A 115,343-nucleotide genomic window follows, 5' to 3' on the forward strand; every position below is an offset into this window, starting at 1 on the left:
TGATCGTCGTACAGAACAGCAAATCCTAGCGCTACTGCTAGAACATGCTAAAGATAAAACAGTCCTGTTTATCACCCACCGTTTAGTTGGTCTCGATCAAATGGATCAAATCTGCCTAATGGATGAAGGTGAGATCATCGAGCGTGGTAAGCATCAAGAATTGCTAGCCCAAAAAGGGCGTTACGCTGAATTGTGTAATCGCATCTAATAGCAATCACTCTTCAAAGGCGATACCTATGTATCGCCTTTTTATTTATCTTATTCTCTATATTGCTAACAACTAGCTTATAATTTCTAAAGATTTACTAATATTATCAGTGCTGTATGACTATCTATTTACCAGAGATCGATACTGACTCTTACCAATTCCCTCACCCTAGTAACGCACTTGAAGAGCCTAACGGACTTCTCGCAATGGGTGGAGATCTTAGCCCTCTTCGACTACATAACGCCTATCGTGAAGGGATCTTTCCTTGGTTTTCAGAAGGAGATCCGCTGCTATGGTGGAGCCCAACACCTCGCGGTATATTTGACCCAAGTACATTTAGACCTAGTCGAAGCCTACGTAAATTTTTTAGAAAATCAGGCTATAAAATTACGATCAACAAAGCCTGCCACGATGTTATCCGTCACTGTGCAAGTTGCCGAGCTCCTGAACAAACGTGGATAACTGAAGAAATGATCTCTGCCTATCAAACATTGCATGACTTAGGTTTTTGCCATTCTGTCGAAGTTTGGGCTGATAACGAGCTTGTCGGTGGTTTTTATGGTGTTGAAATAGGAACAATCTTCTGTGGTGAATCAATGTTTTCACTCGCTGATAATGCCTCTAAAATTGCGTTGTGGCAGTTTTGTCGTTACTTCACACAGCAAGGTGGCACATTAATTGATTGTCAGATGATGAACCCGCACCTTGAATCATTAGGAGCTGAAACGCTTGAACGAAATGCTTTTCTTCAGCATTTATATCAACAACGAGACATTGCACTAGCAAGCCATACCTATCAATCTCAACCAATACCAGTAGCACAGGCATAGTAATGAATCAGTTATCTTTACAAGTTGGCTTAACACCTGAATATGAATGCAGTTACTTACCTGATGAAAAAGAGCAATTAGGTGTTGTGATAGATCCTCAATGGCTATCGCCAGAAGGCTATAAAGTACTAATTGCGTCAGGCTATCGTCGGAGTGGTCGCGCTATTTACAAACCTATGTGTAATGCATGCTCAGCATGTACCCCATTACGTATTGATTGTCCGACATTCGTTCCTTCACGTAGCCAGAAAAGACAATTAGCACAAATGCGTAAATTGCACTGGGAATTTAAGGCAGAGCTCGATGATAATTGGTTTGAATTATACGAAAAGTATATCCGTATTCGTCACTCTACAGGCTCCATGTACCCTGCCAATAAAGAACAGTTTTTTGATTTTGTTACAGCCCCTTGGATGGCAACAGCTTTCTTGCATGTTTATGAAAATGAAAAACTTATTGCCATTGCGGTGACCGACGTATTTGCTGACGCACTGAGCGCTGTTTATAGTTTTTTTGAACCAGAGCACCCATTATCACTTGGCACTTTATGTGTGTTATTCCAAATTGAATTTTGCCGACAATCAAACCGACAGTGGCTCTATCCGGGATATCAAATAGATGCTTGTAAAGCGATGAACTACAAAACGCGTTTTGCTCCTCACCAAAAGCTCATAGGTGGTATTTGGCAATAGTTTGCTTAAATCTAAAGCAATGAAAAAACAAACAAGACAGCTTGATGTTAATTTAACTAGAAAATGCGTATTAATCGCGAACAAAAGCTGACAAAGACAACTGGCAAGGGTAAAATTACGTCCTAAACTTTACACTTAAACAGTTTCGAGGCATTATCCAGCCCGATCAAGATGAATGGCTGGTAGCCTAAGAGGATTCAATGGCAAAAGAAGACGTAATTGAAATGGCAGGTACTGTACTAGATACACTACCTAATACAATGTTCCGTGTTGAGCTGGAAAACGGTCACGTAGTTACTGCTCACATCTCTGGTAAGATGCGTAAAAACTACATCCGTATCCTTACTGGTGACAAAGTAACTGTGGAACTGACTCCTTACGATCTAACTAAAGGTCGCATCGTCTTCCGCGCACGTTAATTTTCATTCAAGATTAACGATGCAATGAAACCCAGCCACATGCTGGGTTTTATTTTATCTATTGAAAAGCGGTTCGTTAGATAAAAAACGCCGAAGTGTTGTTAGCACTTCGGCGTTATTGTTTTAGTTATTCAGTTTGATTAATGGGCTGGTTCCATTTCACTGCTGAATTGGAAGTCAAGTTCACCATTAACAAAGTCAACACGAACCGAGCCACCGTTAACCAAGCAACCAAATAGCAATTCATTCGCTAAAGGTTTCTTCAAGTTATCCTGGATGACACGTGCCATTGGTCGTGCACCCATTGATTTATCGTAACCTTTTTCTGCCATCCAATCACGAGCACGATCTGATACTTCCATTGAAACACCACGTGCATCAAGTTGAGCTTGCAGTTCTACAATGAACTTATCAACCACCTGACCAATCACATCTTTCTCAAGATGGTTGAACCAAATAATGTTATCAAGACGGTTTCTAAACTCAGGTGTAAATACACGCTTAATTTCAGTCATCGCATCATGGCTATGATCTTGTTGGATAAGACCAATCGACTTACGCACAGTTTCCGTTACACCTGCGTTCGTTGTCATGACGAAAATCACGTTACGGAAATCCGCTTTACGACCGTTATTATCCGTTAGCGTACCGTTATCCATTACCTGTAGTAGCAGGTTAAATACATCTGGATGCGCTTTTTCAATCTCATCAAGTAGTACCACTGAATGCGGATGCTTGATCACAGCGTCTGTTAACAGACCACCTTGATCGTATCCCACATAACCTGGTGGCGCACCAATCAAACGGCTTACTGTGTGACGCTCCATATACTCAGACATATCAAAGCGTAATAGCTCAATGCCTAATGTACGCGCAAGCTGCACAGTCACTTCTGTTTTACCTACCCCTGTTGGGCCTGCAAACAAGAATGAACCCACAGGTTTGTTTTCAGCACCAAGACCTGCACGACTTAACTTGATAGTTTCTGTCAGTACATCAATGGCATCATTTTGACCGAATACCAGCATTTTAAGCTTATCATCAAGGCTCTGTAATACATCACGATCGCTCGATGAAATCGATTTCTCAGGAATTCGTGCCATCTTCGCAATCATGGCTTCGATATCACTGACGTTCACTGTTTTCTTACGGCGGTTAGCGGGTGCTAAACGGCAACGTGCGCCCGCTTCATCAATAACGTCAATCGCTTTATCAGGTAGATGACGCTCATTAATGTATTTAGCTGAAAGCTCTACAGCTGCACGAATCGCTTTATTGGTGAAACGTACTTCATGGTGAGCTTCATATTTCGGCTTCAAACCCATCAAGATCTTAGTGGTGTCATCGAGTGATGGCTCAATCACATCAATTTTTTGGAAGCGACGTGATAGTGCACGCTCTTTCTCAAAGATATTGCTGTACTCTTGATAAGTCGTCGAGCCCATACAACGTAATTTACCGCTACTTAGTAGAGGTTTAATTAAGTTGGCAGCATCAACTTGACCACCGGAAGCCGCACCTGCACCTATAATGGTGTGAATTTCATCAATGAACAGTACTGCATGATCTTCTTTTTCTAACTGCTTCAAAATGCCTTTGAAACGCTTTTCGAAATCCCCGCGATATTTAGTGCGAGCTAATAGCGAACCAATATCCAGTGAGTAAATCACACAATCTTTAATGATATCTGGTACTTGACCTTCAACGATACGCCAAGCTAAACCTTCAGCAATCGCTGTTTTACCCACCCCAGCTTCACCAACTAATAATGGGTTGTTCTTACGGCGGCGACATAACACCTGAACGGTACGCTCAAGCTCTTTATCGCGACCAATAAGTGGATCAATACCACCTGATTTCGCTAGTTGGTTAAGATTCGTCGCAAAGTTCTCTAGTTTATCTTCAGAACTAGCTTCTGCACGTTGATCTTCGCCATTCCCCATATCTGAAGAATTAACATCATCATTATCGCTGTCTTTAACAGTACCGTGAGAGATAAAATTAACCACATCAAGGCGGCTAATATCACTTTTCTTCAATAGATATGCAGCGTGGGATTCTTGCTCGCTAAAAATCGCGACAAGTACGTTGGCACCAGTAACTTCACTACGGCCTGATGATTGAACATGGAATACTGCACGCTGTAAAACACGTTGGAAACTTAGTGTTGGCTGTGTTTCACGGCTTTCATCATCAGCGGGAATTAATGGCGTTGTTTGTTCGATGAATGAATCTAGTTCTCGACGCAATTGGTCTAAATCAGCGCGACACGCTAATAGAGCCTCTTGGGCCGCAACATTCTCTAACAGAGCTAACAGTAAATGTTCAACTGTCATAAACTCATGGCGCTTTTCACGCGCACGGGCAAATGCACCGTTTAGACTCGCTTCAAGTTCTTTATTTAGCATAAGGCACCTCCCCTAAAAACCACTCAATATGGCGTGCCGGAAAAAGATTATGCTTTTTCCATTGTACACAGCAGCGGATGTTCATGCTCGCGTGCGTACATCATGACTTGAGCTACTTTTGTCTCTGCTACTTCTGCTGTAAAGGTTCCGCATACTGCCTTACCTTCATAATGAACAGCGAGCATTAACTGAGCAGCTTTCTCCAGATCCATGGAGAAGAACGTTTGTAACACATCTATCACAAAATCCATCGGCGTGTAATCATCATTATTTAAGATCACCTTGTACATCGATGGTGGCTTAACCTGAATCTCTTCCTCTTCTAAAATATCGGAGTCAGGGCTAATCCATTCGTATAACTTACTCATAGTTTCATCTTAGTTCATTAGTTCACAAGCTGGCTATAGCTACGCCAACAAAAAAGATTTTATCAAAATGTTACAAAGAACACTTGACTGACTTGCTCTTTTTACTAAAGTGTTACCTGTAGTAGATATAATCTGCATCAAAGCGCATTAGTATGCAAATAATCAAATGTATTGGTATACAGCTAATGCCAAATGGAACTTGAATGCAAGAGGGATGTAAAAGCATGGCAACAGGTACAGTGAAATGGTTCAATAACGCCAAAGGATTTGGTTTCATCTGCCCTGAGGATGGTGAAGGTGATATCTTCGCCCATTACTCTACAATCCAGATGGAAGGATACAGAACACTTAAGGCTGGTCAACAAGTTAACTACGAAGTTCAAGTAGGTCCTAAAGGTTACCATGCTAGTGAAATAGTCCTCGCTGATGGCGATGAAGCAAAGTAACCTTGTATCTCCCATTTTGTGCGTACTAAAGGTGAGTTCAGCTCGCCTTTCATTTATCTTGCAAACTTATACTTATTTTTTCTCAATATGGCATAGCTGGCTAAACCATAATAACAAAGCACTAACTTGTCTACGCCCTTATCTTCAATTACCACGCAAAATCATACCTAAACAGCATTACCCAACGTATTTAATTACAGCAAACAAACTTACAAAGAGCGATTATTTTGAATAAATAGTGAATAATCAAAAAAGTGATAAAACAACCTTTATTTAAAACATTTTATTAACATATCACTTAACATGTTTTCATCATATGCCAAATAATCAGCGTTGAAAACAGCTTACTCACTGTCATGTAGCACCTTTGAGATCTTAAGCACGAACCATTCAACTAAATGCTTAACAAACATACAGTTTGTGATTTTTAAATACAAAAAAGCCCAGCATTGCTGGGCTTTAGTATTCACATAATCAATAGATTACATTTGTTCAATCATGTCATCAGCAAACTCAGAGCACTTACGTAGTGTTGCGCCATCCATTAGACGCTCAAAATCATAAGTTACAGTCTTATTGCGAATTGCTGCTTCCATTGAGCTGATAATTAGATCTGCAGCTTCTGTCCAACCTAGGTGGCGAAGCATCATCTCAGCAGAAAGAATTAGGGAGCCTGGGTTCACTTTATCTTGGTAAGCATACTTAGGTGCCGTACCGTGCGTTGCTTCAAACAGCGCAATACCGTCACCGATGTTTGCACCCGGTGCGATACCGATACCACCAACCTGTGCCGCTAGTGCATCAGATACGTAGTCACCGTTAAGGTTCATGGTTGCAATTACGTCGTACTCTGCTGGACGAAGTAGGATCTGCTGTAGGAATGCATCAGCGATACAATCTTTAATGACGATCTCTTTACCCGTATTTGGATTCTTCAATGTCATCCATGGGCCGCCATCAAGCAGTTCAGCACCGAACTCTTGTAGCGCAACTTCGTAACCCCAATCTTTAAATGCACCTTCGGTAAACTTCATGATGTTACCTTTGTGCACTAATGTTAGTGAGTCACGATCGTTATCAATCGTGTATTGAAGCGCTGCACGAACTAAACGCTTAGTACCTTCTTCAGATACAGGCTTGATACCTACACCACACTGTTGTGGGAAACGGATTTTTGTTGCACCCATTTCTTCTTGTAGGAACTTAATCACTTTATCGGCTTCTGCTGTACCCGCTTGGAACTCTACACCTGCGTAAATATCTTCTGAGTTTTCACGGTAAATAACCATGTCAGTCAGTTCAGGTTGCTTAAGTGGGCTTGGTACACCCTCAAAATAACGCACTGGGCGTGCACATACGTAGAGATCAAGCTCTTGACGAAGTGCTACGTTTAGTGAGCGGATACCACCACCAACAGGGGTAGTTAGAGGACCTTTAATTGCAACTTTGTATTCACGGATAAAATCTAGTGTTTCTTGTGGAAGCCACGCATCTTCACCGTATACTTGAGTCGATTTTTCACCAGTGTAGATTTCCATCCATTCAATCTTACGATCACCAGCGTATGCTTTGTTAACAGCTGCATCGACAACTTTGATCATTGCAGGGCTAACATCAACACCAATACCATCACCTTCAATGTAAGGAATGATTGGGGTGTTAGGGACGACCAATTTGCCATCAGAATCTAGGGTAATTTTCTGACCTGCAACTGGTACAACTACTTTACTATCCATTTTAATCTCCTAGCGTCCATTTGTTATCTTTTTGTAAGATGCGAGCAAATCATACTTGAAATTTTATCAACACGCCAATTGTGATATTTTCAAGTATAATAGGACGGTCTATATTACAAATCTCTATTACGGCCAGTATTTATGAAGCCAAACACCACGGTTCGTCAACCAAAACGTGCCAATAATGAGCGCAGGGCATCAAGAAAATTAAATAAACCGAAGCGAGCTCGCGGTCCACAAAAGATCATTTTATTTAACAAACCCTTTAACACTCTCACGCAATTTTCGGGCGAACCCGGTGACAGCACCCTTGCAGATTTCATCCCTGTAAAAGATGTTTACCCAGCTGGACGCTTAGATAAAGATAGCGAAGGCTTGTTGGTTCTAACCAATGATGGCGTTTTACAAGCTAGGTTAACCCAACCTAAATCCAAACAAGCAAAAGTGTATTGGGTACAAGTGGAAGGCGCACCAACAGAAGCTGATTTACAGGCACTGCGTGATGGCGTGGAATTAAAAGATGGTATGACGCTGCCAGCTGGCGTAGAAGTTATCGAATCACCACAGATTTGGGATCGCAACCCGCCAATTCGTGAGCGTAAAAACATTCCAACAACTTGGCTTGCGATTACTTTAAAAGAAGGCCGTAATCGCCAAGTTCGTCGTATGACAGCGCATATTGGTTTTCCAACACTACGCTTAATTCGTTATAAAATGGCGCACTGGACGGTTGATGATTTAGCTCCTGGAGAATGGCGCGAAGTTACCCTTTCAGCAACTACCCCAGCCTAACTCTACTTTTGATCTGTGTGTTTCTTTCATAAAAAGGAACACACAAATTATTGTTCAAAATGTAAAACACTCTTTCCTACTAAAAAAACTACACATTCATCACTATATCCATTATCATCCAAACAAATAGCAAACGTTTGCGTTAGGTTTAAAACTGAACCTACAACCTCTATTTTATTAGCGTTTTTTATTGTTAGTTATTGTATTAACAATAATTTTTAAGGTTGTTTTAGTTTGATACTTAGCACATAAAGCTATGTCACTTATTTATTGAAGTGTGATTCTGCTCTCGATCTGTTTCAGCTCAATGCTTTCTGTTAGAATTACGCTCTTAACACTAAATTAGCGACTGAAGAGAAATATGTCAGATAACAGCCAAAAGAAAGTCATTGTCGGCATGTCCGGCGGCGTAGATTCATCGGTATCCGCTTACCTACTCCTTCAACAGGGTTATCAAGTTGAAGGCTTATTCATGAAAAACTGGGAAGAAGACGATAACGACGAATACTGCTCTGCTGCAGAAGATCTCGCTGATGCACAAGCTGTATGTGACAAGCTTGGTATTCCTCTGCACACCATCAACTTTGCAGCTGAATACTGGGATAACGTATTTGAATACTTCCTTGCTGAGTATAAAGCAGGCCGTACGCCAAACCCAGACATTCTATGTAACAAGGAAATCAAGTTTAAAGCTTTCCTTGAGTTTGCAGATGAAGTGCTTGAAGCAGATTACATTGCTATGGGTCACTACACACGTCGCAGCTTCCCTACTGCAGAAGGCGAAAAGCCTCAAATGCTACGTGGTGTCGACAACAATAAAGACCAAAGTTACTTCCTATACACATTAAGCCACGAGCAAATTGCACGTAGCCTATTCCCTGTGGGTGAGTTAGAAAAACCTGAAGTTCGCCGCATTGCGGAAGAGCAAGGTTTGATCACGGCGAAGAAGAAAGATTCAACTGGTATTTGTTTCATCGGTGAGCGTAAGTTCACGGAATTTTTAGGCAAATACCTACCAGCGCAGCCAGGTAAAATCGTTACCGCTGACGAAGGTAAAGAAATTGGTGAACACCAAGGTCTGATGTACCACACGCTAGGCCAACGTAAAGGCTTACACATTGGTGGTCAGAAAGGCGGCAACGGTCATGAAGATGCATGGTACGTTGTAGATAAAGACGTTGAAAACAACCTACTGATTGTTGGTCAAGGTAAAGATCATCCTCGTCTTAAATCTAATGGTTTAATTGCAAAGCAGCTTCACTGGGTTGATCGTCAACCAATCCGTGAAACCATGGCTTGTACGGTGAAGACACGTTACCGTCAGCAAGACATTCCTTGCACCATCATTCCTGTGGATGATGAAACCATTAAAGTGATTTTTGATGAGCCTCAAATTGCAGTTACTCCAGGTCAATCCGCGGTATTCTACAACGGTGAAATCTGCCTAGGTGGCGGCATTATCGAAGAGCGAATTTAAGGAGTTTCACCGTGGCTTACACTGTTTATGACCGAACAATCGCCTTTGCTGGTATTTGCCAAGCAGTAAAACTAGTACAGGAAGTTGCCCGCAACGGTAACTGTGATAACGATATTTTAGCCGCAACATTAAATAGTATTGTTGAGACCAATCCTTCTAATACTATTGCTGTATATGGAAATGAAGCCAACTTACGCATGGGCTTAGAATCCATGATCCGTGACATTGATAACAGCTCATCAGGTAGCGAAATTACTCGCTACTTGGTTAGCGTAATGGCACTTGAGCGTAAGTTAGAAAGTCGTCGAGATAGCATGTCACAATTGGGTGATCGTATTGATATGATCAAACGCCAACGTGATCACTTTGAGCTACTTGACGAGCAAATGCTAAGTAATATCGCGAGTGTTTACCTTGATATTATTAGCCCACTTGGCCCTCGCATCCAAGTATCAGGTACTCCTGCACAACTGCAGCAACCCCACGTACAACATAAAGTACGTGCGCTATTGCTAGCTGCGGTACGTGGTGCGGTACTTTGGCGTCAAGTAGGTGGTAAACGTCGCCATTTATTGTTTGGTCGTAAGCAAATGATCGAACAAGCAAAAATCTTGCTTGCTCGTAACTAAAGCGACAGATTGAGATTCATACTGCTTGGCTTGAGTGCACCTCAAGCTAAGCAAACAACTTTGTTTTAACCCTTATAAATCAGGAGAAACCCAATATGGAACTGTCAGCATTGACTGCTGTTTCCCCAGTAGACGGCCGCTACGGAAGTAAAACAAGTGCGCTACGCAGCATCTTCAGTGAATTTGGTCTGCTAAAGTACCGTACTATCGTTGAAATCCGTTGGTTACAAAAATTGGCTGCTACTGACGCTATTGTGGAAGTTCCTGCATTCAGCGCTGAAGCAAACGCATTCTTAGATCGTATTGCGGCTGAGTTTAGTGAAGAAGATGCGCTACGTATTAAAACGATCGAGCGTACAACAAACCACGACGTTAAAGCGGTTGAATACTTCTTAAAAGAAAAAGTAGCTGAAGTGCCAGAGCTTCACGCTGTTAACGAATTCATCCACTTTGCATGTACTTCAGAAGACATCAATAACCTTTCTCACGCGCTTATGCTGACAGAAGCACGTGAAAAAGTAATGCTACCAGAAGTACGTAACGTAATTGATGCGATCAAAGATCTTGCTAATCAATTCCGTGATATCCCAATGCTTACTCGTACACACGGTCAGCCAGCTTCTCCATCAACTATGGGTAAAGAAATGGCGAACGTGGCGTACCGCATGGAACGTCAATACAAGCAAATCGAAAACGTTGAAATTCTTGGTAAGATCAACGGTGCTGTAGGTAACTACAACGCTCACCTTTCTGCTTACCCAGAAATCGATTGGCACCAGTACAGTGAAGAGTTCGTGACCTCTCTAGGCATCACTTGGAACCCTTACACAACACAGATTGAACCACACGATTACATCGCAGAGCTATTCGATGCATTCGCACGTTTCAACACTATCCTTTTAGACTTCGACCGTGACGTTTGGGGCTACATTGCACTAGGTCACTTCAAGCAGAAGACGATTGCAGGTGAAATCGGCTCATCAACAATGCCGCACAAAGTTAACCCAATCGACTTTGAAAACTCTGAAGGTAACCTTGGTCTAGCGAATGCTATCTTCGGTCACCTAGCACAGAAACTGCCTGTTTCTCGCTGGCAGCGCGACCTTACTGACTCAACAGTACTTCGTAACCTAGGTGTAGGTTGTGGTTATGCAATTATTGCTTACACATCAACCCTGAAAGGTATTAGCAAGCTAGAAGTTAACGCTGAAGCACTAGCAGCAGAGCTTGATAAGAACTGGGAAGTACTAGCAGAGCCAGTACAAACAGTGATGCGTCGTTACGGTATCGAGAAGCCATACGAGAAGCTAAAAGAGCTAACTCGTGGTAAGCGTGTTGATGGTGAAGGTATGCGTGTATTCATCGATGGTCTTGAACTACCAGAGCACGAAAAAGCACGTTTAAAAGAGCTAACACCAGCAAACTACATTGGTGATGCTGTTAAGCTAACTGACAAGCTATAATTTCGTTATAAACGAGATCAAAAAAGGCGAGAAGGGTTACCTTTCTCGCCTTTTCTTTATCTCGAATTTATCGATTAGATTTCAGTGAACATCACCAAACCACGACGGTTCAATGCATTGGCTTTTAAGCTGTGCCCTTTCACGATGGGATTCTTCTCGCCGAAATATTTCACTTCAAAATGATAATGACTTTCATCAATTCGCGCTTTTAAATAGCTTTCAATCGCATGTGAACGACGCAGCGATAACGCTTCATTGTAACTATCACTACCTTGATAGTCGGTATGACCTGCAATTAAGATATCACCTGAAAGTAACTGAATTTTAGCAATAAAATCATCTAACTCTTTAATGTCTTGTGGTTTTAAAACCGCTTTATCAAAGTCAAAATGCGAGATCAAAGACAAGTATATCTTCTTATCTTCTGCTATTGCTTTCGGTTTAAGCTCTGCAATTAAAAACTTCTTCACAGTCAGATCATCAAACTTATTGATGTTTTCTTGGCTAACATAAGTATCAGTAGAACAACCCGTAAATAACGCTAATAAACATAATACGAAGAGTGATCTTTTCATTAGAATTTACCCACTAAGTTAATGAATACGCCTTTCGCGTTGTAATCATCGTTATGTACTAAATCATCATCAAATTTAGAAAAGTTATAACCCACACCAATTTTCACATTATCATTAATATGTTTATTCACAGACAATAATGCACCTTGCTCTAAATCATCAGTCACACGATCTTTTTTCCAGTGATACTCACCCGTTACATCCCAGTCTTTCATCACTTTATAGCTGGCACTGACACCTGTTAGGAAGATCTCATTCTTCACTGGCACATCGCTACTGTCTTTGCGTTTATAAAGCTCAGATTTTTTCTTGTAAGCCCCTTTCCAACCAAGATCAACATGAGCATTCACTGAATAAATCGTTTCACCTTCAACAATGTGGCTTTTCTCATTATTGGTATCTTGCTCTTTTGAACGGTCAGTTTGATCGTAATCTTCTAGATAGGTGTAGCGTGTTAAGAAGTTCAAGCGATCATTAAAAATAGGACGATAAGCTAAACCCACACTGCTTTCTGTGTAGCGTTCAACGACTTCGTTTTTGGTTTCATCTTTAGATTTCGAGTAATTAAACTTACCAAACAAGGTGTATTCATCGCTAAGGTGATGAACATAATGGTTAGTGGTAACAAATTGAGTGACTTTGCTATCACCTTTATCGACACGATATTCCACTTTATTCTTTAAGCTGTAATCGTCTTTATCAACCGAGGTATAAACACTGATCCCACTTCGTTCAATATCACCATTATCTATACTTTTTAAGTTACTCTTTTCAAAGGCAATACCTGCGTCAACGTCATCATTAACATCATAATCAAAGCCAAACGAGTTCACTTTACCTTTGCCATTGTTATCATCCACAAACTGATTTTCTTGATAGAACGACAAGGTATCGCTGAGATCTGCTTTCTGACCAAAAACAATATTGTTTTCGTTATCGTAATCTTCTTGGATATAACTCGCGTAAGTAGAGTAGTAATCGTTAACTTGGTAATCCACTTTCGCTTGCAGTGAATCGCCGCGATCACCCGTGGCATATTCACCGGATAGCGTCCAATCATCATTCAGTGCAAACTCTGCCCCAACAGCTACGCTATCGTCCTGATCAAAACTCTGACTAGCATTAACGGTTTTCTGCCCTTTAACGTAAACACTGTTGTCATCGTTAAATTCATAATCGGCACGAACGCCTACCAAATCACCAGAGCTTTGCTGATCGTCATTATTAAGCTCATTAACATGACGACCTGCAGCGGCAATTTTTAGATGATCGGTAATTCGGTATTGACCTTCAACTTCAACACGTTCGATATCAGTAACTGTTTTACCGCTGCTGTCTTGCTCATCTAAATGATCAAATCGAGTAGTTAATTGTGTTCGATCGCCAAACTGCAAACGTAGCTTCGAGCCATAAGCTAACTGTGCCAAGTTATCGTCTTGGCTGGCATAGGAATAACCTAAATCTTTATCACGATACCAAGCTTCAATATCGTTACCGACAGCACCAAAGGTATCAGGCATAAGATCGTACAAACTCGCGACTGCATGTACTTGGATCATATCACCTTGACGTTTTGCGCTTGGATCGGTGTTTTCAATTTTATCGAAGCTTAAACCACCATCTTTTGACAAATAATTACTGTCAGTTTGCTGCCCTTCAGAGTGAGAAAATTCCGCCGTTAAATAGCTCCCTTCAGTGGCTTTTAAGGTTAAGTCAGCCCCTGATAATTGATAATTCTGATTATCTTTTTGCTCTTGAACATAGGTACTACCAAGGGCAATGTTATCAGTAAGCCAACCTTTAACCCGTCCACCTGTTGTCATTTGCTCTAGTGCTTCGCTACCGTTTGGCACATATTCATAATCAACCGATAAATAGTTTTCTAGATCGTTATTGATTGATGAATCTAATACTCCATCACCACCAGATTGTGACTGCTGACTTAATGGTTTATTCAGCACAATACGACCTTGGAACGGGTTAATGGTGTAATCACGACCCGATTGCAAGGTTTTACGGCTTTCCACAACACCTGTTTTACTGTTACGCACAACGAGAGTGACTTTGTCGCTGCCTGGTACTATTTCACCGTGACGAGTACTGTATAAGCTACCACCAGTACCTAAGAATTCATCATGCGAAGAAAGCGTATCGGCTTGTGAAGCAAAAGCGGTAACAGCAAGACGATCATCACCAAATGACGTGGTTTGACGAGTACGATAATCCCCTTTAAAACCATATAAGCTGCGGCTGTAGTCTGCATTTTCAGTACCGGTTAACCCTGTATTGAAATTACCCCACATGGCACTAGATTTGTCATATTGCACATCCAGATAGACTTTACCTTTGGTATTAACGACTTTTTCAATATTGGCTTCATCACCATAGTTGCCGTAATACATTTCGTCGTCATCGTCTAAGATATCAAATACCGTTGTGTCGTCTGCGGCAAACGGATGTTTGAACATATCTTTTAACGCTGATTCTTTGGTATCAACATGGGCAATAACCTGAAGCTTGTCACCAAACTTACCTTGACCGAAATAGGCTAAGCGACCTCGGTTATAAATATCACCTTGGTATTGCTCATCCACGCCTAGCACATCTTTATTACCTGAAACATGGTTTTTACCAAAATACAGATCCACTAAACCTGCTTGAGCATAGTAAGTATCAGGAATACGAACAAATAGCTGGTAATCACGCTCTTTGCCATCGTCATATTTCACTTTCACTGGAAACATGTATGCATCTGTTGGCAAATACTTTTCTACATATAATTTGCCATCTTCCACCGTATATTCATCTTCACCAATGGTGACAGTATCAACGCCTTTTAGCCCTGTACCCATCATTTTCGCCATGCCTGACGACGTGGGAATGTTATGACGCATCAATGTTGCACGGCCATAAGTGCGCTTTTCATTGTTGTCATCATTATCAAGTTTATCGATTTCCACTTGTTTATCAGCATGGACTAAATCGGTAACACCAAGTGTCGATACATCCATGTTGCAATCTTTATCCCAAACCTTGAGTCTAAAGATCAGTTGCTCCCCAGCTTTAAACTGATAGCTCGTTTCAGTTTTTCCGTCCCATTCAATATCAAAATCATTACTCAGTTCATCACCAGTCAGCACTTTTAATGGCTGAGATAAATGGCGATCTTTGCCACGGTATACCGCAAGCTGCCAACGCTTAATGTAATGAGAGTAATTAGTTTGGATATTAAATCGAAGGCTATCTGTCACTTTATTGTGTTCAACTTCAACCTCATCACTGAGATCAATATTAAGCACAGGTGAAAATTTGGTAATGTCCCGGGTAGCCCAGATCGCACCTTCATCTAAATATATGCGGGAGTTATCTTTCTGTGTGTGAATATCGGTTTTAACATCGGTAGATTCTGAGCTAATTAATGTCAGCTCAGAATCGATTGTTGATGACTGTTCTGACGTATTTACAGGTTGAGCTTGAGCAATTAAAGGCAACGCCGTAATGATTAATAGTGTTATTTTACTTAATTTAAATTGTTTCACTTTAACCTCTTTTGGCAACCACGCCTGATATAAAAGAATCAATATTCAGTCGGGTGAATAGCAATTCTTCAGTCTTTACTTCCTTAATTTTGAACACGACATATAGGTGTTATCTGTGAACAAAATGGATACATAATTAATATGTAGACAGGCTAACAATTGCTCTTAAAAGGGTTAACTCATAAACATTGAAATATTTTGATTTTGAATTTCAGAGAAAAAAACACTGTTTACGTCAATTAATATAAAATACAGGGCAAGATAAAATCATCATGAAAAATGAAGAGAAGTAGAATTTAATCACCTCAATATAAAAAAACATAAACAATTAAAATCATATACTTAAAGGTGAGTATCGTATATTTTTATAATGGCAAAGAGTTTTGAATCCAACTTTCAGAACAATATTAAAACTCCAATAGCAGTAATATTTTCACTACCTCTTGTTATTTCCACCTAAAAATCATAGTTATTATTATCTCTTACTGTAATTACAAAAAATGAAAATGACTTAGCTGTACCCATTAAACTATCAAATATCTAACCTCTCATAGATAGGTATTTATACTCGTTAAAGCACATAGTGAAATACACCTAGGGATATAGAACAACAGTAATAGATAGATTCATACGCGCACTGTTATTCATGGCAAGATAAATGGTGAACCAGTGTTCGTTATATTAATAGGTATGGGAACGACTCTTTGATATTAAAAAGAGTCTATAGAAATAGATATAAAAAAAGCTGATGAGAACTCATCAGCCTTTGATTTATCGCTTAACTAATTAATGTTTGGTTTGAACACTGAAGTTAAACTTAGCCAGTGCATTCGGTGTTATACGCTGTACTTTCGGGTTTTCACTGATCACTTTCATTCCTGTTGGTAAAGAATCAGTATCAACTTTTACAAGGAAGTTCTTACCTTTCTTATCTTTCACCCACTGATCTGGAATGTGGTAACGACCAAATTGATCGGTTTCGATCTTAATCCCTTCTGTGGTAATTAAGCGAACCCCAGGAATACCATCTTCATAGATACCCAAGTTTTCAATCACGATCTCCCAAACATAACCCGTTTTCGCTTGGTATAGATTACGTGTCACATTGAGATTCTCTGCTGAAAGCCCTTGTTTAGTATCACCAGTTAATGTGCGCGTGATCTTACCATCAGTACCAAAGTGAACATGAGTACCATTGTTTGTTGTTACGCTAAAGGCAAACGGTGTAGCTGTTGTCGTTTTAAAACGGATCACAGCTTTATTGCCTTGCTTCAAGGTTCGGTTTTGCGACTGACCCATCAACGTTTTAACTGTAATACCACTGTTAATAGGTGCTGCTTGTTTTGCAGCACTCACTACTATAGTTTTACCGTCACGCATTAAAGTTGTTGAATTGGCAACATAATCCCCTTTCGGTAAGTCCGTTTTTACAGTAATGCCTTTTGCAGTTGCATCGGCTTGGAAACCATCGCCATTTAAGTCTTCAAATACTTTACCTATGATAGATGTAGTATCGAATAACTTGTCTGCTTCAATTTCAACCACGGCTTTATCGACATTCGATTTATCTTCACCACGGATCTGTGCAACGGCAGTATTCACATATTTACCAAACGTCACACCTGTGCTTACACGCATAAGGTAACGGACACGCACTTTCTCGCTTGATTTCAGGTTAACCTTTCTAAAGGTTAATTGTCCTGACATCACAGGCTCTTGGCTTAGTAATTCGTCATCTTTGGTATCAAACTCACCATCTGGACCACTATGTACAATTTGTGTTGAACCCGGCACATATTGAAAACCTGCTGGATAATGGTCAACAACTGATACATCATAGAAATTCGCTTTATTGTCGTTTTCTACCATCACTTCGTATTCAACCACATCACCCACTTGTGCTGTTGCTTTTGATGCTGTTTTTGTCAGCTTCAAATCGTACTCTGGCAGCATAGGTTTAACCTTAGATTCAAGCTTAGTAACAGACAAGTTGTGTACATCAATGTGTCCTATCACTTTTCTATCAATGTAAAACGCAGCATAATCGATAACATTAACAAGGTCCTTATCAACTTGAGTGGTAAAGGTATAAACCACTTTACTGTGTGGTGCGATGTGTAATCCTGTTTGTACATCTTTACCATCAGTGTAACTACCTACAGTTGTACCACGATCCGTACCTGTTGCTTTGGTTACGATCTTCCAATCGGTATAAGCATGAATTTGACGACCGTTATAATCTTCTGAACTAACCTTTGAGAACTCACTCATAAAGCCAACATTATTAGCAAATGCATCAGTGTTGTTTTCTAGCGTAATGGTGTAAACCACAGTCCCACCCGGTACATAGATATTTTCGTCTTCACCTACATTGTCATCATCGTAATCCGTTGTCGTGACAATCGTACCTATAATTTCAGGCTCTAATGGCGGGACAAAATTACTTGGTACATCTTGATCATTAACCTGCGCGATATTTTGAATCATGCCATTAGCACTATCTACAACCTTACCTGTTACTTTAAACGTAATGGTTTGTTTAGGTAATAAATCCACCAAGAACTGATTCTCTGTTTGCGCTTCAACTTGCGCCCCTTGAGGTACGGTTTCTGCGATAAACTTAGTGCTACCTTTTACAAAAGCAGGACCGATTGAACCATCGCGATATTTCACCGCTATCGTACTCATATCATCATTAACTACCATGTCATTGATAATATTGTCAGATGTATTAGTGATAGTTAGTTCAAAGCTTAAATCTTTATTGATGGTGTAATACGATTCAACGCTCGCTTTGGTTGCTTCAAAACTGGTTTGCTCAGGCTTAACAGTTGCCGTTGCATATTGTTTGTTCTCACCAAATGTTATGCTCGCGGTGTTAGTAATATCATCAACAATGTCATCAGCAGCAGTACCCATTACGGTGAACGTCACTGTATCTTGCGGCGCAATATCCATCACCACATTCACATCTTTATCTTCAGGTAAGTTTTGTTTTAGCTTGTTTAAAGCAACATCCATCACTTTAGTGTTTTTATCACCAGCAACATAACTCACTTTCCAATGTGATAATGCGGGTGTTGGTTGACCTAAGTTTGTTGTTGCTTCTATCTTGCTGATCAGATCTTGTAGCTCTACATGAGCGGCAAAACCTGCACCAGTATTTTCAACTTTAATATCAAAACCTACTTCACCACCGTTCTTATAAGTCGCGTAGATAGCTTCTTTCGTTAAAATTACTGCACCTTCAATAGGTTCGATTGTCACTTCAGCATTATGATCATCACCATTATTATCAATCGCATGAGCGATATTGGTAATAGAACCAATCACGTTGTTATTCACATTCGCAGCAATATTTACCGTCACTGAAGCGTTAGGCGCGATATCTAAAATGATACTTTCATTGCTTTCTTGCTTAACAACCTTGCTATCACCTAAGTCAGCAATTTTCGTCACAATCGAATTAGCATCAAAAGCACTGCCTGTTAATGGTGACGTTGGTGTACCACCAGCAATTTCAGCTTCAATTTTTGATACTTCATCTTTGATATTAACGCCTGTTGCCCAACTCGCTTTGGTGTTATTCACTGTCACTGTGTAATTTACGGTTTGACCCGGAACAAACTCACTAATATCAGCTGTTTTCTCAATCGTGATTTCACTATCTACAGGAGTAATCGTTACTTCCGCTGGATGGTCTTCACCAGTATTATCGATAGCATGGGCTATATTAGTGATAGAACCAACGACATTACTTTTTACAGTTGCATCAATACCCACTTTAACTAATGAATTCGGTGCAATATTTAAGGTAATATTTTCATTACTTTCTTGTTTAACAACCTTACTCTTACCCAAATCAACGATCTTAATATCAATAGAATTTGCATCAAAAGCACGACCAGTTAATGGTGCAGTTGCGGTTCCACCTGCAATTTCAGCTTCAATTTTTGATACTTCATCTTTTAGATTTACACCTGTTGCCCAGCTTGCTGTACTGTTATTCACTATCACGGTGTAATGTACTACTTGAGATGGTACAAACTCTTTCACGTCTGCAACTTTCTCAATAGTGAATTCACCTTCAATTGGATCAATCGTAACAGTTTCAGAAGGCGTATTATTACTTCCTGCATAAGCGGTATTATCAATTGCACCAATAACGTTATCTGCAACAACTGCTTTTACTGTGAATGTCACCGAGCCTTTCGGTTTAATATCAGCCAATGCGTCAATGTTGTCTGAAGCATTGCTTGTAACAAATGAACCATCGGAAGCTTTCGCTTCAACTGATACAGAGCTAAAAGCCGCGCCTTCATTCGGTGATGTCGCATCATGAGCAATATCAGCTGTAATCGCTGTCAATTCATCTTTGATTGGTAAATCATTCAGCCACGCATCACCTGTATTTTCTACTGTGATGGTGTAGTTGATCTCTTGCCCAGGCGTGAAGGTTTTATCTTCATCTGCCACCTTTTTATGAATAACAAAGTCACTGCTTTGCGGTGGGATCTCCTGCGATGTGTTGTCTAAACCATTAACAAATGCATGGTTAGGTTCAATCACACCAACCGCAGTATCTTTAATCATTGCTTCAACGGTAAAGTACACGGTTTGTTGTGGTGCAATATCCAGTTCAGTATCAAGCTGCTTATTATCTAAAGGTGTATTTACAGGTACAAAGGTATCAGGCAAACCAGATACACCACCTTCAACACGATAAGTAATGCGATAATCGCTATAAGCTGGCTCATTCTTATCACCCGCTACATCAACGTTTACATGTGATACAACGTCTTTAACTGTGATGTCATTTGCCCAGTTATTTGAACTATTCTGAACCTTAACTTCATATGTCGCTTTTTGTCCTGGAAGATAATAACTATTCGATGTGAACGGCTTACCATCAAGCTCAATGACATTCTTTGACGCTCTAATATCTTTAGGCTCAGGTGTTAATACAGCATCATCACTCTTTTTACCGAACACTGCGGTATTGGTAATATCCCCCAATGCATCATCGCTAACAGTTGCATCCACTAAAATCGTAATTTTGCCGACTTTAGGAGCAAGCACAGCCTTAGCTTTAATATCATTCTGACCAGTTGTCAGTGGGATTGTTGTAATGCCACCTTCAAATGCAGGCTCATTAACAGCCCAATGACTAAAAGGAGTACCTGTTGGATCTTGCTTACCGTCACCTGATAATTCAGCTACGTTGGTAAGTAATTTACTTAGCTCATCTTTCAAAGCCATTGTGTAACTCGTACCGTAGCCTTTGTTTGATAACTCAATTTTGTATTGGATTTTTTGGCCTGGTTGGTAAGTCTTAATTTCCTTACCTGCACTATCCATAACAATTTTCGTTAGCTCAACATTGGCTGGTAGCATCCTAGAGATAGGAGATTTAGGGTGTAGCCTGTCTCCAACATTTGCCTCATTTTGGAAAGTACCAACAATGGTAGGTTTAATATGCGCTGTGATATTAAACGTGACCGCATTTTCAGGACCGATATCAACTGTTGTATCAAGTACTTGAGTTGAAGGTGCAAAATCTGCCACTTTACTAAATGCATCTTGATGAGCAAAAGCATGAGCAATTAATACATCATCAAAAACAGGCTCTTCCACACCATTAACGGTTTTTGCTGTGATAGTAGATAGATCGTCTTTTATCGATAAATCATCAATATTCGCAGTGCTTTGGTTAGTAACCGTCACTTGATACTCAATGTAACCACCCGGCATATAACCTTTAAGATCCGGCAGTTTATTTTTCTCGTCATCGTAGTAAGCAACAATCTTCTTATTAGCAATGTATTTTGCAGTAACAGGGTTAGTAACCACTTCGGTGGTATTACCATTTACATCTAAGGCATTGGTAATTGGGCCAACCGCATCCTTGTTTACAACAGCATTAACGCTATAAACAGCAGTACCGCCTAGAGGAATAATGGTATCCGTTGTATTAATACTGCCAACTTGATCGTAGTGACCTGCGAAATACCACGTTTTATATTCACCGCTGTATTTATCAGTTGTTGTCACAGACGAGAACGCAGGTGCTTGATTACCATTAATATCGAGCACTTTCACGTCAGCAAGTAGATCCTTAACATGGACATCAAAGGCATGGGCTTTACCCGTGTTTTTAATGGTTAAGGTGTAATGTAATGGTTTACCTGGTTCATAGCTTTTCTGATCGACCTTCTTTTCAATTTCTAATTTTGGCTCATAAGGTTCAACCACTAAGTCAGGATCGTTATTAAAAGTAATATCACCAACAGCATCGTCACGTACGGTACCTGTAACGGTATAAATCACTTTATCTTTTGGCGCGACATCAATAGTCGTATCGATATTTTTATTATCAGCAACAGTGCCGTCTAACGTGCCATCAGTAGAAGTCGATGGTACATCGTGTCCTGTTACTTCTGACTTCTCTACTGATACTGTGAATTCAGGGCCAGAGCCATGATCAAACGGGTTACCTTCTGAAGTTGTACCGTCTTTATTAATGGTTTTGACCGTTAGACCTTCTAGATTCTCCAAAATGGCTTTATTGTTCATGTAGCCTAAGTTTGAAGACGCCGTGATGGTATAAACGATTTTTGTTTTACCAGGAATATACTGTGTTTCATTCAAATGACGAGTGACATCACCACTCGTAGACGCACGCTGTACAGAAGCTTTAGCGTATGCGGTGATTGGCTCCATCTTGCCATTTCTCAGGGTAAGGTAAGTCACATCTGCGACGTTGTTTAACCACTCATCAACGACATTATCTTTAATAATGACTGTAATTCGGTAAGTTGCATTGTCGCCAGCCTCACCTTTTTTCGCCAATTTCAATTCATCATGTAAATCAACATCATCAGAAAAATGTTCTTCACTTCCCTCACCAACTTGCTTAGTAATCGTCCATGAACGGTAAGGTGTACCAGTAATATCGGCATACTTATTGTCGCCGTTATTAGCAAGTAAAACATCTATACCGATGATCTTGTCGTTAACAACTACATTGTCGACAGCATTCGCACTGTTATTAACAACACGTACCGTCCAAGTGTACTTGTCACCTGGGTGATAGCGTTTAAATTCAGGATCACCGTATTTATAGATACTAATGCTATTGACCGATGTATTATCTTCATTGACATCAACAGAGGCATCAAAATGATCACCCGCATTATCCGTTGCAGTTGCAACGTTAGTGATCTTACCTTTACCTACAGCCTTTTCAGACACTAAGCCTTTTACATGAATACGTAATGTTTGATGCGGTGCTAAATCAAAGCGAGCATTATTAATATCTTTGGTACTTTCACTCGCACTTGCTTCTGAAGTTGGGTAACCAAATAGTTCTGTTCCTTGCCCACGATCGGTTGTTGCTGGGTTCTTCTCATCATCAATGACTTCCCACCAAACTTTCCATTGATCAAAAATACTCAATGATGAAATTGAATCAGATACACGACCATCATTCACATAACCATCACGATCATAATTTTGAATATCAATGGTGTACTCAAGGGGTTGTCCAACCGTATAAACACTGTTCGACACTAATTTACGCAAACGTAAACGAGGTTCAGCTGGAACAACATCAACGTTAGCTGTTTTGATAACTTCGCCTGTACGTGCCAATTTAGCTTGTGCTTGGTTAGTAAACTTGCCCCAAATCACATGATCTTTTCGACGAGGATCAATCTGTGCCGTTACAGTAAATGTTACCGAGCCATCAGCTGGAACATTAATAACACTCTCTAAATCTTTATTATTTTCAGGTGCTTTAACAACTTCCGCCCCACCGTCAGTAGCTATTGATACTGTCCATGACGTGAATACAGGTACCTCTTCAGCTGCTTTTTCAAGTAACTCAGCTTTTATTTGAGAAATAGCATCCGTCACTGTGACATTTTTAGCAAAACCTGCTGGTGCTGTGTTCGTGACTTTAATGGTGTAAGTAAACTCGTCATCGTTATAACCATAAGCACGCCAGCCATCACTATTTGCGCCTTTAACATGCTTCTCTATGTTTAAATTTTCTAAACGTGGCGTGGTAATAACGGTCGATTTACCTTGCTGTTTACCCTCACCTGCATAGGCCGTGTTAGAGATAACACCAACGATGTCTTGTTTAGTCTTAGCGGTAACAATGTATTTCACCGACTCATTCGGGAAAATGGTTGCTTTTACATCAATAGGTTTTTTATTTAAATCACCATTAACATCAGGGTTTGAATGTTCACCTTGATCTGTGGTTACACGAATACTCCCTTCAACAAATGGATATACCATCTTACCGTCAGCATTCTCTGCCTTGATTTCATCTAATTTATCAACCACAGGAATATTAAGTAACAAACCATTCGATGGGTTTTTTACTTCAATGGTATAAGTAATATCTTCACCCGGAGTGAACTTGTCTTGATCTACCGATTTCTTAATTTGGATCTTACCCTTTGGCATATCAATACCAGAGCCAGATTCATCAAAGTCATCACCACAAGCATTAGAATCTTGAATATGTCCAATCGTGGTGTCTTTCACTTTTGCTTTGATCGTATATTCGATATAAGAATTGGGCGCTAAATCGACAACAAAGTTAATGTCATCGGTTCTATGTGCCGACGGGTTATTCGCAGCAACACCTGCATCAGTACCTTTATCAGTATTTTGTGCATCAATACTGTCGATATACCAATACTCAAATGGCGCCTCATCAGCACCTGTCGATTGCGTAGTAGTAGGACATGTCATCAGCTTATCTAATAAAGTAATGTTATTAGCAAACTTATGCTTATCTGTATTTTTAACTCTTAATTTATAAGTAATTTCGTTACCCGGTGAATACTCACTTTCAATGACTCTTTTCGTATTCTGTGTCGTATTCACAAGCTGGGTATTTGTATTCACTAATACCGTTTCAGCAATTTGCTGATTCTTTGCATCAAGCAATAGCGCTTTATTACTGATCTCTGCAATAGCAACAGCTGTTGTTGTCGCTGTCACCGTATAGGTAATTTTACCCTTAGCAGGTAATGTCACTGTGTCATCAAGATCAGCCTCTTTAAGAGGAGAAGACAATGAAGAATCAGCACCGTTTTCAACGGCAACAGCAATATCCCACGTTGTAAACGGGCTAGACTTATCTTCGTCAGTATGTGACCAGTTATTATTGTCGTCGATATTATTATTTGCCGCTTGTGACTGGATAGATGAAAGCGTATCAATCACATGATAATTACGTGCAGTACCTGCATGAGCAGCATTTTCAACCACAACGGTATAAGTAATTTTCTTACCTGTTTGATATGCCGAATTAGCAACGGTTTTAGTAATAGAAAGATCTGGCTGTAAATAATGAGTGACAACAGCATCTAGTTCCTTTTTAAACCAGAAACCCTTTTTAAATGAAACATGCTCACTGGTATTAATATCGCCGATAGCATTTTCAACAGTCTTAGCTGTAATGATATAACTAATAGACTCAGAAGGAGCAACAACAATATTTGTCGATACTAAATTTCCAGAAGTATTAAATACACCAGCATCACTATTATCACCAATAGTATCGACTTTATTAGAAACAGAAGAAAAGGCATTACCTTCTACTCCAGAATCAAGCATCGTAGTGATATCTGCAATTGCTGCATTTAACTTTATATTTTTATAAGTAGTATCTTCAGAATTATTTTTAATGGTTAATGTATATTTGACTGATGAACCTGCATCATAATTTTTTGGTGCACTTATTGTTACCGCCAAATCATCGGTAATATTAGCTTGTGCTGGTAGCACAGATAAACCAGTTATACATATCAATAAAGATAATATGAATCTTACTAATGTTGATAACAAAGGCATAAGCTTTCCGTATATCTTCTTATTAATTATTTCCACACCTTATTAATGCTGACTAGGTGTCCCTATGAATTAACATTAACAAGAGAAAGATACAGGGTTAACTCATATGTTATGAATAACATTGAATTGAAAAATCAGAACAAGCCGTCATTTTTTAAAAGCACTTTTAAACAAGGCCCCCCCATCACACAAAGATCAAAACCAAATAAAAACAATAATTTAAAAATTAAATGCAACTTAAATTAAAATAAAAAAAGCTAAATCAAAGAAACTAACAGGGCAAAAAATCAAATTTTAAAAGTGCTAGTATCCCCAAAAAAGACCTGGATAAAAGATGTTTACCACAACTAAAGACCATGTAATTACAAAGGACAATATATACAAATTTGCTTATTACTCGACGAGACTACATACAAAACACACCTGCAATAAAATACCAATAAATAACATAAATAGTAAATATCAATCAAACTAGTACCTTAAGAATATAGATAATCAAATAACAGAAATTTATTTGAATAGCGACTTTCAAGACATAACAAATTTATAAAGCATTTAACCTTAATATCAATTATATTATGATATTCTCATACCTATAAATTAACTCAGACAAAGACGTTATTACTTTTACAGTTAAAGGTATTTACACACAGAGAAATCTCGATATGACAGCCAAAACCCAAGATAAACAAACATAAAAATAATTTCTTTCACATAAAGTCTATGTTCAGATTTTTTCAGAGCTATTTAATAGCGTATTAATACTTCAAACTTTATATTGTCGCTTTAAAGCACTACACCTTGGTTGAGTATCATGATCGTAAAGTTAAAACGTCTTTCTTTTACTTTTTTTAATTGTGCGGTTGGCTTTCTTAGCTTAGCTATAGTGCTAGTTTTAGCTACCTTGTCATCTGAACAAATCAGCACTCAGCTATTCCAAACTCATCTTAAGTTTCTCGAAAACCAGCGTTTTTATGACTATATCGATCAAGTAAAAAAGACTTCAGTGCTACTTGATAACCTACAATATAGTCTTTCTTATACCTGCGATGCTCAAGATATCACTGAACTTGAAAAAATCAGTTACTACTCGCCTCAGATCGCATCAATTCAACTTATTACTAATAGCGGTTTAAAATGTAGTGATCACCGTGATATCGATGCGTTATATGCCCACCCTCTTCAAATTATCGAATTAGATCCTCAAATTATTCTCATCGCTAATAAGAAAAATAATAAGTCGATTGTCCAATACAAAAAGCATATTTTAGGCGGCAACGTTATTGTTGATATTGCTCAACAGCCTGTTAATCCTTTACTTGCTGGATTGCCTAAAAATAGTTGGATTCAAATTATTGAAGGCAATAATGTCGCATTATTTACGGGTAATCGAAAAGGCTCACCTAACGAAATATTCTCAAAAGACATTACCGCAAGTGATGTTAATCATATCGTCAAACCCATTTTATCCATGTCGTTGAATAATAAAGCATGGCTAAAATATTATGCGACTCCTGAAGCAATTAAGACTTATCGCAATATTATTAAGCCTTATTTACTCTTTTTACTTGCGCTGTTTTCTAGTGCCTTGATCTACCTGTGTTACCGTCGTTATCACAGTACCAGCATCATTAAGTTCTTGATTGAAAATGCGATTAAACAAAATCATCTGGTGCCTTATTACCAAGCGATTGTCGATGCCGATAAACAGCAAATTTGTGGTTATGAAGTCCTGATCCGCTGGGAAACCAAAAAAGGCAAGGTGATCTTACCGGATGAGTTTATTCCACAATGTGAAGAGAATGGGGCAATCACGCCTCTTACATTCCAACTGGTTAATACTGTTGCTAAAGATATCCGTAAACTCGAAATGCTGCACCACGGTAAACCTTTACCTTTTTATTTCAGCATTAATTTAAGTGCCAGTGTGCTGCAAGATCCTGAGCTCGTTCAGATCACCCGTGAAGCCCTACAACATTATAAAATTGCTGCACATAACATAGCGTTTGAGTTAACGGAGCGCTCACCAATTAAAGATATTGAGTTAGCAGGTAAAATTTGCCAACAACTCAATGATATGGGTATTCAAATCAAACTTGATGATGTGGGCAATGGATATTGCGATTTCCTTGCTCTACAAAAACTACAAGCAACGACAATTAAGATTGATAAGATCTTTATTGATGAACTCGATTGCAATAACAAAAATACCATTGTGAGTTCATTGGTTGCCTTTGCTGATAAGGCTGAAGTCGAAGTCGTAGCAGAAGGTGTGGAAACAACAGAGCAAGCTAACTGTCTATTAGCGATGGGGATCCACTATCACCAAGGCTACCTATACAGTAAACCACAACCATTTAGCCTTATTTGTCAGGAGTTTACTACTGATGAATAACAACAATCACAGTATTTTAGAAGAACAACAAACGAGTTGGTTTACCAAACATTTTGTAGTAAGCCACTACCTATTAAACCGTGTGATTGTTTTATCCATTAATGTATTACTGCTGACTTTTCTTGTAGTGATGAATACGCAGCAAGAGATCAGTGCAGCCAAAGAATACGTGCAAGGTAACTTGAACCAAATAAAGAAAAGCATTATTTCATTGGCTTATCGTAATGAGCGTTATGCACGTACTTTTTCTAAGCAAATAACCACATTACAAGCACCACAGACGTCTGCTTTAGTTGATGTCCATTACTATCCAGAACTTAATGAATTTGGATTCAACCGTAATGTCTATCCAAGCAATTTACTCAACGGGAGCCTTATTGGTGCAGGTAAACCTACAGATGAGATAGAAAAGGAAACCAATTTTTTTCCTTTTTTAGATGATCTGTGGAGCCAGCAACACCAGAATTCAATTAAGTATAATTACTACTATATTTCGCATACATCGAAATATTTCTATTTATCCACCAAGTATTCAGTGAGTGATTTTAATACCCGTAAACATTTTTTTTCGACGTCGCTATATAACCACTATCGCTCAGATACCAACGAGCAATATCAAAATAAGGAAGGCTTTTACTTTACCGCGCCTTATACAGACTACATTACCCATGAAAAAGTGATCACGTTAAAATCACCTGTTCACAAAGCTCGGCAAGTGATTGGTGATATTGGTGTAGATATTCCAATCGCATCACTACGCAGCGCGATCACCCTGCCTCGTAATTTTAAGGCTTATCTCACCTTGTTTTTTAATAACAAAGCAGAAGACAGTCAGATTAATATCTTACAGGGCAGTAAAACAGCGTTAGGGCCTTATCTCACCATGAAGGTCGATATTGATGAGCAAAACGCTATTTGTGCACATCTGTCTATTTTGTTTTTCCTAAGTTCAGTTATTCAAAATATCATCATCGGATTGGTGATTATCTTTTTATTAAACTACATGTATTCGCTACTGAAGAAGTATCAATTTCAAAAAAACCACTTTCAACTTGAAGCATTTACAGATTCTTTAACTGGGCTATTTAACCGTCGTATCATGGAAAAAATACTGCCAAGATTAGTAAAGGAATATCAAGATAAGAAAACGCCCGTTTCAATTATCGCTATTGATGCTAATGACTTTAAGATCATTAATGATACCTATGGTCATGAAATTGGTGATAAGGCACTGATACATATAGCCAATAACATCTCACATTTAAGTCGTAAGTCTGACATTGGGTTACGATTAGGGGGGGATGAATTTTGTATTGTACTGCCCGATTGCCCATTGGATAAGGCGATGAGAATGGACAATCGGTTATCCATTGCTATCAATCAAAGCCGTTTTTGCGAGCATAATGTACAGACGAGTATCACGGCAGGTTGTATTGAAGTGACTAAAAATGAAAGCTTAAACGATGCGTTAAAACGCGCTGATCATATTCTGTATCAAAATAAGAAAAACAACAAAATCACAGAGCAACTGAAAAAATACCAATAAAAAAACGGCTTCTATATTGGAAGCCGTTTTTTCTAATTAAGCATAATTTACGCTACATGTAAGCATGACACCGCATGAACATCACTACCTTTTAGTTGCGGCTTTTGCTCTGCACACAGTGATGTGGCATTTGGGCAACGTGTTCTAAATACACAACCTGATGGTGGATTCATTGGCGATGGTAAATCCCCTTCAAGCAATTCGATATGCTTGTTACGTTCCAATTCTGGATCTGGGATTGGCACAGCAGACATTAATGCCTTGGTATAAGGGTGCTGAGGCTCTGCAAACAGGGCTTCACTCTCCCCCATTTCAACCGCATTACCTAAGTACATCACCAAGACACGATCTGAAATATGTTTTACCACAGACAAATCATGAGCAATAAAGATCAAGCTTAAGCCCATCTCTTTTTGAAGCGATTTCAGAAGGTTGACTACCTGAGCCTGAATAGATACATCCAGCGCAGATACAGGCTCATCACAGATGATCATTTTAGGTTTTAAGATAAGCGCTCGCGCAATACCAATACGCTGACACTGACCACCAGAAAACTCGTGAGGATAACGGTTGATCACATTAGGTAATAAACCCACTTTTGCCATCATGGCTTGTACTTGTTGTTTCACTTCATCGGCTGGCAGGTTTGGATAAAACGCTTTTAGCGGCTCTGCAATGATTTCCCCTACTGTCATACGTGGGTTCAACGATGCCAATGGATCTTGGAAAATCATCTGAATTTCTTTACGTTTTTCACGTAACGCTTCATTTTTTAATTTCGTCAGATCTTGTCCAAGCCACACTACTTGTCCGTCAGTGGCTTCAACTAAACCAATAATGGCGCGGGCAAAGGTTGATTTACCACAACCTGATTCGCCTACTACACCTAATGTTTCACCTTCATAAATACGAACGTTAACACCATCAACCGCTTTTAATTTGATAGGTGGCGTCCAAGGCCAAGCTGATTTTGCTGCAATGTTGAAATGCACTTTTAAGTCATTTACATCTAACAATAATTTCTTTTCTGCACTCATGACAACGCCCCCATTTCAGAAAAACATGCACGTAAACGACCGTCGGCAAATGGCGTTAAAATCGGTGATTCTTGTTTACAACGATCAACTACACGGTGACAGCGATCTTGATAAGGACAGCCTGTTGGTAAGCGCAATAAGTTAGGTGGATTACCCGGAATGGTTGGCAGATCTTCACCCGTGGTATCTAAACGTGGAATCGCACGCAGTAGACCTTCCGTGTATGGGTGACTTGGTTGGTAGAAGATTTCGTTGATCTTACCGTACTCCATAGTACGCCCAGCATACATAACCAATACTTTGTCACAGCTTCCTGCCACAACACCTAAGTCATGGGTGATCATGATAATCGAGGTATTAAAGTCTTTTTTCAGATCGTTCAATAGCTCCATGATCTGCGCTTGCACCGTAACGTCTAGCGCCGTTGTAGGTTCATCAGCTATCAACAATTTAGGACGACATAACAATGCCATTGCGATCATCACACGCTGACGCATACCACCCGAAAACTCATGGGGATACATGGTAATACGCTTGCGAGCTTCCGGAATTTTCACCGCATCAAGCATACGAACAGATTCTTCAAACGCTTCGGATTTACTCATATTTTTGTGCAGCATTAACACTTCCATCAGCTGATCGCTAACTTTCATGTAGGGATTTAGCGATGTCATCGGATCTTGGAAGATCATCGCAATTTGTTCTGCTCGAATGTGGTTGAGTGCTTTCTCTGGCAAATTTAAGATCTCATTACCTTCAAACTTGGCACTACCACTGATCTTACCGTTCTTCGCCAGTAAGCCCATAATGGCAAACACGGTTTGGCTTTTACCTGAACCTGATTCGCCCACAATACCCAAGGTTTCACCTTGATTAAGCGAGAAATTAAGATCGTTAACTGCAGTAACAATACCGTCAGGCGTGGTGAATTCGACACGCAGATCTTTTACATCTAATAAGCTCATATTACGTCCTTATAATGAAGCAAGCTGATCAACTTTATTGTTCTATCAGCCTGTGTTACCAACCTGCTTCATCCTGTTATCTATCTTTTGGATCCAATGCGTCACGTAGACCATCACCTACGTAGTTAAAACAGAACAAGGTCACGACCATGAAAGCAGCTGGGAATAATAGCTGCCATATAGCAACTTCCATTGTTTGTGAACCTTCTTGCAGTAAAGCGCCCCAACTTGTCATTGGCTCCTGCACCCCTAAGCCTAGGAAACTTAAGAAAGACTCTGTCAAGATCATCGATGGCACCAGTAAGGTTGAGTACACCGCTACAATACCTAATACGTTAGGTACAATGTGACGAGTGATAATACGCCAGCGACTAACACCACACACATGCGCCGCTTCAATGAACTCTTTACTGCGCAGTGACAAGGTTTGACCACGAACGATACGTGCCATGTCGAGCCATGAAATCGCACCAATCGCAATGAAGATCAGCATGATATTACGACCGAAGAAGGTCACTAACACGATCACGAAAAACATGAATGGGATTGAGTATAAGATCTCAAGAATACGCATCATCACACGATCAGTACGACCACCAATAAAACCTGATGCTGCGCCATATAACGTACCAATCACTACCGCAACCAGTGCCCCTAAAATACCGACCATCAGTGAAATTCGACCACCAACGAGAGTTCGGGTATACAGGTCACGACCTAGACTATCAGTACCAAAGAAATGTCCTTCTGCACCAAACGACGGTGCAGCGTGCAAGGCATACCAGTCGGTATCATCAAAGGCATATTGGCTGAACATTGGGCCAAAAATAACTGCCAACGAGATCATTAATAAAATAGCTAAAGAAATCATCGCTGCTTTATTTCGCATAAAACGCGAACGAGCATCTTGCCATAAACTACGGCCTTCAATTTCCAAGTTATCTGAAAACTTCTCTAAGGCTTCTACATTATCTTTTTTCATTAACATCATAACTTTCAGCCTCTTAGTAACGGATCTTCGGATCAATTGTCGCAAGAACAATATCCACAATGGCGTTAAAGATGATGGTTAATGAACCAATCAGAATCGTAATACCAAGCACCAATGAATAATCACGGTTAAAGGCAGCATTCACGAATAACTTACCAATTCCCGGCAAACCGAAAATGGTTTCGATAACCACAGAGCCAGTAATGATGCCGACGAACGCAGGTCCCATGTATGACACAACCTATAATAGTGCAGGCTTTAAGGCATGTTTGATCACAATGTAGGGGTAACTTAAGCCTTTCGCACGAGCAGTACGAATGAAGTTACTGTTTAGCGTTTCAATCATGCTACCGCGAGTAATACGGGCAAACGTCGCCACATATAACAACGCCATACCAAACATAGGTAGCAAAATAAATTTAGTTGAACCGTCTTGCCAGCCACCAGCAGGTAACCATTGAAGTTTAATTGAGAAGATATAGATCAATACAGGCGCGAGAATAAAGGATGGCATCACCACCCCCGCCATGGCGGTGGACATTATAGTGTAATCGAGCCAGGTATTTTGTTTAAGTGCCGCAATGGTACCAACCGTTACCCCCATCACAAGGGCGAAAATAAAGGCAAAGAAACCAATTTTTGCTGATACCGGTAGTGCTTTTGCTACCAATTCATTAACGGTGAAATCTTTGTATTTAAAGGATGGGCCAAAATCACCTTGGACAATGTTGCCAAGGTAAGTGGTGTACTGCTCAAACACAGGTTTATCTAACCCGTATTTCGCTTCGATGTTAGCCATGACTTCAGGCGGAAGAGGACGATCACTTGAGAATGGGTTGCCAGGAGCAAAGCGCATTAAGAAGAAAGAAATCGTGATCAATACCAATAACGTCGGTATGGCTTCTAAAATCCGTTTAGCAATGAATTTAAACATAAACTCTACCGTAATTGCTGTGAGTGCAAAAAGCAGCCTTCTATCCCGAAGGCTGCGTATTATTATTTTTATTTAATGCGAATTACTTCGCGATGAAGTACATATCTTTCGAGTAGATATTATCTTCTGGGTTTTCCATTGGGTAACCACCCAACTGCGGGTTCACTAAACGTGCATTCACGTAGTGGTAGATAGGCATGATAGGCATATCTTCTGCCAGCTTCGCTTCTGCATCTTTATAATCTGCTGCACGTTCTGCATCAGTTTTCGCTAGTACCGCATCATCAATCGCTTTGTCGTACGCTGCGCTTGAGTATTTAGGGTAGTTTTGTGAGTGATCGCTACGCATGATTGCTAAGAATGTCGATGCTTCGTTGTAGTCACCACACCAACCAGCGCGCGAGATATCAAAGTTACCCTGACGTTTTGCATCTAGGTAGCTCTTCCACTCTTGGTTTTCAAGTACTGCTGTTACACCCAAGCCTTTTTTCCACATTGAAGAAATCGCCACAGCAATCTTCTTGTGGTTTTCAGATGTGTTGTATAGCAGGTTAAATTTAAGTGGATTGTTTTGATCGTAACCCGCCGCTTTCAACAACTCTTTTGCTTTTGCTAAACGTTGTTTCTGATCAAGCTTCGAGTACTCAGGCATTTCAACATCCAAACCGTTCGTTGCAAGCGGTGTGAAGTTGTAAGCTGGCGTCTCGCCTTTACCTACAATGAATTTCGCCAATACGTCACGATCAATAGCGTATGATAGTGCTTTACGCACGTTTGCATCATCAAACGGCTTACGTGTCATATTGAATTCGTAGTAGTACGAACACAGGTAAGGGGTTACTTTTACATCTTGTGGGTATTCTTTTTGTAGACGTTTGAAGTGCTCATTTGGCATCTCATAAGTCATATCAAGCTCACCCGCTAAGAAGCGGTTCATTGCAGCCACTTGGTTTTCAATAGGTAGGAAAGTGACTTGGTTAATAACGGTATTTTTGTTGTCCCAGTAATTTTCATTACGCGCTAGAACAATACGCTCGTTCACAACCCAAGTATCTAATTTGTAAGCACCGTTAGAAACGTAGTTACCCACTTTTGTCCACTCATCACCAAACTTCTCAACCACTTTCTGGTTAACAGGTTTCATTGAAGTGTGAACAAGCATTGAAGCAAAGTAAGAAACTGGCTTATCTAGCGTTACTTTCAGCGTTTTACTGTCGACTGCTTCAACACCGAGTGTTTCTGGTGCTTTTTTACCGGCGATAATGTCTTCAGCATTCGCCATTGTGGTCATTTGAATGTATGACGCATATGGCGATGCCGTTTTTGGATCAGCCAAACGACGCCAAGTGTAAACAAAATCTTCAGCTGTTACAGGATCGCCATTTGACCATTTCGCATCATCACGAATATGGAATGTCCATGTTTTATAATCTTCGGTTTCCCAAGACTTCGCTGCACCAGGAACTAGGTTACCTTTGCTATCTTGGTTCACTAACCCTTCAAGCAAATCACGAATAACGTTTGATTCTGGAACACCAGAGACTTTTTGCGGATCAAGAGATTCAGGCTCAGTACCATTACCACGCACTAACTCTTGTTTATCAGCCAGTTTTGTATCTGCAGGAACCTGCGCCGCAAAAGAAGAGAAAGAAGTGGCGGCAACAGCAAAACCCAGACTCATCATGAGTGCTTGGGTGATTTTATTCTTATACATGCATTACTCCAATACATCTGATTATTACGTCCATGACGTTCTTCGTTTGGTCATAAGGATGACTGCACTGGCTGTTTTTTATCCTAAAAGCAACCAATCAAACCGAAGAATTATTCAAAACGTTATCAGAATATAAATAAATTTACCATATTTTAACATTTAAAAGTGACTTTATGCTGATAAAACAGGTAGGAGTAAGTTATAAACACTAACAACAAGATACGTGCCAAATTTTAATCTTAGTAAAATCTATATTTACAGAAAATAACACTACAAATAACCAACACAGCACTAATTAGCTAGATATTTTATTCACACAAGATCACATAAACAGTTCAAAAAACCACCCACCTAAAACCAAATAACAACATTTTATTTACATTTTTATTTCATTAATAAAAAAAGCACCGACTTAGTCGATGCTTTGTTGCGATGGTGTGAACTGCGTTTGCTACTTATTTTCGCTATCTAATTTAATAATTTGCTTATCTTCGTTAACTGATTGCTCTCTTTGTTCGAGCAATAGTTGTGAATCATCGTCTTCTGGCTTATCGGTCATACCGATGTCTGCCATAATTTGCTTCATCTTCTTATTCGAAACGCGTCTGTGTTTCATTGAACCCTCCGCTGTCAAACTCTGTGCCAGTAGACCTCAATTACCACTTATTCTGCTTAGCCTATACCAGCAACGTTTTTAATTACTAACCGCAATTAAAATATGGCACACAACTAACGACTTTGCCTCTTTAATCACGGATAAATCTGGTTTTTACCGCGTTCTAAATAACCAAAAACGATTAACAATTTTTTTATAGATATTCTCATTATAACGACAGATTTATCCTATCTGTAACATATCAACCAGATAAAAAAGAGGCTAAACTATATACAATAAAGTGATTATGCTTTATTTAGTGATTTATAAAGAACAACTTTACACAGCATTTGAAGAGTATCTATATGAGACCAGTAGGTTTTACTACCCCACGCAGCCCATCACGTTTCCGTCATAACTATGTTCCGTCAATAATGACATCACGCGATAAGAACAAGAAAAACGAACAAACCAAATAACAAAATATCCTTTATCTCTGCTGTTTAATTGATACAAAAAAGGAGCCATTAGGCTCCTTTTTTGATATTCAATTTCTACTATTTTGACCAACGATCAGCAGCAGAAGTATCTGTTTCACGGGCATCTACCCAGCGACTTTGCTCTGGCGTTTGTTCTTTCTTCCAGAACGGCGCACGTGTTTTTAAGTAATCCATAATGAATTCACACGCTTCAAAAGCAGCACCACGGTGAGCACTGGTTACGCCAACAAAAACAATCTGATCGCCTAACGCTAAATCGCCAACACGGTGGATCACTCGGGTTTTGAGTAACGGCCAACGTTGGTTTGCTTGATCAACAATTTCCTGCAATGACTTTTCCGTCATACCAGGATAATGCTCTAACGATAATCCTGTTACCGCATCACCTTGGTTAAAATCACGTACTTTACCAATGAAAGTAACCACCGCGCCTGCTTCAGTACCTTCAGAAAGTTTTGCGTATTCATCCGCAACGGAGAAATCGTCAAACTGAACAGAGATCATAGATCAGCCTCCAGTCACTGGTGGGAAGAATGCCACTTCATCACCATCAGTCAATGGCGTATCTAACGAACAAATCGTTTGATTAACAGCAACTAATAACTTGCCAGACTCTAATGCTAACTGCCACTTATCGCCACGAGTTGCTAACTCACTACGCAGTGCATCTGCAGTTGCAAAAACAGCGTCAACTTCAAGACTATCAGTACCAACAAGCTCTTTCACTTGTGCAAAAAAGAGAACTTTGATCATGCTTCTACCTTAAAGTGACCTGATTTACCGCCTGTTTTTTCTAACAGACGAACTTGGCTAATTACCATGTCTTTTTGTACCGCTTTACACATATCGTAAATAGTCAAAGCAGCAACAGAAGCCGCTGTTAGCGCTTCCATTTCAACACCAGTTTTACCCGCAAGCTTACAGCAAGACTCAATGCGTACTTTGTTTTCCGCAGGGATCGCTTCTAACTGTACTTCAACTTTTGACAGCAGTAACGGGTGACACAGTGGGATCAAATCCCATGTTTTTTTCGCCGCTTGAATACCCGCAATGCGTGCTGTCGCGAACACGTCACCTTTATGGTGTTGACCAGAAACAATAAGATCTAATGTTTCTGGTGCCATGTGAACAAATGCTTCAGCACGTGCTTCACGAACGGTTTCTGCTTTAGCTGACACGTCCACCATATTGGCTTCGCCAGATGCATTAATATGTGTAAATTGATTCATTATGTAATCGTTCCTCAACGAAGCGATAAACACAGCACGGCAGTAACATGACTTACCATGCTGACTAAAATAGGGAAAAGAAAGAGGTGTTAACCACCAATAGAAGCTAAATTCGGTGTCATACCTGTTTTACCTTCATCCAAGAAGTGACTCACTGCTTTTTCATTGAGCCCTGCTTGAATACGTGCGATCAACTCATTTTTTTGATCATCACGAGCAAGTAAATCACGCAAATTAACACCTTGCTCACCAAATAAACAAAGGTGTAGCTTACCTTTAGCTGAAACACGTAAACGGTTACAACTTTGGCAGAAATTCTTTTCGTAAGGCATGATCAAGCCAATTTCGCCCATATAATCGGGGTGGCAGAAAACTTGTGCTGGGCCATCGTTGCTACCTTTTACTTTCAGTAACCAACCATTGGCGATCAAATGATTACGAATGCTCACACCTGACTGGTGGTGATTTTGGAATAAACTATCCATTTCGCCCGTTTGCATTAATTCAATAAAACGCATTTGAATCGGACGAGTTTTAATCCATTCAAGGAATTTAGGTAGTTCTTGGGAATTAAGATCTTTGAGGAGTACCGTGTTGATTTTTACCTGCTCAAAACCTGCATCAAACGCCGCATCAATCCCTTCCATCACTTGATGGAACATGTTTTCACCAGTGATCTGGTAGAACATTTTAGGATCTAAGCTATCAACACTCACATTAATATTGGTTAAGCCAGCTTCGCGCCACTCATGGACATGCTTAGCCATACGATAACCATTGGTTGTCGTAGCAACTTTGTTGATCCCAGGAATATCAGCAACCGTCTTAATAATATCTGTAAAATCACGGCGTAAGCTTGGCTCACCACCGGTAATACGGATCTTATTAGTGCCACATTCAGCGAACGCTGACGCGACCCGATAGATCTCATCCAAGCTCAAAAAAGAAGGTTCTTCTTCTCTGTGGGATGATAGCCATCAGGCAGGCAATAGGTACATTTGAAGTTACAGACGTCTGTAACAGAAAGTCGCAAGTAGTAAAACTTACGATGGAAACTATCTTCTAATTGTTTCGCCACGGAACACCTTTCCAAATACGGGAGGCCAATTCATTTCTAAACCAACCCTGGTGACAAATCGTCACTGGCATTAATCACCTATCAACTTTTGAACGTATATATAATCGTCCAATACCACTTAGCAACTTAGTGATAAATGCTCGGAGTTATGGCAGTTATGCAAAGCAAATCAATCCTTGAGAGAATATTACACAACAGCATTTGTTAATAATAAATTATCGGACATTTTCCGTATTTCACAAATTACAGAAAAAATCCGACTGTATTCTACCTTTCGAGCCGGATCACGACAATACTAGTTAATAATTTAACCGCTAATTTACCAATAAAAGTGAGGGTTATTATGGCAAATATTATGGAATCAGCTTCAATCGAAGATATTGCACTCTATCTGCAGCGTGAAGATGGCATTGATGCAGCTTCAGCACAAACTGCTGCTCAACAGGTCGTTAATGGTTTTATCGATATGCGTAACAAAGGGATCATTAAAGGTTGGTATTTCGATGAATTAGGTCACTTAGAGTTACTGCCAACGGATATTGCATTATCAATCATTGAGCGTCAGAAATAAGGAATACCATTGCGTTTTTCAAATCATGATTTGCAAATTGCTACTAACTACAATGCGACAGAGTACAATTTGCATTCATCCGCTTAAAACATATCTAATTTTGCTCTTATCTCACTGTTTTAAAGAAAAACATTTTAAAGGTATAAAATGTTAGTCGGCACCAGAATTGCATTGTATGTAAAACTAGACATTGCAAATCTAATGATGGAGTTCATTATGGCCGAGATGCTTCCTTTGCTTTTCCAAAAACGTCATGTACTTCCTTCTGGTCGAATGCAAATCTATATTTCAACTGTAGATCAAGTACCTACACTAAAGACTGCGCTGACTTCAAAAAGCGGTTTAGGTATTTGTATGTACAGCGATAAGAAAGAAGCACAACACCTTTTTCATATTGGTACCCGCGTCACTATTGATGATTTTGATCAAGATCCCAATACTCGATTGCTAAAGCTTACTGTGTCGGGACAGGACAATTTCAAAATTCAATCCATAGAGCAAACAACAGACGGTGTGTTCTGGGGAAAAACGACGCCTTTACCTCGCTGGAAAGCGATCACGATTAATAATGAACAACGTCTGTTAGCAACACGTCTGAAAAAGATGTTCGAGAAGTTCCCAGATCTCGATGAATTATATAAGCGCAAAGACTTCGATAATTTAAGTTGGTTATGTCAGCGTTGGTTAGAAATATTGCCTCTACCTGCCGTTGATAAACAAAAATTATTAAATAAGCCAACCTGTTTAAATACATACGATTATTTGATGAGTATGATCAAAACCAGTCACTAAAAGCATTTATGTGATATTACGTATAATTTACACAGCAACAAATGCAACAACAGACATTCTTTGATAATCTGACTGCTCATCAAAAATATAATAAAAGCCAACTTTATGCTTAAAGCAGATAAATCTGATAAGAAAATTGTTGCTATTGGAGGAGGACACGGACTTGGTCGTATCCTCTCTTCTCTTTCCAATTACGGTTCACAAGTAACGGGAATTGTAACGACAACTGATAACGGTGGATCAACAGGGCGTATTCGAGCGTGCCAAGGCGGTATCGCTTGGGGAGATATGCGTAACTGTATTAACCAGTTAATTACAGAACCCTCTGTCGGCTCAATGATCTTCGAATACCGTTTTAAAGGTAATGGAGAGTTAGATGGTCATAACCTCGGTAATTTAATGCTAACGGCGTTAGATAACCTGTGCATTCGACCACTAGAAGCAATCAACTTGATCCGCGATATGCTTAATGTAGAGACTCAGATCATACCCATGTCTGAGCATCCTTCTGATCTTGCTGCTTTTACTCATAACGGTGAAATCATTAGCGGTGAAACGAGCGTTGATGAGTTACAAGAGATCCCTAAACGTTTATTTTTAGAACCAGCAGTTCCGGCAACCAAAGAAGCCATTGAAGCGATCAATGATGCCGACCTAATCTTATTAGGGCCTGGTAGTTTCTTAACCAGTGTGATGCCCGTTTTACTATTACGTGATTTGGGATTAGCGCTGAAGAATTGTAATGCGCAAATTGCCTTTATCACTAACCTTGATAAAGAGCATGGACCTGCAGGTAAAATGTCACTTGAAACCATGTTGCACTGGTGTGAGCGTGCAATGAATGGACGCAAAATTGATACTATTATAACAGATAAACCTCAACCTGAATTAGCGCAGAGGTTTAACCTACAAATCGAAGATCTTGCGTCCAATAATCATGAATGGCGACATGATCGAGATAAATTAAAGCATGCGATTGATAAGCTCATTGCTTCCCGCTAATTGCTTATACTCAACAACCATACCTTCGACCATTTGTCTAAATTCAGACAAATGGTCAATCATCCAATCATCTTGACCTTGCTTAACACGATACTCACATTCTTGTGCCATTAACGCTAAATCATCAGCACCAAAACTGGCAGCACTACTTTTGATTGCGTGGCTGATCTCACCAATCTGATCAACAGAAGGATGGTTAGATAACTGTTTTGAGTATTGCTCTAGCTCATCGCTAAACACGTTCAGTAATAAAGATACGGTATCTTCACCGACTTCATCTGCAAGGCGCTTTATCGTTTCAGAATTTATCGTTGTTGCCATTTAATCCATCTCCCTACCACTGGCGTTGTTTTCTTGCCAAGACTGTAATTTGCGATAAATCGTTGACGGGCTAACTTCTAATAAACCCGCAGCTCTTGGAATATTGCCATCACAAGCGTCAATTGCCCACTGTATCGCTCTTTTTTCCACTACCCAGAGCGGCTCTATTTTATTTTTCTGATGATCATGTGAATAGATGGATGCATCAGCAACGCTTTTTTCGCGTTCTTTATCAGGAATTGCTCTAGAATGAGATGCAAGTTCTACGCCGTTAATTGCATTGATTGGCGGAGGTACCATTTCAAGTTTCACTTCATCGCCAGTGTTTAAAACCACAATATTGCGTATTACATTTTGTAGTTCACGGACATTACCCGGCCAAGAATAAGACTCAAATAGTCGTAGAACAGGCTCAGAGAAACGACTAAAACTTTTCCCCTCTTCTAACGACATTAATCCCAATAACGCGTGAGCAATTTCGATAATATCTCCACCACGTTCTCTTAATGGTGGCAGTGAGATAGGAATGACATGAAGACGATAGTATAAATCTTCACGAAAACGCCCTTCTTGTACTTCTTCCCAAGGGTTACGATTCGTTGCACAAACAAAACGGACATCAACGTTACTTACTTTTGATGAACCTACTTTTTGATAAGTACCTGTTTGGATGAATCGCAGTAGCTTACTTTGCAGATCAAGATCCATTTCACACAGTTCATCGAGCATCAAGGTACCATTGTGTGCCATCTCAACCGCACCTTGTCGTTCAGTCGATGCACCGGTAAATGCCCCTTTAACATGACCGAATAACTCACTTTCAATCAGATCTTTAGGTATTGCCGCACAGTTAAGTGCGATAAAAGGCTTATCGTGACGAGGGCTCGCAGCATGGATCGCTTCTGCACAGACTTCTTTACCTGTACCACTTTCCCCCGTAATAAAGACTGTCGCCTTACTTGATGCAGCGGATTCAATAACACGGTAAACCGCCTGCATGGGTAAACTGTTACCAATAAAACCTTGATATTGAGCGCCTTCAGATTGTTTAGACTGGTTACTCGCGTGAGATTTATTTTCTGCTTTAAGGACTTTATTTACAGTGATACGCAGCCGATCGGCTTCACAAGGTTTAATTAAGAAATCCTGCGCGCCATATCGAATCGCTTCCACGGCTATATCGATTGAACCGTGGGCGGTCATGATCACAACAGGAATATTACCGTGATCTTTTCTTACTCGCTCAAGTACCTCCATGCCGGTCATATCAGGTAAACGCAGATCTAATAAAATTAAATCCGGAATAATATCTTGAATAAAGCTCAGTGCTTCTTTACCTGTACCCACGATGCTTACATTAAGCCCAAGGGGATTTAAGTAAGATTTGTACAAGGCAGCAACTGACGCTGTATCTTCAACCATTAAGACTTGGCGTTGCTGTGCTCTGCTTTCCATTGCTCCTCCCAAAATAAGCCCCTTAAACTAATTGTAATCAATAGAAAAAATTATGGGGGATAGATTTCTCTTTTTTCTATAATCGCATATTGAATTGCAAATTGATTCGCATTTTGCGAAAAATAGTCTTTTATTGTGCAGTAGCGCAAACAAAAAAATGCTACTCAAATACAGTAAAAATAAGGAATTAGAAAAAAAATGAAAGAAATTAAAGTTGGCACGCTATCTGCTTTATATGACATGACTCTAAAATTTAGAGTCAACCTAGCCAACTGACGTTGTTTGTGGATTTTTTCACTAAAACAATGACGCCAACCGAAACTCATTTCTCGGTTGGCTTTTTTTTTGCCAAAATTCTCACTCTAGGCAGCAAAGTGAGAATCAACAAAGAAAGGAAGTTAGCTATTTGCGATAAATTGCTCTCTTAACTTTTGGATCTTATCTCGAGTTTCAGCGGCTTGTTCAAATTCAAGATTCTGTGCAAAATCATACATTTGCTTTTCTAACGCTTGAATTTGTGACTCTAACTGCTGAGGTGTCAATGTTGAATAAGTGCCTTTCGTTTCAGCGACTTTATGAAGATCTGCCGCTCTATTGCGTGATTTAGCGCGAGGGTTAGTACCGCCCAACTCCAGAATATCACCGATTTTCTTGTTCAGTTTTTGAGGTGTAATACCGTGTTTAAGGTTATATTCCGTTTGTTTCTCACGACGACGCTGAGTTTCATTGATTGCACGCTCCATTGAACCCGTAATGCGATCCCCATAGAGAATTGCTTTACCTTCAATATTTCGAGCGGCACGACCAATAGTCTGGATCAAAGAGCGTTCAGAACGTAAGAAACCTTCTTTATCAGCATCTAAAATCGCTACTAACGAGACTTCTGGCATATCTAAGCCTTCTCGTAACAAGTTAATGCCCACTAACACGTCAAACTCACCTAAACGCAAATCACGTATGATCTCAACCCGTTCAACTGTATCGATATCAGAGTGCAGATAACGAACTTTCACACCATGTTCTGTAAGATATTCCGTTAAATCCTCAGCCATACGTTTGGTTAAAGTTGTCACTAACACACGTTCATTTTTTGCCTCTCTAATATGAATTTCAGAGAGCAAATCATCAACCTGGGTTGCTACAGGACGTACTTCAATTTCAGGATCAAGCAAACCTGTAGGACGGACAACCTGCTCTGCAATATCATTACTCGATTTCTCAAGCTCATAATTACCAGGCGTTGCTGAAACGTAAATAGTTTGAGGTGCTAAAGACTCAAACTCTTCAAATTTCATAGGTCGGTTATCGAGCGCTGATGGCAAACGAAAGCCATATTCCACTAAATTTTCTTTACGTGAACGGTCACCACGGTACATAGCACCGATTTGTGAAACAGTAACGTGGGATTCATCAATGATCAGTAAACCATCAGCAGGTAAGTAATCAAATAAAGTTGGTGGCGGCTCACCCTCAGCTCGACCACTGAGATAACGTGAATAGTTTTCGATACCAGAACAGAAGCCCAGCTCGTTCATCATCTCAATATCAAACTGAGTTCGCTGGCTAATACGCTGCTCTTCGACCAATTTATTATTAGAAATAAACTGCTCTTTACGAACAATAAGCTCTTTTTTGATCCCTTCTATTGCCTCTAGAATTTTTTCACGAGGTGTCACGTAGTGGGTTTTAGGATAAATGGTTGTTCTAGGTAGATCTCGTTGGATCACACTGCCTGTTAACGGATCAAAAGAAGATATACATTCCACCTCATCATCAAAAAGCTCTAAACGAATCGCTTCTTTTTCAGATTCTGCGGGGAAAATATCAATCACTTCACCACGAACACGGAATGTACCCCGCTCAAACGCCACATCATTACGTGTGTATTGCAACTCAGCCAAGCGACGCAGAATATCTCGCTGATCTAAAAAATCACCACGACGAACATGCAGCATCATTTTAAGGTAAGAATCAGGATCACCTAAACCATAGATAGCTGATACTGAGGCAATAATAATAACGTCACGACGCTCCATTAGTGCTTTAGTCGCAGACAGTCGCATTTGCTCAATATGCGCATTCACCGAAGCATCTTTTTCGATAAAGGTATCAGTAGTAGGTACGTACGCTTCAGGTTGGTAGTAATCGTAATAAGATACGAAATACTCAACCGCATTATTAGGAAAGAATTCTTTCATCTCACCATACAATTGCGCAGCCAAGGTTTTATTTGGAGCAAGGATTAATGTTGGCCGATTAGCTTGAGCGATAACATTAGCCACAGTGAATGTTTTACCCGAGCCCGTAACCCCAAGTAATGTTTGATGTGCAAGCCCTGAATCAAGTCCATCTACCAGCTGTTCAATCGCTGTCGGTTGATCACCGGAGGGAGAATATTCAGAAGCGAGAGAAAAAAGGTCGCTCATAATTCATATCCAACAATAAATAACTGTTTACATTGTGGATAGACGCTTTGTAATGTCAACAACAGAAGTGATAGTTAAAGAAGCTAAATGACAGATAAAAAAATAGCTTCAATATTAGTTTAACCACATAGCGAGTTTGAACACCAAACATCACTCACTATATAGAGACCACAACTATTAACACATTAGGTTAATAGCCCCCTTTGGGTCTTAACTAACTAATATTGAAGCGAAAACAATATTACATTGTTACTAGCTAACTTGAACTTTACGCATGACGTTAAGCTAAATTTGACGTGTAGAGCATTAAGTCCCCTTATCTTAATGAATAAGTTTAAAGACCTGACTCGAATCCAGGAACTTAATGTTGGCTGCATGATAATGCGAAGAATTGAGGAGGTAAAAGTCACCACGTGAATATAAATAAGAGATAAATACACCAGAGTTATATATCATTCTGAAATTCAGAATTTCACGAATAAAAACACTGTATAAATAACGATAGTACGATGATAAATAAGACAATTAATACTATTACTTCACTATGACTAAATTCACCTATTAGCTAGATGTTAAAAAAAATCAGACTTTTTTTATCTCTTTTTATGAAATTATTATCCAAAGAACGAAATTCTTATGAAAATCTGCCTGAGATCAATTGACCGATAAAGTTGATCAACGTATTATGCATCTCCTCCTTGAAACATATAGATTTCATTTTTTTAACCCAATAAAAACATGCAATCGTAAATATTTACATCCACAGCTTATCCCATTCTCGCTTAAAAATTAAACACAGCCTCGTTTTGGTAGCATTTTATACCTTTCTATAATCAACAAACTCTATTGATATTATTTAACTCAATAATAGTTGTTGAAATTAGTGCACTTTTATTCGGTATTTTATGAATCCATTGAATCTTGATTCATACCCCAATGTCATTAGATAGTGAGTTTATAAGGTAAAATCAACACACTTATCCACAGTTTTTGTGGATAACTAGCCTAACATCACGTGTTTACTAGGATTGTAAAAATCAAGAATTATTTTATATGAGCGATAGTGCTTATATGAATGATTTGTGATTAAACGTAGTTTCGTTTCTAGATCCTCGCTAACAAAAAAGCCAGCATGATGCTGACTTTTCAAAAATAGCGCTAACTTAGTAATTAACAGCTGATTTCCATCATAAACTGGATATCTTGCTCTGCTTCAAAATAGACAGGCTCTTCACCATAACGGAATAGTTTTAATGGCTTACCATTCGCTGTGTGGTAGCTCAATTGCCCATCAAGAAGCTGTAGCCATGTGCCTTCTGGAATTCCCATAACAGGTTCATGCTGGTTTACTTCAAGGAACTCTTGAATACGCTCATCACGGGTTTCTCCCATATGACCTTCAACCGATGCTTCTAAATAGTGTGGATTAATTTGGAACGGCACAAAGTTCAATGAGGTCAATACCGCACTGGTTACAATCGGCATGTCATTCGTAGTTCGAATTGTTGGACATGCGATGTTAGTACCAGCACTCCAACCAATATAAGGAACGCCTTTTGCCAATACCGCTTTGCGTAATGGTCCAACTAAACCTAAATCATGTAATTTCTTATTTAACACCCAAGTGTTACCGCCACTTACAATAATACCTTCAGCTTGTTCAATGGCTTTTACAGGATCAGCAGCTTGATGGATACCCGTCGCAACACAATCAAGACCTAAACGATCAAACGTTGCTTGTATCATGGCAACACGATCATCATGACTAGAGCGAATGACTGCATATGGAATAACAAGAAAATGCTTTGCGCCTGTACGCTTTACTTGTTCAACAATTACATCGCCTGCAAATTCCATAACATGAGTGTTACCAGCGATTTTGCCATTACTCAGCAATAAAATATCCATCATCTACATCCTATTTTATTCGGTTAGGCCTACATCAAAATGATGCTCAGCAGTGCCCAGATATAAAACGAGGTTTAGGCTTCGTTTACAAGCTAATCAATCACATTTTCCGAAATCTTAACTCTACCCATAAACAATCAACTCAATAACTTATAAAAACACACCGTATAAAAACAACATCAATACAAGATCGAAACACACCAAGATCAAACAGGTAACAGTAAAATGGGTAACATCTGAACAAAAACGTGATATTAAGATAATAAATATAATTAAAACTTATATTTCACCTGCGAAGTTTACGAAAAAAGCAATTATCGCTAAAACCCTACACTACAGGAGTTGTTATAACGGCGACAAAATCAGATAATGTCGGGATCTCTTGCAACAATAATGAAGCCAGTATGACTGAATACCTCCTACTACTCATCGGTACAGTGTTAGTTAACAACTTTGTACTGGTTAAATTTTTAGGCTTATGTCCTTTTATGGGCGTATCTAAAAAGTTAGAAACTGCTATCGGAATGGGCTTAGCGACAACCTTTGTGTTAACGCTTGCTTCTGTGTGTGCCTACCTTGTTGAAACTTACATCTTGGATCCGCTTGGGATTCAGTACTTACGCACACTTAGCTTTATTTTAGTTATTGCCGTTGTGGTGCAATTCACTGAAATGGTCGTACATAAAACAAGCCCAACGCTTTATCGTTTATTAGGTATTTTCCTACCACTGATCACCACAAACTGTGCGGTGCTTGGTGTTGCCTTACTCAATATCAATGAACGCCATAACTTCATCGAATCTGTGATTTACGGCTTTGGTGCAGCAGTGGGTTTCTCGCTTGTGCTTGTTTTATTTGCCTCTATGCGTGAACGCATTGCTGCTGCAGACGTGCCAGAACCATTTAAAGGTGCATCAATTGCAATGATCACCGCAGGCTTAATGTCGCTTGCATTTATGGGCTTTACTGGATTGGTGAAATTGTAATGAGCGGGATCCTTATCGCAGTCATTGCCGTTGCTGTTCTTGCTGCCATCTTCGGTATTATTTTAGGTTTTGCTTCCGTTAAGTTTAAAGTGGAAGCCGATCCTATCGTTGAGCAAATCGATGCCATCCTGCCACAAACGCAATGTGACCAATGTGGATACCCTGGTTGTCGTCCTTATGCTGAAGCGATAGCCAATGGTGATGTGATCAACAAGTGCCCTCCGGGTGGTCAAGTTACAATTGAAAAGCTAGCTGACTTAATGGGGGTTGATGTTCCAGATTCTGCTCCCGATGCAGAGAAAAGCGTAAAGAAAGTCGCCTTCATTCACGAAGACATGTGTATTGGTTGTACTAAATGTATTCAAGCATGTCCTGTCGATGCAATTGTCGGTGGCACTAAATCCATGCACACCGTTATCAAAGATGAATGTACAGGTTGTGATCTTTGCGTCTCTCCCTGCCCTACTGACTGTATAGAGATGATCCCAGTAGAAGAGACTCCTGATAACTGGAAATGGCAACTTAACCGCATTCCTGTCGTTAATGTCAGTGCAACACCGAACACAGAAAAGGTAGAGTCGTAGTCATGCTATCTATCATTGAACAAATTAAACAAGGTAAATTGTGGGATTTCCACGGTGGTATCCACCCAGCCGAAAATAAAGATTTATCCAATAAATCACCTATCGTTAATGCTGGCATCCCACAAGAACTTGTTTTACCGCTAAAACAACATATCGGTTCAAAAGGCGACATTATCGTTGCAGTTGGTGACAACGTACAAAAAGGTCAACCTTTAACACAAGGCGATATTGCCATGTGTGTTCCTGTACACGCACCAACATCAGGCACGATCACTGCGATTGAACAGCGTACTACTGCTCACCCATCAGGTTTAAGCGACTTATGTATTGTGATCGCCCCAGATCAACAAGATACATGGTGCGATAAAACCACATACGCAGACTATGAAGATCGCGATCCTGCCGAATTAATTGATGCAATTCGCTTAAATGGTATTGCAGGCCTTGGTGGTGCAGGCTTTCCTACTGCTCGTAAACTTCAAGGTGGTTTAGGTAACGTCGATATTTTAATTATCAACGCCGCTGAGTGTGAGCCTTACATCACTGCCGATGATCGCTTAATGCGCGATTACGCAGAAGAAGTGATTGAAGGTGTGCGTATTCTTCGCCATATCATTTCACCGAAATTAACTATCATCGGCATTGAAGACAACAAACCGGAAGCGATTCAAGCACTAGAACAACACGTAAAAGAAGACGACAACATTCTGATCCGTGTTGTACCAACCAAATACCCATCCGGTAGCTCTAAGCAACTTGTAAAAATCTTAACCGGTCGTGAAGTACCAAGTCAGTCTCGCTCAACCTCGGTTGGCGTGATCATGCAAAACGTCGGTACTGCATTCGCTATCAAGCGCGCAATCATTGATGGTGAGCCTCTTATTGAGCGTGTAGTAACACTTACTGGTGAAGCATTCAAAGAGCGTGGTAACGTTTTTGCCATGCTTGGGACACCAATTGCTTATCTATTGGATAAATTCGGTTACAAAGCCGATAAAAAACATCCTCGTGTGATTATTGGTGGCTCATTAATGGGATTTACCCTGCCCCATTCCAATGTGCCTATCACCAAAATGACCAACTGTATTCTTGCACCGAAACGCAAAGAATTGCCTCTTCATACCTATGAGATGGCATGTATTCGCTGTTCGGCTTGTGCTGATGTTTGCCCATCATCATTACTACCACAACAACTTCAGTGGTACGCCAAAGATCAGAACTACGAAAAGTGCGAAGAATACAACCTGCAAGACTGCATTGAATGTGGTGCTTGTGCTTATGTCTGCCCAAGTGAAATTCCACTAGTGCAATACTATCGTCAGGCAAAAGCCGAAATTTGGGCTCGTAGCCAAGATGAAATCAATGCCGAACGTGCTCGTCAACGCTTTGAAGCTAAACAAGCACGTATGGATCGTGATAAAGCAGAACGTGAAAACCGCTTCAAAAAAGCCGCTGAAACTCGCCGTGAAGAAATGGCGAAAACGGGTGGTGATGATGCCGTTGCAGCTGCGATTGCACGTGTAAAAGCAAAACAAGCCGCAGCTCAAAGCGAAAAACCTGAAGTGAAACCAGCCGTTGCTGCAGCGATTGCCGCAGCTAAAGCCAAACAAGCCGCTTCTGCACAAGGTGCAACATCAGAAACTCTGCCAGATAACAGTGAAATGGCGAAATTACGAGAAGAACGTAAACGCCAAGCTCGTGAGCGCAAGGCTGAGAAAGAAGCCAGTGAATCCACAGCTTCCGCTTCAAGCAATGACAGCAAAAAAGATGCTGTCGCTGCGGCTATTGCCCGAGCTAAAGCGAAAAAGGCACAACAAGCTAGTGAGCAAAAAGTGCCTGTTGCTGACTCGGTTGTTGAAAATGCAGAGGTTGATCCCAAGAAAGCCGCGATTGCTGCAGCTGTCGCCCGTGCGAAAGCTAAAAAAGAAGCGCAACAAGCCCAATCAGAGTCAAATTCTGGCACTTCTGTGGAAACTTCAGAAGCAGACCCAAAGAAAGCCGCTGTCGCTGCTGCTGTAGCTCGTGCTAAAGCAAGAAAAGCAGCACAACAAGCTCAAGCGCAATCAGAAGTAACACCTGAACCTGCTGCTGAAACTGAAGCAGTCGATCCGAAGAAAGCCGCTGTCGCCGCTGCTGTTGCTCGTGCTAAAGCTAAAAAAGCAGCACAACAAGCTCAAGCGCAATCAGAAACGACATCTGAACCTGCCGCTGAAACTGAAGCTATCGATCCGAAAAAAGCCGCTGTCGCTGCTGCCGTTGCACGTGCTAAAGCTAGAAAAGCGGCACAACAGGCCGAAGCACAATCAAAATCAACATCTGAGCCTGCCGCTGAAACTGAAGAAGTCGATCCGAAGAAAGCCGCTGTCGCTGCTGCCGTTGCACGTGCTAAAGCAAGAAAAGCGGCACAACAGGCCGAAGCGCAATCAGAAACGACACCTGAACCAGTTGCTGAAACTGAAGCAGTCGATCCGAAAAAAGCCGCTGTCGCTGCAGCCGTTGCTCGTGCTAAAGCAAGAAAAGCGGCACAACAAGCTGAAAAACAATCAGTAACACCTGAACCTACCGCTGAAACAGAAGCAGTCGATCCGAAGAAAGCCGCTGTCGCTGCTGTCGTTGCACGTGCAAAGGCCAGAAAAGCTGCACAACAGGCCGCTAAAGAACAACAAAACATTGAGGAAGATTAATCGTGGCGTTTAACATTGCCAGTTCACCCCATGACCATAACCGCCGTAGCACCAGCGCTATTATGCGCACCGTTATTTTATGCTCAGTTTTTGGCGTTATTGCTCAATGCTACTTCTTTGGTTTCGGTACTCTGATCCAGATCTTGCTAGCATCCATTTCAGCAATCATTTTTGAAGCACTTGTTTTAAAGCTGCGTAAACGTCCAATTGCGCCTTACTTGCGTGATAACACTGCGCTGCTAACTGGTGTTTTAATTGGTTTGTCTATTCCACCACTAGCCCCTTGGTGGCTAACTGTTATTGGTGTGTTCTTTGCGATCGTTATTGCAAAACATCTTTATGGCGGTATCGGTCAAAACCTCTTTAACCCAGCAATGATTGCTTACGTTGTACTGCTGATTTCATTCCCAGTACAAATGACAACATGGTTACCACCAGCCTCATTGAGCGCACAACCTGTGCATTTAATGGATAGCATTTCTGCTATTTTTACTGGCTTTACCCAAGATGGTTTTAGTGTACCTCAACTAAAAATGTCAGTTGATGGTTACACCATGGCGACCCCATTAGACACTTTAAAAACGTCCTTACATACTGGCTTTACCACTGCTGAGACGATGGCAAAACCTGTTTATGGTGCGATTGCGGGTATTGGTTGGGAATGGGTAAACATGGGCTTTTTGCTGGGTGGCTTAATTCTATTAAAGCTACGTGTAATTCAGTGGCATATCCCAGTTGCAATGCTAACGTCATTGTTTGTGATCAGCAGCCTTGTTTACATTGTGCATCCTGATACAACAGGTTCACCACTGTTCCACCTCTTCTCAGGTGCAACTATGTTAGGTGCTTTCTTCATTGCTACCGATCCTGTAACGGCATCGACAACAGTCAAAGGGCGTCTTATTTTTGGTGCCTTTATCGGTGTCATGATTTACTTGATCCGTACTTGGGGTGGCTTCCCTGATGGTGTGGCATTTGCCGTTTTACTGGGTAACTTATGCGTACCATTAATTGATTACTACACTCGTCCTCGTACCTACGGGCACTAATTAAGAGAGCAGCCATGTTTAATGCAATGAAAAAAAACGGTGCTATTCTCGCAATCTTCGCGTGTTTAGCGACAGCACTAGTAGCCCTAACCAACTACTTAACTGAAGATCGTATTGCAGAGCAGCAACGACTTCAGCTATTAGATACGCTAAATCAAGTGATCCCGGCGACAAGCCACGATAACTTGCTTTATAAAAGCTGTACTATGGTCAAAGATCATAAGCGTCTAGGTACTACCGATGAGATGCCTGCATATATTGCACGCAAAGACGGTAAACCTGTTGGTATTGCGATTGAAGGTATCGCACCTGATGGCTATAGCGGTGCAATTAAAATTATCGTTGGTCTTAATATGAAGGGCGTGATCACTGGTGTTCGTGTATTACAACAAAACGAAACACCGGGATTAGGTGATAAAATTGAAACCACGGTCAGTAACTGGATTTACAGCTTTAATGGTAAGCATGTAAACGGCGATAACGATCCTGCCTTTAAAGTGCGTAAAGATGGCGGTGAGTTTGATCAATTTACTGGTGCTACGATTACCCCACGTGCTGTGGTTAAAGCAGTGAAAAATATTTCGTTATACTGGGATCAAAACCAGAATAAAATCATCAACCAACCACTAAATTGTGCAGGTGAGTGATATGACAACCAATAAAGAATTGATGACAAATGGCCTGTGGTCAAACAACCCAGCAGTTGTTCAGCTGCTTGGTCTTTGTCCTTTACTCGCCGTTTCATCAACAGTGACCAATGCCCTCGGTCTAGGTTTAGCAACCACCTTGGTGCTGATGGGCTCGAACCTCATTGTGTCTTTAATTCGTCATTGGGTACCGTCTGAAATCCGTATTCCGGTATTTGTGATGATCATTGCCTCACTCGTAACCTGCGTGCAGTTGTTGATGAATGCGTTTACCTTTGGTCTGTATAAATCATTAGGTATCTTTATCGCTCTGATCGTGACGAACTGTATCATCATTGGTCGTGCTGAAGCCTTTGCCTCTAAAAATGAACCATTACCAGCAGTACTCGATGGTTTATGGATGGGCTTAGGCATGACATCAGCGCTATTCATTCTTGGCGCAATGCGTGAATTATTAAGTAAAGGTACATTGTTTGACGGTGCTGACCGCCTATTAGGTAGTTGGGCATCGGTACTACGAATTCAGGTGTTCCACTTTGATTCTGGGTTCCTGCTTGCAATGTTACCGCCGGGTGCCTTCATTGGTGTCGGTTTGATGATTGCAGCCAAGAATGTGATTGATAAACGCCGCCAACAGAAACAGCCAAAAGAAGAATCAAAACCAACGGTTGAACGTGCTCGCGTCACTTCCGTAGACTAAATAAAAAACCCAATAAGTGTGGTGCTTATTGGGTTTCTTTTTAATCCATATCGCGACAAAATAATGGAAAAGTAAAACGCTTAATTGCACAACAGGCGCTCACCCTGTTACTCCCTACTAATATTGCAATAAGCCTTATTTGGAATAAAAAATGAATAATCAAAAACGCGTCCAAATTCTTGAACGTTTACGCGCAGAAAACCCGCATCCAGAAACCGAGCTTAACTGGAGCACCCCTTTTGAATTACTGATTGCGGTATTACTTTCAGCACAAGCGACCGATGTTAGTGTGAACAAAGCGACCGACAAACTCTACCCTGTCGCTAATACACCTCAAGCAATTTACGACTTAGGTGTTGATGGCGTAAAAGAATACATAAAAACAATTGGCCTATTTAATTCAAAAGCAGAAAACGTGATTAAAACGTGCCGTATTTTATTAGATAAGCATCACGGCGAAATCCCTGAAAACCGTGAAGCGCTTGAAGCGCTGCCTGGTGTTGGACGTAAAACCGCTAACGTTGTACTAAATACTGCATTTGGCTGGCCTACAATTGCCGTCGATACCCATATTTTCCGTGTTTGTAACCGTACAAAATTTGCAATGGGTAAGAATGTTGATCAGGTAGAAGAAAAGCTACTTAAAGTGGTTCCAAAGGAATTTAAAGTCGATGTTCACCACTGGTTGATCTTACATGGCCGTTATACCTGCATTGCCCGTAAACCTCGTTGCGGAAGCTGTATCATTGAAGGCCTTTGTGAGTACTCTCCACCAAAAGAAAGTGTAAAGAAAAAGAAGAAATAAATACACTTAAATCCTTGATGGCTCTTTAATGAGCCATTTTTTTACTTTACAAAATCACCAAGTGTAACTATATTAGATTAATATGTAACCAACTTGTGATTTTGTAATGAATGAATTAAGTGAAAATGTTGCAGTAAAAATTTATAAAGATGCCGATGGGTACAGCTTTCCCCTCATTGTAAGATCTGGTGTTTTTCCCGCTTGCTTGTACCTTAATGCTTATCTTAACGGAAACCATAACTCCCCACTTTCGGCAAGAAAGAATAAAGCAAGCGCTCAAACTCCAGCTTTTCATACACTAAAAAAATACGCCTATGAGCTGAAATTTTTATACTGTTATTTTATCGAGCAAGGTATCGATCTTGTTGAGCGTGTCAGCTCTGGTGAATTTCTTTCAAGGCAAGAGGTCGATGATTTTGTTAGATCGTGCAAGCTTTACGCTAATGAAGGCACTATTGATGAAAGTAATATCGTAGCAATTTCTGACAAGCGCATAAGAGATGCCATCCATGCGACTTCACATAGCCAACCACAAGTTTCCGCACACACATTACGTCAGCGCTTAATTCGACTAAGGGCTTATATCGAATACTTGTTCGTTTGCCACCACTATGATCAAGAGCCAACTAATACTCAAGCCAGAGTGGACGACCAATTCAATAAGTTTAAGTTATACATCAACACGTTTATTGGCGGCACACGTAAAAATAACACCATCGTTAAAGATGCATTTGAGTCAGTAATACCTTCAGATAAGTTCTTTTATTTGCTTGAAATCATCAAAGAGAGTTCACCTGAGAACCCATTTAAATCCAGCAAATTAAGAAACCAACTCATCATGCAAATCCTAATTAACACAGGGGTTCGTGTTGGTGCGGTTTTAAAGCTAAAAGTCAGTGACTTGATTGACGATTGGGATAACCCTCGCTTCCTATTGACCAGAACTCCCAATGATCCGACTGATCCAAGGTTAGAACGCCCATCAAATAAAACCAAAGCGCTATCGGTTTCTATTTCCTCAGAGTTAATGAAGCTTATCAAGCTCTACATACAAACTGTACGAGCAGAAAATACAACCGCCCGTGAACATGACTTTGTGTTTATCTCAGAAAAAGGGACAACATCAGGGCAACCGCTCACGTATAAATCCATTCACAAAATCGTAGATAAATTTGGTGAGGCATTAGGTATCAAGCTCCACCCTCACAAGCTTCGTCATAAATGGAATGAAGTTTTTGAAGATAAGGCGAGAGAGCATGGGTTAACGCCTGAAAAAATTGAAGATTTACGCAAATATGCAATGGGCTGGGTTGAAGACTCGAAAATGGCATCCGTCTATAACGAATATCAACTGGCGGTCACTGTGGCTGATATTTCCGCTAGAACCCAATCTAAAGCTGTTCCGAGGTTAGGAGGTGGTCATGAGTCATAGCCATATCACAACATTAAAAAAGGAGTACGATGGGCAGCGCATATTCAATGCAAGAGAAGATGGTTACTCTTTTGATGTGCTTTCAGATACGTGGGAGCTTGGTTATAAATCCTATTTATATCTAAATTGGATGAATGAACTAAATACTAATACTTATCTGGATTTAAGGTTAGCAATGGCTCATGCAGCAAAGCATTGCACTTCTAACTCTCTAAAAGGCCACGTTAGCACCCTCAAATCCATTGTAAAATATCTCGACATTTACGATTTTCAGGCGTGGTGGCTCACACTAGATACTTACAAGAAAAGAGTCAGAGATGGCTTATACGCCCTATGCCACCCAAGAAATGGTTATACTTGTCATACTCTCCAACCGTTATATGACACAGTTAAAGATGAAAATTTAAAGCGCCAAGGTGTAATTAATGGCATTCTTGACCCAAAAACGGGTGCTTACAGTGAAGTTGAGCACGACAATATTCTTGAAAGCTTAAGAACTGGAACACAGCAAGTATTAGAGGTTGAAATACTATCGCAACAAAAGTTTACCGCACTACGGAATGTCATAGCCAGTCAGTTACTTCTCGCCCTGATAAGACGGCCAACCCAACTTGTGCAACTTAAATGGTGTGATGTTTTACCTGTAGGGGAAACCTTTTTATCTCATAAAGAACCGAACCTTAACTGGAAACCCGTTACTCAACACTTGTTCTCAGATGTGGAGCAATTGCACGTTCGCACCTTTAAAGGAAAGGATGGACAATTTCGAGGTGATGCGGAATCACGCTCACACCGCCTAGAGTCAGACTTTTCTCGATTGCTTTTGCGTTACTATCAGGTTTATGAACACTACCTTTTACATTCGCTGTCTATACAACACATTACATTAGGTGAAGATGAAACCAAAGAACTCATGAGTCGCCTACCTGTATTGCCTGACAAAAGCTTATTTAGCTCTAATTTCGAATCTAAAACCGAACTGTTTATCTCCAATAGCGATACCTCAAAAGCCTATCATATGGCTTCGGACGCCCTTGGAAATAATATACGTTATTTATTCGGAAACAAACTCAAGCCAAACAGCGATAGATGTCCAAACGATTCTTTGCGACTTGGTAACAATCGCTGGCGACACACTATTCTCACCCAAGGTGCAAAATATGGGTTAAGCCCTGCCCACCTTGCTGCTATAACAGGCGTCACCATTGAAGCGATTACCCCCTATCTTGATTTGAAAACCTCAGAGCGAGTTAAAGTTGATGAGGCGTATGCTGGGAACCATATCGTCAAGCGATTTGATAGCCTGTCGGTAAAAGAGTTACAAGCGCACGATGATTTCAAAGTAAAAAGCAGGTTTGATGAAGAAATTAGCTATAAACTCAATCCTGCTAACTGCTCCAGTTGTCAGTCAAAAGGCGGTGCGCCTATGGCCTGTTATCCCTGCGACAACTTTAGACCTCTAGAAACGGCAAACCATCAACAATATCTTGATAAAGCGGAAAGAAAACTGGTGATAAATAGTCAATCAGCACACCCTGCGACAGTGAAACGCCTCAAGAAAATCATTCTTTACATCAAGGCGACCATAGCCATTTGTGAAGAGAGAAAAACGGCTAAGCTTGGAGATGAAAAATGAAGACACTCAACCGTTACATAACCAATCAACACGCTTATATCGCCGAAAAGAAAAAACAGCCATTACTTGGTTTTACCGCGCCATCAGGAAAGCAAGCAACGTGGGAGGACATTGCTGTTACCTTTACCAGCAACAAAGGCATCTCTATTAACCTCCTTTTCAATAACAATAATCAACCCCACGCCAACATTAACTCAACGTTGTCCGATAAAGACAGGCTCGATGAACATACGCACCATCTACTCTTTGCCTTTGCTCTTGATGTGCTGAAAGAAAATATTTCTAAGAATATGAAGAGAGATAAAGTCACTGCGGCAAAAAAACTTCTTATTGCTCTTAATGAAAATATCGCTTCTTCCAGTCTGGATGAGATTCAAAACACCATCAATGAAATGAAGTATATCAAGCATCTTTCTGGATTTTTTGAGTGGCTAAATGCCCATAAGATGCTTCCTGTCAGTCAATTCCCGAACCTAACGAGAGGGTATAAAGCGACAAGAGCCAAAAGCGGTGATGACGCTATCGAGGCTGAAAACAGTAAACTGCCTGATGAAAAGGCGTTATTGGCACTCGGGGCGATCTTTTATGATGCAATCCCGCCTTATCAAGACATCAAGAATAAAGAGAACACTAATTCTTGGGCTGCTCTCATCCATCCAACAACGAGTCAACTCGATAGTTATGTTTGCACCATGTCAGCACTTGCGATGTCGTCCCCCAATCGAGCGGCAGCAGAGCAAGTGTTACTAACCAAGCAACGCGTTAAAGCCCATAATGAAGTAGTCAATAACAACATTAATACTGTCTACTACCTTAATTGGCGTGGGTCAAAAGGATATAAAGACTATCAGAATCATATCAATGCTGAAATGGCCGAAAGCCTAGACCGAGCATTACACTACACTGCTCTTGTAACTGAGCCTGCGAGAGTATTAGCAAGGTTTTATCAAAACCCAAACCTAAGTTTAAAAAAGGTGTTAGGTGAGTTTAAGCCAAGTGCCAAAAACCTAGATGCACTCAAACCCAACGACAGTAAACCGACCAACCTGATCCAGCTTGGTTTTTTATTGGGCTTTTATGATGACAGCGACGGCTATGTCCGTGTTACGTGCGATACCAAGGGTGCGATTGATACCACAAAAAATAAAGCCTTCCCTTTATTTATCAAACACATCACCAAGCTGTTGCCATTCGATAAACTAGAAATTAAAGCCCGATGTCCTTATGCATCCTTACTTGTTGGCGCTACTGTCATAATAAAAAGCCAATTAAGTAAATATTTCAATGGTCAAACAGAAATGACGGTTGAGGAATTTCAAAACCATTACATTACAACTAATCAACAAGCCATGTCAGGGTACAATAACGCTAAGACCAAGCGTGTCGATTATGAGCAAGCTTTATTTACCTATACAGAAAAACAAGTAAACACTCGGCAATCCTCTCACTTCCTGTTAGTTCCCATCGAATCTTTAGGTGCTTTTTTTGATAAAAACATCAAAAAAGGCAAAAACGGTTACACAACCATCTTTGAGCGGCATGGTTTCTCAACAGGTTTCGCAATCACCCCTCACCAATTTAGGCATTGGCAAAATAACTACCTAGCAAATAAGGGGGTGCCCCACTTACTCATAACGATGCTGTCTGGCCGTAAAAACCCTGAGCAAACACTCGACTATATCCACACGACTAATGCCCAAAATGCCTCAGTGATCAGTGATATTCTATATGAAAAAGAAACCGAGGAAGAAGTACAAGATAAGGTTGGCAAACGCCTACAGAGTAAAGCTCAATACGATGATGCCACCGATAACTTAAGCCCAACTTTTGTCAGTGAGGTCGGCTTTTGCACCCAAGATTTAACGTTAACCCCTTGCACTTACATGACGGAATTTGAAACACAATGCACACTCTGTTCATCCTCATGCCATATTGCGCATGATAAAGATGCGATTGAACTGCTAAATAAGGATTTAACAATCCAGAAACACAACCTAAAGCAAGTTCAGGAGGCCATTAACTTTGCAACCAGTGAAGGAATGCAGCAATGGTATGAAACCCACTACCAAAATACTTGTATGCTCAAGAGTCTTATTGAAGTGCTATCAGATGACTCCATCAAAGAAGGGGCTATTGTTCGTTTTTTGACTCGTTCAAATGTCATGCGAATTACAGATTTAGAAACCAAGACAGTAACAGAACATAAGCTATCGCTACCTGATGCGAAAGAAGCTCTTCAAGCGGCTCTTGCTGCAACAACCCAAACAAATAACGACTCAGCTAAAGATAACTTTTTAGGCTTTTTGGGATCAGTATAGGGAAATACACATGGCAACTAAATCATTAGACACTGATCAACAAATCTCCATTCAAGCGTTAATTAGAAGTTGGGAAGGAAAGCTGACTTGGGATTTATTAGTCACGAAAATTGAGTCTAGCCTTGCGATCACTACGACGCGGCAAACACTTGATAAATATCTCAATATAAAAAATGAATACAAAGATAGAAAACGCTCACTCAAGGGGCAACCTGTTTCCGCTGACAATACTGATCTACTTATCTATCTACAAAAAGATATTGATTTAGCAGAAAAAATCATTCAGCTAGAAGCGGAATTAAAAGTAGCAAAAGATGAAATCGGTTATCTACAAGCGTTTGTTCAAAAAATCGCCAACATCGGTCAAAGCGATCCAAATGTAATGGCTATTTTTCAAAGGGCGATGCGGAGTATAGAAGAAAGTAAATAAAGACCCAAATGCAACTCTTTGTATTTTCTAATCTAATTGAGGGCTTAAAATGGCAAGTGGTCAGCAGAAAGCGCAGCACAATCTTGAGGCGTTTAAGGTTTGGGTAGCAACACAAAGCGATGATGATTTTAAACAAATTATCTACCGAGGCCAGCTCAATCGCATCGAAGTCGCAAAAGGGATCGGCTGTGGTAAATCTGCCCTTAACCAAAACCCTGCTCTCAAAGACGCACTCAAAGCATTAGAAGATGAGCTGCGTGATAGAAGCATTCTGCCACCTTTGACCAACTCAGCTAAGAAAAACGAAGGTAAACCAAAAGCCTATGACAATACCGCCAACCGCAAGCTGCTCGACTCAAAACGAGTATCCTCATTAGAGGCTGAAAACATTGAATTAAAAGCCAAGGTAAAAGAGCTGGAAAAACGACTTGAGCGCTTTGGGGAGCTATCAGAGACCCTATCTGAAATGGGGTTGATGCCACGATGAATACTATCCTACATGAAGATCAGATGCGCATAACCAGCATTCCTTATCGCTCGACCAAGATGGTGATATTCAGTGGCGTGCCACTGGCAAAAGACTCATACAAAACCAATAGTGGTAAGTATTACGTCACCATTATAGCCGATCCTAATCGTATCCCTGTGCAACCCACGTTAGGTCAGCATTGGTCAGTCAAAGGTTCTCGCCAAGTTAAAGCTGTTGAAACTGGCGATTATGTCATGCAGCAACACACTTATGAGTTACCAGAGCATATTGAATGCTCCCTGCCCAAAACAGGTGAGCAACTGATACACTTTATTGCTAAAGAAAGTGACTTCAAGGGTATTGGTGAAAGTAAAGCTAGGGCGCTCTGGCAGCTCTTGGGGAAAGATTTCCATATCACCCTGAGAAATGATACCCCAGAGTCCAGAAAGCTTCTGACATCGATTCTGAGCGAAGATTCAGTAGAGGCACTCTTTAAAGGGTACGCCAAATATAAAAATCTGGCACATTGCAACTGGATGAGTGAGCACAACATCCCCGCCAGTGTGCAGCAACGGCTGCTCAAGCATCACGGTGAAGCCTCCATAGAGGTAATTAAGGATAATCCTTATGCTTTGATGGGTTTTGGTCTTTCGTTCAGTGCCATTGAAGATATTATCAAGGCAACGGATTTTAAGAGCGATGTTGCGAAGAATGACCCAAGAAGGCTCAGCGCTGCTCTGGAAATGGCGATTCGCAAGGAGATTGAAAAAGGTCACACCTATACCACTCATGCCAATGTGCGCCCTTACCTCAACAGGCTACTGAAAGACAAAACACTGGTCACTCAGGCGTTCCAATCAGGTCATGATAAAGCTCAGTACATTTTAAATCCTGATACGGGGGCTTATCACCCAACCGCGCAACTTCTGATGGAAAATGTCGTTGCTAAACGGCTAAATACACTGATTAAGCGAAATGACTTGTATGATGAAAACGCCAATACTGCGTATTGCTCTGCGGTTGCGGAGCTTCCCTACGACCTAACCAGTAAACAAATCGAAGCCGTAACAACGTGCCTCGATAATTCGGTAAGCTGTATTACAGGCGGTGCAGGAACAGGCAAAACAACGGTACTTAGAACGGCTCTCAGAGCTTACCATCAACTCGGATTTGAAATACACGCTGTTGCGCTCAGTGGTCGCGCTGCAATGAGACTTCATGAATCAATCGGTTTTGTTACCTCAACCATTGCCAAATTGCTGCGTGAAGACCCCATAGAACCTAGTGTCGAGAAAACAAATCACCTACTGGTGATTGATGAGGCAAGCATGATTGACTTGCCAACCATGTATCGTCTTGTGAATCACATTCACCCCTCTGTACGATTGATATTCACTGGCGATCCCGACCAACTTCCACCCATCGGCTGCGGCAAGGTGTTGGCAGACATCGTTGAAGCAAAAACGGTGGCTAATACGAAGTTAGATATCGTCAAGAGGCAGGAAGGTTCAACGGGTATCCCCGAATACTCAAAGCTCATCAATCAAGGAGTGGTGCCTGATCGATTAAATACGGGTGCAATACACTTTCACGAAACCAGTAAAACAGACATTGCCAAAGTCTGCTGTGAGCTTTACCAACAGTGTCCTGAAAACAGTCGCGTCATGGCTCCAACCAAGGCACTCGTATCAGAAATCAATAAACTCACCCAACAAGCCGTTAACCCAGATAGCACTAGCCTTGAGTTCGAAATCAATGGTGATAAGTTCTTTTTGCCACTTCGCATGAATGATGCCGTGTTATTCACGCAGAACCATTATGACAAAGGCATTCAGAACGGCTCACTTGGCACACTAACCAACGTCAAACCTTCTGGTGATAGTTACGGTGAAGTGACACTAGATACAGGTGAAAAGGTCGAGATTACACAATCTGTTCTCGATTGCATGGAGTTGGGTTACGCAATCACCCTACATAAAGCTCAAGGGTCACAGTTTCCACGTATCATCATCGCTCTGCAAAAAGGCAGAATAGTCGATAGAGCATGGCTCTATACGGCAATTACAAGAGCAGAAAGCGAAATTCATATCGTTGGAAGTAGTGATGACATGAGGCAGATCACCGAGGCACCTAGTCACTCTCATAAGCGGAATAGCTACCTGAAAGAACTGTTGAGTTAGCACTGTTGAGTTAGCAATTTCAAACTCGTTAATGCCCCACTGTTTGTTAGATCAAATACTCATTCATATTGTGTTAACCTGATTTCGGATTAGTTTTATTAGGTTAATCAATCTAATTTTATCTGTTTAGTTAAACGTCATTGTCATCTAAAAGAAAAGGATTAAAACGCTATTAAGATCAAGGTATTTATGAATTGAAACGAATAGAGTTCTGTCAGTTTATAACTGTATTTTAAATTTGGAGTAAGGATGAAATTAAAATCTGATTTTTTTGGTGACTGGGTTGGTCTTCAAAAAGATATTTTGACTAACCACTGGGGCTACGATGTTTCTTTAATACCTGATGATGAAATACCGTTTTTATACTTTAATGCTGAACAGCGGCGTCCTGAAGCCAAGGTTAGACAATTGGTTTTAGCTGATACTTTTTCCTGCCCTCAAAATTTGGTGACTGGATGGGAGCGTTTAAAGCACTTAATCGAATCAGGTCAGGATTTAACGTCTAACTTAAGTAAATTAATCAATAATTTGAATAATAAAGACTCTATGCTCAATGATTGGGGGGTTCATCACTTTCATTTGGGTGAAACTATGGAAGGCGATTTTATTAAAAGAACAGGGCCACTGTTATTTGCATTACTTATTGATAATAAATTTTACGCAATAGGTATTTTTGAGCACGGCTCATGGGCAGACCAAGATATCGTTGAAATTATTCACCGTAATTGGTCTAGCGTAATTGAGAAATATCAAATTAAAGGTGTTGTTTCATCTACGCCATTAACAGAACAAGAGCGTTTAAATCTTCGTAAAGTAAATGGCAATAGCCTTGTAACCGTTCAAGATGGAACTACCTATGCACCGATTGGAGGTGGAGTTGTATCTGCTGGCTTAAATGTACAAGCTGTAATGTCAAAAGATCGCCAAAGAGTTTTTCTAAGATACTTAGAAGAGTACTTAGAAAGTCAGCTAGAAAACTTACGTACCACTTTTGAAAAACAAGGTTACAACGGTGAACCAGAACTTGAAGCACGATTAGACATTACTGAAAGTGAATATACAGCAGTCTTCCCTAAGTATGGAATATCAGCACTTTTGTTTAGTGCGAATAAATAGAACAGGTGTTTAAAGACCTTTCATTGTGGCGGTCTTGTAGTACCTGGACGTTACCATGCATTAGAGAGATTTAGATGCAATATATTAAATGAATACGTTTTTATACAAACAATCTGATAAATATTTGCTTAGAATATTTCGATGTAATAGTACACTTTTGATATTAAATAGGTAATGCCCTATTTGTTTTTATATTGAGGTTAGAAATGGATGATTTCAAATTAAGTATTGATGTTGAGGCAATGTATAAAAGTGATAATGAAGACGGCTTACTTATAGATGTTAATGGAAATAAAATAAAAAAAACAGAAGCCATTATCAATGTTGGAAAAGTGGTTTATGAGCACCTTGAAAGTTTACAAAGAGAAGAACATAAAGAACATATTGGAATAAATGAGTATATTGATTCTAATATTAATAATATCTCCAATTCTTATAAATCATTATTAGTTTTTTTATCAGAAAATACAAAATTCATACTTCATCTGCCTGATGGAAAAGAGCTTTCTGGCGGGGATTTGAAGGAATATGTAAACTCATTATCTTTCGAAGATATTATGCATACAGGGCAATGTGTTCGAAAATTCTTTCTTGAGGAAATGGATATTTCTTTGGTTTTCTGGCACAAGTCTGGCTTTCACGCAGTAATGTTTTTTTTAGAGGTTAACCGTTGTTTTGATGAATATTTTCAATATCTTGATTCATCATCAAAGCTAGAAATTCTCAATGATTGCTGGCACCACCGCGAAAAAATGAGTAATGAATTATTTGCTGAAAACGACAAAAAAGAAAGAGCAAAAAAAGCAGCTAAAAGTAGACATTCAGAAACGAACTCTATGAAAGAAGAGGTTCTTAAAATATATGCTGAGGACAAAGATCAGTATAAGTCTGTAGCTGATGCATCGAGGAAGCTTTCTCGGATAGTCCCAGTAACTGATAGAACTATCGATAAATGGATACGGCAAGCTAAGGTATCTTAGTTTGTCTATACCGTAAGCGCGCAAAAAGCACTCTCTACGTGCTGAAGATACACTTTACCTGTTAGCGGTATTCATCAAATTTAGACCGATGATTAGAATAAATTTACTGAAAGTAAAAAAGGAAAGTGTTGTGTTAATTTTTAAATATAAAGGCTTAAAATCGTCATTCTATATCAAGATGAATATAACTCACGTAATTAATATACTAGTACTAGTAAGCTCTTTTAAATGGTTTTAAGAAGTCGCTTTGGCGACTTTTCCTAGATCTTAACTTGAATGCGCATAAATAGAATTACTGTTAAAAGACCGTCCACAGTGGCGGTCTTTTTGTACCCTAAAGGTACTTTGTGAAGAAGTTACCAATACTTTTCCTAATACCTACCAACCTAAGTAGGGCAAACTTTCTAAAACATTCATGTCCAACAATGAGCTAGCTATTTTGGCTAGCTCAGAAATGCCCTAATGTTTGTTACGACTCACATCTAGACATGGGAATTTAAAGGGAAATATCTTAGCTTTTCTAATCCCAGATACGACAAGAGCCACTAGAAGTGGCTCTATATGGTGCTGAGGCTCTAATAAGGACTTAATTGATTGGTTCTGTTTCTATGAACTCAAACTCATTCATATTCCCATCAGCTAAGCACTGGAGTTTTTGTATCAGGTACTCTTCTCCCCTATCAGGATTATCCCCATTGTAGTGGTCAACTAAAATTACCTTTGCTACTTAACTCTAGTAAGTGGACTTTGGGCTGCATACCACCTAATACACTGCTGAGCTAGGACTCTAAGAAGTTCTGAAAGCTCGTTATATTGGTCTTCAGGAATTTCTTTACCTGAGGGTCTATAGTTCGCTTTAGCATGTGCTATGCTGTTCCTAGTGGCTGTAATTGAGTCTGCTATTGAGCCAAGTGCTTCCAGTACACCTTTCTTCCTTTCTGTATCTACTTTGCGCTTAATATGACTAGGAATTTTATCTTCCAAGTCACTCATATAACCACATGTCTGGACAGTTAATTTAATGGAATCAGCATCTTTCTGATAAGAATGGTCTTTAAATAGGTTCTGTAGCTCTTTAATGAAGTTAGCATCAGGATTCATAGCCCTATTACTTGAAAGAGCCTTTCTAGCCTCATCTGTTATCTTCGATCTCACAACTGTCTCAGATACAAACTCCAGAACCTTTGAATAGAACAATATTGATACTTCATCATCATCACAGCACATTGCTTTGTTATACAACTGTATGACCTTATCAGTATCATCACATAGGATTAGCCTTCGTTTGAAAGTAGTAAGTTGGTCTTTATCAGGCTCTTCCAAGAAAAAGTCATCAATATCAAAAGGCTCGTTAGGTGTTGATTCAATGGTAATATCAGAAACAGTATTCGCTTCAAACACAAAAGACTTATAAACTTTTCTACACTGATCTAAAGTCAGATTCTCGCCTCTAATGACTACAAATGCATCGTGACTAACTGGCTCTTTATGCCCATTTTTATATAGAAGATAGCTAAACTGGAATGAAATTTCTGGAGAGAAATAGACTTTTAAGTCATCCGCTACGGCTTCTAGTGTCATCAGATTAAAGTAACTTAAAGACTCATCACAGGTGGTAGACACTCTATGTAAGTAAAGGTTTGAGCTAAAGTACTCAACATAATCAATTAGCTGAGCGGTTTCCAGCTCTGTATCCAAGTTAATAAGGTCTTTTTGAAGTACTGACAAACACTCTCCATATTCATTGAATGCTTCACAATAGACTTCGATTTCCTCATCAGGAGCAATAACAAAAGCAACTACATCAGCATCAACAGGATTATCTTCTGGATCAATGACGCTTTCCTTCAAGTCGCTAGTTTCAAACTCAGTATCAAACCCATCAATTTTCTTAGAAAGATTATCTATAGAATCGATAAGCTGATTTTTAAATTCTTCATCATAGTGAACTATCAACTTGTCTTCAGGAATTTCATTCATACGCACCACCTATCTAATTGATAAGTATATGATATCACTGAATTACAGATAAATGAAAACCCAGATGGTCATATGGGTTCTTTTAGAGCTTGCAGGAAGATTGGGATTAATGTATCAGTAGCTTACGCTCCTAATTAATAAGTTAATATAATGTACGTAATAGTATGTTATTGCTCACTAGAGTGAACGCACTAACTCATTTCTGTCCAAAAACGAGTTACGAAAGCTCTTTTGTGAGTGATACCGATGGTCAAGAAAAATCATAAACGCCTAGCGACTAGCGAGCCGTGCGAGCGTCAGGAGTGGCTTTATTATTTTACTTTACCATCATTCCCCTAGATACCCTTTTAGCAGGGTGATGGTTCACGCAGTGAGGCCATCGCCTTGCCAAGACTTTGGGTAAAGTCAGCTACAATTTATTTGTTACTATTTTTGTAAAGGATATTGCGTATGATTTTGTCGAGTTTAGTCTTATAAAATCATCACCTTTACAAATTGAAGGGTATTTGTAATGTATTTTTACCGTTGATGGTACCTACACCCCTTACAATAACTAGATAGTCACTCACTCACCCACCGAGTAAAGATGATTTTTAGTTCATATAACACAAATATAAAGATAAGGTAGACATCTGATTATTAAAGATTTAACCCAATAAAAAAGGAGCATAACGCTCCTTTTTTCATGTCTAACCATTAACGATTAAAGCGGTTCACAATTGACTTTAAAGCCGTATGCTTTACGTTTTTCAGCCATTTGTTTTGCACCTTCAGCTAATTTATCGAACATCTCATTACGCTCTTCCGCTGATGGTTTATCAGTACTTGCATCAATCGCTTGATGTAATTGAACACGTGCAGCATCTTGATCGCCCATCAAGTAACTATTTTGTGCTAACGCAATATAAGCCAAGCTACGGCCTAATGGTGTTGCTGTATGGCCTAGCGCTTCAAGTTCTGCTGTTGCACCAGATTCACAGGCTTCTAACTTACCAATTGCTTTTGATACTGGCGCTAAATCAGCACTCACTACTTCTTTTAATACTTTCTTAGTTGTTTCATTCGCCGCTTTTTCAGTAAATTTACTCACACTAAATACGCCAATACCCGCTGCAAGTAATACTACTACTACGATAGCTACAATTTTATTCATAACGAAAATCCTTATCTAAACACCAATAAATCATAACCTTTACAAATATATACCATGTCAATTAATCATCAAATTCATTCTATATTCAGTTATTCACTCTTTTTTACTTGATATTGATAATTATTATCAACTAATATACGAACGGTTTAATATCATACAAATAATGTAAAAGTACTGAATTCGCGCATTAATGCTGAACAGGGGGAAGATATGGATACCAGATCATGGGAGCAACACACTTTACTTGCCGATCAAGCACACACTAACAATAACCCTGTGATGTCGATCGTTCATTATCAACTGGCACTTTCTATCGCCGATGAAATGACGCTTGATATGCCGAATGAAGAACAACTAAACGAACTGCTTACTATCAAGGTGATCTCTTGTCATAACCTGGCTAACTTTTGGCGTCAGCATGGTGATAGCGACTACGAATTAAAGTATCTACAGCTCGCATCTGAACAAGTTCTCTCTTTGATCCCACAATGCAAACAAACACATTGTCATAGTTATATTGAATCACTAGGTTGCTGTAAGTCAGCACTGATCGCCTTCTTAAAAAGGCACCCTAACCCTCAAATTGCCAAACAAATTAAGGCAATACCGCACTATTCTAATTGCGAACGCATTGCAACTTTCAAATTAAACTAACGAAAAAGCTCGAACCCTCATAAATAAGAGTTCGAGCTCTGATTGTGTATTCGCAATACAGGTTAATACATTGGTGTTTGGCCTAATGAAATCACAACACGCCTATTTAAGCTGCGTCCAATAGGCGTTGAGTTATCAGCAATAGGACGACGCTTACCATAAGCTTCTATTTGTACCCGATCTTCAGGCAACCCCAATGATTTAAAGTACTTACGTAAGTTCTCTGCACGATGCTCTGACATATCTTGGCTTTCTGTTGTCCCAGCCAATGAGTCATTAAAAGAAGCCACCAGCACCAAATCAACATCATCAGAATAACGGACAAAATCTGCGATTTTCGCCAGTCGTTGTTGTGAGATTTTATTCAATGTATCGCTATTCTCGTCATAGTGCAGAACCGAAAATGCAATGTCTTCAAAGCCGTATGGCAATAGCTTATTTAAACATTGGCTAAAATCTTGATAGCCTTTTTGAAAAGATACCGCTGATAGCCCAACTTCCAAAGTTCGATTCTGTCGCTGCCAATCTTGATAACTAAAAGTTGGGTTACGTCCATCTTCCAGCTCTGCCAGCATATTCCAAACTGTTTTCCCTTGAATAAAACCATCAAACTGTTTAAAGAATTTTAATCGTGTAATGTTATTTGCAGCTTCACCCGGCATCCAACGTGCTGGCATAGAGGTAAGACGAACATTGCGTGTTTCACCCATCGGGCGATACATCTTCAACTCAAATGCTACCGACTGTTTTTTACTGGCACGAGCGACAAATTCACCATCACCATAACCGGGAATGTTATGAGATAAACGGCATTCTAATGGCGTATCAACGATCACGTTCCAGTGGGATTGATTAGGCGTTGCTATATATTGCTTTACCGCCCAACTTGGCAGCGAAAACAACAAAACACACAGATACAATGGCCTAGACCATGATTTAAACGAAATAAAAGTCATTATGATAACGCTTTATCCAAAATTCAGTAGCTATAAGGCAAGTGTTCTACGAAGAGCACTTTAAAACATCAATTATTGTTACATTATATCGACCATACCACCCATTGCTTTAGCGATTCTGTACCCGTTTCACATTAAGCAACAACGCTTCACGGTTTTGTTTTTAAACATCAGATCGAATTGGTATCAAGGGGCGAATCTGACATAATAGCCCATTCATTTATTTTGACAGCAGTGTTATGAGCCAAGATAACGAATTCAATACCTTAAAAAGTCGCTTTCGCGGCTACTTTCCCGTCGTCATCGATGTCGAAACGGCTGGATTTAACGCTAAAACTGACGCATTACTAGAGATCTGTGCCGTCACATTGCAAATGGATGAAGACGGTTGGTTAAAGCCAGCGACGACTATCCACTTCCATGTAGCACCTTTTGAAGGGGCGATCTTAAATAAAGAAGCGCTGGAATTTAATGGTATTCGTGACCCGTTCAGCCCACTACGTGGCGCAGTATCGGAAGAGCACGCATTAAAAGAGATCTATAAACAAATCCGTAAAGAGCAGAAAGCCTCGGATTGCTCACGCGCGATCATGGTAGCTCATAATGCCACCTTTGATCATAGCTTTGTAATGGCAGCTTCTGAACGCGCCAAACTAAAACGTAACCCATTCCATCCTTTTGCTACTTTTGATACTGCAGCACTAAGTGGTCTTGCTTTTGGACAAACCGTTTTAGCGAAAGCTTGCCAAACTGCAAATATCCCATTTGATAATCGTGAAGCACACTCAGCCCTTTACGATACCGAGCGTACCGCCGAGCTATTTTGTGAAATAGTTAACAAATGGAAGAAGTTAGGTGGTTGACTACTAATGGCACCTCAAACAGATGAAACATAAAATCTGTAGTTTCATTTAAGAAAATTTCTGTATCAAACAATCATAAGCTCATATTTTTTATGAGCTTTTTTTTACTTGAATTTTATTAAGTCATTTTTCAATTAAACGTTTTAAACAGTCATTACAAAATCATGTTAAATACATGATTGTTACATTAATTTTTAGGTTACATTTTATTAACATTTAACGTATCCAGTCTTATACTCACTCTTGTACTTAATATTTTGTTTTTCCTTTCAGGGATGAATAAGAAGCTAAATAACAAAGCATAGAGAGGCAGTATAATGTCCATAAAGAAACGTTATCTCACCGTTGCCATTGCGGCATCAATATCATCATTTAATATTCAAGCCGCTGGTTTCCAGCTGAACTCGCAATCTGCAACAGGTTTAGGTCGTGCATTTTCAGGAGATGCCGTTATTGCTGATAATGCATCAGTAATGGCAAAAAACGCCGCAGCAATGTCACTATTTGACTCCCCTACACTGTCACTTGGCGTCATAGCGATTGACTCTGAAATTGATGTGAAAAATACCAGTGTTACAACTTTAACTCCTGCTGGCCCTGCTAGTTTCCCTGTTGATGATGCTGCTATTGGTGGTATGAGTTACATACCTAACATTTATTATATCCACCCAATCAATGACCAATTAGCTATAGGTGCTGCGTTATATTCGAATTTCGGTACGCTAACTGAGTTCCCTAATGGTTATAGTGGTAATTTACCTGGTCCCTTAAGTGGCAGCGCTGACGTTTATGGCGGCACAACAGAAGTAAAAAGTATCAACCTTGGACTAAGCGCATCTTATCGTCTTAATAAGCAATTAAGTCTTGGGGCAGGTATTGATGTTATTTACGGCAGCGGTAAGTTCACACGAGGCAGGGGACTTTCACCACTTCCAAGTTCAGTAACAGGCACAAGCGATTTAGTAGATATTGATGCCGATGGTTTTGCATTAGGCTTTAATTTGGGAAGTGTATTTGAAGTAGATGATAATAATCGCTTTGGTTTAACTTATCGTTTTAGTCCAACGTTAGAAGCTGAAGGTGACATGGCTTACATCCCTAATGCAAGCGTTGGAAAGCCTTATGATTTAAGCGGAGAAAAATTAAAAATGCCATTACCTGATATGGCAGAATTTTCCGGTTTTCATAAGCTCAATGACAAATTTGCAGTTCATTATAGTGTGCAATGGATTGGCTGGAGTAGCTTCGACAAGTTAGAAACCACAGGTGGCACTATTATTAAAGAGTATGAATGGCAAGATGGTTGGCATTACGCCATTGGTGGTACATATTATCTAAATAACAAATGGACGCTTCGTGCTGGTTATATGTACGACACTAGCGCTCAAGATCAATTGACCTCAATTTCAGTGCCTGATTCAGATAGAAACTGGATCTCTGGCGGCTTTACTTACCACTTAGATAGTAAATCTAATATCGACTTCGGTCTTACTTATCTGATGGGTAAAGACGTCAATGTTAATGAATCAACAACAGGCGCACCAACTCTGACAGCAACAACCAAAGCGAATGCATGGCTTTACGGTATTCAATATAGCCAAAGCTTCTAATTAACTCTGTGTAACCTCCATTTAAAGGCTCAGAACATTAAGTTGGCTGAGCCTTTTTCATTGCCAAATCATTCCCTCAATCTCCTATTTTTACTGGTTTAAAATTATACAACCTCAATAAAATGTGGTTCAAAACACATTTTGTCCTCGACATGTGCAAAAAATTAAGCAAACTGGTAAAAACGGTGTTATTTCACCCCAATGATTCTGTGATTACTCACACACTTTGAAATACGCAAAATAATGTAGTTCACAATTTCCTAATTAAAACGGACGGATCGAAGCTTTATGAACCCTGTAGTTATAGCGGTATGTATCATGCTGATACTCGCGTTGATGCGAGTAAATGTCGTGGTCGCGCTAACCTTTAGTGCCATTGTTGGCGGCCTTATTGGTGGGATGTCTCTCACCGATGCGGTATCGGCCTTCGAAGGCGGTCTTGGTGGCGGAGCTACCACAGCACTTAGTTATGCCATGTTAGGTACGTTTGCAGTTGCAATCTCACGCTCTGGTATTACTGATGTCTTAGCACAAAAAGTGATTAAGAAAATCAGTGGTCATGATAATGCAGCAGCAGCGACTGGCGTTAAATACAGCGTTCTGATCATTTTAGTTTTATTAGCAATCTCTTCTCAGAACGCCATCCCAGTTCATATTGCTTTTATCCCTATCGTTATTCCGCCACTACTTCATGTATTTGCGAAACTGAAGTTAGACCGTCGTCTTATTGCTTGCGTACTGACATTTGGTCTAGTTACGCCATACATGGTGCTACCTATTGGCTTTGGTGGTATTTTCTTAAATAACATCTTATTGAAAAACTTACACGATAACGGTTTAGATGTCGTTGCAAGTCAAGTACCTGTAGCAATGATCCTACCTGCATGTGGCATGCTATTTGGCTTACTTCTTGCGACCTTCGTCAGCTACCGTAAACCACGCGAATATTCCGTTGAGAAGATCCTTGCAAGCGAACCTGAGAAAAAAGAAATCGATATGCGCCATGTCTATGTGGCTATCGTGGCAATATTTGCCGCGCTTGGTGCACAGCTATACAGTGGCTCAATGATCATCGGTGGCTTAATGGGCTTTATGGTCTTTACCTTCACTGGCGTGATTAAATGGAAAGAAACCCATGATGTGTTCACAAAAGGTGTGCATATGATGGCGATGATCGGCTTTATTATGATTGCAGCGGCAGGTTTTGCTGCGGTAATGAAAGCAACAGGTGGCGTTGAAACACTGGTTAACTCACTAGAGGCAGCAATTGGTAATAACAAACCATTAGCGTCACTACTAATGCTAGTTGTTGGTCTACTGGTAACAATGGGTATTGGTTCATCGTTCTCAACCATTCCAATTCTTGCCACTATTTACGTGCCACTTTGTCTGTCTTTTGGTTTCTCACCAATGGCAACCATTGCAATCGTTGGTACAGCGGCAGCGCTGGGTGATGCTGGCTCACCAGCGTCAGATTCGACGTTAGGTCCAACATCGGGTTTGAATGCGGATGGTCAACACGATCACATTTGGGATTCGGTTGTACCGACCTTTATTCACTACAACCTACCGTTAATTGGTTTTGGTTGGCTAGCATCTATGGTGCTGTAAGCCTTTTCTTAGATATAAAAAAACCGCCAAGTTTGGCGGTTTTTTATTGCTTAAAAGTGAAAGACTTAAAAATCATATCACCTTAAACAAATGGCGTTACAGAAGAATTACTCTGCTGAAGCTGCGTCGCGACGTGCTGCTGCTTCTTTAATTAGTGGCTGAAGCTCACCTTTTTGGAACATCTCAAGAATGATGTCACAACCACCGATCAGCTCACCTTCAATCCATAATTGTGGGAATGTTGGTTACTGTGCGTAAATTGGAAGTTCAGCACGGATATCTGGGTTTTGCAGAATATCAACGAAAGCAAACTTTTCGCCACAGCCCATTAGCGCTTGAGACGCTTGAGATGAGAAACCACAGCTTGGTAGCTTAGGTGAACCTTTCATGTAAAGTAGGATTGGGTTTTCAGCGATCTGCTGCTTGATCTTGTCGATAGTTTCCATAGCTTCCTCGTACAACTTTAATAGTAATAACTTAAACCCTACCATTCTACTTGGTTATCGTCACCAATAAAAATACTTTCCCGCTCCTAACCGACGGCTTTTAATTCAATCCTTAAGCATAGCACTATTTAACCTTGCTAATTAAAAGGTTATTGACGATTACCAGAACGAGGTATAGGGTATTTTTTTATAGCCAAGTCTTTTAATAAAGAAAAAACTTGCTAAAATAAAACGGTCAGATTCAAAAATAAATTAAGTAAGCCTCGATGCTTACTGGAAGCAATAATGTCGTGGCAAACGCCACCAAACCAATATGGAGAATTGAGCAATGGCATTTGAATTACCAGCTCTACCTTTCGCAATGAACGCTCTTGAGCCACACATTTCTCAAGAAACTCTAGAGTACCACTACGGTAAGCACCACAACACTTACGTTGTTAAGCTTAACGGTCTTGTTGAAGGTACTGAGCTTGCTGAAAAGTCACTTGAAGAAATCATTAAAACTTCAACTGGCGGCGTATTTAACAATGCAGCTCAAGTTTGGAACCACACTTTCTACTGGAACTGTCTAGCGCCTAACGCTGGCGGCGAACCAACAGGTGAAGTAGCAGCAGCAATCGAAAAAGCATTCGGTTCTTTCGCTGAGTTCAAAGCTAAATTCACAGATTCAGCAATCAACAACTTCGGTTCTTCTTGGACTTGGTTAGTGAAGAACGCTGACGGCTCTCTAGCGATCGTTAACACTTCTAACGCTGGTTGCCCAATCACAGAAGAAGGCGTAACTCCGCTACTAACTGTTGACCTTTGGGAACACGCTTACTACATCGACTACCGTAACCTACGTCCAAGCTACATGGATGGTTTCTGGGCACTAGTTAACTGGGATTTCGTTGCTAAAAACCTAGCAGCTTAATAACCCATTAAAGCGTAAAGCCTAATAATAAGCCGTGAATATTTATGAAATGTTCACGGTTTTTTTGTATCTAGGCGATCTGGGGAGAAGATAACAAAATAAGAAAAACAAACATAAATCTAACAATACCAATAACAACCTAACCATTCACTGACATTATAGATCGACTTTTTCTATATCTTTCTCACACATCGACACCCTTATCACCCCAATAAGAGTTAAACGACGTGCACTATAAAAAACTATCCCCACTCCTGTTTACCATCATGGCGTTCACAGCAACAAGCTATGTTCAAGCCAGTGATGATGAGCAACCTCAAGCTGTTCCTGTTACCGTGGAACCGATTTCCACTAAAGAGTTCGTTGCCACATTAAATGAAGTCGGAAAAATCAATGCGATTGATTTTGCAGAGCTCACATTTAGTACCCCTGGCAAGCTAGTTTCGATTAATTTCAAAGATGGCGACGTGGTGAAAAAAGGCCAAACTATTGCCAAGCTCGACAGTAGCAAGGCAAAAGCCGATCTCGATAAAGCGGCAAGTTCACTCACCACAGCAAGAAACAAAGTGAAACGAGTGATTGAGCTCAATAAAAAGCAACCTGGTGCGCTATCAAAACAAGATTTTGAAGAACTGCAAGATGCCGCTAACCTTGCTGCAGCTGATTACCGCCAGCAACAAGCAATTTTAAAAGACTACATTATTACTGCTCCTTTCGATGGTGAACTCACTAATTTCACCAAATCAAAAGGCAGCATGATTGATGCTATAACGCCATTAGTGAGCATTTATAACCTTGATCCGGTTGAAGTGTCATACACCATTAGTCAAAACGATCTCGGCAAAGCGGTAAAAGGTCAGCCCATCACGGTAACGGTTGAAGCCTATAAAGATATGACCTTTAACGGTGTCGTTGATTACGTTGCGCCAGCGGTGAACAAAAACACAGGGCGCGTGGCAATTCATGCACGTATTGAAAACCCGAACCACATTTTAGCTCCGGGTATGTTTGCCCAAGTAAGCCAAATGGTGAACGGTCGCACTGAACATATTGTAGCACCTCAAAATGCCATTCTTGCCCATAATGAAGATCGTTATGTATGGGTCGTAGATAAAAACAACATTGCTACCAAACGATATCTAACATTAGGCGACAACCTCAACAATGGTTATGTGATTGTTGAAAAAGGCTTAAAAGTGGATGATAAGGTTGTTGTTACTGGGCATCAGAAAATTGATGATGAAACACTGGTTAATATCATCAAAACCCAAACACCAACATCAGATGCGCCAGCACAAGCGCCAAAAAAGAAAACAACCGATCCTGCTAATGCGGGGAAAACAGAGAAAAAGACTGTAACGGAGCCAAATCATGAAGCTACCTGAAGTCTGTATTAAACATCCTGTTTTCGCTTCAGTGCTAAGTATTGCGATTATTCTTATTGGTCTATTTTCATTCCAAAAGCTGGCGATTCAGTATTTCCCTGAGCACAACACACCTAAAGCAACAGTCACAGCCAGTATTGACGGTGCTAGTGCAGACTTCATGTCACGCAATGTTGCGACACATTTAATTAATGCCGCAACAGGGTTAGAAAGCGTCGATATTATGACGACTGACTGTACTCAAGGTAAATGTACATTAAATGTGAAATTTGACGATGGTATTTCCGATGTCGAATACGCAAATTTAATGAACAAACTACGTAGTAGTATTGAAGCTATTGCCGATTTTCCACCGAGTATGGTTGATAAACCTACCGTCACTGACGATTCAGCAGATAAAAGCTCAGCCAGTAACATCATCACCTTTGTTAATAAAGGAACGATGAGTTCGCAAGAAATGTATGACTATATTGGTCAACAAATCAAACCACAGTTTCGACATATTTCTGGTGTTGGTGCCGTTTATGGCCCTTATGGTGGTGCAGCTAAAGCCGTACGTGTATGGCTAAACCCAAACCGCATGATGGCATTAAATGTTAAAGCAGCAGATGTAGTTACAACACTGAGCGCATACAGTTCATCATTTACTGTCGGTCAAATTGTCGGTGAAGCGCGTAACTTCCAAATTAACCCAGTTACCCAAGTCACGAGTGTTAAAGATATTCAGAATCTTGTGATCCGCGTGGATGATGGCAACATTATTCGCATCAAAGACATTGCTGATGTCAAAATGGGAGAAAACAGCCTAACGCCAAGCAAACTTAAAGTGAATGGTGAAACGGCTATGTCGCTTCAGGTATTACCACTAAAGAGTGAAAACCCTGTTGATGTTGCAGCACGTGTAAAAGCCGAAATCGAAAAGATGCAACAGCATTTACCTGATGGTCTTGAAATGAAGATGGTATATAACCAAGCCGACTTTATTCAGGAATCCATTGATCAAGGCTTTCATACCCTGTTAGAGGCGGTGGTTTTAGTTTCCGTTATCGTCGTGCTTTTCCTTGGCTCACTGCGTATTGCATCGATCCCAATTATTACCATTCCAGTATGTATTATTGGTGTGTTTGCAGTGATGTCATTTCTCGGTTTCAGTATTAACGTACTGACTATATTAGCCATTATTCTAGCGATTGGTCTGGTGGTTGATGACGCCATTGTGGTTGTCGAAAACTGTTATCGTTATATTGAAGAAGGTGAAACCCCACTCAACGCAGCGATCAAAGGCAGTAACGAAATCATTTTCCCTGTCATTGCCATGACTATGACCCTTGCAGCGGTTTACTTGCCTATTGGTTTAATGTCAGGCATGACAGCTGATCTATTCCGTCAGTTTGCCTTTACCCTTGCAGCATCAGTGATCATCTCAGGTCTCGTGGCACTAACCCTCTCACCAATGATGAGTGCTTATTTAATTAAGCCTGTATCACAGCAGCCTAAATGGTTTGCAGCCATTGATAAACAGTTACATAAGCTATCTGATAGCTATAGCAAACAACTCTCAAAATGGTTTGATCGTAAGGCACTGATGGGTGGCATGGCGCTTGCGCTAATCGCACTATCAGGAGTGGCTGTGTGGTCGATGCCACAAGTGTTGTTACCAACCGAAGATACAGGCTTTATTGATGGCAGTGCTGAAGCGCCAACAGGGGTAGGTCGTCGTTATCACATCAAGCATAACTCTGAATTAAACAGTGTTATGGAAGATAATAAAGACATCGCAGCCAATTTATCCTACATCGAAGGAACACCATCGAACCATATTTTGCTTGAACCTTGGGGCAAGCGCACTAAACCTGCAGATGAAATAGTGGCAGAGCTTACCGATAAAGCAGCGAAGACCTTGTCTGCCTACAGCATGTCATTTAGTGTACGTTCGGCTGATGGTCTTAATGCTGCGACCAATTTGAAGCTACAACTAAAAACAGTTAATCGAGATAATACAAAGCTCAACGATACAGCGAACCGTGTCGTTAAAAAGCTGAGTGAATATGAAGGGTTAACGCGTGTTAAAAGCTCATTACTGCGTGATCAGCTCCGATATGACCTACGCATTGATCGCAATGCAATTATCTTATCAGGTGTAGCTTATACCGATGTAACTAATGCCTTATCTACTTTCCTTGGTTCATTGAAGGCGGCAAATTTACAGGCCGATGATGGTTATACCTACCCTATTCGCGTTCAAGTTAACCGTAAAGATCTCGGCAACTTCGATATTATCGATAAGCTTTATGTAGCGTCAGAATCAGGGCAAAACATTCCTTTGTCTGAATTCGTCTCGATTAAAGCGGTAACCTCAGAGTCTAACTTTAAGACTTACATGGGGCAAAACAGTGCAGAAATTACAGCAACCTTAATGCCGGGCTATACCGCAGGTGATGTGCGTAATTATATTGATAAGAACATACCAGAGCTGCTTGATAACTCACAAAGCTACGCCTATGACGGTGTCGTGAAAGAGTTAATGGACTCACAAGATGGTACCCAAACACTGTTTTTGATGGCGCTTATTTTCATCTATTTGATCTTAGCCGCGCAGTTTGAAAGCTTTGTTGATCCGTTGATCATTTTGCTTACCGTTCCTCTGTGTATTGTAGGCGCAGTACTGACCCTGTGGGTATTTGGGCAAAGCCTCAATATTTACTCACAAATTGGTCTATTGACCTTAGTCGGACTAGTCACTAAACACGGTATTTTACTGGTCGAGTTTGCCAACGAGCAACGTAAGCATGGCAAAACAGCCATTGAAGCGGCAATTCACAGTGCTCGTTCACGTTTACGTCCAATTTTAATGACATCACTGACCATGATTTTAGGTGCTTTACCGTTAGCATTTGCATCAGGGCCGGGCTCATTAGGTCGTGTAAATATTGGCTTAGTCTTAGTGGGAGGATTAACCGCAGGGACATTCTTCTCACTATTTCTAGTGCCAGTTGCTTATGTCGGGATGAGTAAGTTAAGAGAAAAAGATGCGCTAAAAACCTTATTAAGTGGTCGTGGTTTCCGCCAGCGAAATCAACACTAAATAAGATTTACAAAAACAAAAACGCCTACATCACTGTAGGCGTTTTTTATTATCGTGTGATTATGATTAAGCTTTCTCTGAAAGAATAATACGCAGCGTTCGACGAAGAGGTTCTGCTGCCCCCCATAACAACTGATCACCTACAGTAAAGGCATTAAGGAAATCATCACCCATTGCCAGTTTACGAAGACGACCGACAGGCACTGATAGCGTACCTGTTACTTTTGCAGGACTTAGCTCTTGTACCGTTACATCACGATCATTCGGGATCACTTTCACCCAGTCATTATGTGATGCGATAATTTCTTCAATTTCGTCAAGTGGTACATTCTTCTTCAGCTTTAACGTTAATGCTTGGCTGTGACAGCGCATCGCACCAATACGTACACATGTACCATCAATAGGGATAGGCGAATCTTCTAGACCAAGGATCTTGTTCGTTTCAACCGACGCTTTCCACTCTTCTTTACTTTGACCATTTTCGCGCTTCACATCAATCCAAGGGATCAATGAACCCGCTAATGGCGCACCAAATTCTTGAGCAGGGAAATCACTAGAGCGCAGTGTATCTGCAACCTTACGGTCAATATCTAAAATAGAGGTCGCTGGGTTTGCCAGCTCGCTGGTTACTGTGTCATTAATCACGCCCATTTGGCTGATCAATTCACGCATGTTTTTCGCACCAGCACCGGACGCCGCTTGATACGTTTGTGACGTCATCCACTCAACAAGCCCTGCTTTATATAGACCACCAACAGCCATCAGCATTAAGCTTACAGTACAGTTACCACCTACGTAGGTATTTGTACCCTTGTGGATACCTTGTTGGATTTGATCGAAGTTAACTGGATCCAGTGTGATGATTGAATCAGGCTTCATACGCAGTGTAGACGCTGCATCAATCCAGTAACCTTTCCAACCTGCTTGGCGCAATGCTGGATAAACTTTTTCAGTGTAACTACCACCTTGACAGGTAATGATTGCATCAAGCTGTTTTAAACTCTCTAAATCGAAAGCATCTTGCAGCATTCCTGCATCTTTACCAAAGTTTGGCGCTGGAATGCCTACTTGAGAAGTTGAATAGAAGACAGGATCAATCAGCTTAAAATCACCTTCTTCAATCATACGTTGCATCAGTACAGAGCCGACCATGCCACGCCAACCAACTAAACCTACTTTCATCATTTCTACCACACTCCCTGTTGTAATTTAATTCTTGTTCCATCTATAGAGATTTAACACCCTAAAAACAAGCATAATTTTCACATTCAGTTAAAAATACTATCGCAAAACAGAGTAACAATCTTTGTAATTTTAAAGATATCTGAATTTCTTATCAGTGATATTAGTTTTTTTTATAAGCTCAAAAACGCAACAAAAAAGAATAAAAAAACCGCAAAAAAGCCATTTTAAAGTTACTAAACATCCACTTTTAACCGTAATTATGAAATTGAACAACAAAACATAAATAATTCAACTTAACGCATAACTTTGAAAAACAGCCCCCATCCTGATAATCTCTCTTACCGCTTTTTAGTGGATATATCACTTGTTATTTACATGTATTGTAGTTTTTTAAACTAATTAACTAGCAAGTTTTATGCTTTGAAACAAAAGAGCGAAATAAGACAAATAATATACAACCACAACAAAAAAACTAATTTTTAACAAATAAAGCACATCAAAAGCAGTATTTTTACTTCTTTTAAAAAGCAAAAGACTCAGGTCACATAAAGACACATTATTTATCGCGGTTTTAAAGCCACCTGCTACAGTAGCCAAAGTTTGTTACAAGCTGTGATACACGTGATCGATTAACCAGTATAGAAAGATTAATTACTGACTTTTGGGGCTAATTCCCCATTTTACAGGTACGATAAACAAGGTTAGAAGTATGGAAAAACAGACTGTTGTGAAACTACCCTCGTTGATGCAAGTTCTTGTTGCTCTCGGTATTTTCCTTGCACTAGCATTCTCATTTACCGCTAAATTGCATTTACCTATTCAGCTAGCACTTTACATTGGCTGGTTCATTATCATGGGTTTAGGTATTAAGTTAGGCCATGATTACAAATCGTTAGAAAAAGCAGCAACCAAAGGTATTGCAAACGGCCTCGGTGCTGTACTGATCCTATTAGCCGTTGGTGCTCTTGTTGGTACTTGGATCGCTGGCGGTATTGTTCCAACGATTATTTACTACGGTCTGAAAGCTATTCACCCTTCCATTTTCTTGCTTGCGACAATGATCATCTGTTCATTAACAGCATTAGCAACAGGTACTTCTTGGGGTGCAGCAGGTACGGCAGGTATCGCGATGATGGGTATCGGTCAAGGCTTAGGTATTCCAGCACCAATGACAGCAGGTGCGGTACTTTCTGGTTGTTACTTCGGTGATAAAATGTCACCACTATCAGATTCTGTGATCCTTGCTTCTTCAATGTCTAACGTTGAAATCATGGAACACATCAAAGGTATGCTACCTATCGCACTGATCAGTTACGTGATCACTGCCATTCTATTTACTGTTGTGGGTTACCACTACTCAGGCAATGTAGACATGACTCAAGTTGATTCAGTTATCAAAGCAATGGATCAGCAATTTGTTATCTCACCACTGTCTTTCATTCCTGTTGTTATCGTTCTTGTACTACTGGCACTGCGTTTACCATCATTCCCAGTGATCACGCTAGGTTCACTACTGGGTATTATATGGGCTGTAATGATCCAAGGTATGGATCCACTGGTTGCATTTAACACTGCGTGGGCACCATTCTCTATTAGCTCTGGTGTTGAGTTTATCGATGCGATCCTAAACCGTGGCGGTATGTCTTCAATGCTTGGCTCTGTAGCCGTGATTATCTTTGGTCTTGGTTTTGGTGGTTTACTAGATAAAGTGGGTGTGCTTCAGACTATTGCTCGTCTATTTGAAAAGCGTGTAAATTCTGCTGGTAGCCTATCAATATCAACGATTGCGACCGCTTTCCTAGGTAACGTATTTGGCTCTGCGATGTATGTTTCGCTGATCCTTACACCTAAAATCTGTGCGAAAAACTACGACCGTTTAGGTTACCAACGTAAGAACCTATCTCGTAACGCAGAGTTTGGCGGTACTTTAACATCAGGTATGGTGCCGTGGAGTGATAACGGTATTTACATGGCGAGTATCTTAGGTGTTGCTACGCTGTCTTACGCGCCATTTATGTGGTTAAGCTTCGTCTGTATCATCGTGACAATTGTATGTTCATTCATGGGTTGGTTCGTCGATCGTTGTCCACCAGCATCAGCAGAACAATTAGCACAAGATGAAGAAGAAGAAGCATTAGCGGTTAAACAACTAACCTCGTAATCACTGATTGTCATCTAAAAGAAAAGCCCCATTATTTAGCCAAATAATGGGGCTTTTTGCGTATATGCATCTTTTGTTGAACCATCACGTTATTTAACTTTCCGTTTTTATTCTCATCCCTTATCCAATACTCACCACTATCATGTTCTTAATTCTTAAATGATTAAGTCAGGACTTAGTGCTAACCACCACCTATATTAGTACATTAATATTCTGTCATTATTTAAAATACCTCATTAATGATGCGCAAGATCACAAATACAAACATACACATTTAGCAATCTTAGCTTTCAAATATTGAAGTTGATCTCAATCAACGTCTGTCAGTGATTTTTAATGAAAATACAGCTCACGCAATATTTAACGCCAGATGTACGACGGATACATGTTCATTGCGGAATGATTATCGAACTTCTATCGATATCAAACTTTTTTCTTCTCCATATAAAGGATTTATAGCTATGAGCAATAATGCTACTGAAGGCCGTAAAGTTACGGTTGGCAGCTACCTTGCCCTCGCCTTTGCGGTTGTTTTCTTCTCAGGCTTACTTCAATCGAACCAATGGTACGGTGTATTCGACTTCACCACGCTAAATGGCTCTTTTGGTAGCGTTGTGTATTCTGTTGATCAAACGGCGGAAGGCATTGAAACTGCGTCAACTTCTCTACGTGGTAAAGGCGGTAGCGGCGCGCGTGATGGCTTCTTATTCGCCCTAACCCTGATCCCAACAGTCATGTTCGCACTAGGTATGATCAACGTACTTGAACACTACGGTGCTTTAGATGCGGCTCGTAAGCTATTAACTCCATTACTTCGTCCTTTAATGGGGATCCCAGGCAACTCAGGTCTAGCACTTATAGCATCACTGCAAAGTACCGATGCGGGTGCTGCAATGACACGCCAATTAAAAGATGAAGGTCACTTAACTAAACGAGAAACTGACGTCTTTACCATGTTCCAATTCTCCGCTGGTGCCACCATCGTTAACTTCTTCTCATCAGGTGCTGTGCTATTTACTTTAACCTATGCATCAGGTGAGTTAGCTGTTACTTCATCGCTTGGTTTAGCTGTCGCTATCATGTTCATCTTCAAATTTGTTGGTGCCAATATTTTCCGTATTTACCTCAACATCACTGAAGGCAAAGAAAATAAAGACGATAAAGACAACCAGAAAAATGTGATCAGTCAGGAGAACGCATAATGACTACAGCAAAGAAACCAATGGTGACGGACATTTTCGTTGAAGGCGCTAAAAAAGGCTGGGTGATTGCAACCACTTCAACGGTTCCTAACGTCCTGATGGCATTTGTGATCATCAAAGCGCTACAAATCACTGGCGCACTTGATGCGATGGGCACACTGTTCTCACCAATCATGGCTATCTTCGGCCTACCGGGTGAAGCAGCAGCAGTACTAATTGGCGCATGGATGTCAATGGGCGGCGCTGTCGGTGTGGTGATCACCCTGTTTGACCAAGGCATTTTAACGGGCGAACACATCGCAATTTTAGCGCCTGCTATCTACCTAATGGGGTCACAAGTTCAGTACATGGGCCGCATCATGGGTCCTATTGGTACTGAAGGTCGCTACATTCCTGTAATGATTGCGATTTCTGTACTGAATGCTTTTGCTGCCATGTTCGTGATGAACATCTTAGTATAAGCCCTTTCTCATTGCCGTGAGTACTTGCTCACGGCAAATGCTTTTCATCATAAGCGAACACCACTTCTTTTGATTTCTGCATTGATGCTGTTTTCTGCATCGACGCAACTAGGAGCTGATTATGTCTTTTTGTCTTGATTCTTACCTAGAAGAGCTACGCCCTTTAATTAACGTTGATTGTGGCACTTTAACTTTTGAAGGCATTAACTTTATTGCTGATACCATGGCGCAAAAATACCAAGAGCTTGGTTGGCACATTAAGCGTGTTGATTGCGGTATTGCGGGCACTGGTTTAGAGATTCGTAACAAACCAGAAGCTAAGCATATTGATGCGATGCTAATTGGTCACATGGATACCGTTTTCCCAGTCGGCACTGTAGCCGCTCGCCCTATGACCACTGATGAAACCAAAGCCTATGGCCCAGGTGTTTCAGATATGAAATCTGGCCTATTGAATATCCTTTATGCGCTACGTGGTTTAGAGCAAGCAACATTAGATAAGCTATCTATTTGTGTGTGTATGAACCCAGATGAAGAAATTGGCTCATTACATTCTGAAGCATGGCTTAAAAGCGTTGCCGTTAATGCAAAGCATGTGTTTGTTGCAGAAGCCGCACGTGCTGATGGCTCATTAGTTAAAGCCCGTAAGGGTATGGCACGTTACCGTTTAGGTTTTCACGGTAAAGCCGCACATGCGGGTAACGAGCCTGAAAATGGTCGTAGTGCAATCAGTGAAATGGCACATTGGATCATTGCGATTAATGAACTCACTAACTTCACATCTGGCACTACCTTCAACGTGGGTGTGGTAAAAGGCGGTGCTGGCGCAAACATCGTGCCTGACTTTGCTGAAGCCATTGTTGATGTTCGTTTTTGGGATAACGATGAATATGCAGTAGCTGACGAGAAAATTCGAGCGCTATGTGAAACACCGTTTACTGCTGACGTAAAAGTCGTGGTTGAGCGTGAGGCACATAAACCATCAATGGTACCAAGCCCACAGACCGAGCTATTAATGGCACAAGTTGAAGCAATCGGTAAAGATTTGGGTATTGATATTACATGGCAAGCAGTCGGTGGTGGATCTGACGCTAACCTAACAGCAGTGTTAGGTGTTCCAACATTAGATGGTCTCGGTCCTATTGGTGCAGGTTTCCACAGTGCAGACGAGTGGCTAGATCTGACTTCAATTGAGCCTCGTATTCGTTTACTGCAACGTATCTTAGAAAAACTCGCTGCGTAAACAATGATTAAAACTGGCATGTAAAACAACGAAAGACTGCATGATGCAGTCTTTCTTCGTCTTATTCACCGTCTCTATATAACTGTTCCGCTTCATCTTGCGGCTCCAACTCATCAAATATCACAGGTGAAATGCTATCACTGCTAAACTGCAATGTTACTGGTTCAGAATAATTCGGAACATTGTCATAGCTAAACACCGAGTAAAATTTCGGTATATTCGCATTCCCAAATCGGTCAAATGTATATTCATCCTTGCCAGCATAAAGCTTTACACCGTCTAGTGGTGTTCGAGGAGGATGAAAGCAATTTCTTACCACATACACACCTACAAAATCTGGATCGTCAGGCTTCTTCCAGGTCAATTTCGTTGCACCATCAACTAGTGTGGCATTTAAGTCTGTTGGTGCTGCCACTGGTTGTTTTCTACGTTCTATGTACTCAATAACCAACTGCGGACATTTTTCACTATCACAATTGAACCAAGTCACCATGGCATTTTTGTGCCTTGACGCCGAAGTGGCACGGATGATCAAATTAAGAGGCTGCCCACTGCTAATAACATCTTCTAAATGTTTTCTTGCAGAGCTATCAAACATAAAGCTTTTTCTAGGCGATTTAGATAAACCGATACTACTTGCCTCGTAGCCTAGGTATTCGATTTTTTCACGATTTTTTACGCTATCAAAATCAAGGTTATCAATTTCAGCAATATCAACAGTGAAGCGCATTGGTTGTGCAATCTCTCTCGATTGCTCATGCTCTATCTCAAAATAGGCTTGAGTGATAACAATCTCTTTTTCCTGATTGAGGCAGTCTAATGAAAACATGACTTGCCCAAAGACTGTATTTTCATCACTGTCAAAGCCACATTGGATAACATTCTTTTGTGGTGGTTCTTGTAGGGTAAAAGTATGACAATCACTTGCCGATATCGCGACCTTAGATGTTTTTTTGGTGTAGATAACTTCCAAACTTGGGCGGTAATGAATACCACCACCAAAACGGCCATAACCGATATCAAATTGCATAATTTGGGAATCATTACCAATAGGAAGCGAAGTCGGCCCCTGAATTTTTAGAAGTAAACGTCCTTGATTTAATTGTTGTTGCAGTAATTGTTTCTCTATCGCACTGAAACACCAAGACTTCCAAATACCTTGCGTAATTTGATCGGAGCAAATGGCATCACCTAGAGTTTGTTGCGGTACAGCTTGATGAATTTGATCAAAACTTCGAATATTAGTAATTTCTTCTGGATCAAGAATAGAAACTGACCATTCGCCATAATTTTCTATTTTGGCGCCTACACGGTTCATTGGATATAGCGAAAAACAGGCATCTTTAATAATCGCATCTTCGGGCAATCTATCAATATCAAAGGCAATGACACCATAACAGATACCTTTAGTTTTATTGACACCAATAAACAAAGAATTATACCCAAAATGGTCCGCATTAAACTCTTTTGTTAATTCCCCTACATAGCCAATTTGTTCAGCAGCAGGGAATAAGGTGTAAGAAAACTCATCTTTTGCCAAATTTGTTTTTATCTTCAGTTCTGGAGCGAAAGGTGATTTTATTCGTGTCACCCGATTCACTTTTCTCAAATTATAAAAGTATCGATGACCAGATTGTAATTGGCTATCAGTGAAACTATTTTCGGAAGTATTGGCGATTAAGGTTTCAGGAGTACAATGGTATTTGGGCGTATCACTTCGATAAATTTGATAATAGCAATTACTATCGTCCTCACCACTATTCCAAACTAATTCAACTTGGGTATCATCAACCTGCTTAATCGTGAAGTTTTCAGGTCGAGATGGCGCAAGTTCAGAATAATCAATCGCACTATTTAACGCATAAAGCAAAGCAGGAATATTCTCATTCACACTTTGCGTCATGTTAACTAAATAGTCCGGTATATTCCGACTACCTACCTCGACAACACTGGAGAGAATCCCGCGATCATAGTAGTATTCACGACCACTTCCATGGATCAAATTAGCAGGTGGCTTACCTCTATGTATGCCATATTGTCTGTTTGTTACTTTATGAATTTTATGCGCCATATTGGCGCATAAAATATTTAAGTCGGTCCCTTCAATTTCAGCTTCATGGTTAAACTTATGCGCAGGGAAAAACACGTTCCCCTGCGAGTGATAATCTAACGCAATACTGATATTTTTATGTTCTTCAACAAACCTTTTTATCGCTTGTGTTTCTGGCTCTGAAAATGCTTCAGGTCCACTATAAATATTCGACTGAGTATCAAAACTACGCTTAAAATTCACGCCAAAGTTTCGATTCAAATCAACACCAAAGGTACCGTCTTTATTATCTCGTCTATTTTTGCGCCAAAATGAAAAGTGCTGTCTTGAATATTCAAAACCGTCAGGGTTCAAACAAGGCACCATATAGAGTGTGTTCCGCGTTAATGCCTCAACAACATCGGGATTTGAAGGGTAATTATCAAGAATATACTGAATAAAATTTACAGCTAACTCGATACCAATCCATTCTCTTGCGTGAATCGTTCCCGTATAAAGTAATGCGGGCTTCAAATCTGCATAAGCCACATCTTGTGACAAAGTCACCATCATGATTGGGCGATCTTCATGAGTCTGACCAATATTCTGCAACCGGATCAAGTGAGGATACATCTCCATTGCCTCGGTGAGAAAATCAATCGTATCTTGATAAGAGAGATATTGTTTTTTCATTACTCAACCTCACTCGGCTGAGTATTCCAAGCTGCAATAATTGCATTGAGTTTTTTCTGCTTTAAATTACTAACTTCAAGTAATCGTGAAGGGTGATTATTCAATACATCCAAAGTTCCAGCTACACCAAAACACTCAACAACATTGTTAGCAAGATTTACTCCGATGCCTTTAACTGAGGTAAAAAACTCGATTATCTGTTGTTGATTAAGCGCATCCTCTGTCTTATCTGAATCAATAGCTGCTGTTGGGTATTGCGCTTGCTCGACACCTAAATCTAGTGTCTTTTCTAATTCCGCTTGCGCTTTCGGTTCTAAAAACTTCGCTAAAAACTGATTCAGTCCGTTATCACCACTATGTATACCTTGTAAGTTCCAGACTTCACTTTACCACTCTTCATTAAGATCATCTTGGATGTTTTCTAGCGCATATAACTTATCTTGAGGATTTAATTCACCCGTATCCGTTGAAAACGACGCTTGTCCAAATGAGATATTACGCATCGTTCTCAATAGCGAGGAATCAATTTTTCCCAACTCCTCCCAGTTTTTATGAGGGAAGTAAGGCTTTTTAAACATCTCAGGCGCCAGTTGCCACATTAGATATTGCCCAATCCAATCACGAATATAAGGGAAAGCAGCAAACGCCGTTGCACATTCTAAAATACTGTATTCATCGTTATGACTCACTGCAATATCACATGCCCAATATTCAGCTTTCGCAGCTTTAGATGCTTTAATTGCGACTTCCAGCACTTTCTCTGGAATGGCTTGATAATCCATACTGCCACCTTGGCTAGTATTGGTTAGCCACTCTCCTTCTGGCGGCCTACGCCAAAAAGCACACACAGGTTTATGCCCAATCAACATCACACGAATATCCGCTTTCATTGGAACAAAATCTTGAATATAAGCAGGAAAATAACGACGTTCAGAAAATAGCTTTACTGCCTCATCAGCACTATCTACTTTGTGGACAAAATACCCACCGTAGTTTGATGGTCCATATGAACGCTTAATAATTTTCGGATAACTGGTCTCATTGATATAGTCAAGTGCCTCTTCCACATTATAAAATATCTTTGTTTTAGGTATAGGAAGTTGATACTTATGACAAAAGTGAGTGACATTTTCTTTAGATTTATTACAAAACTGCGAATCCAAAGACGGAATAAACTTCACATTCGGAAGTGCTCTTGAGATATCGCGAAATGTTTCGTAAGCAGTAGCTGGAATGTTTCCGATCAGTACATCAATTTTTTTTCTCTTCACTTCATTGATAAAGCGTTGCTTATCATTAGCCCAATGATAAGTCACTTGCTCAATCTTATCCGGCCAACCTTTGAAATTCGAACGATCAAAGAAACGTAAGACATGATCTAAATAAAGTAAGCCTAGTTTTGGTCGAGAAGTTGTATTAACGCTTTGCATATTTCCTCCTTAAATTATGCGAAATCAGTGAAAACAGTATCAGTAGGAACGTTTGAATTAGTGGATACAATGTTTGAACGATGGCTCTGCTTTCTTGTTTTTCTATCAATAAGATCAACAATGCATTGAACTTTCTTAGCGTTAAAATTGATTCCCATTTTTTCTTGCTCTGGTGTTGCAAAGGCGGGAATACCGTTAACTTCGAGAACAACATATTTTTGATGCTCTATATCATAAATAATATCAACGCCCGCAATTTCTAAACCCGTAATACGTGCCGCTTTAAGGGCTAGTTCAATAACCTCTGGCGGAGCTTCTCGTTGTATGACATTACCACCACTTGTGACGTTTGTTTTCCAACTTCCCTCTGCTGCCTTTCTTCCATAACAGGCAATAAACTGATCATCAACAATATCGACACGGTAATCAGTGAAGTCATTCTCAATGATACGCTCTAGATATAGCTGAGGTGATGCTTGATTAACGATATAAGGATAGATTAAGTCAAGATCACGTTCACTTTCGAGTTTGATGATCCCGTTACCTCCCCAGCCATTGATTGGTTTACAAATGGCTTGTCCTTGCCAAAAATGAAAATGTTTTTTTAAGTTATCTATATTTTTTTTATTGCAAACAACATAGTCTGGCGTGTTAATACCATGCCTTTTTAATAATTGAGCGGTTTTGAATTTATCTTCTGTTAATTCAAATGCTTCATAATTATTAATAGTCGGAATAATAGTACTAAGAGTTTGATACAGATACGTTTGATAAGGTGTTTGTTGACCTGCATTATATGAAAAAAACAGATCTAACGAGCCCATATCCTGATCATTACAGAAAATACTGCCGTCATGAGCTACCGCATTACCAAGATCAAGGTTGGTAACAACACTGATGTCTCGTTCATTAAGCTTAGAGACTAATTGCTCCTGTATCTGCTCACCGCCACCGTTTTGATACATCCATAATCCAATACGACGTTCCATTTTAACCCTCTACTTTAAATGCGTAATAAGCATATAATTCACCACTTAATGTAAACATGGTTTCATATAAACTTGTCAAAATGCAATAATTATTATCAAATTAGTATCATATTAAAATTGCATTCATGTGGAGTTAACTATGAAACACGATGATTATTTAGTTCTTAAGACAATGATGGAAAAAAATTCTTGGACCAAAAACAAAAAAGGAGTCGATGAATATGGTCAATTGATGACAGGTTGGCTAAAAGAGCTGGGTATGGATCTACAGTGTTTTCAGCGTTCCGAAGTAGGTAATCACCTGCTCTTTACCTCTTCACATAAAGCTCAATCACCAACCCTTCTTCTCCTTGGTCACCTTGATACGGTATTTCCACCAGATACATTTGAAGAAGTCAGTGAGGATGAAGAGTGGCTATACGGACCAGGTGCGTGTGATATGAAAGGTGGGAATTTTGTGGCATTAATGGCACTACGCAATATCTACGAATCACTTGGGCAAGTTCAAAATATAGATGTCTTACTCGTCAGTGATGAAGAAACTGGCAGTGATGATAGTAAGTCTCTACTTCGAACTATTGCGCCGAATTACAGTGCTTGTATTGATTTCGAAGCGGCAGGAAAAAACCATGAAGTAGTAACAGCACGAAAAGGTATTGCTACCTACACTATTAATATTGAGGGTAAAGCAGCGCATGCTGGTAACCATTTTTGCGATGGTGCAGATGCCAATTTAGTCGCAGCAAAACTTCTTATTCAGTTAGCCGAACAAACCTATCTTGAAAGTGGAACCACAATCAATGTCGGAAAAATAAATGGTGGTATTGGTGCCAATACAATATCACCACACGCAACTCTCACCGTAGAAGCTCGCTTTACTAGTCTTAATGAGCAAAAACGAATTATTGATGTTATACCTAAACTCGTTAATAACTATAACAAAGATGGTATTACCCTATTTATTGATGGCGGGTTACAGAGAGATGTTATGGTACCGACATCAGATCAAGCTGCATTAATTGATAGGCTATCGAGCATTATTGATACCCCATTAAAAACTGAAAAACGAGGAGGTGTCAGCGACGCTAATATTATTGCGGGAATGGGTGTACCTACCCTTGATGGCTTTGGTCCTTATGGCGATGGCGATCATACAAAGCATGAGCGAGTATCAAAAAAAAGCATAGAGAGAAGGATCTCAGAGGTGACTAAGATATTAGAATATTATGCTTCGTAAGTTAAAGAGACAATCTGACTTTAATTTACAGTGATAATATTGGTAAGACGGTGGATTATTCTTAGTTCATACCATTTTATACTAAGAGAACTCTATAATTGTATGGCTAGTTTAGAGCTCTACATAATCCACTGGTTAAATCAAAATACATCTGTTCATACTTTATGCTAAACCGATCCTGGATTAGCCCGTTTTCGTAAAGATCTCCGCTTTTCCTGCTGACATCTGGGCACTGTGTAAATTGTCTAATTTAAATTGTAACGCCCGGATAGGATGACGCCATAAGTAACGTGGAAACGTCCAACGCAATACATGGATCATCTGTAAACGCTTAGCCGATTGATAGCAATGCCCAATACAATGCGAACAGCTAGGTTTATCCTCACCTAACCGACAACCGCTAACACGTTCTTCAACATACTCGATAAGACTTTCACATTCAGGACAAATAATTGCCCCACGGTGCAACGTTTTACAATATAGGCGAATCATCGCTTTCACTGCGTTCAGTTCACGTTGCGAACGAACTGAATGATTGTTTTGAACTATCATAGTGGGGTTATTATCCACCGGACGTTGCAATATCCAATGACAAAGATCAATTTTTAAAAATAATCCTATCTATATGAGCAAATAACGAAACAAGCCCATAAAGATTGATTAAAACGCGATCTTTAATACATTGTTCAATATTTAATAACACAGCGTACCAAATAAAAAACATTTCATTAGCAGCATTTTCCAGCTTTATAACAGATAAAAAATAGCCCTGAATGCCTCACTTTCATCAAATAGTGAAAGCACACAATCAGGGCCATGAGTATTTAGCCGTTGTTACTAATTACGGACAAGCCATTTGGATGATTAGTTATCCGAATTTAAACGACGTAATAACTGATCTTTTAAGTTCGGTGGCGTACCTTTAATCGTTAAAGTATCGGTTTCCGCATCATAGAAAATGCGCTCACCTAACAACATGCTATCAAAGTTCAGCGTCATACCACCGCCAGAACCCACAAATTTGGTCAGTTTACGCATTGCAGTACGATCGGCAGGGAAACTTTCTTCTAACTCGTAACCTTGTTTAGAAGTAAATTCATAGAAGTTAGTCCCATCATCAGAAGTAGGCAGTTCACTTGCAAGCTCTTTAACCGTAACTTCATCACCTGCTTGTAGCTGACTATTACAGTAATCGTAAACTTGCTTACGGTATTGCTGCTTTTCTTCTTTATCTAAACGAGAATCCGCGCAGAAATCTTCAACCGCCTGCATCAGAACTTGGTTCTGCTCTTTCACGTCCAAGCCAACATCTGCTTGCATAAAATCTAAGAAGAAATCGGCAATCTTACGACCTACTCGACCTTTAATAAAAGTAAGGTAACGTTTCGAGTCAGGATCGGTTTCCCATGATGACAAGTCGATACGTGCCACGATATCCATTTTCGCGATATCAAGGTAATCGGTCACGCTTATACTTAGCTGCTCAGTCACCTTCATGCTGTGGCAAGTAGGCAACATACCGATAAACAGGTAATCAGTTGCTAGTGACTGATACTCAGCCATGACAATTGTGCCCGCTTCCGCGAATGGATATTTCGCTAATTCGGTTTGTAAACGCTTCGCTGACATATTAGAAAAAGTCAGAAAATCTAACTCACCTTGACGAAATTGCTTTAACCAATGGGAAAATTCACTGTCTTGAGCAAAAAGTGCAAAACCTTTCGCACCTTTACTACTGTAAATGCGGTTAAGTTCAGCCACGAGATCTTCTGTCGATGCATCGTTCTCTAGTGTCTGATTTCTAAGATGTATTTCTAGTTCATCTTGGTCGTTTTTTGTCAATTGATGAAGAATGACATTAGAAAGTGTAAGGCTCATAATGAAAAGGTTTTCAAGAAAACTGAACTCTAGGTTATCATAAGTCGCTTACGTAAACATTAAACAAGATTTCTTATGCCAATTACTTCAAAATACACAAATAAACAAGTTGAACAAATTATTGATGACGTGTTCGATGTACTTGAAAAGCATCAAACTTCGCCAGAACTAGCACTAATGGTTGTTGGTGATATTGCGACTAATATCATTAACGCAAACGTGCCAGCTGCTCAACGTGCAGTGATTGCAGAAAAATTTGCTAAAGCTCTGCAGACCTCAATTAAAAAAGACTAAGTTTAGTCATCTGATTAAACTTGCATTGAAGACTGAGAAGAATTGACATTTATGGTCGCCAGCGGAAATACCTACAAAGAGAAAGTCTCACAGCTGATTAGCTGGGGACATTGGTTCAGTTTCTTTAATATCATCGCAGCCATGCTATTGGGTACGCGATATATTACTCATTCAGACTGGCCTGCAACCTTGATCGGACAACTTTACCTTTTGTTAAGTTGGGTTGGTCACTTTGGATTTCTTGTTTTTGGTATTTATATTCTCATTATATTTCCAGCAAGCTTCCTGATCCCATCACAACGCTTAATGCGTTTATTTGGTGTACTCGTTGCCACTGTTGGTCTAACCGCCCTATTGCTTGATACCTATGCGTACCAAAGCGTTGATCTCCATTTAAGCCCACTGGTCTGGGACTTATTGTTGAGTGGCGATAAAACAGAATTAAATGCTCGCTGGCAGTACCTATTTGTTGTTGTTCCAGTCATCTTCCTCTTAGAGCTTATGTGCTCTGAGTGGGTATGGCGCAAACTTAGAAAGCTAACACGTAAACATGTTGGCGGTCCTATCGCTTTTGTTTTCGGCGTTTGCTTTCTAGGTAGCCACCTTATTTATATCTGGGCGGATGCAAACTTATACCGTCCCGTTACGATGCAACGATCTAATTTCCCATTCTCTTATCCGATGACGGCAAAAACCTTCATGGAAAAGCATGGTTTATTAGATCGACAAGAATATGCTAAACGTCGTGCTGAGCAAGGCGTACAAAACAGCGAGCTCGTTCGCTACCCTATTCAAAAGCTAAGCTTTAATGATCAAGGTACAGGTCAAAACCTGATGATCATTATGGTTGATAGCCTGCGCAGTGACATGGTCACGCAGACAGTGATGCCAAATCTTTCTACCTTTGCAGATCAAAACCTCGACTTCACCGATAATTACAGTTCAAGTAACAGCGATTCAACCGGTGTCTTTGGCCTACTTTATGGTCTACCTAGTGGTTATGCAAATAGTATTCGTGCTGAGAAAAAATCACCTATTTTACTGAATACCTTACAAAACCGTGGCTACCACTTTGGTTTATTCAGTGGTGAAAATTTTGAGCTGCCAATTTACCGTGAAGCTATTTTTGCCAATACTAAGCTAGCCACAACTGACTCTGAGCATCCAGATCAGGTACCAAGCGATGCCCATGCGCTTAAAGATTGGCAACACTGGCTCGCTCAACAAAAAATTGGTCAACCTTGGTTTAGTTTCCTTGAATTGACTTCCGTACAGCAATTTAAAGAAGGTGAGCATTATAAGCCACGCTTTACTCCGTCTTTAGGCAGTAATGCCATTAATGAGAAAGGGGTTGATTCAACGTTACTTCTGAAAAACAGCTACCGTAATGCCGCTTTCCACATTGATGAAATGCTTGGTCGTATTTTCGCTGATCTTGAAGCTAAAGGCGTATTAGACAATACCATTGTTGTGATTGCTTCTAACCATGGCACTGAGTTTAATGAAACGGGTAACAATACTTGGGGCTCTGGCAGTAACTACAGCAAGTACCAAATTAAAGTGCCGTTAATCATTCACTGGTAAGATCATGCAGCACAAGATGTCACACGCCTAACCAGTAACTTGGATGTAGTACCAACATTAATGGAGTCGCTATTAAATGTTGCGACTGCACCATCTAATTACAGCTCAGGTGTCAGCTTATTTAATCAAAATGATAATCGTCGCTGGATATTATCTGGCAATGACGATGACATTGTTGTGGTGCAGAAAAAACAAACCACAGTTGTTGATAAGTATGGTAATTACAACGTCTACGATAATAATTATCAGCTAAAAGATGAAGGTAAACCAAAGCTTTCAACACTGATGCAAGTAATGAATGAATTAAAACGTTTCTACGCGCCAAAACCGTACGAAAACAATAACTAGATATTCATTGGTTATTTAAATAAAAAGCAGCATTTATTGCTGCTTTTTATTTTTAATGATAGTCATCTCTATCATCGTTGTAACAATGTTCAAAGCCATCATTCCAACCGTTGGCATATTTTCCTTTCATTGCCATCCGCTCAGGATCACGCCGAAACCCTTTTGCATACGTCATCTTATCTAACGTTCGACTATGACAGCCATCCTGATAACCATCGAGATAATGTCGAGTAAAGCCCAGCTCTGATAATTGCTCATGACGGCTAGTCGTGCATCCCAACATCAAAAAGAATGAAAATAAATAGCAGCAAATAACACCATTTTTCATTATTAGCTCTCCACTTCTATTTTATTCTTATTTCACATTCATGCAGTGGCGGAATATATATTTTCTCATTAAATAATAGAACGATGCCTAATTTTTCATTCTTAAAAACAAGACATTGAATATTAATCTGGATCCCATTTCTGATGGTTAATTTTAATAACAATACATTTTTGTGGGTTATATCGCGCCTATTTATTAGTGAGTAGTTAAAATATAAGGTGTTATAAATATTTAAAAAAATTGAAACATAGAGTTAGGCTAAATTGGAATTAACCTTGGAATGAAAAAGCACGTTGATCTTTTTTATAAAAACATAACGGAGCAATGGGGAAATGCCCATAGTTTGCGTACTCTCTGTGAGTTGACTTGCCGCAATCTCATGGAGTTTTTTGATGTCCAGCATTGTCAGATCATCGTAGCTTATAAGGGACAGTGGCACTCTTTACTTCAATTAAATGAGACAGGTATTCAGTACAGTTTTCCCCCGGTCATCATTACTGAGAATAATCACGCAGATATTTACGACACCATTACAACACAAGACAATAAACAACCTTTTATTTCCTCTAGTAAAGATTTTCATCGTGCTTGGCTACCACTGTTTCGCCGTGAACAGCGCATAGGTTGGCTAATTATTGATTTTCCACACGCAGCCAACGTTGATCTTCAAGCATTAGGACAACTACGAACATTATTAGCGTCTGAAATTGATGCCGATCTGCTGTCGCAAACCATCAAAAGTGAAAATAGTAGCCGTCGTCATGTTGAGCAGGAATTAAGAAACAGCCAACACGAACAAGTATTACTGCTTGAACAACTCCAAGCAATGCACAGTATTTCGTTTATGCTATGGCGTACAAAATCCATCAAAGAGATGCTGTTTATCGCAGTTGATGAAGGTAAAAGGCAACTCGAAATTGACCGTATGGCAGTATTTTTATTTGATGAAAAACATCATATGCACGGTACCTATGGGACGGATATTGCAGGAAATACGACCGATGAATATTATTTTGAATCGGTTATCCCGAATCAATGGTATGCCGCCCGTACCCTAAAAGAAAAAGAATACCTTGCTGTTCAAGAAAATACGCCTTTATTCCACGATTTAAAGCAGGTCGGCTTTGGTTGGAGTGCCTATATTGCCTTATGGGATGAAGATACCCCTATTGGTTGGATTGCCTGTGATAACTTATTAACGGGGCGTCCATTTAGAAGCTATCACCACCAGCTATTAAAGCAGTATGGCTTTATTATTTCTCAGCATCTTGTTCGTCATCAGGCTGAAGATCGCTTAAAGCGTCTAAATAAAGATCTTGAAAAGCGAGTACTTACACGCACGCAAGAGCTTAATGACGTCAATAAAATGCTAGAAAAAATGTCACGGCTTGACCCACTCACCAATATTGCTAACCGTCGTGTTTTTGATGAAGCCATTGTCGATGAATGGCGACGTGCAGAGCGTCACCAATTACCTATTTCATTATTGATCATGGATATTGACCACTTTAAGCAATATAACGATCACCTAGGCCATGATGCAGGTGATCTCTGTTTAAAGAAAATTGCCAATGGACTGGCTAATATAGAACGCAGAGCAGGCTCTTTATTTGCGCGTTTTGGTGGGGAGGAATTTGTTCTATTACTCCCAGGGCAAGACAGTAAAGCTGCGGTGTTCGCTGCAAAGAAAATCTTAAAAGCCATGCATGATATGGCGTTGCCATTTCCTCATAATGATAATGAGGGTACTGAGCCTATCGTAACACTCAGTATTGGAGCCAGTACCACTATACCAACACAAGGCAGCGACTATAAAACGTTATTTAATACCGCAGATAAAGCCTTATATCGCGCAAAAGGAGAAGGCAGAAACTGTTACCGTCTACTGTTATAACCAAATAAATGAGTGACTACTTACTATTATCATCACTAATGTAAGTAGTCACTTTGCTATTAATATTTATTCAGATTTAGGCTTACGCTTTCGTGTTATTTTACCAGTAGATGCGCCACTTGATTTCGCACTACTTCCCTTTTTACTATATCGACGTTTTGACGTTGTTTTTGTCCATTCCGGCGATTTTAAATCACGTAAACTTTGTGGTACCTCAGAGACTTTCACCTTATCCATTAGCGCTGTAACTTGCAGCTGTAAGGCACCCATAAACGGCTGATAAGCATATTTCTTATCCGCCATATCTTGCAGTTGGTGCTCCCAATGTGCCGTCATATCAGGATAGGTTGCTTCGTTGGGCAAAGCGTAAATCAAGCCTCTTCCCGCCTCTGTTGCATGAATAGTTTTACCTTGACGTTGTAATAACTGACGTTTAAATAAAATTTCCAAAATCCCAGCACGTGTCGCTTCAGTGCCTAAACCATCGGTATCACGTAGAATTTTCTTCAATGATTGATCGGAAACAAACCGCGCAATACCAGTCATGGCTTGTAATAACGTCGCTTCAGTAAATGCTTTTGGTGGCTCGGTCATCTTGTCTTTGATTTCACCATCACGACAAGTAAGCACTGTGCCTTTGGTTAATGGCGGTACTTTATCAGCAAGATCATTATCGTCACCTTTATCATCACGCCCCAGTAACACCCGCCAGCCCGCATCCATTAATTGGCGGCCTTTTGCGACAAACTGTCCATTGGCGATAGTAAAGACTAACTTAGCTTCAGCATAAACAGCAGCCGGATAAAACTGCATCAGATATTGCCTCGCCACTAATTGATAAATCTTCGCCTCACTTGGGCTCAAACTTTGCGGATTAACAGACTTTGGCGTTGGAATAATTGCATGGTGAGCATCGACCTTTTTATCATTCCAGGCTTTTGATTTTAGTGAGGTATTCGCACCAGAAACAGCATTAGACAAACTGTTATCAGTATTTGCTATCGCACGGCATACATCCCCAGCTTGTTTAAAATGATCTAGAGGTAGATAGCGACAATCAGAACGAGGGTAAGTGATCACTTTATGTTTTTCATAAAGCGACTGACAAGTGCTAAGCACATCAGCAGCACTCATGTTAAAGCGTCGTGCCGCATCGATTTGTAATGCTGATAATGAATAAGGCAATGGTGCCGCTTGCTTGGTTTCTTTACGTTCAGATTCCGTCACTTCTACCGCTTGTCCACGAATTCGACTAACGACGTTTTCACAAAGCTGACGACTGAGTACTCGCCCATCTTCATCTTGATAGGGCTCACAAGCTTTACTTGGGAGCCAACGAGCGCGTATTTCCTGCTCTTGATATGGAATTAATGCAAACACTTCATAAAACGGCTTAGGCACAAAATTAGCAATTTCATCATCACGTCGTACTACGAGTCCAAGGATCGGCGTTTGCACCCGCCCTACCGATAACACGCCACGATAACCGCCTTTTTGTCCAAGCAAAGTATAGGCACGTGTCATGTTCATACCATAAAGCCAATCAGCACGAGAGCGAGCTAATGCCGATACTGACAATGGCACAAAATCATGATTGCTACGCATCGATGACAAGGCTTTTTTCACAGCGGCTGGGTTGAGATCGGAAATCAATAAACGCAAAGCTGCATTTTTTTTCGCAGCAGGAAGTTTGGCATAATCAATCACTTCATCCACCAGCAACTGCCCCTCACGATCGGGATCGCCTGCATGTACGATCTCTGTTGCCGATTTCGCCAACTTTTTGATCACGGCTAATTGTTGTTTTGCCGCTTTGCGTGGGATCAATTGCCACTTTTGGGGAATAATAGGCAGATCATCAAGATTCCATTTCTTATAACGAGCATCGTATGCGTCAGGCTCAACTTGCTCTAATAAATGTCCAATACACCAAGTAACAATATCGCCGTTCCCTACTTCTATATAGCCATTATTATTTTTATGTGGGCGTGGCAATACAGCAGCAATAGCTCTACCTAAACTGGGTTTTTCAGCGATATATAAACGGCTCATCAAGATCTTATCTAACTGTGAAGTAATGACAAAACTCTACCTAAAACCCAGCATAGCAGCAAGAAATACTGGATATAAAAACAGTTTAAGAAGCATTATTTTGTTTATTTTATGTGATAATATCCACGCAAAATAAATGTAACGCTAGCCATACATAAGAGATTTGAATGACTAAGCTAAAACCTTTCATCATTTTGCTAACAGTGTTAATACTTTTCGGTTTTCTATGGGTAGGAAAACAGCTACTCGATAACGGTATGAATACTGACAGTCAATTTCATCCCCCTAAAAGACCGCAGTTTGGTAGTATCATTAATATTAATGATAAGAAAAAAGCGTTTTTTGACTATCTCACGCCTTTTGTTGAAGAGGCTAATAAGCAGATCTTATTAGATCGTCAAGTATTAGAAGAGTTAAGCCAAGATCCAAGTAAGATCGATCCAGATAGTCACTTTATAGAAAACTTAAGTGAAGAGTATGATTTAGCCATTCCAAAAGACGGGATCACATCCGAGTGGCTTAATGAGTTACTAAGACGGGTTAATATTATTCCAACCCAACTTGTACTCGCGCAGTCAGCAATGGAATCGTCATGGGGCACGTCACGATTTGCACTGAAAGGAAATGGCTTTTTTGGTCAATGGTGTTTTACCAAAGGCTGCGGCATTCCACCCCATGATCTCGATCCAGAGCATTATCACGAAGTACAAAGCTTCCCTACTGTTTATGCCGCAGTAAAAGCCTATTTTGATAATATCAATACCAATGATGCTTACGCTGAACTTCGTACCATTCGTGCAAAGTTACAGGCAAACCATGAGAAAATAACCGCTGACGCTCTTGCTCATGGGCTACTGAATTACTCGCAAATCGGCCATCAGTATATTCAGCAGGTGTTAGAGCTGATCAAAACCAATCAGCAATTTATGCCTGAAACAACAACATAAACTGACTGACAACAAAAAAGCTGACTATTGATTTATCATCAATACGTCAGCTTTTTTATTAGCACATATTTTTAGGCAACGATCATTGCGCTTCAAACCACGCTTTTACGGTTTGATAATCCCCTCTAAACACAATCCTATCGGCTTTTTTACTTAACTGATAGGTGTACATAGGATCGTAATATTGCTCAAGTAATGGCGCTAACCATGCCTCATGCTCTGCAACCGAACCTGTCGATTGCATCACTTTCACGGCATGTTGCTGAGCGTCTAATATTTCTTGGTAACGCTCTAAACCTAAACGCTTGCGAATATTAAACATGCCTTTTTCTAAGTACTCAGCAAATAACTGCCAGCCTTGCTCTTCACCATATTGTGCAACGTAATCGCGCTGCATGGTGATCACGTAATCATCTAATAGGCGTGCTAAACGCACATCCATTGGATCATCAATAACAGCAATCGGGGCTTCTTTCATAGCAGCTTGCAATGATAACGGCACCATAACTCGACCGATACTTTTGCCTTCATCTTCATAGATAAACTGCGTAACACCACGATCTTGTTTTTTTAGCATTTGTACCGCTAAATCGTTTTCAAATGCAATTTGCGTACGTTGTGGTGTAACGAAACGACCAAAAGAAGAACCACGATGATGTGCAGCCCCTTCTAAATCAATACCACAGGTTAACTCGTTAACCATGATGGTTTTACCGCTACCAGTATTACCCGCTACCACCATTGACGGCTGCTTAGCAACGTCTTCAATCGTCTCAATTAAGAAGCGACGCAGTGCTTTATAGCCACCATTGATATAAGGAAAATCAATGCCTGCTTCTTTTAGCCATTGCTGAGTAATTTGTGAACGTAATCCACCACGGAAACAATAGAGATAACCATTAGGATTAGCTTCAAAAAAGGCCTTCCACTGGGCAACACGTGCTGCTTTTACATCACCATTGACTAATTGGTGACCCAGTTTAATTGCCTCTTGCTGGCCTTTATTTTTATAACAAGTCCCGACAGCAGCACGCTCATCATTCGTCATTAATGGACGACTTACCGACGTTGGGAATGCACCTTGTTCAAATTCAACAGGCGCACGCATATCCATTAACGGTGTGTCGTTAACAAACAAGCTGCGAAAATCATCGCAATTAGGACGTGGCATTAGCAAACCTCAATAAAGGTATCGCCATCCATTGGCTCTAGTTCACCAATCGCTTCAAGCAAAATATCGTATTTCTCAGCAATCGCCTTAAGCGCTTCTTCACAGTCTGGTGTTGCTGCGAGTAATAAGCCGCCAGAGGTTTGTGGATCGCACAATACCGCTTTTTGCTGCTCTGTCATTGCACCCAGTTTATGACCATAACTCATAAAGTTACGCTCAGTACCACCCGGTACACAACCTTGTTCAATGTAGTTATATACGCCAGGTAACGTCGGTACTTTATCAAACCACACTTTTGCTTTTAGGTTGCTACCTTCACAAATTTCAGCAAGGTGACCCATTAAGCCAAAGCCTGTTACGTCTGTTAGGGCTTTTACACCTTCAACCTCGGCAAAGTCGGCACCCGGCTTATTTAATTTGCACATCCAATCACGTGCCAATCCTTGGTGCTCATCAGCCAACTTAGCTTTCTTCTCAGCTGTTGTTAATACGCCAATGCCAAGCGGTTTAGTGATGTAAAGCTTACAACCTGCCTCTGCACTGTTATTACGTTTAACACGATCGGTATCCACAATGCCGGTCACAGCAAGACCGAAAATTGGCTCAGGAGCATCAATAGAGTGACCACCAGCAAGAGAAATACCCGCTTCGCGGCAAACAGAGCGACCGCCTTCAATCACTTGTTGTGCGATTTCAGGGGCAAGGATATTCACAGGCCAACCTAAAATTGCGATAGCCATGATCGGCTTACCGCCCATCGCATAGATATCACTGATCGCATTAGTGGCAGCAATACGGCCAAAATCAAATGGGTCATCAACGATAGGCATAAAGAAATCAGTGGTACTAATAATAGAAGTACCATTACCTAAATCATACACTGCCGCATCGTCTTTACTTTCATTGCCTACCAATAGGTTAGGATCTGAAAATGGGGCTAACTGGGTGCGTAAAATGGTGTCGAGAACTTGGGGAGAAATTTTACAACCACATCCGGCACCGTGACTGTATTGGGTTAGGCGAACATTTTCCATGACACGCTCCAAAAAAGGGAAAGAGTCAGGGATTCTACTCCTGCCCCTGACACCTGTCATCTTTGAAGCAAACATCGTTCGGTTTTTCCGTTGATATAAATCAAAAATCGCGCTAAAAACGACCAAACTAAGAAAAAAAAGGTGATCCTTTTCACGGTATTATTCACCGGATAGGTATCACCTCTTTAAAACTTATCGCTAAAATGTTTGCTGTTTATAGGTATTCAACAAACTTTGTTAGATCACGCTCATGTAATTTCGCTTCGCGACAATCGACTGATCCTAGGTATAGAAAGCCGACGATCATGTCTTCACCTTGCACACCTAACGCTTCACGTACCACAGGATGATAAGCCCATGATCCTGTACGCCAAAAACCAGAGAAACCTTGTGCAACCGCTGCCATTTGCATTGCTTGTACCGCACAGTCGGCTGATAAATGCTGCTCAATCACAGGGACTTTATGACCTTCAGTGACTTTACTGACAACCGTGATAACCATCGGTGCTCTAAATGGTGCTTTGGACGCTTTTTCAATCACAAAATCTTCCAGCTCATCAGCTTTCGCAGCGGAGATTAAAATATCTGCTAAGCGCTGTAATCCCTCACCTTCAGAGACAATAAAACGCCATGGCATTAAACCACCATGATCTGGTGCGCGAAGGCCTGCTTTAAAAATATTCTCTAATGCTTCGCCACTCGGTGCTGGTGCTGCCAGCTTAGGAATAGAGCGACGAGTCAATAATAGTGATAACGCGTCCATGGTAACCTCAAATGAAAATAGTTATTGTTTTAAATGTATCATGGACACTACAAGAGATTAAGGTTCTAGCCCTTTATTTTTAGCATATTCTTAATCTGCCTAAATATAGAGGGCTATCACAGCAATATCAGATAGAGTGCTTAACCAACAGCTCTTTTTCTGGCTCAGATTTCACTTCCAATTGTGCTAACTCATGCTCTAATTTTGGTGTTAACCAAGCTGAATTCACTCCCCAGTAGAAGAAAAATAGACTAACTACAGCAACAACAGCCATATCATAACCAAATGGAATAATATTGATCCCACCAAATTGATCACTGCCAATAAATGAAAGAACAATCATAGTGACAAAGTAAACAAGTAACCAAGCACTCGACTTCATGTGCTGTTTAATATTTTTCCAACCACGTTTATTTTGAAAGTAAGCATAAATCACAAATCCTAGTAGTAGGATAAAGATCACTTTGCCCGTCAACGGCCAGCGAGACCAATAAAGCACTTCAGATGAGATAGCAAAGCCTAATGGTGCAATGATTTGTAAAGCCTTTAAACGCACAGGACGTTTAGCATCTGGAGCAAGCTTTCTCAGTGACATCGCCGCCATCGGACCTACAATGTAGGTTACAACCGTTGCCGCAGAGATAATCCCCGCTAATTGTCCCCAGCCTCGGAATAGGTATAAGAAAATAAAGCCGACAAATAAATTCACCCACAACGCAGCACGGGGAATATGATATTTCGGGTGTAATTTCGACCAAGACTTTGGTAAATGACCATACTCACTCATTGCAAATAACATCCGTGTTGTTGTCCCCATATAGGTAATACCTGTCCCTGACGGAGAAACAAAAGCATCCACATAAAGCAACATCACAACAAGGTTAAGGTTTAAAGCTATCGCTAATTGAGCAAATGGCGATGAGAAATCCAAACTCCAACCTTTAATAGCAAGCTCAGATGGTTCAACACCACCAATGAAAGCGGCTTGTAAACCTAAATACAAAAATACAGCGATGATAAGCGTCAGAATAATTGCTCTTGGCAAATCTTTACCGGGATTTTTAGACTCTCCTGCAAAGTGCATCGGGCTTTGAAAGCCATTATACGCAAAGACGATACCAGCTGTTGCGACTGCTGTTAATGCACCAGCCCATCCATAGGGCGCAAAGGAATGATTAACGGCGGTAAAGTTTTGCGGATGAAAGCCTGCGGCAACAATCGAAGCGACACTAAAGATTGGGATCGCTATTTTAAAAATCGTAATACTGGTCTGAGATTTACTAAATAAACTAACACTCCAGTAATTAAGCAAAAAGTAAATCAGCATTAATCCCGCAGCAATAAGTAACCCAACGAACGACAAACTGTGTGTTTGATCGTTAAATATTGTTGATGTAATGGGTTTTGCCCATTCCCATTGCCAAGAATGCATGTACTGTACTGAGGCTTCAGCTTCAACGGGAATAACTGTCACAATTGAAAGCCAGGTAGCCCAAGCCGCCATGTAGCCAACGATGGAACCATGAGTTAGCTCTAAAAATCGAACAGGACCACCAGATTTAGGGAATAAGGTTGCGACCTCGGTATAAGTCAACGCAACAACCAACACAGCTATACCGCCTATCACCCATGAGACGAGTGACGCGGGTCCCGCAATTTTTGCCGCGTGATAGGCGCCAAAAAGCCAACCCGAACCAATTATCGAGCCAATACCAGTCATGGTTAACGATACTAAGCCCATCTTCCTTTTAGGCTTTAGTCCTAAATTATTATTCATTTATAGTTATCCTTCCTGTTATTAATACCGACTTTACAAACTGCTCTTATTAGAATTAAAAGCAGCCAATGCTACACAACGTGAAAAATCAAAAATTTAACATTAATAAAAAAGTGGTTTTATAGTGGTAATATTAATAATGCTGTAGCAGAGGTAACTAAACAGAAGCGTTTACTTATATATTTTTAGCTAGTCCTATATTTTTTAGCATTGCATAAAGTCGTAGGTCAATAACGACAACCTTTTACCAACACGACATTACTAACTAAAATTTTCTATTTTATTCTATAAGTATTGAATCTACAGGGAGGAAAAATAAATTTCACATTTATATTTTCACTTTATTTTAGATCTTATTTTAATGTTTATTCGCTTTATCTGATTGATTTTATCAAAATAGAAAAACATCTCTCCCACCTCTTCCCATCAAGAAACCACAAATAATATCCACATTTAAAACATATATATAGAAGTAAAACCTCATCATTGAGGTTGAAAAACTATGAATTGCACAACGATTTTTTAAGAGCTATACCACGATTTACATAAATATATTGGTAAGTTTAATTTTAAAAATGGAGTCTTTATAAGTGTTTTTTTATATCAATAATTGATAGGTGAAATTATCTTCCTGACTATTATTCAACAAAAATAAATCATTCATTAAATATATATCTTTAATTTGTTAAAACAAACAACGTTTTATATTTAATGAAATGGAGCAATTATATCGTCTTTATTTGTGGATTCATTAAATATAAATCAATGAATATATTAAGTTTAATATCTTTATAAAAAAAACATCAATTAATAATGATTTTTTTTATTTCAAAAATGAAAATAATTTGCATTTTTTTGTTAAGCATTTGTTCAGAAAGTAACTGTTAGGTTCAACTGGTTGCATTTATTTGTCTATTTTTAACAACACTCAAATAAGAAATAGTGACTAAGTATGCAACGTATAAAAATAATGACAGGGCTAGTTTAACGACCAATTAAATGAAGCTCTTTTGAAAGTAATGTTGAAGTACGAATGAGATGTAAGCTCACGCTGTTAGCACCTTGGTTTATCAAGTGTGCTTGATGGCTAATGCATCAAATTCGACAAGGAGTGCAAATGAGTGATTTCAACCCAGGAATCATGATCGGTGTCTTCAGCCTTCTCGTCTTAGCGGTGATCGCTTCCATTTTATTTATTAGTAAATCTCTTGGTGGATTCGGGCGTCGTTTTGATAAAGAACAGCCTTTCGAGTGTGGACTTTTACCCTCTGGAACGACAAAGCATAACTTCTCTATAAGCTATTACCTCATCGCAGTAGCGTTTCTGATTTTTGAATTAGAAGCCGCAATTCTTTTTGCATGGGGAGTCGACTATTGGCAACTCGGTATACCGGGTGTCATTGCTGGCGTCACCTTTTTGGTGATTTTACTTTTAGGGTTCATTTACATGATACGTAAAGGTGTTTTTCAAATCGGAGTGTATGAGTCATGAGCGATATAATTCAAACCGTTAACGTCGATAATTCCTCGAATGAAAAAGGCAACAACACCATTACCAATATTGTTGGTAAGGTTGATGATCTTATTTCCTACAGCCGGAAGCATTCGCTCTGGCCTTATAACTTTGGGACGTCTTGCTGTTTCGTTGAAATGATGACAGCAGCGACACCTCGCTATGACATGGCAAGGTTTGGTTCTGAAGTACTTCGTGGCTCACCACGCCAAAGTGATGTACTTATCACAGCTGGTACCTGCTTTGTGAAAATGGCACCGTTAATGAAGCATATTTATGATCAAATGCTTGAGCCTAAATGGGTTATTTCGATGGGGTCTTGTTCAAACTCTGGCGGTATGTATGACATTTACAGTGTTGTACAAGGCGTCGATAAAATTCTTCCTGTTGACGTTTATGTCCCTGGTTGCCCACCTCGTCCAGACGCCCTACTCGAGGGTTTGATCATGCTTCAAGAGCACGTTCAAGCTAACCCAGTATCTGTGCTAAGTAAAAACCGTAAACCACTCGGTTTGAGGGTCGAATAATGAATAATAACGATCGTCAAATACTCATTGAGCGTTTCGGTGCTAAAACACCAAACCACGAAATCATTGGCTGTGAAAGTTTCGAGGTAAAAAAAGAAAACCTTATCGATACCTTACATTTCCTAAAAAATGAAGCTTCATCACAATTTGAAATGCTGTTTGACCTTTCAGCAATTGATGAATGTGAACGTGGTGGCGGATTCAGTGTGTTTTATTATCTGCTGAGTGTGAAAAAGAAGGCATTTATCTCCATTCGCACACACATTGCTAATGACACCATTGAAGTACCTACCGTGGTTGGGCTTTGGCCTAACGCGAATTGGTATGAGCGTGAAGTCTATGACATGTTTGGGATAAAATTCACTGATCACCCCGATCTACGCCGTATCTTAACTTTTGACTTCTGGAAAGGTCACCCACTGCGTAAGTCCTATCCTTGTCGTGCAACCTTAATGGATGAACCTTTCGATCTTGAAGGTCCTGACTTTGATGATGTTATGAAGTCCTATGATATTCAAGGGAAGCAAGACGATGGCAGCATGGTACTAAACATCGGCCCTAACCATCCCGGAACCGATGGCGTTATCCGCCTAAAAGTTAAAATGAAAGGCGAGTACATTGAAGATTTAGATCAAGAGATTGGCTTCCACCATCGCGGGGCAGAGAAAATTGCCGAGCGTCATACTTTTCATAACTACATCCCTTATACCGATCGTATCGATTACTTAGGTGGTGTAGCAGGTGAACTGCCCTACTTACTAGGGCTTGAAGCAATGACTGGGATTGAAGTCCCTGAACGCGCCAAGACCATGCGGATTATGTTATGCGAATTATTCCGAATTTCGAGCCATCTTGTATGGTTTGGAAGTATCACGCATAACCTAGGGGGCATGGCTCCCGCTTTTTATGCTTTCACCGAGCGTGAAAAAATCTTCGATGTTATCGAGTTGATCTGTGGCGGTCGTATGCACCCTGCATTCTTCAGAATTGGTGGTGTTTCTCAAGATTTACCTGATGGCTGGGAAGAAAAAGTTGAACATGCCTGCCAAGGTATTGAGCAACTTGTCCCCGATCTTGAAAAGTTAATGACCAACTCAATGATCTTCAAAGTACGGACACAAAACATTGCGGTTTACAGTCAGTCAATGGCGCTTGATTGGGGCTTAACAGGACCAAACTTGCGTGCAACAGGTATTAACTTCGATATGCGTAAAGATTTCCCTTATATGGGTTACGAAGATTACGACTTTGACGTTCCTGTTGGTCAAGATGGTGATGCCTACACCCGTACCGTTCTCCGTGTGCAAGAAGTGGTTGAGAGTTTGAAGATCATTCGACAAGCGGCGGCGCGTATGCCTGAAGGTCCTATCCTTGCTGACAATGCGCCTAACTTTGGTTTTCCTCGAAAACAAAATGCATTACGTGATATCGAAACCCTGATCCACAGCTTTGTTGATACAGGCAGAGGCTTTAACTTCCCTGTTGCTGAAACCTTTTATGCAACGGAAACCGCTAAAGGTGTCACAAGCTACCATACCATCAGTAATGGAACAGGATGCCCTTACCGTGTCCGAATCCGAACACCTTCATTTACACATTTCCAATCCGTTAAAGCCGTTTCTAAAGGCGACTTATTGAGCAATATCATCTGTTTAATCGGCTCTATCGATTACGTACTCGCTGATATTGATCGCTAAACAATAAAAACAACATCCCATGTAGATGTTGAGACGAATAAGACAAATGTCGCTCGTCATAAATAAAGTCCGCAATGTGAGGAAATCATGTTAACAGATCAAGAAAGAGCTCATCTGGAAGAGCATATTGCTCATTACCCAGAAAAAAGAGTAGGTGCCATCTATTGTCTTTATTTTATGCAAGATAAATATGGCTATATCACGAAACCAAGTCTCAACCTTGTTAGTGAGCTTACAGACCTATCAACAACGCAGCTAGATGAACTTATAACGTTTTATACGCTTTTGCGCCGACGCCCTGTTGGTCGCAATGTCATGCGTGTCTGTGACAGCATTTCTTGCCATACCCGAGGTGCGAAAAAAGTGCTAGAAGCGGCAGAAAATGCAACAGGTAAAGCATTAGGAGAGATCGTTAATGATGGCAGCATTACCGTTCTACCGAGTATTTGCCTTGGATTATGCGATCGCGCGCCTGCTGCTCTGATCAATGATGATCGTGTTGAAGGTGAGCTAACACCTGAACGCATGCGAATGATCTTAACTGAATTAGCAGAAGAAGAGATCAAGCTATCAGAGAAGCCTGATTACCAAAACATTATTTCGATGCTGACTCCTCAAGATGCGCCAGCAAAACCGAATGAAGAGGTGATGTAATGGATTTAGTACTTTCACGTAACTTTCATCATCCAAAACCATTAAATTTTGCTGAGTACTGTGAAAATGGTGGTTACCAAAGCCTTAATTCCATTATTGGTCAACCAAGAGAGCCTTTACTCGCAGAACTTAAAGCATCTGGTCTACGTGGCTGTGGTGGTGGTGGTTTCCCAACTGGTGTGAAATGGGGCTTCCTTGCAAAAGATGCTAGTCACCCCGTTTACTTAGTCGTGAATTTAGATGAATCAGAACCGGGCTCGTTTAAAGATAGACAAGTGCTTTATCGCGATCCGCACACTATTTTAGAAGGCGTTATCGCAAGTAGTTACATACTTGGTGCAGACAAAGCATTTGTTTTCATTCGTGGAGAATATCGCGAAGGGGCAAAAGGACTTGAGAAAGCGGTACAAGAAGCACGAGCGGCTGGGCTTGTGGGTGAAAATGTCATGGGCTCTGGCTGGGATCTTGATGTTGACGTTCACTTAAGTGCTGGGCGCTATATCTGTGGTGAAGAAACCGCCCTACTCAATGCTCTTGAAGGCTACCGTGGTAACCCGCGTTCTAAACCGCCCTTCCCTATCGTAAAAGGTCTGTGGGGACAGCCAACCATAGTAAACAATGTGGAATCCATCTGTCATATTCCTTGGATCGTTCATAAAGGTGCCGAGTGGTTCAAATCTCAAGGTAAAGGCGATGCCGCAGGAAGCCATATTTACCAAGTGTCAGGTCCGGTCAAAAAGCCTGGCTTCTTTGAATTGCCATTAGGGACTACAGCTAGAGAGCTTATTTTCGAGCACGCTGGCGGATTACTTGACGATCGTGAGCTTGTCGGTTTTCTACCAGGTGGTGCCTCAACGCAATTCATGCTCCCTGAACATCTCGACGTTCCCCTCGATTGGGACGGCCCAGCGACTGTTGGTTCACGTTTAGGTACTGGCGGGATCATTGTGATGGACGATGCGATTTGTCCAATAGACTTCATGATCAACCTGACAGAATTTTTCGCAAGAGAATCATGTGGCTACTGCACACCTTGCCGTGATGGCTTGCCGTATGTCGTACATGTATTGAAAAAATTTGAAACAGGAGAAGCGACCTCCAAAGATCTGGATCTGCTTCATGAGCTCTGTGAAACCATCTATCCCAACACCTTCTGTGCGCTTGCACCGGGGGCGCTAATGCCAATCATGACTGGATTAAAACACTTCAAACATGTTTTTGAATCCCATATTGAAGGACAACGCTGTACTCACAACCACCAGCTAACTGCGGAGGCATGTTGATCATGGGAACTATCTATATAGATGACAAAGCTGTCGAATTTGAGCCAGGACAGAATGTGTTAGACGCTGCGCGTAAAGCGGGGATCGATACGCCTTATTTTTGCTACCACCCGGCATTAGGTGCCGCAGGCTCTTGTCGTATTTGTGCCATGGAAACCGTGCCACAAAAAGAAGGTGAAAAACCGCGTACCGTCATGACTTGTAGCATTCCAGCACAAGATGGCCAGCAATTTCGTTTTAAATCGCCAAAAGCAAAACAAATCCAAAAAGCCGTGGTTGAGTTTTATATGACCAACCACCCCAATGACTGCCCTGTTTGTGATGAAGGCGGTGACTGTCACCTTCAAGACACAACCATCAGTGTCGGCCATGCTTACCGCCGCTATGATGGACAAAAACGTACCATGCCGGATCAATTCCTAGGTCCGTTGGTATACCAAACCATGAACCGCTGTGTGACCTGTTATCGCTGCGTACGTTTTTATCAAGACTATGCGCTTGGTGATGATTTTGGTGCAATGGGGTCAAGCAATCACGTGCTTTTCCGTCGTACAGAAGATGGTGCATTCGATAGTCCATTCTCAGGCAATTTAGTCAGCGTATGTCCAACTAGCGTTTTTACCGATAAGGTTTACCGCCGTAAATACAGCCGTACATGGATGTTAGAAAAAGCGCCTTCAATCTGCTCAGGTTGTAGTGTGGGTTGTAATATCGAAGTCGGTGGACGTGAAGGAACCCTACGACGCGTTCAACCTAACAACGAAGCATCAAAAGTAAATCCTTATTTCATCTGTGATCGTGGTCGTTATGGGTCTCATGGCACCGAGTCGCACTCAAGACCTAAATACGTATCAGAGCAAGGTAAAGTCGTAAAAACGTCACCTCTAGATGCACTGAAAATAGCCCTTGTTAGAGCTGAAGGTCATGTGGGTATTTTAGGTTCCGTAGAAGAAGATCTCACGACGAACTTGGCACTCAAAGCTATTGCAAAAGAGATGAATGCGCCGTTCTCACCATTTATTTCACCGCAACAAGAAGCCTTGACGAAAACCGCTGTAGCAGCGAATCACAATGCGCCTTCTATATCAGATATAGAGCAATCAGATGCGGTTTTCGTAGTAGGAGAACTCACTGAACATGCGCCTATGCTTGATCTTGCGGTACGCCAAGTTATCAAGGCTAAAAAAGATGTGTATGTATTACATGCAACACCTTCTCACCTCGTCACAGCTTTAAATAAACTTCAGCAAGGCCATGTTAAAGCGTTAGCACCAAGCCAATGGCAAGACTGTTTAACACAAATTAACACAGCTGTTCATGATGGTGCAGTGGAAGATCTCTGGATTAAAGATGTTGCCAATGCACTAAAACAGGCGGAAAAACCCGTCATTATTGGTGTGGCTGAACTGCTTAACACTGCAGATATCTCTCTACTTAATACCATTACAGAGTCACTTGCACCTACAGCCAAAATGGCGATTGCTTTACCGAGTGCAGGTTCTGTTAATGCAGCATTAACAGCACAAGAAAACTCATGTGCTGAGCTGATGGCGCAAATAGAAAATGACAAAATAAAGACATTGGTTGTTGTCGGCAGCGATCCGCTGAATACCAATCACCCACACTGGCATGCATTGCATGACAAGCTAGACCAATTGATTGTGATCGATAAAGTCTTAACCCAAACAGCACACTTAAGCGACACCTTATTGCCACTCGCTGCATGACCAGAAAGGGACGGTATGACGATTAACTATGAAGGTAGACTACAGCGTTTTAGCAAGGCTTTCGCGAGAAAAACAGCCACGATTGACGCTCATGACATGATTGAAACCTTAATGAAATCACCTGAGACAATCGAGCAATGGTTAACTGCGCTCGCACCGACGCTACCTCAAGCTGGTGATGACGGGATCATCATCGAAAAAGACAAACTTAAGTGCACTGAATTACCGCTTGAACAGAAAACAAATCCACCAGCAATTCAAAGTACTCAGCCGCAAGTTGCACTGAGTAAATGGTTTGGTGAAGGATATATTGCCGATCATGCGCCTGAAATCCGCTCTCTCAAACCAAGATCTTCCGCTTCAATAAATTCCAAACTGGCTGCCTCGCTAAACCTTAGCAATGGTGATCAATTAATGATTATTTGCGGTGATCAGAAGTTGGTACGCCCTGCGGTGATTTCCTCTCAAGTTGCTGACCTCACAGTTGCTTTAAATCAAGCAGATATGCGCCTACTTCAGGCTGATATTGCTTCACCATTGTGTCTTGAGCGCACCTCTGAGCTTTTTATTGATGCAGATAAAAAGGAGGAAATCAAAAACATTATTGGTAGTGCATCGGTCATCATGATGGGAGAAGCCTAATGGATTCATTGCAGTACTGGATTTTTATTCTGGTCGGTATGGTTATCACTATCTTTGGTTTGATTTTAGTTGCAGGCTATACCGTTCTATTTGAGCGTCGCTGTCTAGCCTTGTTGCAAGACCGTTACGGCCCTAACCGAGCAGGTCCATTAGGGTTATTCCAAGCACTATGTGATGCAGCAAAACTGCTAACAAAAGAATATTTCATGCCCGGGTTTGTCGACAAAAAGCTCTACGCTTTAGCACCAATCCTTGTCGTGGTATCGATTCTTGTTAGCTTTGCCTTACTGCCTATAGGTAAAAATATCTCATGGGCAGCAGACTTAAACATCGGTCTACTCTTTTTGATGGGATTAAGCTCCATTCACGCTTATGGAGTCTTTTTAGGCGGATGGGCATCAAGCTCGAAATACACCATGCTTGGCGCAATTCGTACTATTGCTCAGCTAATCAGTTATGAATTAGCAATGGGTATGGCGGTATTGGGTGTGGTTATGCTTGCTGGTAGCTTTAGCTTAACGCAAATTGTTGATGCACAAACCACACCGTATATCCTCCTTCAAACGATTGGCTTCCTTGTATTCCTTATCGCAGGTATTGCAGAAACTCACCGCTTGCCATTCGATATGCCTGAAGCCGAAAACGAGCTTAATGCAGGTTTTAATACCGAATATGGCGGTATGCCTTTTGCGATGTTTTTCCTTGGTGAATACCTAGGTGTGATCCTCGTCGGTGCGATGGCAACAACCTTGTACCTCGGCGGATGGCACGGACCATGGGCTGAAGCCTATCCGCTTGTTGGCGTCTTATGGTTTGTATTGAAGACCTTCCTGTTAGTTTTCTTCTTTGTATGGATGCGTGCCAGCTTACCGCGAACGCGTTACGACCAGCTCATGGCATTCGGTTGGAAATTCTTACTTCCAATCGGCATCGTCAACATCATTGTGACCGCCCTTGTCGGTACATTCTGGATGTAGCCCCCAACATTAGAGAGAGACAATCATGAAAGTTATA

General features: G+C 40.4%; 86 protein-coding genes, 4 pseudogenes and 1 riboswitch (2 of these 91 cut by a window edge). Of the genes and pseudogenes, 54 read left to right on the plus strand and 36 right to left on the minus strand.

Annotation, left to right across the window (positions count from 1 at the left end; translation table 11 throughout):
* The 4 genes from cydC to infA all read left to right on the plus strand — a co-directional run.
* Nucleotides 1-208, plus strand: partial view of a heme ABC transporter ATP-binding protein/permease CydC gene (gene cydC, locus Q7674_RS17090; protein ID WP_023931681.1) — the end only. Its footprint begins 1,514 nt before the window's first position; the window shows 208 of its 1,722 coding nt (coding positions 1,515-1,722); the start codon falls outside the window, past its left edge; its stop codon occupies nt 206-208.
* Between the two features lie 116 nt (nt 209-324).
* Nucleotides 325-1,038, plus strand: a complete 714-nt coding sequence (aat, locus tag Q7674_RS17095) for a leucyl/phenylalanyl-tRNA--protein transferase (RefSeq protein ID WP_023931680.1) — start codon at nt 325-327, stop codon at nt 1,036-1,038.
* 2 nt (nt 1,039-1,040) lie between these two features.
* Nucleotides 1,041-1,730, plus strand: a complete 690-nt coding sequence (locus tag Q7674_RS17100) for an arginyltransferase (protein WP_045062756.1) — start codon at nt 1,041-1,043, stop codon at nt 1,728-1,730.
* Nucleotides 1,731-1,930: 200 nt separating this feature from the next.
* Nucleotides 1,931-2,149, plus strand: a complete 219-nt coding sequence (infA, locus tag Q7674_RS17105) for a translation initiation factor IF-1 (protein WP_005368778.1) — start codon at nt 1,931-1,933, stop codon at nt 2,147-2,149.
* A 140-nt stretch (nt 2,150-2,289) separates the two neighbouring features.
* On the opposite strand, the gene clpA is transcribed toward infA, so the two are convergent.
* Nucleotides 2,290-4,557: an ATP-dependent Clp protease ATP-binding subunit ClpA gene (clpA, locus tag Q7674_RS17110; RefSeq protein ID WP_305422929.1), complete on the minus strand. Its 2,268-nt coding sequence runs from the start codon at nt 4,555-4,557 to the stop codon at nt 2,290-2,292.
* Nucleotides 4,558-4,604: 47 nt separating this feature from the next.
* Nucleotides 4,605-4,925, minus strand: a complete 321-nt coding sequence (gene clpS, locus Q7674_RS17115; protein ID WP_008987523.1) for an ATP-dependent Clp protease adapter ClpS — start codon at nt 4,923-4,925, stop codon at nt 4,605-4,607.
* A gap of 224 nt (nt 4,926-5,149) precedes the next feature.
* Here clpS and cspD point away from each other — a divergent pair, with 224 nt between their 5' ends.
* Complete coding sequence (gene cspD, locus Q7674_RS17120) at nt 5,150-5,371, plus strand: cold shock domain-containing protein CspD (RefSeq protein WP_305422931.1); 222 nt, start codon at nt 5,150-5,152, stop codon at nt 5,369-5,371.
* Nucleotides 5,372-5,853: 482 nt separating this feature from the next.
* On the opposite strand, the gene icd is transcribed toward cspD, so the two are convergent.
* Nucleotides 5,854-7,107, minus strand: a complete 1,254-nt coding sequence (gene icd, locus Q7674_RS17125; RefSeq protein ID WP_305422933.1) for an NADP-dependent isocitrate dehydrogenase — start codon at nt 7,105-7,107, stop codon at nt 5,854-5,856.
* 141 nt (nt 7,108-7,248) lie between these two features.
* Here icd and rluE point away from each other — a divergent pair, with 141 nt between their 5' ends.
* The 4 genes from rluE to purB all read left to right on the plus strand — a co-directional run bounded on the left by rluE (nt 7,249) and on the right by purB (nt 11,468).
* Entirely contained in the window at nt 7,249-7,899 is a 651-nt protein-coding gene (gene rluE / locus Q7674_RS17130) for a 23S rRNA pseudouridine(2457) synthase RluE (RefSeq protein ID WP_023931677.1), read from the plus strand.
* A gap of 361 nt (nt 7,900-8,260) precedes the next feature.
* Nucleotides 8,261-9,376 carry a tRNA 2-thiouridine(34) synthase MnmA gene (gene mnmA, locus Q7674_RS17135; protein WP_008987527.1) on the plus strand — a complete coding sequence of 372 codons (1,116 nt, stop codon included), beginning with the start codon at nt 8,261-8,263 and terminating at the stop codon, nt 9,374-9,376.
* Between the two features lie 11 nt (nt 9,377-9,387).
* A complete protein-coding gene (gene hflD / locus Q7674_RS17140) occupies nt 9,388-10,005 on the plus strand; it encodes a high frequency lysogenization protein HflD (RefSeq protein ID WP_023931675.1) in 618 nt (205 codons plus the stop codon).
* Nucleotides 10,006-10,100: 95 nt separating this feature from the next.
* A complete protein-coding gene (gene purB / locus Q7674_RS17145) occupies nt 10,101-11,468 on the plus strand; it encodes an adenylosuccinate lyase (RefSeq protein WP_008987529.1) in 1,368 nt (455 codons plus the stop codon).
* A 74-nt stretch (nt 11,469-11,542) separates the two neighbouring features.
* Here the strand turns inward: purB and Q7674_RS17150 are convergent, their stop codons facing one another.
* From Q7674_RS17150 to Q7674_RS17160, 3 genes are all read right to left on the minus strand, one after another.
* The gene (locus tag Q7674_RS17150; protein ID WP_023931672.1) at nt 11,543-12,043 is read right to left on the minus strand and encodes an OmpA family protein; all 501 of its coding nucleotides are present in this window, start codon (nt 12,041-12,043) and stop codon (nt 11,543-11,545) included.
* Nucleotides 12,043-15,582: a putative outer membrane beta-barrel protein gene (locus tag Q7674_RS17155; protein WP_045062753.1), complete on the minus strand. Its 3,540-nt coding sequence runs from the start codon at nt 15,580-15,582 to the stop codon at nt 12,043-12,045. The genes Q7674_RS17150 and Q7674_RS17155 overlap by 1 nt, the downstream gene beginning before the upstream one ends.
* 786 nt (nt 15,583-16,368) lie before the next feature.
* Nucleotides 16,369-25,389 carry a DUF11 domain-containing protein gene (locus tag Q7674_RS17160; RefSeq protein ID WP_305422934.1) on the minus strand — a complete coding sequence of 3,007 codons (9,021 nt, stop codon included), beginning with the start codon at nt 25,387-25,389 and terminating at the stop codon, nt 16,369-16,371.
* A gap of 880 nt (nt 25,390-26,269) precedes the next feature.
* On the opposite strand from Q7674_RS17160, the gene Q7674_RS17165 reads away from it, so the two are divergent.
* Together Q7674_RS17165 and Q7674_RS17170 are read left to right on the plus strand one after the other, a co-directional pair.
* Nucleotides 26,270-27,850, plus strand: coding sequence for an EAL domain-containing protein (locus Q7674_RS17165; protein WP_045062752.1), 1,581 nt, complete (start codon nt 26,270-26,272; stop codon nt 27,848-27,850).
* On the plus strand, nt 27,843-29,396 hold the full coding sequence (locus tag Q7674_RS17170) for a sensor domain-containing diguanylate cyclase (RefSeq protein ID WP_305422937.1): 1,554 nt from the start codon (nt 27,843-27,845) through the stop codon (nt 29,394-29,396). Before Q7674_RS17165 ends, Q7674_RS17170 begins: the two co-directional genes overlap by 8 nt.
* 47 nt (nt 29,397-29,443) lie before the next feature.
* Here the strand turns inward: Q7674_RS17170 and oppF are convergent, their stop codons facing one another.
* From oppF to moaA, 10 genes and pseudogenes are all read right to left on the minus strand, one after another.
* Nucleotides 29,444-30,433, minus strand: coding sequence for a murein tripeptide/oligopeptide ABC transporter ATP binding protein OppF (gene oppF, locus Q7674_RS17175; protein WP_045062748.1), 990 nt, complete (start codon nt 30,431-30,433; stop codon nt 29,444-29,446).
* Nucleotides 30,430-31,398 carry an ABC transporter ATP-binding protein gene (locus Q7674_RS17180; protein WP_008987536.1) on the minus strand — a complete coding sequence of 323 codons (969 nt, stop codon included), beginning with the start codon at nt 31,396-31,398 and terminating at the stop codon, nt 30,430-30,432. The genes oppF and Q7674_RS17180 overlap by 4 nt, the downstream gene beginning before the upstream one ends.
* Nucleotides 31,399-31,474: 76 nt before the next feature.
* Nucleotides 31,475-32,386 carry an oligopeptide ABC transporter permease OppC gene (gene oppC / locus Q7674_RS17185; protein WP_023931663.1) on the minus strand — a complete coding sequence of 304 codons (912 nt, stop codon included), beginning with the start codon at nt 32,384-32,386 and terminating at the stop codon, nt 31,475-31,477.
* Between the two features lie 16 nt (nt 32,387-32,402).
* A pseudogene (oppB, locus tag Q7674_RS17190) lies at nt 32,403-33,323 on the minus strand (oligopeptide ABC transporter permease OppB).
* A gap of 82 nt (nt 33,324-33,405) precedes the next feature.
* Complete coding sequence (locus Q7674_RS17195) at nt 33,406-35,037, minus strand: ABC transporter substrate-binding protein (protein WP_045062746.1); 1,632 nt, start codon at nt 35,035-35,037, stop codon at nt 33,406-33,408.
* Between the two features lie 451 nt (nt 35,038-35,488).
* The gene (locus Q7674_RS17200) at nt 35,489-35,653 is read right to left on the minus strand and encodes a hypothetical protein (protein WP_167335095.1); all 165 of its coding nucleotides are present in this window, start codon (nt 35,651-35,653) and stop codon (nt 35,489-35,491) included.
* A 536-nt stretch (nt 35,654-36,189) separates the two neighbouring features.
* The gene (gene moaE / locus Q7674_RS17205) at nt 36,190-36,636 is read right to left on the minus strand and encodes a molybdopterin synthase catalytic subunit MoaE (protein WP_008987541.1); all 447 of its coding nucleotides are present in this window, start codon (nt 36,634-36,636) and stop codon (nt 36,190-36,192) included.
* A 3-nt stretch (nt 36,637-36,639) separates the two neighbouring features.
* The gene (moaD, locus tag Q7674_RS17210; RefSeq protein ID WP_008987542.1) at nt 36,640-36,885 is read right to left on the minus strand and encodes a molybdopterin synthase sulfur carrier subunit; all 246 of its coding nucleotides are present in this window, start codon (nt 36,883-36,885) and stop codon (nt 36,640-36,642) included.
* Complete coding sequence (moaC, locus tag Q7674_RS17215) at nt 36,882-37,361, minus strand: cyclic pyranopterin monophosphate synthase MoaC (RefSeq protein WP_008987543.1); 480 nt, start codon at nt 37,359-37,361, stop codon at nt 36,882-36,884. Before moaC ends, moaD begins: the two co-directional genes overlap by 4 nt.
* An 89-nt stretch (nt 37,362-37,450) precedes the next feature.
* Nucleotides 37,451-38,439 (minus strand): annotated as a pseudogene (moaA, locus tag Q7674_RS17220) (GTP 3',8-cyclase MoaA).
* Nucleotides 38,428-38,597, minus strand: a riboswitch (molybdenum cofactor riboswitch). Its footprint overlaps the pseudogene before it by 12 nt.
* A 197-nt stretch (nt 38,598-38,794) precedes the next feature.
* Between moaA and Q7674_RS17225 the strand changes: the two are divergent.
* From Q7674_RS17225 to yvcK, 3 genes are all read left to right on the plus strand, one after another.
* Complete coding sequence (locus tag Q7674_RS17225; RefSeq protein ID WP_223295614.1) at nt 38,795-39,010, plus strand: hypothetical protein; 216 nt, start codon at nt 38,795-38,797, stop codon at nt 39,008-39,010.
* Nucleotides 39,011-39,226: 216 nt separating this feature from the next.
* On the plus strand, nt 39,227-39,802 hold the full coding sequence (locus Q7674_RS17230) for an LON peptidase substrate-binding domain-containing protein (RefSeq protein ID WP_023931655.1): 576 nt from the start codon (nt 39,227-39,229) through the stop codon (nt 39,800-39,802).
* A 105-nt stretch (nt 39,803-39,907) separates the two neighbouring features.
* Nucleotides 39,908-40,804: a uridine diphosphate-N-acetylglucosamine-binding protein YvcK gene (gene yvcK / locus Q7674_RS17235; protein WP_008987547.1), complete on the plus strand. Its 897-nt coding sequence runs from the start codon at nt 39,908-39,910 to the stop codon at nt 40,802-40,804.
* Here the strand turns inward: yvcK and Q7674_RS17240 are convergent.
* The 4 genes from Q7674_RS17240 to pepE all read right to left on the minus strand — a co-directional run bounded on the left by Q7674_RS17240 (nt 40,766) and on the right by pepE (nt 46,914).
* Nucleotides 40,766-41,125 (minus strand): Hpt domain-containing protein, encoded by a 360-nt coding sequence (locus tag Q7674_RS17240; protein WP_008987548.1) that lies wholly within the window; start codon nt 41,123-41,125, stop codon nt 40,766-40,768. The genes yvcK and Q7674_RS17240 overlap by 39 nt on opposite strands.
* Nucleotides 41,126-42,580 (minus strand): quorum-sensing sigma-54 dependent transcriptional regulator LuxO, encoded by a 1,455-nt coding sequence (gene luxO, locus Q7674_RS17245; RefSeq protein ID WP_042116998.1) that lies wholly within the window; start codon nt 42,578-42,580, stop codon nt 41,126-41,128.
* Nucleotides 42,581-42,978: 398 nt separating this feature from the next.
* Nucleotides 42,979-45,006 (minus strand): excinuclease ABC subunit UvrB, encoded by a 2,028-nt coding sequence (gene uvrB / locus Q7674_RS17250; RefSeq protein ID WP_045062742.1) that lies wholly within the window; start codon nt 45,004-45,006, stop codon nt 42,979-42,981.
* A gap of 1,170 nt (nt 45,007-46,176) precedes the next feature.
* On the minus strand, nt 46,177-46,914 hold the full coding sequence (gene pepE / locus Q7674_RS17255) for a dipeptidase PepE (RefSeq protein ID WP_045062741.1): 738 nt from the start codon (nt 46,912-46,914) through the stop codon (nt 46,177-46,179).
* A 404-nt stretch (nt 46,915-47,318) separates the two neighbouring features.
* Between pepE and rsxA the strand changes: the two genes are divergently transcribed.
* The 15 genes from rsxA (at nt 47,319) to Q7674_RS17330 (ending at nt 64,930) form a co-directional block, all read left to right on the plus strand.
* A complete protein-coding gene (gene rsxA, locus Q7674_RS17260; RefSeq protein WP_008987552.1) occupies nt 47,319-47,900 on the plus strand; it encodes an electron transport complex subunit RsxA in 582 nt (193 codons plus the stop codon).
* The gene (rsxB, locus tag Q7674_RS17265) at nt 47,900-48,484 is read left to right on the plus strand and encodes an electron transport complex subunit RsxB (protein WP_305422939.1); all 585 of its coding nucleotides are present in this window, start codon (nt 47,900-47,902) and stop codon (nt 48,482-48,484) included. Before rsxA ends, rsxB begins: the two co-directional genes overlap by 1 nt.
* 2 nt (nt 48,485-48,486) lie before the next feature.
* Nucleotides 48,487-51,168 carry an electron transport complex subunit RsxC gene (gene rsxC, locus Q7674_RS17270; RefSeq protein WP_305422940.1) on the plus strand — a complete coding sequence of 894 codons (2,682 nt, stop codon included), beginning with the start codon at nt 48,487-48,489 and terminating at the stop codon, nt 51,166-51,168.
* Between the two features lie 2 nt (nt 51,169-51,170).
* Nucleotides 51,171-52,217, plus strand: coding sequence for an electron transport complex subunit RsxD (gene rsxD / locus Q7674_RS17275; RefSeq protein WP_008987555.1), 1,047 nt, complete (start codon nt 51,171-51,173; stop codon nt 52,215-52,217).
* A gap of 14 nt (nt 52,218-52,231) precedes the next feature.
* A complete protein-coding gene (gene rsxG / locus Q7674_RS17280) occupies nt 52,232-52,864 on the plus strand; it encodes an electron transport complex subunit RsxG (RefSeq protein WP_023931644.1) in 633 nt (210 codons plus the stop codon).
* A gap of 1 nt (nt 52,865) precedes the next feature.
* The gene (locus Q7674_RS17285; RefSeq protein WP_008987557.1) at nt 52,866-53,564 is read left to right on the plus strand and encodes an electron transport complex subunit E; all 699 of its coding nucleotides are present in this window, start codon (nt 52,866-52,868) and stop codon (nt 53,562-53,564) included.
* Between the two features lie 151 nt (nt 53,565-53,715).
* Nucleotides 53,716-54,369: an endonuclease III gene (gene nth, locus Q7674_RS17290; protein WP_045062737.1), complete on the plus strand. Its 654-nt coding sequence runs from the start codon at nt 53,716-53,718 to the stop codon at nt 54,367-54,369.
* A gap of 106 nt (nt 54,370-54,475) precedes the next feature.
* Entirely contained in the window at nt 54,476-55,801 is a 1,326-nt protein-coding gene (locus Q7674_RS17295; protein ID WP_045062736.1) for a site-specific integrase, read from the plus strand.
* Nucleotides 55,791-57,437 carry a hypothetical protein gene (locus tag Q7674_RS17300; RefSeq protein ID WP_305422941.1) on the plus strand — a complete coding sequence of 549 codons (1,647 nt, stop codon included), beginning with the start codon at nt 55,791-55,793 and terminating at the stop codon, nt 57,435-57,437. The genes Q7674_RS17295 and Q7674_RS17300 overlap by 11 nt, the downstream gene beginning before the upstream one ends.
* Nucleotides 57,434-59,755 carry a hypothetical protein gene (locus tag Q7674_RS17305; RefSeq protein WP_045062734.1) on the plus strand — a complete coding sequence of 774 codons (2,322 nt, stop codon included), beginning with the start codon at nt 57,434-57,436 and terminating at the stop codon, nt 59,753-59,755. Before Q7674_RS17300 ends, Q7674_RS17305 begins: the two co-directional genes overlap by 4 nt.
* 10 nt (nt 59,756-59,765) lie before the next feature.
* The gene (locus Q7674_RS17310) at nt 59,766-60,185 is read left to right on the plus strand and encodes a hypothetical protein (protein ID WP_045062733.1); all 420 of its coding nucleotides are present in this window, start codon (nt 59,766-59,768) and stop codon (nt 60,183-60,185) included.
* Nucleotides 60,186-60,234: 49 nt separating this feature from the next.
* Nucleotides 60,235-60,672 carry a VPA1267 family protein gene (locus tag Q7674_RS17315; RefSeq protein ID WP_045062732.1) on the plus strand — a complete coding sequence of 146 codons (438 nt, stop codon included), beginning with the start codon at nt 60,235-60,237 and terminating at the stop codon, nt 60,670-60,672.
* Nucleotides 60,669-62,834 carry an AAA family ATPase gene (locus Q7674_RS17320; RefSeq protein WP_045062731.1) on the plus strand — a complete coding sequence of 722 codons (2,166 nt, stop codon included), beginning with the start codon at nt 60,669-60,671 and terminating at the stop codon, nt 62,832-62,834. The genes Q7674_RS17315 and Q7674_RS17320 overlap by 4 nt, the downstream gene beginning before the upstream one ends.
* Before the next feature lie 249 nt (nt 62,835-63,083).
* Nucleotides 63,084-63,950 (plus strand): hypothetical protein, encoded by an 867-nt coding sequence (locus Q7674_RS17325; RefSeq protein WP_107229594.1) that lies wholly within the window; start codon nt 63,084-63,086, stop codon nt 63,948-63,950.
* Nucleotides 63,951-64,156: 206 nt separating this feature from the next.
* The gene (locus Q7674_RS17330) at nt 64,157-64,930 is read left to right on the plus strand and encodes a hypothetical protein (RefSeq protein ID WP_107229593.1); all 774 of its coding nucleotides are present in this window, start codon (nt 64,157-64,159) and stop codon (nt 64,928-64,930) included.
* 723 nt (nt 64,931-65,653) lie between these two features.
* Here Q7674_RS17330 and Q7674_RS17335 read toward each other — a convergent pair.
* Nucleotides 65,654-66,910, minus strand: coding sequence for a hypothetical protein (locus Q7674_RS17335; protein WP_045062726.1), 1,257 nt, complete (start codon nt 66,908-66,910; stop codon nt 65,654-65,656).
* Between the two features lie 703 nt (nt 66,911-67,613).
* Complete coding sequence (locus tag Q7674_RS17340) at nt 67,614-68,063, minus strand: hypothetical protein (RefSeq protein ID WP_045062724.1); 450 nt, start codon at nt 68,061-68,063, stop codon at nt 67,614-67,616.
* Nucleotides 68,064-68,273: 210 nt separating this feature from the next.
* Here Q7674_RS17340 and Q7674_RS17345 point away from each other — a divergent pair, with 210 nt between their 5' ends.
* Nucleotides 68,274-68,717, plus strand: coding sequence for a DUF2753 family protein (locus tag Q7674_RS17345; protein ID WP_045062723.1), 444 nt, complete (start codon nt 68,274-68,276; stop codon nt 68,715-68,717).
* 62 nt (nt 68,718-68,779) lie between these two features.
* Here the strand turns inward: Q7674_RS17345 and motY are convergent, their stop codons facing one another.
* The gene (gene motY, locus Q7674_RS17350) at nt 68,780-69,673 is read right to left on the minus strand and encodes a flagellar protein MotY (protein WP_052024590.1); all 894 of its coding nucleotides are present in this window, start codon (nt 69,671-69,673) and stop codon (nt 68,780-68,782) included.
* Between the two features lie 239 nt (nt 69,674-69,912).
* Here motY and rnt point away from each other — a divergent pair, with 239 nt between their 5' ends.
* From rnt to Q7674_RS17365, 3 genes are all read left to right on the plus strand, one after another.
* The gene (gene rnt / locus Q7674_RS17355; RefSeq protein ID WP_305422942.1) at nt 69,913-70,536 is read left to right on the plus strand and encodes a ribonuclease T; all 624 of its coding nucleotides are present in this window, start codon (nt 69,913-69,915) and stop codon (nt 70,534-70,536) included.
* 317 nt (nt 70,537-70,853) lie between these two features.
* Nucleotides 70,854-72,146 (plus strand): outer membrane protein transport protein, encoded by a 1,293-nt coding sequence (locus tag Q7674_RS17360; RefSeq protein ID WP_023931640.1) that lies wholly within the window; start codon nt 70,854-70,856, stop codon nt 72,144-72,146.
* Between the two features lie 288 nt (nt 72,147-72,434).
* Nucleotides 72,435-73,757: a Na+/H+ antiporter family protein gene (locus tag Q7674_RS17365; protein WP_008987565.1), complete on the plus strand. Its 1,323-nt coding sequence runs from the start codon at nt 72,435-72,437 to the stop codon at nt 73,755-73,757.
* A 107-nt stretch (nt 73,758-73,864) separates the two neighbouring features.
* Here the strand turns inward: Q7674_RS17365 and grxD are convergent.
* Nucleotides 73,865-74,203, minus strand: a pseudogene (gene grxD / locus Q7674_RS17370) (Grx4 family monothiol glutaredoxin).
* A 328-nt stretch (nt 74,204-74,531) separates the two neighbouring features.
* On the opposite strand from grxD, the gene sodB reads away from it, so the two are divergent.
* The 3 genes from sodB to Q7674_RS17385 all read left to right on the plus strand — a co-directional run bounded on the left by sodB (nt 74,532) and on the right by Q7674_RS17385 (nt 79,586).
* The gene (sodB, locus tag Q7674_RS17375) at nt 74,532-75,116 is read left to right on the plus strand and encodes a superoxide dismutase [Fe] (protein ID WP_008987568.1); all 585 of its coding nucleotides are present in this window, start codon (nt 74,532-74,534) and stop codon (nt 75,114-75,116) included.
* A 227-nt stretch (nt 75,117-75,343) separates the two neighbouring features.
* Nucleotides 75,344-76,501 carry an efflux RND transporter periplasmic adaptor subunit gene (locus Q7674_RS17380; RefSeq protein WP_052679857.1) on the plus strand — a complete coding sequence of 386 codons (1,158 nt, stop codon included), beginning with the start codon at nt 75,344-75,346 and terminating at the stop codon, nt 76,499-76,501.
* Nucleotides 76,488-79,586, plus strand: a complete 3,099-nt coding sequence (locus tag Q7674_RS17385) for an efflux RND transporter permease subunit (protein WP_107229592.1) — start codon at nt 76,488-76,490, stop codon at nt 79,584-79,586. The genes Q7674_RS17380 and Q7674_RS17385 overlap by 14 nt, the downstream gene beginning before the upstream one ends.
* A 66-nt stretch (nt 79,587-79,652) precedes the next feature.
* Here Q7674_RS17385 and asd read toward each other — a convergent pair whose 3' ends face one another.
* A complete protein-coding gene (gene asd, locus Q7674_RS17390; protein WP_045062720.1) occupies nt 79,653-80,771 on the minus strand; it encodes an aspartate-semialdehyde dehydrogenase in 1,119 nt (372 codons plus the stop codon).
* Between the two features lie 709 nt (nt 80,772-81,480).
* Here asd and nhaC point away from each other — a divergent pair.
* The 4 genes from nhaC to Q7674_RS17410 all read left to right on the plus strand — a co-directional run bounded on the left by nhaC (nt 81,481) and on the right by Q7674_RS17410 (nt 85,838).
* Complete coding sequence (gene nhaC, locus Q7674_RS17395) at nt 81,481-82,932, plus strand: Na+/H+ antiporter NhaC (RefSeq protein WP_008987572.1); 1,452 nt, start codon at nt 81,481-81,483, stop codon at nt 82,930-82,932.
* A 461-nt stretch (nt 82,933-83,393) separates the two neighbouring features.
* Nucleotides 83,394-84,134 carry a nucleoside recognition domain-containing protein gene (locus Q7674_RS17400; protein WP_045062718.1) on the plus strand — a complete coding sequence of 247 codons (741 nt, stop codon included), beginning with the start codon at nt 83,394-83,396 and terminating at the stop codon, nt 84,132-84,134.
* Nucleotides 84,134-84,595: a YjiG family protein gene (locus Q7674_RS17405; protein WP_008987574.1), complete on the plus strand. Its 462-nt coding sequence runs from the start codon at nt 84,134-84,136 to the stop codon at nt 84,593-84,595. The genes Q7674_RS17400 and Q7674_RS17405 overlap by 1 nt, the downstream gene beginning before the upstream one ends.
* Before the next feature lie 121 nt (nt 84,596-84,716).
* Entirely contained in the window at nt 84,717-85,838 is a 1,122-nt protein-coding gene (locus Q7674_RS17410) for a M20 family metallopeptidase (protein ID WP_045062716.1), read from the plus strand.
* A gap of 61 nt (nt 85,839-85,899) precedes the next feature.
* Here the strand turns inward: Q7674_RS17410 and Q7674_RS17415 are convergent, their stop codons facing one another.
* The 3 genes from Q7674_RS17415 to Q7674_RS17425 form a co-directional block, all read right to left on the minus strand.
* Nucleotides 85,900-88,560, minus strand: coding sequence for a M14 family zinc carboxypeptidase (locus Q7674_RS17415; protein ID WP_045062715.1), 2,661 nt, complete (start codon nt 88,558-88,560; stop codon nt 85,900-85,902).
* 386 nt (nt 88,561-88,946) lie between these two features.
* Nucleotides 88,947-89,990, minus strand: a complete 1,044-nt coding sequence (locus Q7674_RS17420) for an ATP-grasp domain-containing protein (RefSeq protein WP_305422948.1) — start codon at nt 89,988-89,990, stop codon at nt 88,947-88,949.
* A 14-nt stretch (nt 89,991-90,004) separates the two neighbouring features.
* Nucleotides 90,005-90,979 (minus strand): ATP-grasp domain-containing protein, encoded by a 975-nt coding sequence (locus Q7674_RS17425; protein ID WP_045062713.1) that lies wholly within the window; start codon nt 90,977-90,979, stop codon nt 90,005-90,007.
* Between the two features lie 139 nt (nt 90,980-91,118).
* Between Q7674_RS17425 and Q7674_RS17430 the strand changes: the two genes are divergently transcribed.
* The gene (locus Q7674_RS17430) at nt 91,119-92,216 is read left to right on the plus strand and encodes a M20 family metallopeptidase (RefSeq protein ID WP_023931629.1); all 1,098 of its coding nucleotides are present in this window, start codon (nt 91,119-91,121) and stop codon (nt 92,214-92,216) included.
* Between the two features lie 183 nt (nt 92,217-92,399).
* On the opposite strand, the gene Q7674_RS17435 is transcribed toward Q7674_RS17430, so the two are convergent.
* Entirely contained in the window at nt 92,400-92,768 is a 369-nt protein-coding gene (locus Q7674_RS17435; protein WP_023931628.1) for a nitrous oxide-stimulated promoter family protein, read from the minus strand.
* 312 nt (nt 92,769-93,080) lie between these two features.
* Nucleotides 93,081-94,094 carry a nucleoid-associated protein YejK gene (gene yejK / locus Q7674_RS17440; protein WP_045062711.1) on the minus strand — a complete coding sequence of 338 codons (1,014 nt, stop codon included), beginning with the start codon at nt 94,092-94,094 and terminating at the stop codon, nt 93,081-93,083.
* A 75-nt stretch (nt 94,095-94,169) separates the two neighbouring features.
* Here yejK and Q7674_RS17445 point away from each other — a divergent pair, with 75 nt between their 5' ends.
* Together Q7674_RS17445 and Q7674_RS17450 are read left to right on the plus strand one after the other, a co-directional pair.
* Complete coding sequence (locus Q7674_RS17445; RefSeq protein ID WP_023931626.1) at nt 94,170-94,388, plus strand: YejL family protein; 219 nt, start codon at nt 94,170-94,172, stop codon at nt 94,386-94,388.
* Between the two features lie 51 nt (nt 94,389-94,439).
* Nucleotides 94,440-96,320: pseudogene (locus tag Q7674_RS17450) on the plus strand (DUF3413 domain-containing protein).
* A gap of 52 nt (nt 96,321-96,372) precedes the next feature.
* On the opposite strand, the gene Q7674_RS17455 reads toward Q7674_RS17450, so the two are convergent.
* Nucleotides 96,373-96,648, minus strand: a complete 276-nt coding sequence (locus Q7674_RS17455; protein WP_008987580.1) for a hypothetical protein — start codon at nt 96,646-96,648, stop codon at nt 96,373-96,375.
* Between the two features lie 280 nt (nt 96,649-96,928).
* Here Q7674_RS17455 and Q7674_RS17460 point away from each other — a divergent pair, with 280 nt between their 5' ends.
* On the plus strand, nt 96,929-98,542 hold the full coding sequence (locus Q7674_RS17460) for a sensor domain-containing diguanylate cyclase (protein WP_045062706.1): 1,614 nt from the start codon (nt 96,929-96,931) through the stop codon (nt 98,540-98,542).
* Nucleotides 98,543-98,608: 66 nt separating this feature from the next.
* Here Q7674_RS17460 and Q7674_RS17465 read toward each other — a convergent pair whose 3' ends face one another.
* The gene (locus Q7674_RS17465) at nt 98,609-100,594 is read right to left on the minus strand and encodes a DNA topoisomerase III (protein ID WP_045062705.1); all 1,986 of its coding nucleotides are present in this window, start codon (nt 100,592-100,594) and stop codon (nt 98,609-98,611) included.
* A gap of 167 nt (nt 100,595-100,761) precedes the next feature.
* On the opposite strand from Q7674_RS17465, the gene Q7674_RS17470 reads away from it, so the two are divergent.
* Nucleotides 100,762-101,541 (plus strand): glucosaminidase domain-containing protein, encoded by a 780-nt coding sequence (locus tag Q7674_RS17470; RefSeq protein WP_023931610.1) that lies wholly within the window; start codon nt 100,762-100,764, stop codon nt 101,539-101,541.
* A gap of 82 nt (nt 101,542-101,623) precedes the next feature.
* On the opposite strand, the gene mnmH is transcribed toward Q7674_RS17470, so the two are convergent.
* The 4 genes from mnmH to Q7674_RS17490 form a co-directional block, all read right to left on the minus strand.
* Complete coding sequence (gene mnmH / locus Q7674_RS17475; RefSeq protein WP_045062704.1) at nt 101,624-102,712, minus strand: tRNA 2-selenouridine(34) synthase MnmH; 1,089 nt, start codon at nt 102,710-102,712, stop codon at nt 101,624-101,626.
* Nucleotides 102,712-103,746 (minus strand): selenide, water dikinase SelD, encoded by a 1,035-nt coding sequence (gene selD / locus Q7674_RS17480; RefSeq protein WP_045062702.1) that lies wholly within the window; start codon nt 103,744-103,746, stop codon nt 102,712-102,714. The genes mnmH and selD overlap by 1 nt, the downstream gene beginning before the upstream one ends.
* 214 nt (nt 103,747-103,960) lie before the next feature.
* Entirely contained in the window at nt 103,961-104,509 is a 549-nt protein-coding gene (locus Q7674_RS17485) for an NAD(P)H nitroreductase (protein ID WP_305422956.1), read from the minus strand.
* 127 nt (nt 104,510-104,636) lie between these two features.
* Entirely contained in the window at nt 104,637-106,286 is a 1,650-nt protein-coding gene (locus Q7674_RS17490; RefSeq protein ID WP_045062699.1) for an APC family permease, read from the minus strand.
* A 1,117-nt stretch (nt 106,287-107,403) separates the two neighbouring features.
* Between Q7674_RS17490 and Q7674_RS17495 the strand changes: the two genes are divergently transcribed.
* The 9 genes from Q7674_RS17495 to nuoI form a co-directional block, all read left to right on the plus strand.
* Entirely contained in the window at nt 107,404-107,778 is a 375-nt protein-coding gene (locus Q7674_RS17495; RefSeq protein ID WP_005368929.1) for an NADH-quinone oxidoreductase subunit A, read from the plus strand.
* Nucleotides 107,775-108,326 (plus strand): NADH-quinone oxidoreductase subunit B, encoded by a 552-nt coding sequence (locus Q7674_RS17500; RefSeq protein ID WP_045062696.1) that lies wholly within the window; start codon nt 107,775-107,777, stop codon nt 108,324-108,326. The genes Q7674_RS17495 and Q7674_RS17500 overlap by 4 nt, the downstream gene beginning before the upstream one ends.
* Entirely contained in the window at nt 108,326-110,023 is a 1,698-nt protein-coding gene (gene nuoD, locus Q7674_RS17505) for an NADH dehydrogenase (quinone) subunit D (protein ID WP_045062695.1), read from the plus strand. The genes Q7674_RS17500 and nuoD overlap by 1 nt, the downstream gene beginning before the upstream one ends.
* 87 nt (nt 110,024-110,110) lie before the next feature.
* The gene (locus tag Q7674_RS17510) at nt 110,111-110,677 is read left to right on the plus strand and encodes an NADH-quinone oxidoreductase subunit NuoE family protein (RefSeq protein ID WP_305422961.1); all 567 of its coding nucleotides are present in this window, start codon (nt 110,111-110,113) and stop codon (nt 110,675-110,677) included.
* Entirely contained in the window at nt 110,677-111,960 is a 1,284-nt protein-coding gene (gene nuoF / locus Q7674_RS17515; protein ID WP_005368939.1) for an NADH-quinone oxidoreductase subunit NuoF, read from the plus strand. Before Q7674_RS17510 ends, nuoF begins: the two co-directional genes overlap by 1 nt.
* Before the next feature lie 2 nt (nt 111,961-111,962).
* A complete protein-coding gene (locus Q7674_RS17520; protein ID WP_305422963.1) occupies nt 111,963-113,687 on the plus strand; it encodes a 2Fe-2S iron-sulfur cluster-binding protein in 1,725 nt (574 codons plus the stop codon).
* A 15-nt stretch (nt 113,688-113,702) separates the two neighbouring features.
* Nucleotides 113,703-114,329, plus strand: a complete 627-nt coding sequence (locus Q7674_RS17525; protein ID WP_305422964.1) for a hypothetical protein — start codon at nt 113,703-113,705, stop codon at nt 114,327-114,329.
* Nucleotides 114,329-115,306, plus strand: coding sequence for an NADH-quinone oxidoreductase subunit NuoH (gene nuoH / locus Q7674_RS17530; protein ID WP_305422966.1), 978 nt, complete (start codon nt 114,329-114,331; stop codon nt 115,304-115,306). Before Q7674_RS17525 ends, nuoH begins: the two co-directional genes overlap by 1 nt.
* Before the next feature lie 25 nt (nt 115,307-115,331).
* A protein-coding gene (gene nuoI, locus Q7674_RS17535; protein ID WP_006646487.1) for an NADH-quinone oxidoreductase subunit NuoI crosses the window boundary here: on the plus strand, nt 115,332-115,343 show its start. 522 nt of this gene lie beyond the right edge of the window; 12 of the gene's 534 nt are visible here — the first part of the coding sequence; it begins with the start codon at nt 115,332-115,334; the stop codon falls past the right edge of the window.

This window comes from Photobacterium leiognathi (assembly GCF_030685535.1).
In the GTDB taxonomy this organism is placed as follows: Bacteria; Pseudomonadota; Gammaproteobacteria; order Enterobacterales; family Vibrionaceae; genus Photobacterium; species Photobacterium leiognathi.

What these genes read in the sequence shown, in the direction of transcription:
- Q7674_RS17520 (WP_305422963.1), top strand. Translation starts at nt 111,963, where the DNA reads ATGGGAACTATCTATATAGATGACAAAGCTGTCGAATTTGAGCCAGGA.
- Q7674_RS17320 (WP_045062731.1), top strand. Translation starts at nt 60,669, where the DNA reads ATGAATACTATCCTACATGAAGATCAGATGCGCATAACCAGCATTCCT.
- Q7674_RS17365 (WP_008987565.1), top strand. Translation starts at nt 72,435, where the DNA reads ATGAACCCTGTAGTTATAGCGGTATGTATCATGCTGATACTCGCGTTG.
- Q7674_RS17445 (WP_023931626.1), top strand. Translation starts at nt 94,170, where the DNA reads ATGCCAATTACTTCAAAATACACAAATAAACAAGTTGAACAAATTATT.
- Q7674_RS17300 (WP_305422941.1), top strand. Translation starts at nt 55,791, where the DNA reads ATGAGTCATAGCCATATCACAACATTAAAAAAGGAGTACGATGGGCAG.
- rsxB (WP_305422939.1), top strand. Translation starts at nt 47,900, where the DNA reads ATGAGCGGGATCCTTATCGCAGTCATTGCCGTTGCTGTTCTTGCTGCC.
- nuoF (WP_005368939.1), top strand. Translation starts at nt 110,677, where the DNA reads ATGGATTTAGTACTTTCACGTAACTTTCATCATCCAAAACCATTAAAT.
- purB (WP_008987529.1), top strand. Translation starts at nt 10,101, where the DNA reads ATGGAACTGTCAGCATTGACTGCTGTTTCCCCAGTAGACGGCCGCTAC.
- Q7674_RS17100 (WP_045062756.1), top strand. Translation starts at nt 1,041, where the DNA reads ATGAATCAGTTATCTTTACAAGTTGGCTTAACACCTGAATATGAATGC.
- asd (WP_045062720.1), bottom strand. Translation starts at nt 80,771, where the DNA reads ATGATGAAAGTAGGTTTAGTTGGTTGGCGTGGCATGGTCGGCTCTGTA.
- cspD (WP_305422931.1), top strand. Translation starts at nt 5,150, where the DNA reads ATGGCAACAGGTACAGTGAAATGGTTCAATAACGCCAAAGGATTTGGT.
- Q7674_RS17420 (WP_305422948.1), bottom strand. Translation starts at nt 89,990, where the DNA reads ATGCAAAGCGTTAATACAACTTCTCGACCAAAACTAGGCTTACTTTAT.
- Q7674_RS17500 (WP_045062696.1), top strand. Translation starts at nt 107,775, where the DNA reads ATGAGCGATATAATTCAAACCGTTAACGTCGATAATTCCTCGAATGAA.
- Q7674_RS17430 (WP_023931629.1), top strand. Translation starts at nt 91,119, where the DNA reads ATGAAACACGATGATTATTTAGTTCTTAAGACAATGATGGAAAAAAAT.
- nuoH (WP_305422966.1), top strand. Translation starts at nt 114,329, where the DNA reads ATGGATTCATTGCAGTACTGGATTTTTATTCTGGTCGGTATGGTTATC.
- Q7674_RS17400 (WP_045062718.1), top strand. Translation starts at nt 83,394, where the DNA reads ATGAGCAATAATGCTACTGAAGGCCGTAAAGTTACGGTTGGCAGCTAC.
- oppC (WP_023931663.1), bottom strand. Translation starts at nt 32,386, where the DNA reads ATGTTAATGAAAAAAGATAATGTAGAAGCCTTAGAGAAGTTTTCAGAT.
- Q7674_RS17345 (WP_045062723.1), top strand. Translation starts at nt 68,274, where the DNA reads ATGGATACCAGATCATGGGAGCAACACACTTTACTTGCCGATCAAGCA.
- Q7674_RS17295 (WP_045062736.1), top strand. Translation starts at nt 54,476, where the DNA reads ATGAATGAATTAAGTGAAAATGTTGCAGTAAAAATTTATAAAGATGCC.
- Q7674_RS17285 (WP_008987557.1), top strand. Translation starts at nt 52,866, where the DNA reads ATGACAACCAATAAAGAATTGATGACAAATGGCCTGTGGTCAAACAAC.
- uvrB (WP_045062742.1), bottom strand. Translation starts at nt 45,006, where the DNA reads ATGAGCGACCTTTTTTCTCTCGCTTCTGAATATTCTCCCTCCGGTGAT.
- Q7674_RS17330 (WP_107229593.1), top strand. Translation starts at nt 64,157, where the DNA reads ATGGATGATTTCAAATTAAGTATTGATGTTGAGGCAATGTATAAAAGT.
- sodB (WP_008987568.1), top strand. Translation starts at nt 74,532, where the DNA reads ATGGCATTTGAATTACCAGCTCTACCTTTCGCAATGAACGCTCTTGAG.
- nhaC (WP_008987572.1), top strand. Translation starts at nt 81,481, where the DNA reads ATGGAAAAACAGACTGTTGTGAAACTACCCTCGTTGATGCAAGTTCTT.
- pepE (WP_045062741.1), bottom strand. Translation starts at nt 46,914, where the DNA reads ATGGATATTTTATTGCTGAGTAATGGCAAAATCGCTGGTAACACTCAT.
- Q7674_RS17525 (WP_305422964.1), top strand. Translation starts at nt 113,703, where the DNA reads ATGACGATTAACTATGAAGGTAGACTACAGCGTTTTAGCAAGGCTTTC.
- Q7674_RS17435 (WP_023931628.1), bottom strand. Translation starts at nt 92,768, where the DNA reads ATGATAGTTCAAAACAATCATTCAGTTCGTTCGCAACGTGAACTGAAC.
- Q7674_RS17415 (WP_045062715.1), bottom strand. Translation starts at nt 88,560, where the DNA reads ATGAAAAAACAATATCTCTCTTATCAAGATACGATTGATTTTCTCACC.
- Q7674_RS17465 (WP_045062705.1), bottom strand. Translation starts at nt 100,594, where the DNA reads ATGAGCCGTTTATATATCGCTGAAAAACCCAGTTTAGGTAGAGCTATT.
- icd (WP_305422933.1), bottom strand. Translation starts at nt 7,107, where the DNA reads ATGGATAGTAAAGTAGTTGTACCAGTTGCAGGTCAGAAAATTACCCTA.
- mnmH (WP_045062704.1), bottom strand. Translation starts at nt 102,712, where the DNA reads ATGCCACGTCCTAATTGCGATGATTTTCGCAGCTTGTTTGTTAACGAC.
- moaC (WP_008987543.1), bottom strand. Translation starts at nt 37,361, where the DNA reads ATGAATCAATTTACACATATTAATGCATCTGGCGAAGCCAATATGGTG.
- Q7674_RS17315 (WP_045062732.1), top strand. Translation starts at nt 60,235, where the DNA reads ATGGCAAGTGGTCAGCAGAAAGCGCAGCACAATCTTGAGGCGTTTAAG.
- aat (WP_023931680.1), top strand. Translation starts at nt 325, where the DNA reads ATGACTATCTATTTACCAGAGATCGATACTGACTCTTACCAATTCCCT.
- selD (WP_045062702.1), bottom strand. Translation starts at nt 103,746, where the DNA reads ATGGAAAATGTTCGCCTAACCCAATACAGTCACGGTGCCGGATGTGGT.
- Q7674_RS17470 (WP_023931610.1), top strand. Translation starts at nt 100,762, where the DNA reads ATGACTAAGCTAAAACCTTTCATCATTTTGCTAACAGTGTTAATACTT.
- clpS (WP_008987523.1), bottom strand. Translation starts at nt 4,925, where the DNA reads ATGAGTAAGTTATACGAATGGATTAGCCCTGACTCCGATATTTTAGAA.
- Q7674_RS17225 (WP_223295614.1), top strand. Translation starts at nt 38,795, where the DNA reads ATGGAATCAGCTTCAATCGAAGATATTGCACTCTATCTGCAGCGTGAA.
- Q7674_RS17410 (WP_045062716.1), top strand. Translation starts at nt 84,717, where the DNA reads ATGTCTTTTTGTCTTGATTCTTACCTAGAAGAGCTACGCCCTTTAATT.
- Q7674_RS17495 (WP_005368929.1), top strand. Translation starts at nt 107,404, where the DNA reads ATGAGTGATTTCAACCCAGGAATCATGATCGGTGTCTTCAGCCTTCTC.
- rluE (WP_023931677.1), top strand. Translation starts at nt 7,249, where the DNA reads ATGAAGCCAAACACCACGGTTCGTCAACCAAAACGTGCCAATAATGAG.
- Q7674_RS17425 (WP_045062713.1), bottom strand. Translation starts at nt 90,979, where the DNA reads ATGGAACGTCGTATTGGATTATGGATGTATCAAAACGGTGGCGGTGAG.
- nth (WP_045062737.1), top strand. Translation starts at nt 53,716, where the DNA reads ATGAATAATCAAAAACGCGTCCAAATTCTTGAACGTTTACGCGCAGAA.
- Q7674_RS17195 (WP_045062746.1), bottom strand. Translation starts at nt 35,037, where the DNA reads ATGTATAAGAATAAAATCACCCAAGCACTCATGATGAGTCTGGGTTTT.
- yejK (WP_045062711.1), bottom strand. Translation starts at nt 94,094, where the DNA reads ATGAGCCTTACACTTTCTAATGTCATTCTTCATCAATTGACAAAAAAC.
- Q7674_RS17305 (WP_045062734.1), top strand. Translation starts at nt 57,434, where the DNA reads ATGAAGACACTCAACCGTTACATAACCAATCAACACGCTTATATCGCC.
- rnt (WP_305422942.1), top strand. Translation starts at nt 69,913, where the DNA reads ATGAGCCAAGATAACGAATTCAATACCTTAAAAAGTCGCTTTCGCGGC.
- Q7674_RS17335 (WP_045062726.1), bottom strand. Translation starts at nt 66,910, where the DNA reads ATGAATGAAATTCCTGAAGACAAGTTGATAGTTCACTATGATGAAGAA.
- moaD (WP_008987542.1), bottom strand. Translation starts at nt 36,885, where the DNA reads ATGATCAAAGTTCTCTTTTTTGCACAAGTGAAAGAGCTTGTTGGTACT.
- Q7674_RS17180 (WP_008987536.1), bottom strand. Translation starts at nt 31,398, where the DNA reads ATGAGCTTATTAGATGTAAAAGATCTGCGTGTCGAATTCACCACGCCT.
- mnmA (WP_008987527.1), top strand. Translation starts at nt 8,261, where the DNA reads ATGTCAGATAACAGCCAAAAGAAAGTCATTGTCGGCATGTCCGGCGGC.
- rsxG (WP_023931644.1), top strand. Translation starts at nt 52,232, where the DNA reads ATGTTTAATGCAATGAAAAAAAACGGTGCTATTCTCGCAATCTTCGCG.
- Q7674_RS17490 (WP_045062699.1), bottom strand. Translation starts at nt 106,286, where the DNA reads ATGAATAATAATTTAGGACTAAAGCCTAAAAGGAAGATGGGCTTAGTA.
- Q7674_RS17200 (WP_167335095.1), bottom strand. Translation starts at nt 35,653, where the DNA reads ATGAAACACAGACGCGTTTCGAATAAGAAGATGAAGCAAATTATGGCA.
- moaE (WP_008987541.1), bottom strand. Translation starts at nt 36,636, where the DNA reads ATGATCTCTGTTCAGTTTGACGATTTCTCCGTTGCGGATGAATACGCA.
- infA (WP_005368778.1), top strand. Translation starts at nt 1,931, where the DNA reads ATGGCAAAAGAAGACGTAATTGAAATGGCAGGTACTGTACTAGATACA.
- nuoD (WP_045062695.1), top strand. Translation starts at nt 108,326, where the DNA reads ATGAATAATAACGATCGTCAAATACTCATTGAGCGTTTCGGTGCTAAA.
- Q7674_RS17485 (WP_305422956.1), bottom strand. Translation starts at nt 104,509, where the DNA reads ATGGACGCGTTATCACTATTATTGACTCGTCGCTCTATTCCTAAGCTG.
- Q7674_RS17310 (WP_045062733.1), top strand. Translation starts at nt 59,766, where the DNA reads ATGGCAACTAAATCATTAGACACTGATCAACAAATCTCCATTCAAGCG.
- rsxC (WP_305422940.1), top strand. Translation starts at nt 48,487, where the DNA reads ATGCTATCTATCATTGAACAAATTAAACAAGGTAAATTGTGGGATTTC.
- Q7674_RS17240 (WP_008987548.1), bottom strand. Translation starts at nt 41,125, where the DNA reads ATGGCAACAACGATAAATTCTGAAACGATAAAGCGCCTTGCAGATGAA.
- motY (WP_052024590.1), bottom strand. Translation starts at nt 69,673, where the DNA reads ATGACTTTTATTTCGTTTAAATCATGGTCTAGGCCATTGTATCTGTGT.
- Q7674_RS17170 (WP_305422937.1), top strand. Translation starts at nt 27,843, where the DNA reads ATGAATAACAACAATCACAGTATTTTAGAAGAACAACAAACGAGTTGG.
- yvcK (WP_008987547.1), top strand. Translation starts at nt 39,908, where the DNA reads ATGCTTAAAGCAGATAAATCTGATAAGAAAATTGTTGCTATTGGAGGA.
- Q7674_RS17460 (WP_045062706.1), top strand. Translation starts at nt 96,929, where the DNA reads ATGAAAAAGCACGTTGATCTTTTTTATAAAAACATAACGGAGCAATGG.
- Q7674_RS17510 (WP_305422961.1), top strand. Translation starts at nt 110,111, where the DNA reads ATGTTAACAGATCAAGAAAGAGCTCATCTGGAAGAGCATATTGCTCAT.
- Q7674_RS17230 (WP_023931655.1), top strand. Translation starts at nt 39,227, where the DNA reads ATGGCCGAGATGCTTCCTTTGCTTTTCCAAAAACGTCATGTACTTCCT.
- Q7674_RS17325 (WP_107229594.1), top strand. Translation starts at nt 63,084, where the DNA reads ATGAAATTAAAATCTGATTTTTTTGGTGACTGGGTTGGTCTTCAAAAA.
- rsxA (WP_008987552.1), top strand. Translation starts at nt 47,319, where the DNA reads ATGACTGAATACCTCCTACTACTCATCGGTACAGTGTTAGTTAACAAC.
- clpA (WP_305422929.1), bottom strand. Translation starts at nt 4,557, where the DNA reads ATGCTAAATAAAGAACTTGAAGCGAGTCTAAACGGTGCATTTGCCCGT.
- oppF (WP_045062748.1), bottom strand. Translation starts at nt 30,433, where the DNA reads ATGAGTGCAGAAAAGAAATTATTGTTAGATGTAAATGACTTAAAAGTG.
- Q7674_RS17340 (WP_045062724.1), bottom strand. Translation starts at nt 68,063, where the DNA reads ATGAATAAAATTGTAGCTATCGTAGTAGTAGTATTACTTGCAGCGGGT.
- Q7674_RS17405 (WP_008987574.1), top strand. Translation starts at nt 84,134, where the DNA reads ATGACTACAGCAAAGAAACCAATGGTGACGGACATTTTCGTTGAAGGC.
- Q7674_RS17385 (WP_107229592.1), top strand. Translation starts at nt 76,488, where the DNA reads ATGAAGCTACCTGAAGTCTGTATTAAACATCCTGTTTTCGCTTCAGTG.
- Q7674_RS17150 (WP_023931672.1), bottom strand. Translation starts at nt 12,043, where the DNA reads ATGAAAAGATCACTCTTCGTATTATGTTTATTAGCGTTATTTACGGGT.
- luxO (WP_042116998.1), bottom strand. Translation starts at nt 42,580, where the DNA reads ATGGAAAGCAGAGCACAGCAACGCCAAGTCTTAATGGTTGAAGATACA.
- Q7674_RS17455 (WP_008987580.1), bottom strand. Translation starts at nt 96,648, where the DNA reads ATGAAAAATGGTGTTATTTGCTGCTATTTATTTTCATTCTTTTTGATG.
- Q7674_RS17165 (WP_045062752.1), top strand. Translation starts at nt 26,270, where the DNA reads ATGATCGTAAAGTTAAAACGTCTTTCTTTTACTTTTTTTAATTGTGCG.
- Q7674_RS17360 (WP_023931640.1), top strand. Translation starts at nt 70,854, where the DNA reads ATGTCCATAAAGAAACGTTATCTCACCGTTGCCATTGCGGCATCAATA.